This is a genomic window from Mesorhizobium sp. M0028 (assembly GCF_040323855.1).
Classification (GTDB): domain Bacteria; phylum Pseudomonadota; class Alphaproteobacteria; order Rhizobiales; family Rhizobiaceae; genus Mesorhizobium.
On record NZ_JAMYVG010000022.1, the window covers coordinates 1 to 112,029 of the forward strand.

General features: G+C 62.3%; 102 protein-coding genes, 3 tRNA genes and 1 riboswitch. Of the genes, 56 read left to right on the top strand and 49 right to left on the bottom strand.

The window, feature by feature from the left end:
* Window positions 1-318 (bottom strand): hypothetical protein (locus NKJ93_RS27590; protein ID WP_352592346.1); only part of this gene is annotated, 318 nt, incomplete at its 3' end.
* Here NKJ93_RS27590 and NKJ93_RS27595 point away from each other — a divergent pair.
* The 6 genes from NKJ93_RS27595 (at window position 317) to NKJ93_RS27620 (ending at window position 8,443) form a co-directional block, all read left to right on the top strand.
* Window positions 317-2,113, top strand: coding sequence for an acyl-CoA dehydrogenase (locus NKJ93_RS27595; protein ID WP_352482491.1), 1,797 nt, complete (start codon window positions 317-319; stop codon window positions 2,111-2,113). The genes NKJ93_RS27590 and NKJ93_RS27595 overlap by 2 nt on opposite strands.
* Before the next feature lie 114 nt (window positions 2,114-2,227).
* Entirely contained in the window at window positions 2,228-3,397 is a 1,170-nt protein-coding gene (locus NKJ93_RS27600; RefSeq protein WP_023719511.1) for an acyl-CoA dehydrogenase family protein, read from the top strand.
* A 31-nt stretch (window positions 3,398-3,428) separates the two neighbouring features.
* Window positions 3,429-4,637 (top strand): acetyl-CoA C-acetyltransferase, encoded by a 1,209-nt coding sequence (locus NKJ93_RS27605; RefSeq protein WP_352547915.1) that lies wholly within the window; start codon window positions 3,429-3,431, stop codon window positions 4,635-4,637.
* A 12-nt stretch (window positions 4,638-4,649) separates the two neighbouring features.
* The gene (locus NKJ93_RS27610) at window positions 4,650-6,869 is read left to right on the top strand and encodes a 3-hydroxyacyl-CoA dehydrogenase NAD-binding domain-containing protein (RefSeq protein WP_352547913.1); all 2,220 of its coding nucleotides are present in this window, start codon (window positions 4,650-4,652) and stop codon (window positions 6,867-6,869) included.
* A gap of 81 nt (window positions 6,870-6,950) precedes the next feature.
* Complete coding sequence (locus NKJ93_RS27615) at window positions 6,951-7,595, top strand: S24 family peptidase (RefSeq protein WP_023719508.1); 645 nt, start codon at window positions 6,951-6,953, stop codon at window positions 7,593-7,595.
* Between the two features lie 11 nt (window positions 7,596-7,606).
* Window positions 7,607-8,443, top strand: a complete 837-nt coding sequence (locus NKJ93_RS27620; RefSeq protein WP_352493783.1) for a thermonuclease family protein — start codon at window positions 7,607-7,609, stop codon at window positions 8,441-8,443.
* Here NKJ93_RS27620 and NKJ93_RS27625 read toward each other — a convergent pair.
* A complete protein-coding gene (locus NKJ93_RS27625; RefSeq protein ID WP_352482488.1) occupies window positions 8,406-10,061 on the bottom strand; it encodes a lysine--tRNA ligase in 1,656 nt (551 codons plus the stop codon). The genes NKJ93_RS27620 and NKJ93_RS27625 overlap by 38 nt on opposite strands.
* 247 nt (window positions 10,062-10,308) lie before the next feature.
* On the opposite strand from NKJ93_RS27625, the gene NKJ93_RS27630 reads away from it, so the two are divergent.
* Entirely contained in the window at window positions 10,309-10,719 is a 411-nt protein-coding gene (locus tag NKJ93_RS27630; RefSeq protein WP_352592348.1) for a tellurite resistance TerB family protein, read from the top strand.
* A gap of 14 nt (window positions 10,720-10,733) precedes the next feature.
* Here the strand turns inward: NKJ93_RS27630 and NKJ93_RS27635 are convergent, their stop codons facing one another.
* Window positions 10,734-11,585 carry an ABC transporter substrate-binding protein gene (locus tag NKJ93_RS27635; RefSeq protein WP_352592350.1) on the bottom strand — a complete coding sequence of 284 codons (852 nt, stop codon included), beginning with the start codon at window positions 11,583-11,585 and terminating at the stop codon, window positions 10,734-10,736.
* Window positions 11,586-11,856: 271 nt separating this feature from the next.
* On the opposite strand from NKJ93_RS27635, the gene NKJ93_RS27640 reads away from it, so the two are divergent.
* From NKJ93_RS27640 to NKJ93_RS27650, 3 genes are all read left to right on the top strand, one after another.
* Entirely contained in the window at window positions 11,857-12,588 is a 732-nt protein-coding gene (locus NKJ93_RS27640; protein ID WP_352482485.1) for a helix-turn-helix transcriptional regulator, read from the top strand.
* A gap of 97 nt (window positions 12,589-12,685) precedes the next feature.
* On the top strand, window positions 12,686-13,324 hold the full coding sequence (locus NKJ93_RS27645; protein ID WP_023719502.1) for an acyl-homoserine-lactone synthase: 639 nt from the start codon (window positions 12,686-12,688) through the stop codon (window positions 13,322-13,324).
* Window positions 13,325-13,338: 14 nt separating this feature from the next.
* Entirely contained in the window at window positions 13,339-14,088 is a 750-nt protein-coding gene (locus NKJ93_RS27650) for an enoyl-CoA hydratase-related protein (protein ID WP_023719501.1), read from the top strand.
* 24 nt (window positions 14,089-14,112) lie between these two features.
* Here NKJ93_RS27650 and ppk2 read toward each other — a convergent pair whose 3' ends face one another.
* Window positions 14,113-15,015: a polyphosphate kinase 2 gene (gene ppk2, locus NKJ93_RS27655; RefSeq protein WP_352482484.1), complete on the bottom strand. Its 903-nt coding sequence runs from the start codon at window positions 15,013-15,015 to the stop codon at window positions 14,113-14,115.
* Between the two features lie 109 nt (window positions 15,016-15,124).
* Here ppk2 and NKJ93_RS27660 point away from each other — a divergent pair, with 109 nt between their 5' ends.
* From NKJ93_RS27660 to NKJ93_RS27670, 3 genes are all read left to right on the top strand, one after another.
* The gene (locus tag NKJ93_RS27660; protein ID WP_352493784.1) at window positions 15,125-16,390 is read left to right on the top strand and encodes an ATP-binding protein; all 1,266 of its coding nucleotides are present in this window, start codon (window positions 15,125-15,127) and stop codon (window positions 16,388-16,390) included.
* Window positions 16,391-16,503: 113 nt separating this feature from the next.
* On the top strand, window positions 16,504-17,229 hold the full coding sequence (gene phoU, locus NKJ93_RS27665; protein WP_023719498.1) for a phosphate signaling complex protein PhoU: 726 nt from the start codon (window positions 16,504-16,506) through the stop codon (window positions 17,227-17,229).
* A 192-nt stretch (window positions 17,230-17,421) separates the two neighbouring features.
* Complete coding sequence (locus NKJ93_RS27670; protein ID WP_023677347.1) at window positions 17,422-18,429, top strand: magnesium and cobalt transport protein CorA; 1,008 nt, start codon at window positions 17,422-17,424, stop codon at window positions 18,427-18,429.
* Window positions 18,430-18,498: 69 nt separating this feature from the next.
* Here NKJ93_RS27670 and NKJ93_RS27675 read toward each other — a convergent pair whose 3' ends face one another.
* Window positions 18,499-19,023 (bottom strand): GcrA family cell cycle regulator, encoded by a 525-nt coding sequence (locus tag NKJ93_RS27675; protein ID WP_023719497.1) that lies wholly within the window; start codon window positions 19,021-19,023, stop codon window positions 18,499-18,501.
* A 354-nt stretch (window positions 19,024-19,377) separates the two neighbouring features.
* Between NKJ93_RS27675 and NKJ93_RS27680 the strand changes: the two genes are divergently transcribed.
* From NKJ93_RS27680 to NKJ93_RS27690, 3 genes are all read left to right on the top strand, one after another.
* The gene (locus tag NKJ93_RS27680; protein WP_023719496.1) at window positions 19,378-20,577 is read left to right on the top strand and encodes an aspartate aminotransferase family protein; all 1,200 of its coding nucleotides are present in this window, start codon (window positions 19,378-19,380) and stop codon (window positions 20,575-20,577) included.
* Between the two features lie 14 nt (window positions 20,578-20,591).
* On the top strand, window positions 20,592-21,503 hold the full coding sequence (argF, locus tag NKJ93_RS27685) for an ornithine carbamoyltransferase (RefSeq protein ID WP_352592352.1): 912 nt from the start codon (window positions 20,592-20,594) through the stop codon (window positions 21,501-21,503).
* A gap of 117 nt (window positions 21,504-21,620) precedes the next feature.
* Window positions 21,621-22,631 (top strand): Hsp33 family molecular chaperone, encoded by a 1,011-nt coding sequence (locus NKJ93_RS27690; RefSeq protein WP_023719494.1) that lies wholly within the window; start codon window positions 21,621-21,623, stop codon window positions 22,629-22,631.
* 76 nt (window positions 22,632-22,707) lie between these two features.
* On the opposite strand, the gene apaG is transcribed toward NKJ93_RS27690, so the two are convergent.
* A complete protein-coding gene (gene apaG, locus NKJ93_RS27695; protein WP_023719493.1) occupies window positions 22,708-23,100 on the bottom strand; it encodes a Co2+/Mg2+ efflux facilitator ApaG/CorD in 393 nt (130 codons plus the stop codon).
* Window positions 23,101-23,327: 227 nt separating this feature from the next.
* On the opposite strand from apaG, the gene NKJ93_RS27700 reads away from it, so the two are divergent.
* Window positions 23,328-24,482 carry a ceramide glucosyltransferase gene (locus NKJ93_RS27700; protein ID WP_352482479.1) on the top strand — a complete coding sequence of 385 codons (1,155 nt, stop codon included), beginning with the start codon at window positions 23,328-23,330 and terminating at the stop codon, window positions 24,480-24,482.
* Window positions 24,483-24,516: 34 nt separating this feature from the next.
* On the opposite strand, the gene NKJ93_RS27705 is transcribed toward NKJ93_RS27700, so the two are convergent.
* Window positions 24,517-25,707 (bottom strand): O-succinylhomoserine sulfhydrylase, encoded by a 1,191-nt coding sequence (locus NKJ93_RS27705; protein WP_031194169.1) that lies wholly within the window; start codon window positions 25,705-25,707, stop codon window positions 24,517-24,519.
* Between the two features lie 70 nt (window positions 25,708-25,777).
* A riboswitch (SAM riboswitch) is annotated at window positions 25,778-25,855 on the bottom strand.
* 143 nt (window positions 25,856-25,998) lie between these two features.
* Between NKJ93_RS27705 and NKJ93_RS27710 the strand changes: the two genes are divergently transcribed.
* Complete coding sequence (locus NKJ93_RS27710) at window positions 25,999-27,093, top strand: 2'-deoxycytidine 5'-triphosphate deaminase (protein ID WP_352482477.1); 1,095 nt, start codon at window positions 25,999-26,001, stop codon at window positions 27,091-27,093.
* A 28-nt stretch (window positions 27,094-27,121) separates the two neighbouring features.
* Here the strand turns inward: NKJ93_RS27710 and araD1 are convergent, their stop codons facing one another.
* The 4 genes from araD1 to chvE all read right to left on the bottom strand — a co-directional run bounded on the left by araD1 (window position 27,122) and on the right by chvE (window position 32,283).
* Window positions 27,122-28,114: an AraD1 family protein gene (gene araD1, locus NKJ93_RS27715; RefSeq protein ID WP_023719489.1), complete on the bottom strand. Its 993-nt coding sequence runs from the start codon at window positions 28,112-28,114 to the stop codon at window positions 27,122-27,124.
* A 183-nt stretch (window positions 28,115-28,297) separates the two neighbouring features.
* The gene (gene mmsB / locus NKJ93_RS27720) at window positions 28,298-29,590 is read right to left on the bottom strand and encodes a multiple monosaccharide ABC transporter permease (RefSeq protein ID WP_352592355.1); all 1,293 of its coding nucleotides are present in this window, start codon (window positions 29,588-29,590) and stop codon (window positions 28,298-28,300) included.
* Window positions 29,587-31,119, bottom strand: coding sequence for a multiple monosaccharide ABC transporter ATP-binding protein (mmsA, locus tag NKJ93_RS27725; protein WP_023719487.1), 1,533 nt, complete (start codon window positions 31,117-31,119; stop codon window positions 29,587-29,589). The genes mmsB and mmsA overlap by 4 nt, the downstream gene beginning before the upstream one ends.
* Before the next feature lie 99 nt (window positions 31,120-31,218).
* Window positions 31,219-32,283, bottom strand: a complete 1,065-nt coding sequence (chvE, locus tag NKJ93_RS27730; protein ID WP_023719486.1) for a multiple monosaccharide ABC transporter substrate-binding protein — start codon at window positions 32,281-32,283, stop codon at window positions 31,219-31,221.
* 316 nt (window positions 32,284-32,599) lie between these two features.
* On the opposite strand from chvE, the gene NKJ93_RS27735 reads away from it, so the two are divergent.
* Entirely contained in the window at window positions 32,600-33,589 is a 990-nt protein-coding gene (locus tag NKJ93_RS27735) for a LysR family transcriptional regulator (RefSeq protein WP_352482475.1), read from the top strand.
* A gap of 315 nt (window positions 33,590-33,904) precedes the next feature.
* Here NKJ93_RS27735 and NKJ93_RS27740 read toward each other — a convergent pair.
* Window positions 33,905-33,978 (bottom strand) — tRNA-Gly (locus NKJ93_RS27740).
* A 93-nt stretch (window positions 33,979-34,071) separates the two neighbouring features.
* On the opposite strand from NKJ93_RS27740, the gene NKJ93_RS27745 reads away from it, so the two are divergent.
* Entirely contained in the window at window positions 34,072-34,374 is a 303-nt protein-coding gene (locus NKJ93_RS27745) for a DUF6460 domain-containing protein (RefSeq protein ID WP_254816341.1), read from the top strand.
* 62 nt (window positions 34,375-34,436) lie between these two features.
* Here NKJ93_RS27745 and NKJ93_RS27750 read toward each other — a convergent pair whose 3' ends face one another.
* Window positions 34,437-35,339 carry a histone deacetylase family protein gene (locus NKJ93_RS27750; protein ID WP_352493789.1) on the bottom strand — a complete coding sequence of 301 codons (903 nt, stop codon included), beginning with the start codon at window positions 35,337-35,339 and terminating at the stop codon, window positions 34,437-34,439.
* Window positions 35,340-35,389: 50 nt separating this feature from the next.
* Here NKJ93_RS27750 and NKJ93_RS27755 point away from each other — a divergent pair, with 50 nt between their 5' ends.
* On the top strand, window positions 35,390-36,814 hold the full coding sequence (locus tag NKJ93_RS27755; RefSeq protein ID WP_352494021.1) for an MATE family efflux transporter: 1,425 nt from the start codon (window positions 35,390-35,392) through the stop codon (window positions 36,812-36,814).
* A 3-nt stretch (window positions 36,815-36,817) separates the two neighbouring features.
* Here NKJ93_RS27755 and NKJ93_RS27760 read toward each other — a convergent pair whose 3' ends face one another.
* Together NKJ93_RS27760 and NKJ93_RS27765 are read right to left on the bottom strand one after the other, a co-directional pair.
* Entirely contained in the window at window positions 36,818-37,894 is a 1,077-nt protein-coding gene (locus tag NKJ93_RS27760; RefSeq protein ID WP_352482473.1) for a quinone-dependent dihydroorotate dehydrogenase, read from the bottom strand.
* Window positions 37,891-38,241, bottom strand: a complete 351-nt coding sequence (locus NKJ93_RS27765) for a DUF952 domain-containing protein (protein WP_352482472.1) — start codon at window positions 38,239-38,241, stop codon at window positions 37,891-37,893. Before NKJ93_RS27765 ends, NKJ93_RS27760 begins: the two co-directional genes overlap by 4 nt.
* 126 nt (window positions 38,242-38,367) lie before the next feature.
* Between NKJ93_RS27765 and NKJ93_RS27770 the strand changes: the two genes are divergently transcribed.
* Together NKJ93_RS27770 and NKJ93_RS27775 are read left to right on the top strand one after the other, a co-directional pair.
* Window positions 38,368-38,799 carry a hypothetical protein gene (locus NKJ93_RS27770; protein WP_352493790.1) on the top strand — a complete coding sequence of 144 codons (432 nt, stop codon included), beginning with the start codon at window positions 38,368-38,370 and terminating at the stop codon, window positions 38,797-38,799.
* 118 nt (window positions 38,800-38,917) lie between these two features.
* Window positions 38,918-39,580 carry a response regulator gene (locus NKJ93_RS27775; RefSeq protein WP_502901325.1) on the top strand — a complete coding sequence of 221 codons (663 nt, stop codon included), beginning with the start codon at window positions 38,918-38,920 and terminating at the stop codon, window positions 39,578-39,580.
* Between the two features lie 3 nt (window positions 39,581-39,583).
* On the opposite strand, the gene NKJ93_RS27780 is transcribed toward NKJ93_RS27775, so the two are convergent.
* Entirely contained in the window at window positions 39,584-43,072 is a 3,489-nt protein-coding gene (locus NKJ93_RS27780) for a PAS domain-containing hybrid sensor histidine kinase/response regulator (RefSeq protein WP_352482470.1), read from the bottom strand.
* Window positions 43,073-43,305: 233 nt separating this feature from the next.
* Between NKJ93_RS27780 and mscL the strand changes: the two genes are divergently transcribed.
* Entirely contained in the window at window positions 43,306-43,728 is a 423-nt protein-coding gene (mscL, locus tag NKJ93_RS27785; RefSeq protein ID WP_352493792.1) for a large conductance mechanosensitive channel protein MscL, read from the top strand.
* Between the two features lie 111 nt (window positions 43,729-43,839).
* Window positions 43,840-45,006, top strand: coding sequence for a pyridoxal phosphate-dependent aminotransferase (locus NKJ93_RS27790; protein ID WP_352547899.1), 1,167 nt, complete (start codon window positions 43,840-43,842; stop codon window positions 45,004-45,006).
* A 92-nt stretch (window positions 45,007-45,098) separates the two neighbouring features.
* Here the strand turns inward: NKJ93_RS27790 and hemA are convergent, their stop codons facing one another.
* Complete coding sequence (hemA, locus tag NKJ93_RS27795; protein WP_023719474.1) at window positions 45,099-46,376, bottom strand: 5-aminolevulinate synthase; 1,278 nt, start codon at window positions 46,374-46,376, stop codon at window positions 45,099-45,101.
* A 265-nt stretch (window positions 46,377-46,641) separates the two neighbouring features.
* Between hemA and galE the strand changes: the two genes are divergently transcribed.
* Both galE and NKJ93_RS27805 read left to right on the top strand, forming a co-directional pair.
* Window positions 46,642-47,637, top strand: coding sequence for a UDP-glucose 4-epimerase GalE (gene galE / locus NKJ93_RS27800; protein WP_023719473.1), 996 nt, complete (start codon window positions 46,642-46,644; stop codon window positions 47,635-47,637).
* A gap of 104 nt (window positions 47,638-47,741) precedes the next feature.
* The gene (locus NKJ93_RS27805) at window positions 47,742-48,992 is read left to right on the top strand and encodes a D-amino acid dehydrogenase (RefSeq protein ID WP_352482468.1); all 1,251 of its coding nucleotides are present in this window, start codon (window positions 47,742-47,744) and stop codon (window positions 48,990-48,992) included.
* A gap of 36 nt (window positions 48,993-49,028) precedes the next feature.
* Here the strand turns inward: NKJ93_RS27805 and NKJ93_RS27810 are convergent, their stop codons facing one another.
* The 7 genes from NKJ93_RS27810 to NKJ93_RS27840 all read right to left on the bottom strand — a co-directional run bounded on the left by NKJ93_RS27810 (window position 49,029) and on the right by NKJ93_RS27840 (window position 56,169).
* Entirely contained in the window at window positions 49,029-50,399 is a 1,371-nt protein-coding gene (locus NKJ93_RS27810) for an FGGY-family carbohydrate kinase (RefSeq protein ID WP_352515896.1), read from the bottom strand.
* Window positions 50,396-50,713 carry an L-rhamnose mutarotase gene (gene rhaM, locus NKJ93_RS27815; protein ID WP_352493794.1) on the bottom strand — a complete coding sequence of 106 codons (318 nt, stop codon included), beginning with the start codon at window positions 50,711-50,713 and terminating at the stop codon, window positions 50,396-50,398. The genes NKJ93_RS27810 and rhaM overlap by 4 nt, the downstream gene beginning before the upstream one ends.
* Entirely contained in the window at window positions 50,713-51,714 is a 1,002-nt protein-coding gene (locus NKJ93_RS27820) for an ABC transporter permease (protein WP_352482463.1), read from the bottom strand. Before NKJ93_RS27820 ends, rhaM begins: the two co-directional genes overlap by 1 nt.
* Window positions 51,711-52,688 (bottom strand): ABC transporter permease, encoded by a 978-nt coding sequence (locus NKJ93_RS27825; RefSeq protein WP_352493795.1) that lies wholly within the window; start codon window positions 52,686-52,688, stop codon window positions 51,711-51,713. The genes NKJ93_RS27820 and NKJ93_RS27825 overlap by 4 nt, the downstream gene beginning before the upstream one ends.
* Entirely contained in the window at window positions 52,685-54,226 is a 1,542-nt protein-coding gene (locus tag NKJ93_RS27830; protein ID WP_352493796.1) for a sugar ABC transporter ATP-binding protein, read from the bottom strand. Before NKJ93_RS27830 ends, NKJ93_RS27825 begins: the two co-directional genes overlap by 4 nt.
* An 83-nt stretch (window positions 54,227-54,309) precedes the next feature.
* Entirely contained in the window at window positions 54,310-55,305 is a 996-nt protein-coding gene (gene rhaS, locus NKJ93_RS27835) for a rhamnose ABC transporter substrate-binding protein (RefSeq protein ID WP_023719466.1), read from the bottom strand.
* 54 nt (window positions 55,306-55,359) lie between these two features.
* Entirely contained in the window at window positions 55,360-56,169 is an 810-nt protein-coding gene (locus NKJ93_RS27840) for a DeoR/GlpR family DNA-binding transcription regulator (RefSeq protein ID WP_352493797.1), read from the bottom strand.
* Window positions 56,170-56,357: 188 nt separating this feature from the next.
* Between NKJ93_RS27840 and NKJ93_RS27845 the strand changes: the two genes are divergently transcribed.
* The 3 genes from NKJ93_RS27845 (at window position 56,358) to ggt (NKJ93_RS27855) (ending at window position 62,018) form a co-directional block, all read left to right on the top strand.
* On the top strand, window positions 56,358-58,460 hold the full coding sequence (locus NKJ93_RS27845; protein ID WP_023719464.1) for a bifunctional rhamnulose-1-phosphate aldolase/short-chain dehydrogenase: 2,103 nt from the start codon (window positions 56,358-56,360) through the stop codon (window positions 58,458-58,460).
* Window positions 58,461-58,632: 172 nt separating this feature from the next.
* A complete protein-coding gene (gene rhaI / locus NKJ93_RS27850) occupies window positions 58,633-59,925 on the top strand; it encodes an L-rhamnose catabolism isomerase (protein WP_352592359.1) in 1,293 nt (430 codons plus the stop codon).
* A 362-nt stretch (window positions 59,926-60,287) separates the two neighbouring features.
* A complete protein-coding gene (ggt, locus tag NKJ93_RS27855) occupies window positions 60,288-62,018 on the top strand; it encodes a gamma-glutamyltransferase (protein ID WP_352592362.1) in 1,731 nt (576 codons plus the stop codon).
* A gap of 68 nt (window positions 62,019-62,086) precedes the next feature.
* On the opposite strand, the gene NKJ93_RS27860 is transcribed toward ggt (NKJ93_RS27855), so the two are convergent.
* The 3 genes from NKJ93_RS27860 to NKJ93_RS27870 form a co-directional block, all read right to left on the bottom strand.
* Window positions 62,087-62,431: a hypothetical protein gene (locus NKJ93_RS27860; protein ID WP_198030499.1), complete on the bottom strand. Its 345-nt coding sequence runs from the start codon at window positions 62,429-62,431 to the stop codon at window positions 62,087-62,089.
* A gap of 175 nt (window positions 62,432-62,606) precedes the next feature.
* Window positions 62,607-63,056 carry a hypothetical protein gene (locus tag NKJ93_RS27865; protein ID WP_352493799.1) on the bottom strand — a complete coding sequence of 150 codons (450 nt, stop codon included), beginning with the start codon at window positions 63,054-63,056 and terminating at the stop codon, window positions 62,607-62,609.
* 134 nt (window positions 63,057-63,190) lie between these two features.
* Window positions 63,191-63,490, bottom strand: a complete 300-nt coding sequence (locus NKJ93_RS27870; RefSeq protein WP_023719460.1) for a DUF1236 domain-containing protein — start codon at window positions 63,488-63,490, stop codon at window positions 63,191-63,193.
* A gap of 424 nt (window positions 63,491-63,914) precedes the next feature.
* Between NKJ93_RS27870 and NKJ93_RS27875 the strand changes: the two genes are divergently transcribed.
* The 3 genes from NKJ93_RS27875 (at window position 63,915) to NKJ93_RS27885 (ending at window position 65,625) form a co-directional block, all read left to right on the top strand.
* On the top strand, window positions 63,915-64,106 hold the full coding sequence (locus NKJ93_RS27875; protein WP_023719459.1) for a DUF3606 domain-containing protein: 192 nt from the start codon (window positions 63,915-63,917) through the stop codon (window positions 64,104-64,106).
* A 104-nt stretch (window positions 64,107-64,210) separates the two neighbouring features.
* Window positions 64,211-64,477, top strand: a complete 267-nt coding sequence (locus NKJ93_RS27880; protein WP_352493800.1) for a DUF6894 family protein — start codon at window positions 64,211-64,213, stop codon at window positions 64,475-64,477.
* Window positions 64,478-65,274: 797 nt separating this feature from the next.
* A complete protein-coding gene (locus NKJ93_RS27885; RefSeq protein ID WP_031194161.1) occupies window positions 65,275-65,625 on the top strand; it encodes a VanZ family protein in 351 nt (116 codons plus the stop codon).
* A gap of 554 nt (window positions 65,626-66,179) precedes the next feature.
* Here the strand turns inward: NKJ93_RS27885 and NKJ93_RS27890 are convergent.
* Entirely contained in the window at window positions 66,180-67,076 is an 897-nt protein-coding gene (locus NKJ93_RS27890) for an NAD-dependent epimerase/dehydratase family protein (RefSeq protein WP_352493801.1), read from the bottom strand.
* A gap of 83 nt (window positions 67,077-67,159) precedes the next feature.
* A complete protein-coding gene (locus NKJ93_RS27895; RefSeq protein ID WP_352482446.1) occupies window positions 67,160-68,317 on the bottom strand; it encodes a mandelate racemase/muconate lactonizing enzyme family protein in 1,158 nt (385 codons plus the stop codon).
* Window positions 68,318-68,583: 266 nt separating this feature from the next.
* Between NKJ93_RS27895 and NKJ93_RS27900 the strand changes: the two genes are divergently transcribed.
* Entirely contained in the window at window positions 68,584-69,570 is a 987-nt protein-coding gene (locus tag NKJ93_RS27900; protein ID WP_352493802.1) for an aldo/keto reductase, read from the top strand.
* A gap of 72 nt (window positions 69,571-69,642) precedes the next feature.
* Here the strand turns inward: NKJ93_RS27900 and NKJ93_RS27905 are convergent, their stop codons facing one another.
* The gene (locus NKJ93_RS27905; RefSeq protein ID WP_352592364.1) at window positions 69,643-70,323 is read right to left on the bottom strand and encodes a FadR/GntR family transcriptional regulator; all 681 of its coding nucleotides are present in this window, start codon (window positions 70,321-70,323) and stop codon (window positions 69,643-69,645) included.
* 494 nt (window positions 70,324-70,817) lie between these two features.
* Here NKJ93_RS27905 and NKJ93_RS27910 point away from each other — a divergent pair, with 494 nt between their 5' ends.
* The 13 genes from NKJ93_RS27910 (at window position 70,818) to NKJ93_RS27970 (ending at window position 83,265) form a co-directional block, all read left to right on the top strand.
* Complete coding sequence (locus tag NKJ93_RS27910; RefSeq protein ID WP_352493804.1) at window positions 70,818-72,098, top strand: ABC transporter substrate-binding protein; 1,281 nt, start codon at window positions 70,818-70,820, stop codon at window positions 72,096-72,098.
* A 149-nt stretch (window positions 72,099-72,247) separates the two neighbouring features.
* Window positions 72,248-73,024, top strand: coding sequence for a carbohydrate ABC transporter permease (locus tag NKJ93_RS27915; RefSeq protein ID WP_352515894.1), 777 nt, complete (start codon window positions 72,248-72,250; stop codon window positions 73,022-73,024).
* Window positions 73,021-73,899 (top strand): carbohydrate ABC transporter permease, encoded by an 879-nt coding sequence (locus NKJ93_RS27920; protein ID WP_352482439.1) that lies wholly within the window; start codon window positions 73,021-73,023, stop codon window positions 73,897-73,899. The genes NKJ93_RS27915 and NKJ93_RS27920 overlap by 4 nt, the downstream gene beginning before the upstream one ends.
* 40 nt (window positions 73,900-73,939) lie before the next feature.
* Window positions 73,940-74,695, top strand: coding sequence for an RraA family protein (locus tag NKJ93_RS27925; protein ID WP_352493805.1), 756 nt, complete (start codon window positions 73,940-73,942; stop codon window positions 74,693-74,695).
* A 26-nt stretch (window positions 74,696-74,721) separates the two neighbouring features.
* Complete coding sequence (locus NKJ93_RS27930; RefSeq protein WP_352482438.1) at window positions 74,722-75,777, top strand: ABC transporter ATP-binding protein; 1,056 nt, start codon at window positions 74,722-74,724, stop codon at window positions 75,775-75,777.
* A gap of 272 nt (window positions 75,778-76,049) precedes the next feature.
* Window positions 76,050-76,721 carry a GntR family transcriptional regulator gene (locus NKJ93_RS27935; RefSeq protein WP_023719455.1) on the top strand — a complete coding sequence of 224 codons (672 nt, stop codon included), beginning with the start codon at window positions 76,050-76,052 and terminating at the stop codon, window positions 76,719-76,721.
* Window positions 76,722-76,807: 86 nt separating this feature from the next.
* Window positions 76,808-77,653: a transporter substrate-binding domain-containing protein gene (locus NKJ93_RS27940; RefSeq protein WP_352547885.1), complete on the top strand. Its 846-nt coding sequence runs from the start codon at window positions 76,808-76,810 to the stop codon at window positions 77,651-77,653.
* A 69-nt stretch (window positions 77,654-77,722) separates the two neighbouring features.
* A complete protein-coding gene (locus NKJ93_RS27945) occupies window positions 77,723-78,436 on the top strand; it encodes an ABC transporter permease (RefSeq protein ID WP_023719453.1) in 714 nt (237 codons plus the stop codon).
* Window positions 78,433-79,149: an ABC transporter permease gene (locus tag NKJ93_RS27950; RefSeq protein WP_023719452.1), complete on the top strand. Its 717-nt coding sequence runs from the start codon at window positions 78,433-78,435 to the stop codon at window positions 79,147-79,149. The genes NKJ93_RS27945 and NKJ93_RS27950 overlap by 4 nt, the downstream gene beginning before the upstream one ends.
* Before the next feature lie 21 nt (window positions 79,150-79,170).
* Entirely contained in the window at window positions 79,171-80,763 is a 1,593-nt protein-coding gene (gene ggt / locus NKJ93_RS27955) for a gamma-glutamyltransferase (protein ID WP_352547883.1), read from the top strand.
* A gap of 462 nt (window positions 80,764-81,225) precedes the next feature.
* Entirely contained in the window at window positions 81,226-81,681 is a 456-nt protein-coding gene (locus NKJ93_RS27960; RefSeq protein ID WP_156948087.1) for a hypothetical protein, read from the top strand.
* The gene (locus NKJ93_RS27965) at window positions 81,678-82,433 is read left to right on the top strand and encodes an AAA family ATPase (protein WP_023719449.1); all 756 of its coding nucleotides are present in this window, start codon (window positions 81,678-81,680) and stop codon (window positions 82,431-82,433) included. The genes NKJ93_RS27960 and NKJ93_RS27965 overlap by 4 nt, the downstream gene beginning before the upstream one ends.
* Before the next feature lie 217 nt (window positions 82,434-82,650).
* Window positions 82,651-83,265 (top strand): class I SAM-dependent DNA methyltransferase, encoded by a 615-nt coding sequence (locus NKJ93_RS27970; protein WP_245278607.1) that lies wholly within the window; start codon window positions 82,651-82,653, stop codon window positions 83,263-83,265.
* A gap of 202 nt (window positions 83,266-83,467) precedes the next feature.
* On the opposite strand, the gene NKJ93_RS27975 is transcribed toward NKJ93_RS27970, so the two are convergent.
* The 10 genes from NKJ93_RS27975 to NKJ93_RS28020 form a co-directional block, all read right to left on the bottom strand.
* Window positions 83,468-83,543 (bottom strand) — tRNA-Phe (locus tag NKJ93_RS27975).
* 375 nt (window positions 83,544-83,918) lie between these two features.
* The gene (gene yacG, locus NKJ93_RS27980) at window positions 83,919-84,110 is read right to left on the bottom strand and encodes a DNA gyrase inhibitor YacG (RefSeq protein WP_023719447.1); all 192 of its coding nucleotides are present in this window, start codon (window positions 84,108-84,110) and stop codon (window positions 83,919-83,921) included.
* Window positions 84,107-84,736 carry a Maf-like protein gene (locus tag NKJ93_RS27985; protein WP_023719446.1) on the bottom strand — a complete coding sequence of 210 codons (630 nt, stop codon included), beginning with the start codon at window positions 84,734-84,736 and terminating at the stop codon, window positions 84,107-84,109. Before NKJ93_RS27985 ends, yacG begins: the two co-directional genes overlap by 4 nt.
* A gap of 25 nt (window positions 84,737-84,761) precedes the next feature.
* Entirely contained in the window at window positions 84,762-84,980 is a 219-nt protein-coding gene (gene infA / locus NKJ93_RS27990) for a translation initiation factor IF-1 (RefSeq protein WP_006200926.1), read from the bottom strand.
* A gap of 89 nt (window positions 84,981-85,069) precedes the next feature.
* Window positions 85,070-85,480 carry an arsenate-mycothiol transferase ArsC gene (locus tag NKJ93_RS27995; RefSeq protein WP_023719445.1) on the bottom strand — a complete coding sequence of 137 codons (411 nt, stop codon included), beginning with the start codon at window positions 85,478-85,480 and terminating at the stop codon, window positions 85,070-85,072.
* 58 nt (window positions 85,481-85,538) lie between these two features.
* Entirely contained in the window at window positions 85,539-86,024 is a 486-nt protein-coding gene (locus NKJ93_RS28000; protein WP_023719444.1) for a UPF0262 family protein, read from the bottom strand.
* 2 nt (window positions 86,025-86,026) lie between these two features.
* Window positions 86,027-87,319: a histidinol dehydrogenase gene (gene hisD, locus NKJ93_RS28005; protein WP_023719443.1), complete on the bottom strand. Its 1,293-nt coding sequence runs from the start codon at window positions 87,317-87,319 to the stop codon at window positions 86,027-86,029.
* 4 nt (window positions 87,320-87,323) lie between these two features.
* Window positions 87,324-87,758, bottom strand: coding sequence for a DUF2948 family protein (locus tag NKJ93_RS28010; protein ID WP_023719442.1), 435 nt, complete (start codon window positions 87,756-87,758; stop codon window positions 87,324-87,326).
* A gap of 300 nt (window positions 87,759-88,058) precedes the next feature.
* Window positions 88,059-89,351: a UDP-N-acetylglucosamine 1-carboxyvinyltransferase gene (gene murA, locus NKJ93_RS28015; RefSeq protein ID WP_352592367.1), complete on the bottom strand. Its 1,293-nt coding sequence runs from the start codon at window positions 89,349-89,351 to the stop codon at window positions 88,059-88,061.
* A gap of 159 nt (window positions 89,352-89,510) precedes the next feature.
* Entirely contained in the window at window positions 89,511-89,693 is a 183-nt protein-coding gene (locus NKJ93_RS28020; RefSeq protein WP_023719440.1) for a hypothetical protein, read from the bottom strand.
* 160 nt (window positions 89,694-89,853) lie between these two features.
* Here NKJ93_RS28020 and NKJ93_RS28025 point away from each other — a divergent pair.
* Together NKJ93_RS28025 and NKJ93_RS28030 are read left to right on the top strand one after the other, a co-directional pair.
* Window positions 89,854-89,928: transfer RNA gene (locus NKJ93_RS28025), tRNA-Thr, on the top strand.
* Between the two features lie 203 nt (window positions 89,929-90,131).
* The gene (locus tag NKJ93_RS28030; RefSeq protein ID WP_023719439.1) at window positions 90,132-90,395 is read left to right on the top strand and encodes a hypothetical protein; all 264 of its coding nucleotides are present in this window, start codon (window positions 90,132-90,134) and stop codon (window positions 90,393-90,395) included.
* Window positions 90,396-92,825: 2,430 nt separating this feature from the next.
* On the opposite strand, the gene NKJ93_RS28035 is transcribed toward NKJ93_RS28030, so the two are convergent.
* Window positions 92,826-93,011, bottom strand: a complete 186-nt coding sequence (locus tag NKJ93_RS28035; RefSeq protein ID WP_352482421.1) for a hypothetical protein — start codon at window positions 93,009-93,011, stop codon at window positions 92,826-92,828.
* A 134-nt stretch (window positions 93,012-93,145) separates the two neighbouring features.
* Between NKJ93_RS28035 and NKJ93_RS28040 the strand changes: the two genes are divergently transcribed.
* On the top strand, window positions 93,146-93,697 hold the full coding sequence (locus NKJ93_RS28040; RefSeq protein ID WP_352547877.1) for a group I truncated hemoglobin: 552 nt from the start codon (window positions 93,146-93,148) through the stop codon (window positions 93,695-93,697).
* A 127-nt stretch (window positions 93,698-93,824) separates the two neighbouring features.
* Here the strand turns inward: NKJ93_RS28040 and NKJ93_RS28045 are convergent, their stop codons facing one another.
* The 7 genes from NKJ93_RS28045 to NKJ93_RS28075 all read right to left on the bottom strand — a co-directional run bounded on the left by NKJ93_RS28045 (window position 93,825) and on the right by NKJ93_RS28075 (window position 99,655).
* Window positions 93,825-94,676, bottom strand: a complete 852-nt coding sequence (locus NKJ93_RS28045) for a transglutaminase-like domain-containing protein (protein ID WP_352547875.1) — start codon at window positions 94,674-94,676, stop codon at window positions 93,825-93,827.
* A gap of 88 nt (window positions 94,677-94,764) precedes the next feature.
* The gene (locus NKJ93_RS28050) at window positions 94,765-95,646 is read right to left on the bottom strand and encodes a transglutaminase family protein (RefSeq protein ID WP_352493813.1); all 882 of its coding nucleotides are present in this window, start codon (window positions 95,644-95,646) and stop codon (window positions 94,765-94,767) included.
* A 73-nt stretch (window positions 95,647-95,719) separates the two neighbouring features.
* Window positions 95,720-96,313, bottom strand: a complete 594-nt coding sequence (locus NKJ93_RS28055) for an SOS response-associated peptidase (RefSeq protein WP_352493814.1) — start codon at window positions 96,311-96,313, stop codon at window positions 95,720-95,722.
* 78 nt (window positions 96,314-96,391) lie between these two features.
* Complete coding sequence (locus tag NKJ93_RS28060) at window positions 96,392-96,649, bottom strand: hypothetical protein (protein WP_352493815.1); 258 nt, start codon at window positions 96,647-96,649, stop codon at window positions 96,392-96,394.
* Between the two features lie 278 nt (window positions 96,650-96,927).
* Window positions 96,928-97,470 (bottom strand): hypothetical protein, encoded by a 543-nt coding sequence (locus NKJ93_RS28065; protein ID WP_352493816.1) that lies wholly within the window; start codon window positions 97,468-97,470, stop codon window positions 96,928-96,930.
* Window positions 97,471-97,976: 506 nt separating this feature from the next.
* A complete protein-coding gene (locus NKJ93_RS28070) occupies window positions 97,977-98,177 on the bottom strand; it encodes a CsbD family protein (protein ID WP_023677416.1) in 201 nt (66 codons plus the stop codon).
* Window positions 98,178-98,371: 194 nt separating this feature from the next.
* Window positions 98,372-99,655, bottom strand: a complete 1,284-nt coding sequence (locus tag NKJ93_RS28075; RefSeq protein WP_352592370.1) for an ROK family transcriptional regulator — start codon at window positions 99,653-99,655, stop codon at window positions 98,372-98,374.
* 194 nt (window positions 99,656-99,849) lie between these two features.
* Here NKJ93_RS28075 and NKJ93_RS28080 point away from each other — a divergent pair, with 194 nt between their 5' ends.
* From NKJ93_RS28080 to NKJ93_RS28095, 4 genes are all read left to right on the top strand, one after another.
* Window positions 99,850-102,408 carry an ATP-binding cassette domain-containing protein gene (locus NKJ93_RS28080; protein WP_352493818.1) on the top strand — a complete coding sequence of 853 codons (2,559 nt, stop codon included), beginning with the start codon at window positions 99,850-99,852 and terminating at the stop codon, window positions 102,406-102,408.
* Entirely contained in the window at window positions 102,405-103,394 is a 990-nt protein-coding gene (locus NKJ93_RS28085) for an ABC transporter permease (RefSeq protein ID WP_352493819.1), read from the top strand. Before NKJ93_RS28080 ends, NKJ93_RS28085 begins: the two co-directional genes overlap by 4 nt.
* Before the next feature lie 46 nt (window positions 103,395-103,440).
* Entirely contained in the window at window positions 103,441-104,442 is a 1,002-nt protein-coding gene (locus tag NKJ93_RS28090) for a rhamnose ABC transporter substrate-binding protein (RefSeq protein WP_352488291.1), read from the top strand.
* Between the two features lie 87 nt (window positions 104,443-104,529).
* Window positions 104,530-105,291: a glutamine amidotransferase gene (locus NKJ93_RS28095; protein ID WP_352493820.1), complete on the top strand. Its 762-nt coding sequence runs from the start codon at window positions 104,530-104,532 to the stop codon at window positions 105,289-105,291.
* 114 nt (window positions 105,292-105,405) lie between these two features.
* Here the strand turns inward: NKJ93_RS28095 and NKJ93_RS28100 are convergent, their stop codons facing one another.
* Complete coding sequence (locus NKJ93_RS28100) at window positions 105,406-106,287, bottom strand: YihY/virulence factor BrkB family protein (RefSeq protein WP_352493821.1); 882 nt, start codon at window positions 106,285-106,287, stop codon at window positions 105,406-105,408.
* A gap of 222 nt (window positions 106,288-106,509) precedes the next feature.
* On the opposite strand from NKJ93_RS28100, the gene NKJ93_RS28105 reads away from it, so the two are divergent.
* Window positions 106,510-110,355 carry a caspase family protein gene (locus tag NKJ93_RS28105; RefSeq protein WP_352592372.1) on the top strand — a complete coding sequence of 1,282 codons (3,846 nt, stop codon included), beginning with the start codon at window positions 106,510-106,512 and terminating at the stop codon, window positions 110,353-110,355.
* Between the two features lie 99 nt (window positions 110,356-110,454).
* On the top strand, window positions 110,455-111,771 hold the full coding sequence (locus NKJ93_RS28110) for an NAD(P)H-dependent oxidoreductase (RefSeq protein WP_352493823.1): 1,317 nt from the start codon (window positions 110,455-110,457) through the stop codon (window positions 111,769-111,771).
* Window positions 111,772-112,029: the final 258 nt, after the last annotated feature.

Below are 112,029 nucleotides of genomic sequence, written 5' to 3' on the forward strand. Positions count from 1 at the left end.
CTCTTTGTGCCCTTGTTGTTCCCGTGCACGAATATGTGTTGTCTTGCGTGCGGCGCGTCTGGCTGGGTTGCTTTTATAACAAAACCTTCCCTTTTTTTTAATTATCAATCCCGCGGTGTTTTCGCCGCGCGGTTCTTCGTCGTTACCGTCCTTCGCCGTTTGCCGTCTTGGCGCGCGGGAGAAAATTTGCCCCATCGCAGAATTGACGTTTACGCAAACGTCAATATTTGTTATCTCGACCGCAACGTTGGTCCGTCTGCCATCCTCATATGCTGAGGCTGATTTCGGGGCCAAGACCGCATGGTGGAGGAAACGCATGCCGATCTACAGAGCGCCGATCCGGGACACGCTGTTCGTGCTGAACGAGGTGCTGGGCTATCAGCGCTATTCCAATCTTCCCGGATTTTCCGACGCGACGCCGGATGTGCTCGAGGCCATCCTTGCCGAGGGCGCGAAGCTCGCCGAAAACGTCATGCAGCCGCTCAACCGTGTCGGCGACGTGGAAGGTTGTGTGCGCCATGTCGACGGGTCGGTGACGACGCCAAAAGGCTTCAAGGAAGCCTTCGACCAGTATCGCGAAGGTGGCTGGATGGGGCTCGCCGCACCTGTCGAGTTTGGCGGGCAAGGCTTGCCCTATGCAGTGCATACTGCGGTTGCCGAATATATGGTGTCGGCCAATATGTCGCTGATGATGTATGCCGGACTGACGCAAGGTGCGATCGCTGCGATCATCACCCATGGCACCAAAGAGCAGAAGGCGACATGGTTGCCGAAGCTGGTCGAGGGCGCCTGGACCGGCACCATGAACCTGACCGAGCCGCACTGCGGAACCGATCTCGGCTTGCTGCGCACCAAGGCCGTTCCAAATGGCGACGGCACCTATAGGATCTCCGGCCAGAAGATATTCATCTCGGCCGGCGAGCATGACATGTCGGGAAACATCGTCCACCTCGTGCTGGCCCGTATCGAGGGCGCGCCGGATGGCGTGAAGGGCATCTCGCTGTTCATCGTGCCGAAGCTCAAGCTCGATGCATCAGGCAATCCGGGCGAGAAGAACACCGTCTCCTGTGGCTCGATCGAGGAGAAGATGGGTATCCATGGCAATTCGACCTGCGTCATGAATTACGACGACGCTGAAGGCACACTGCTCGGCGAGGCCAATGGCGGGCTGAAAGCCATGTTCACCATGATGAATGAGGCGCGGCTTGGCGTCGGCCTGCAGGGGCTCTCGCTGTCGGAAGTTGCCTACCAGAATGCGGTTTCCTACGCCAAGGATCGCCTGCAGGGCCGCTCGCTGTCGGGGCCGAAAGAACCGGACAGGAAGGCCGATCCGATCATCGTCCATCCGGACATCCGCCGCAGCCTGATGACCATGAAAGCTTTCAACGAGGCCGGTCGGGCGCTGGCGCTGTGGACGGCGATCAAGTCCGACATCGCTCACCGCTCCGGTGACGACAAGGACCGCCAGGCCGCCGACGACTACACCGGGCTGATGACGCCGGTGGTCAAGGGCGTGCTCACCGACAAGGGTTTCGATCATGCGGTAATGGCGCAGCAGGTGTTCGGAGGCCACGGCTATATAGAAGAGCACGGCATGAGCCAGTTCGTCCGCGATGCCCGCATCGCCATGATCTATGAGGGTGCCAACGGCATCCAGGCACTCGACCTCGTCGGCCGCAAGCTGGCCTTGAATGGCGGTCGCGCGGTGCAGGCGTTCTTTAGGGAAGTCGGCGAGTTCTGCGAGGAGAACCGCACCGACGAGAAGATGGCGCCCTTCACCAAGGCGCTGAAGAAGAGCCTCAACGATCTGCAGGCGGCGACGATGTGGCTGATGCAGAACGGCATGGCCAAGCCCGACAATGCCGGTGCCGCCTCGACCGACTACATGCATCTCTTCGGCCTGGTGGCGCTGGGCTATATGTGGGCGCAGATGGCCAGGGTGGCCGCAGCGAAATTGGCGAATGGCGCCGACGGCGCTTCGTCTTTCTACGACAACAAGCTGGTGACGGCGCGCTTCTTCGTGGAGCGGATCATGCCGGAGACGGCGGCGCACCTTGCCCGCATCTCCAGCGGCGCCGACACATTGATGGCGCTGCCGGCCGAAGCGTTCTAGGCTCCCCTCTTCCTCGCGAGGAGGGTGGCCGCGAAGCGGCCGGGAGAGGGCGCCACGGCAGCGCGCCAGCCTCAATTCTGGCGGCGTGCTTGGAAGGAGGATCAGAGAATAAACATGACCAGTCCCGCCGAAATCCTTGGCCTTCCAAAACCCGCCTGGGCGGCGGACGAGGTCGGCATGCTTTATGACATGGCGCACCGCTTCATGTCGGAAGAGATCGCGCCGCGTTACGACGAGTTCGAGAAGAACGAGATGGTCGACCGCGAAAGCTGGCTGAAGGCGGGTGCGGCCGGCCTGCTCTGCGCCTCGATGCCGGAGGAATATGGCGGCTCGGGCGGCAGCTTCGCGCATGAGAGCGCCATCATCGAGGCGATCGCCCATGTCGGCGTCGACGGGTTCGGCATTGGCCTGCACAATTCGATCGTCGCCCCCTACATCCTCCATTACGGCTCGGACGAGCAGAAGAAGAAATGGCTGCCGAGGCTGGCGACCGGCGAACTGATCGGCGCCATCGCCATGACCGAGCCGGGTGCGGGCTCCGACCTGCAGGGCGTCAAGACGCGCGCCGAAAAGGACGGCAACCAGTACAAGCTCAACGGCTCGAAGACCTTTATCACCAACGGCCAGCTCGCTAACTTCATCATCGTCGTCACCAAGACCGATCCGCAGAAGGGTGCCAAGGGCATCTCGCTGATCGTCGTCGAGACCGACGAGGTGGAGGGCTTCGAGCGCGGCCGCAACCTCGACAAGATCGGCCTCAAGGCCAACGACACGTCGGAACTGTTCTTCAACGACGTGCGTGTGCCGACCTCGAACCTGCTTGGCAACGAGGAAGGCCAGGGCTTCGTCCAGCTGATGCAGCAATTGCCGCAGGAGCGGCTGCAGATCGGCACCACTGCTATCGCCATGGTCGAGCGGGCGCTGGCTCTTACCATCGACTACGTCAAGGAGCGCAAGGCCTTCGGCAAGGCCATCATCGAATTCCAGAACACCCAGTTCAAGCTGGCCGAATTGAAGACCGAGGCGACCATTGGGCGCGTCTTCTATAATGACTGCGTTGCCCGCCACATTAACGGCGGCCTCGACCCGGTGACGGCCTCGATGGCCAAATACTGGCTGTCAGACCTGCAGGGAAAAGTCGTCGACGAATGCCTTCAATTGCATGGCGGCTATGGCTACATGAATGAATATCCGATTGCGCGCATGTTCCGCGACGCCCGCGTCCAGCGCATCTACGGCGGAACCAACGAGATCATGAAATTGCTGATCGGGCGCTCTCTCTGAGCGACTTTCAGCAAAGCCAAGGAGCAGGAAAATGGCCGAAGCTTACGTCTATGATGCCGTGCGCACGCCGCGCGGCAGGGGCAAGAAGGATGGCTCGCTGCACGAAGTGCCGGCGGTGCGGCTCGGCGCCAAGGTGCTCGAGGCGATCCGCGACCGCAACGGGCTGGACACCGGCACCGTCGACGACATCATCTTCGGCTGTGTCGATCCGGTTGGCGAGGCGGGTGCAGTCATTCCACGTGCCGCTGCTTTCGAGGCCGGCTACGACACCAAGGCGCCTGGCATGCAGATATCGCGCTTCTGCGCCTCGGGCCTCGACGCCATCAATTTCGGCGCCGCCAAGATCGCGCAAGGCGCCGACGAGATCGTGATTGCCGGTGGCGTCGAATCGATGTCGCGGGTCGGCATGGGCGCCTCCGGCGGCGCCTGGTTCATGGATCCTTCGGTCGGCCTGCCCGGCTGGTTCGTGCCGCAAGGCATATCGGCCGACCTGATCGCCACCAAATACGGGTTTTCGCGCGACGACGTCGATGCCTACGCGGTCGAAAGCCAGAAGCGTGCCGCCAAGGCGTGGGGCGAGGGCCGCTTCAAGAATTCGGTGATCTCGGTCAAGGACCAGAACGGCCTGACCATTCTCGATCACGACGAGCACATGCGGCCTTCGACCGACATGCAGTCGCTGGCCGCGCTCAACCCGTCCTTCGTCATGCCCGGCGAAATGGGCGGCTTCGACGCCGTCGCGGTGCAGAAGCATCCCGAGGTGGAAGAGGTCAACCACGTCCACCATGCCGGAAATTCGTCCGGCATCGTCGATGGCGCGGCGGCCGTGCTGCTCGGCTCGAAAAAGGCGGGAAAGACGCTCGACCTCAAGCCGCGCGCGCGTATCCGCGCCTTTGCCAACATCGGCTCCGAACCGGTGCTGATGCTGACCGGTCCGGTCGACGTCACCGAAAAGCTGTTGAGGCGGGCGAAGATGAAGCTGTCGGACATCGACCTGTTCGAGCTTAACGAGGCCTTCGCTTCGGTGGTGCTGCGCTACATGCAGGCTTTCGACATTCCTCATGACCGGATCAACGTCAATGGCGGCGCCATCGCCATGGGCCATCCGCTGGGCGCCACCGGTGCGATGATCTTCGGTACGGTGCTGGACGAATTGGAACGCCGCGACCTGAACACCGCGCTGGTGACGCTTTGCATCGGCGCCGGCATGGGCACCGCAACGATCATCGAACGCGTCTGACGGAGAGAGATGATGAGCTATACCAATTTCACCCTCGACACCGACGCCGACGGCATTGCTTTGGTCACCTGGGACATGCCGGACCGTTCGATGAACGTCTTCACCCAAGAGGTGATGCTCGAGCTGAACGTCATCGTCGACAAGGTGGCGACCGATGCAGCGATCAAGGCGGCGGTCATTACCTCCGGCAAGGATACGTTCTCGGGCGGCGCCGACATCACCATGCTGCAGAAGATGCTGGCGACCTTCGCCGCCGACAAGGCAAAGGACCCAGAGAAGGCGACCAAGGCGCTGTTCGACAATGCGGGCTATATGAACGGCCTGTTCCGTAAGCTGGAAACCTCGGGTAAGCCGTGGGTGTCGGCGATCAACGGCACCTGCATGGGCGGCGCGTTCGAATTGTCGCTCGCCTGCCATGGCCGTGTCGCGGCCGATTCCGACAAAGTGAGGATGGCACTTCCCGAAGTGAAGATCGGCATTTTCCCCGGCGCCGGCGGAACCCAGCGCGTGCCGCGGCTGACCGACCAGCAGCAGGCGCTGCAAATGCTGACCTCCGGCCAGACGCTGTCGCCGCAGAAGGCCAAGTCGATGGGCCTGATCCATGAGATTGCCGAGCCGGACAAGCTGGTCGAAACCGCCAAGGCGATGATCAGGAACGGCTTGAAACCGGTGGCGCCCTGGGACGAAAAAGGCTTCAAGCTGCCCGGCGCTCCGATCTATTCGGTGGCCGGTGCCAATCTGTGGCCGCCGGCCATCGCCATCCTGCGCCGCGAGACCTATGGCAACTATCCCGCCGCTGCCGCCATCCTGAAATGCGTTTACGAGGGCTTGCTGGTGCCGTTCGACACCGCCTTGCGGATCGAGCAGCGCTATTTCACCGAGATCATGCAGACCAGGGAAGCGGCAGCGATGATCCGCTCGTTGTTCGTGTCGCTCCAGGAACTGAACAAGGGCGCGCGCCGCCCGGCCGGTGTGCCGGAAATGAGGTTCAAGAAGATCGGCGTGCTCGGCGCCGGCTTCATGGGCGCCGGCATTGCCTATGTGACGGCTAAGGCCGGCATTCCGGTGGTGCTGCTCGACCGTGACATGGAGTCTGCCGCCAAGGGCAAGGCGCATTCCGACAACCTTATCTCGGATCAGGTGAAGAAGGGCCGTGCCAAGCCACAGGACAAGGACCAGTTGCTGACGCTGATCACGCCGACGGCCGATTACGCCGATCTCGCCGGCTCCGATCTTGTCGTCGAGGCGGTATTCGAGGATTCGGCCGTAAAGAAGGGCGCCACCGAACAGGCCGAGGCTGTGCTCAAGCCTTCGGCGACCTTCGCCTCGAATACGTCCACCATACCGATTACATCGCTGGCCAGGAATTCGGCGCGGCCAAAGAATTTCATCGGCATCCACTTCTTCTCGCCGGTCGACAAGATGATGCTGGTCGAGATCATCCTCGGCAAGAAGACCGGCGACAAAGCGCTGGCCACCGCGATCGACTTTGTCCGCGCCATCAAGAAAACCCCGATTGTCGTCAACGATACGCGCGGTTTCTATGTCAATCGCTGCGTACTGCGCTACATGTCGGAAGCCTACAAGATGCTGATCGAAGGTGTTCCGGCGCCGATGATCGAGAATGCGGCGAAAGCCGCCGGCATGCCGGTCGGTCCTCTGGCGTTGACCGACGAGACCGCGATCGACCTTGCCCAGAAGATCATGAAGCAGACGATGCGCGATCTCGGCGACAAGGCGGTCGACCCGAAGCAGATGGCGCTGATCAGCACGATGGTCGACACACACGGTCGCTTGGGTCGCAAGAACAGCAAGGGCTTCTACGACTATCCGGCAAAACCTGCCAAGAAGAAGCTGTGGCCAGGCCTCAGGGACCTCTACCCGCAACTGGCGCCGGAGAGGGTCGATTATGAGGAGCTGAAGCAGCGGCTGCTGGTCACCATCGCGCTTGAGGCGGCACGGGTGATGGAGGAGGGCATCGTTACCGATCCACGCGAGGCCGATGTCGGCTCGATCCTGGCCTTCGGCTTCGCGCCCTACACAGGCGGTGCACTGTCCTACATCGACGGCATCGGCGCGAAGAAATTCGTCAAGATCGCCAAGCGCCTGCAGAAGAAATACGGCGCCGAGTTCAGGGCGCCGAAGCTGCTGCTCGACATGGCCGAGAAGGGCGAGACCTTCTATGAGCGTTTCGATCCCTATGACAGGAACGAGGCCAAGGAGGCAGCGTGACGCCGTCTTCGGCGGTGGACAAGATGGCGGCCAAGAGGTAGAACAGGGAAGGTATTTTTTCCTGTTTCGAAGGAGAGCAAGGTGCTCTCGCATGACCGCGTTTGGGCCGCCATCGACGCTCTCGCCGAGCGTTATTCGCTTTCGGCCTCCGGGCTGGCCAGGCGCGCTGGCCTCGACTCGACGGCCTTCAACAAATCGAAGCGGCTGTCCTCGGATGGGCGGCCGCGCTGGCCGTCGACCGAATCGCTGGCCAAGATCATCGAGGCGACCGGCGCCTCGCTGGATGAATTTGCGGGGCTGGTCGAAGGCCGGGGTAATTCCGGCGCACTGCCCGTGCAGAAATCGTCGGTGCCGCTGCTCGGCTTCGCCCAGGCGGGCGCCGGTGGCTTCTTCGACGACGCCGGATTTCCGGCGGGGCAGGGATGGGACCTGATCGAGCTGCCGGCACGGGCAACCGAAACCTCCTATGCGTTGAAGGTCCAGGGCGATTCCATGCTGCCGCTTTACCGCAATGGCGATGTCCTGATCGTCGAGCCGGGGGCTATCATACGAAAGGGCGATCGCGTCGTCGTCAAGACCAATGCCGGCGAGGTGATGGCCAAGGTGCTCGACCGCCAGACACCGAAGTCGATCGCGCTGGTCTCCCTCAATCCCGATCATCCGGACCGCGACATCCCCATGCGTGATGTCGAATGGGTGGCGCGGATTGTCTGGGCAAGCCAGTAGGCGCGGGGCCGGTGCGTCTGCCTCACCTTGCCTTGGCCGTTCTGGCGATTCCGGCGATGGCCACGGCAATTGTCGCTGGCGGCCGCGCCGTCCAGAACCAAAGCGGCGGCCCTGGCGAGCAAATTCAGGTCAGCGCTGAACCCCAGCCCGCCGCGCCGGCTACGTCGGCCATCTCGAAACCAGAGGCGGCCAAGCAGGCTACGCATTCAAGGGCAATCGATCCGGAAATCGTGGTGCCGCCGCAGCTCGGTTCCGACGAGCTTGAACGGATTGAGCCGCGCGCACCGTTGAGCGATCTGGCATTGGCCGGACTGCCCAGGCCGCCAAAAACGAAAATGCCTGACGACTGGAAAGGCACGAAACTGTTCCAGCCGGTCGCGCCGGCCGCCGGGGTCATCGAGGCAAAGGGCTATTCGATTGCGGTTTCCGGCATCGACATCGTCAAGCAGGACGAGACTTGCACCGACGGCGGCAAGTCTTGGAGTTGCGGCATCCGGGCGCGAACTGCCTTCCGCGCTTTTCTGCGCGGTCGTGCGGTGGTCTGTGCCGTGCCGCCCGAAGGCGGCCGTGACCTGATCGCCGCCGAGTGCCGGATCGGCAATCAGGATATCGGCCAATGGTTGGTCGAAAACGGCTGGGCGCGCGCCGCCAAGGGCGGCGCTTACATAGAAGCCGGCGAGAAGGCGCGTGCAGCGAAAAAGGGCGTCTTCGGGCCGGCGCCGAGCGTCTCAGGCCTGCCGCCGCTCCCGGCTGCGTCGCGATCCGCGCCTGTGGCGCCGGGCTCGATCCTGGAGGAGCAGGACGGCGTCCTCAAGCCGCCAGCTGACCAGCAAGCGCCCGTCGAATGAGCTCACGCGTTTCGGCAATGCCGTAGAGTGCGGCGAAGGAACCGAAGCGCGGCCCGCGTTCCTGACCTATCAGCACCTGATAAATCATCTGGAAGAAGGCGACGGAGACGCCGGGTCCACCCTCAGGGCTCTGCTTGGAACGATCCTGGTAGCGCTCGATCTTGCGCGCGACATTGAGGGCGGCGTTCTGGATCGCCTCGCCGGCGGCGTCAGCGGGCAGCGCGGCGAGCGCTTCCGAAAGTTTGGTCAGCGCCTCGCGCTCGACCGCGTCGGCGGCACGGTACACCTTAGCCGGCTTCACGAAATCGTCGAAATAGCGGATCGCATATTCGGTCAGCCGGTCGAGTTCGGGGTGAGTTGCCGGCGTCACACCCGGTGCGTGGCGCGAAATGAAGCCCCACAGCACGTCCCTGTTCTGCGCATTCGAGGCGCTGACCAGGTTGAGCAGCAGCGCGAACGACACCGGCAGGTCGATGATAGGCGGATTGCCGTCATGCATGTGCCAGACCGGATTGCCCAGCCGTTCTTTCCAATCCTGCTTCTGATAAGCAGAGAGGAACGTGTAATATTCGTCTACCGCCTTCGGGATGACGTCGAAATAAAGCTTCTTCGCGGTTCGCGGGCGCTGGAACATATAAAGGCTAAGGCTCTCGGTCGGCGCATAAGTCAGCCACTCGTCGATGGTTAGCCCATTGCCCTTCGACTTCGAGATCTTCTGGCCGTGCTCGTCGAGGAACAGCTCATAATTGAAGCCCTCCGGCGCTGGAGCATCGAGCGCACGGCAAATCTGCCCGGCGAGCTTGACGGAATCGATCAGATCCTTGCCGGACATCTCGTAATCGACGCCGAGTGCTGCCCAGCGCATCGCCCAGTCTGGCTTCCATTGCAGCTTGGCATGACCGCCGGTCACCGGCGTCTCGAAGCGCTCGCCGGTGTCCGGGTCGCGCCACACGATGGTGCCGGCGTCGAGCTTGCGCTCATCGATCGCGACTTGCATGACGATGCCGGTCTTGGGATGGATCGGCAGGAAGGGCGAATAGCTCTGCGCCCGCTCTTCACGCAGCGACGGCAGCATAATTGCCATCACCTTATCGAAGCGCTCGAGCATCTTGAGCAGCGTCGCGTCGAAGCGGCCGGAAGTATAATAGTCGGTCGAGGAAGCGAATTCGTAATCGAAGCCGAAACGGTCGAGGAAGGCGCGCAACCGTGCGTTATTGGCGGCGCCGAAGGACGGATACTCATTGGAGAAAGGGTCCGGTATCCTGGTCAGCGGCTTGCCGAGATACGCGCGCAGCATGTCCTTGTTAGGCACATTGTCCGGCACCTTGCGCAATCCGTCCATGTCATCGGAGAAGCACAGCAGCCGCGTCTTGACCTTGTCTTCGGTCAGCACGCGGAAGGCGTGGCACACCATAGATGTGCGCGCCACCTCGCCGAAAGTGCCGATATGCGGCAGCCCCGACGGGCCGTAGCCGGTCTCGAACAGCACCGTTTCCGGGTAGCCGCTGCTCGCGTAGCGGGCGACGATCTTTTTCGCTTCCTCGAACGGCCACGCCTTGCTTTCGGCGGCCGCGGTGAGGACTTCCGGGCTGAGATCGATCGGCTGTTGTCCGGCCATGATGCTATTTCCTGCAGCTTTGCCGGCATCCGTGCCGGCAGCCGCATGCTCTAGACTATGATCCCGAAAAGTGGAACCCGGTTTCCGGGCAGGACCGTGATCAGGCAAGAAGATATGAGCCCCGTCCCATTTAATCGGTATGGATCAGGCTTCAGGGCCTGACCGGAGCGTCAACGATCGCGGCTCTTTTTCCTTGCGGCGCCGGTCCCTCGTTCCTAACTTCGGGACCCGTCTCAAGGAGTTGTAAATGCCATTGTCGCCACACGAAGCCATGATCTACCTGATGGTCATCACCTCGGCGTCAGACCGCGACATGACCGATGTCGAACTGGCGCGGATCGGCGACGTCGTTCGATCCTGGCCGGTGTTTGAGGATTTCAATCAGGAGCGGCTGGTCGAGGTCGCCCAGGCCTGCCAGAAAATGCTGCAACAAAAGGACGGGCTGGAGGGCGTCCTGGCGCGCGTCGCCGAGGCGCTGCCCGACCGCCTGCGTGACACCGCCTATGCCGCTGCCTTCGAGGTCGCGGCCGTCGATCTCGAAATGCGACTGGAGGAGGTGCGCGTGCTGCAGCTCGTCCGCCGGGAACTCGACCTCGATGCGCTGACGGTCGCCGCCATCGCGCGAGCCGCCAAGGCCCGCCTTCGCACGCTGACCTGAGCCAGCAGCCAAGCTCAGAAAAAGCTGACCGGAAAATAGCGCAGATAGAACTCGGCGAACGTGCCTTTCACCGAAATTTCCTGCAGCGCATAGTCGAAAGCGGCGGCCAGGGCCGGATCGTCGGCCCTGGTGGCGATCGCCATGCCCGAGCCGAGATATTCGGGCGCCAGATAGGGGCCGCCGGCAAAGCGGCAGCAGCCCGCCGCATCCGAACCGCCGAGCCAGAACGCAAAACGCATGCCATCGCCGAAGGCGGCGTCGATCTTGCCGGCTTTCAGCTCGCCATAAAGCTCCTCCGGCTTTGCGAAGGGGACGATTTGGACGTCGCCGAAATAATCGCGCAGCATCCGCTCATGCCCGGAGCCGGCGATCACGCCGACACGCTTGCTGCGCAGCTTGTCGAACATTGGTTCCGTCAGCGCCAGTGTCTTCGGCACGACGAAGCGTGCCGGAAATTGCAGGTAGGAGCGTGAAAACGCGTATTTCGACCGCGATTCCGGCGTGGCGGCGATTCCGGCAATGATCGCTTCGCCTTCGCCTTTCCGCAGCGCGCCTTCGAGCTCGGCCCAGGGCAGCGCCTGGATCTGGCATTTTTCGGCAATGCCGAGCTCGGCGCAGATGGCGCGCGCCAGGTCCACATGGAAGCCGGACAGTCGGCCTGCCCCGTCGAGAAAGTTGAAGGGCGGGAAATCGGTGGTGGTCAGGAATCGCAGCCGCGGCAGCATCGAAAGGTCCGGCTTTGGCAGCCGCACCTTGGCGTCCCAAAACACCGGCACCTGCGGCTCCGCAGCGCGCGCAGCACCCGCAAGCGATTGCACTCCGATCAGCATCGAGATCAATGAAATGGATATGCACCGAAACGCCACGCGACGACTCCGTCCAGTCTTGCCCCGGCTTTCGTACGAAATAACACAGGTTCTTGTACGAAAATAACTCAGGCACAACGGTTTTTGGTTTCATCATGGCAATTTAGGGATATTGTTTAGTGAGTTTGCAAGTGACTGTATGATGCCGGCTCAAGAGGAGCGGTGGGGCGTACAGAGGGAGCAGCTTTGCAGTCCGGGGTTGATGGCGTAGTGCGGGTTGATCACTGCCATTGGTCTCAAGTGCGGAAGGCAACATGGGGTAGATGTTGCGATGGGTCATTTCGATCGTACCCTGGAGTTGATAGATCAGTTGCAGCACGCCGGCACAGCGGCCGCCGTCTGCGAAAAGCTGCTGGGGGTAACAAGCGGGTTCGGGCTGACGGCGCTGATGGCCGGGACGGTTCCGCAACCTGGAACGCCGAAAAATCAGCAAAAGAACCATGTGCTGCTTTGCGACTGGCCGGCTGAATGGCTTGAGCGCTACGTCGCACGCAACTACGTCGATCACGATCCCGTCGTCAGCCACATGAAGCAGCTTCAGGCGCCGTTCCAGTGGCGGGAAGCGTCTCAGGGCATCCGCATCGGCAAGAGCGGCGGCGAGGTGATGGGCGACGCCGGTGAATTCAAGCTGCGCGACGGGTTGGCCTTCCCGCTGATCACGCTCGATGGCCAGATCGTCATGGTGTCGCTGGGCGGCGAGGCTGTCGAATTGTCGGGCGCCGAGTTCGGGTTGGTCTCGTTGGTCTCGACTTATGCGATTGGCCGCGCCATGCAGCTCCACACCATGGCGGGCAAAACCATCGACCATGTCGAATTGACGCCGCGTGAGCGCGAATGCCTGCAATGGGCCGCCGTTGGCAAGTCCGAATGGGAGATTTCCCAAATTCTCGGCATTTCGGAACACACGTCAGAGAAACACCTTCTTAACGCCAAAAGCAAACTCGGTGCCGTCAACCGGGTCCAAGCCGTCGCGGAAGCGATAAGGCGCGGCTATATTAACTAGGTCGGCCGCGCCGGCCTAGAAATTCTTGCCTACGTGATCGCGTAATTTTCTCGGGGGAGCACGGCCGTATTTTCCTATTGAACCTAGGAGACGGCAAATGCTTTTTTCCCTCACCACCCAGGAATTGATGGAACGCCCAGGCCTTTGGGAGGCAGTTCATCGGTTGCGTTACAAGATTTTCGTCGAGGAGATGGGATGGACCGATCTGCAGCGCCCCGATGGCCTCGAGATCGATCAATTCGACCACGACGAGGCAGTGCACCAGATCGTCATCCGCAATGGCGAGCTCGCCGGTTACCAGCGTATGTTGCCGACGACCCGGGCACATCTTCTAACCGATGTGCTGGCGGACCTTTATGAGGGAACCCCACCGTCGGGGCCGAATGTCTATGAACTGACCCGCTATGCGGTTGCGCCGGGATTCCGCGACGGCCGGCGCGGCGTGTCGACGGTGGGCACCGAACTGATCGCCGGCTTCGTCGAGTGGGGTCTGAAGCGCAACGTCAACCAGGTGATCATCGAATTCGAGCCGATGTGGGTGCTTCGCGCGCTGCAACTGCATTTCCTGGCAACGCCGCTCGGCTATCAGCGGACCTATGGCAACCAGCAGGTCGTTGCCACACTGCTCACCTTCAACGAGCACACGCTCGACGTGGTGCGATCGCGCCGCAATCACTTTGCGCCGGTGCTGGCCAGAGGGTACCCGGACATGCTCGGACAGAGACGCGCCTCGTAAGATTGGAGAGGGCCATGAACGTTCACTCAAAAACAGAATTCCGCAATCACACGCTGATCGTCACCGTATCGTCGGGTGACGGCCGCCCGGTGCTGGACAGGCGGGCCTACGAAAGCCTGGCCAGGACATTCCATGAAGCCGCTGTCGATGACGACGTCCGCGTCGTGGTCCTGCGCGGCCTGGCCGGGTGCTTTTGCCTCGGTGCTGATTTCTCCGAATTTCTCGATGCCACCAAACATCGGCGATTGATCGCCGCCGTCACCGATATGTTCCGCACGCTGGCGACGTTCCCGAAACCGGTGCTTGCCTGTGTCGACGGCGACGCCGTCGGCGTCGGCTGCACCATCCTGTTCCACTGCGACATGGTGATCGCCTCGAGCAAGAGCACGTTCCGGGTGCCGTTCGTCGATTTCGGCCTGGTGCCGGACGCGGCGACCAGCATCCTGGCGCCGCAGAAGCTCGGCTATGCCGGTGCGTTCCGCTTCTTCTGCCTCGGCGACACGCTCGCCGCCGAAGATGCCAGGCAGCTCGGCCTTGTCGGCGAGATCGTGACGGACGTCAGTGTCGAGGAAGCCACGTTGGCCAGAGCCAGGCAGCTCGCCAAGAAGCCAGTCGCGGCACTGCTGCAGACGCGCGACCTGCTTAGGGGGGACACCGGCGCGCTCTGCGACCGCATCGATCAGGAGATCTCGCTTTTCCAGCAGGCGCTGCAGGACGACACCACGCTGAAGCGGCTGCAGCGGATTGCCCGGATGGCGGCATGAGAGCCGTGAATCGATGAGGTGAGCTTATTTTTCGAGGAAAGTCGGCCCTTCGCCGATGATCTTCTTGTCCTCCTTGCCGATGACGTCGAGGTCGCGGCCGTCATAGGGAAGTGACAGGAGAATGCGCTGCATGACCGCCAGCCGTGCGCGCCGTTTGTCGTTCGCCCGCACAATGATCCAGGGCGCGAACTCCTTGTGCGTGCGTTCGACCATCAGGTCGCGCGCCTTGGTGTAGTCGTCCCATTTGGTGATGCCGGCGATGTCGATCGGCGAAAACTTCCAGCTCTTCAGCGGGCTCCAGCGACGGTCATGGAATCGCTCAAGCTGCGTTTCCCTGCCGATGTTCAGCCAGAATTTGAAGAAATAGATGCCCTCGTTGCGGATCATCCGCTCGAAATGCGGAACCTCGTCCAGAAATTGCTCGTGCTGCGCGGGCGTGCAGAATCCCATCACCGGTTCAACGCCGGCGCGGTTGTACCAGGAGCGGTCAAAGGTGACGAATTCGCCCGACGTCGGGAAGTGGTCGACGTAGCGCTGGAAGTACCATTGTCCAAGCTCAGTGGGTGTTGGCTTGGTCAGCGCCACGTTGCGCGCCGTCCGAGGGTTCAGATACTGGCGCAAAACGAAGATCGTGCCGCCCTTGCCGGCGGCGTCGCGTCCCTCGAACAGCGACATCACCCGCTTGCCCGTCGACTGTAGCCACGCCTGCGCCTTGACCAGCTCGATCTGCAGCTGCTCGAGCCTCTCGTCATACCCCTCGCTCTTCATCTTCTTGTCGTAGGGATAGCCGCCGGCGGTCAGCTTGCGGTCCTCGACCCAGTCCGGAAGAGTGGGGGCCTCGATGTCGAACTCCCGCTCCTTGCCGTCGATCATGATCTTCAACGGCCCCGACGAACCTGTAGCGGGGCCTTCCTTGGCGTTTTTCATCGAGACGAACCTTTCCAGCTTCCGGACTCATGCTATTGGGAGCCTCCATGCCGGTCCAGCAGGAAGTTCTTGAGGTGGCCGCAGACGGAGCGCAGGCGACGGAGCGCAAATGGCCGACATCGGCACAGAGCGGAAAGGCAGGGCGCAAGCCGTCGCCATGCGGCTGTGGAACAGCCGCTGGCTGCTGGCGGCCGGCTTCGTTGCAGTTCTGATGGTCTATGGTTTTGCCGGCATATCCGGCTATGTGGTGCTGCTGGCAGGCGCCGTGCTGGTTGCCGCTGCGATGCTGCCGGCCGGCGTCGCGCATCAATCGACCGAAAATGCCGCGGCCATCGAGGCGAGCGGCCTGCAACGGCTTTCCGGCGAATATCTCGCGGCGGCGGTTGCCGATCCGCTGGTCATTTTCGATCGCTCCGCCGCCATCGTCCATGCCAACGCCGCCGCCTTTGCAGCCTTTGGTGGGATTGCCCCCGGCGTATCGCTGTCGCTGAAATTCCGCGCGCCGGAAATGCAGGCCTTGCTGGATAATATCTTGTCGGGCAACGTCGCTTCGGACAGCGTCGACTACATCGAGAAGCTGCCGGTCGAACGAGCTTATCGGGTGAGCGCGTCTTCTGTCGGCCACGCCACGGATCTCTACGTGCTGGTGTTCAAGGACCAGAGCGAGGCGCGCCGGATCGACAGAATGCGCGCCGACTTCATTGCCAATGCCAGCCACGAGTTGCGCACGCCTCTCGCCTCGATCGCTGGCTTCATCGAGACGCTGCGCGGGCCGGCCCGCAACGACCCCGCGGCACGCGAGCAGTTCCTGCAGATCATGCAGAACCAGACCAGCCGCATGGCGCGCCTCATCGACGACCTTCTGTCGCTGTCACGCCTGGAGATGAAGCCCTATCTCAAGCCGGGAACCGAGGTCGATCTGCGCCAGGCCATCGACAGCGTCATCGATTCGCTTGGGCCGCTGGCCAAGGAAAGCGGCGTCGTCATCGAGCGGGATTTCGCGCAAGGGCCGCTCGACGTGCCCGGCGATCGCGACGAGCTTTTCCAGGTTTTTGAAAACCTGCTAGAAAACGCCTGCAAATACGGTCAGTCCGGTGGACGCGTCGTGGTGTCGATCACGCGCGGCGACAGCGATCCCGAGCCGGGCATCGACGTCACCATCAGGGATTTCGGCCCCGGCATCCCCGAAGAACATATCCCGCGCATCACCGAGCGCTTCTACCGCGTCGATGTCGAGAACAGCCGGACCCAAAAGGGCACCGGCCTTGGCCTGTCCATCGTCAAGCATATCCTAACCCGCCACAACGCCAGACTCTCCATCAGGTCGGAGGTCGGCAAGGGCGCGGCGTTCACGGTCCATTTGCCGGCTCGCTGACGCCGTACTATCTACCACATGATGGGCCGTTTCTTTTTTCTGTCATCCGGCTAGCGTATCAGCGGGGATTCGAGCGAACGACTCAACCAGAAGATCCGGGAAGGCATTCGTCCATGCAGTCCGTGCACATCGTCAGCGCCTATGACGAGGAGCTGAAATATCTGTCGAAGCGCATCGCGGCGATGGGCGGGCATGCCGAGCGCATGGTCGAGCAGGCAGTAGCGGCGCTGGTCAATGCGAATCCGGGGCTCGCCCAGAAAGTCATTCGAGACGACCTGGTTCTGGATGAGGGGCAGCGTGAGATCGACGACAAGGCGATCATCATCATCGCCAAGCGCCAGCCGATGGCGACGGATCTGCGCGAGATCGTCGGCGCGATCCGCATCTCGGCGGACCTCGAACGGGTGGGCGACCTCGGCAAGAACATCGCCAAGCGGGTGGTTGCCGTCGCCGACGGGCGCCAGCCGAACAGCCTGTTCCGCGGCCTCGAGGCTTTGGCCAATCTGGCACTGACCCAGCTCAAGGAAGTGCTCGACGTCTACGCGTCGCGGTCGGTGGAGAAAATCGGTTTCGTGCGCGACCGCGACGACCAGATCGATGCCATGTACACCTCGCTGTTTCGCGAGTTGTTGACCTACATGATGGAAGACCCACGCAACATCACGCCCTGCACGCATCTCCTGTTTTGCGCCAAGAACATCGAGCGCATCGGCGACCACGCCACCAACATCGCCGAGACGATCTACTATATCGTCACCGGCGATCAGATGCCGGCCGATCGCCCGAAGGGCGACAAGACGGATAAGATAATTCTTCCCGCAACGCTGCCTGCGAAGTGAGTTCTCGAAACAAAACGTGGTGGCCGCTAGAGTTGCCACTTGGTGGAGTGGCTCTCAAATCCGAAAAGCAGCTCCCCTGCTGCTCGACACTAATGCGAATTTCGGATTCGCCACCTGAGAGCAAATTGCGCTAAGCTTTCGACGCGCCGACTTCTCAGTTCCGCGATGAAAGCCTGCCTTCAGGAGGCTGGGATGGAATATGTCCGCGAGTTTGCTCCCGCGCCGCCGATGTCGGGCATAATCGCTTGCGGCGTCTATACGGCTGGGCGGCGCATCGCCGACATACCGATCGAGGAAGCCGGCGAATGGGCCGGGAAGCCGGGCCATGTCGTCTGGATCGGACTGCTGGAGCCCGACCGCAATTTATTGCTGCGCGTCCAGGCGCAATTCCATCTGCACGAGTTGGCGATCGAGGACGCCGAGCATCCGCACCAACGGCCGAAGATCGAGCAATATGGTGATGCCCTGTTCATCGTTGCCCGCACGGCGCAGCTGATCGACAGCCGTGTCACCTTCGGCGAGACGCATCTGTTCGTCGGCGCTGGCTACATTGTCAGCGTCAGGCATGGCCCGTCGACCTCCTACGCCGCCGTTCGCCAGCACTGGGAAAGCTGTCCGCATTCCCTCGCCAAGGGCGAGGATTTCGTCCTCTACGCCATTCTCGATTTCATCGTCGACAACTACATGCCGGTGCTCGAGCAGATCGAAAACGAGGTCGAGGCGATCGAGGACAAGGTTCTGCTGAAGCCGATGACCGGCTCCGACATCGAGCGGCTTTACATGCTGCGCCGCGATCTCTTGCGCCTGCGTAATGCGGCCCTGCCGCTGGTGGAGGTCTGCCGGCGGCTGACCAGCGCCGATCTGCCGCAAATCCATACAGCCATGCACCCGCTGTTTCGCGACGTCACCGACCACATCCGCACGGTCCAGGAAAAGATCGACAGCCTGCGTGAGGTTCTCGCCTTCGCCTTCGAGGCGAGCCTTCTGGTCGGCCAGAGTCAGGAGACGGCGATCTCCAAGAAGCTTGCCTCATGGGCCGCCATCTTGGCCGTGCCGACAGCATTCGCCGGCATCTACGGCATGAATTTCAGCGACATGCCGGAACTGAGGATGGAATATGGCTACCCGGCCGTACTGGCGGCAATCGCCCTGATCTGCACGTTTCTTTACTGGCGGTTTCGCAAGAATGGGTGGCTTTGAAGAGAGGTGAATAGTGAATAGGGCTAAATGGGAGCCTTGCTTCTTACGCCAGGCTCAAGCCGCCACCATTCACCTGCTCCGCCGCCGCTCCGACGCCGGCTGGAACGCCACCCGGGCGTGGTACTTGCAGTAGGGTCCGGTTTCGGCGGCGTCGTTGCCGCAGAAATGGAAGTCTTCCGAAAGCGGATCGCCATTCGGCCACTTGCAGGTGCGCTCGTTCAGCTCGACGAGTTGCAGATGCCGGGAGATCGGCACGACGACGTTTTCGACCGGGCGGATATAGTGGCGCGACACCGGTTCGGCATCGAACTGCGCCTTGAGCGCGGTCGCACCGATCGACATCGACGTGGTGGCATGGCGCGTGGCGCTTGCTGCCCGCGACACCGATTTCTGGATCGTCGATCCCTGTACCGTCTTCTTCTGGCGTGCCGGTGATGCGGTTGTGCGTCCGCGGCCGGACAGTTTCAGCCGGTGCACTTTGCCGATGACCGCATTGCGGCTGACCCCACCAAGCTGTGCGGCGATCTGGCTGGCGCTGAGACCCTCCGACCACAATTTTCTGAGAAGTTCGACTCGCTCGTCAGTCCAGTTCATGAGACCGCGCTCCTGCTGAAAAGTGCGGCAATCGGAATCCATTCCCGACCCGGCTTCTGCCGGGCAGACACCACATATATCGGGTGATTAGGTCCGCCGCACGAAATCTAGTTATTTCTCTACTACAATTACCTTATGCGCTGACTCGGTGACAAGAGTCCCAAGGCCAACACGAATCGGTTTTTTCGGTTTTCCCCAACTTGCCCGGTCGCTTATGAGCCGGCATTGTGCTGGGGGGCTTGCCGCACGTCCTTGCGCGACCTTTTCGTTGACTTCACGGCCGAAAAACACGATAAGCCACAAGGGCCGCCGCTTTGGCGGCTTTTTGATTTTCCGGTTCCGGAGACGCATATAATGAGCGGTTCGGCGCTTTTCGAGACCTTTGTTCGCGCACCCCTGGCTTTCGACCACGGTGAAGGCACCTGGCTGGTCACCGACAAGGGCGAGCGATATCTCGATTTCGCAGGCGGCATCGCCGTGAATTCATTGGGCTACAGCCATCCGCATCTGGTCGCGGCCCTCACTGAACAGGCCGCCAAGCTCTGGCACGTCTCCAATCTGTACGAGATTCCGGGACAGAGCCGGCTCGGCGAGCGGCTGGCCGACGCCAGCTTCGCCGACAAGGTGTTCTTCACCAATTCCGGCGCAGAGGCGCTTGAATGCGCCATCAAGACGGCGCGGCGCTATCACTTCGTCAAGGGCCATCCCGAGCGCTTCCGCACCATCAGCTTCGAAGGCGCCTTCCATGGCCGCACCCTGGCGACCATCGCCGCCGGCGGCCAGTACAAATATCTGGAAGGTTTCGGCCCCAAGGTCGACGGCTTCGACCAAGTCGGCTTCGACGACATCGACGCCGCCGAAAAGGCGATCACGCCTGAAACCGCGGCGATCCTGATCGAGCCGGTGCAAGGTGAGGGCGGCATCAGGCAAGTGCCGTCGCAATCGCTGAAGCGGCTCAGGCAGCTCTGCGATCAGCACGGACTGCTCTTGATTTTCGACGAGGTCCAATGCGGCGTCGGCCGCACCGGAAAGCTGTTCGCGCATGAGTGGGCGGGTGTCACACCCGACCTCATGGCGGTGGCCAAGGGCATCGGCGGCGGCTTCCCGATGGGCGCCTGCCTCGCCACCGACGAGGCAGCGGCCGGCATGACCGCCGGCGTGCACGGCACCACCTTCGGCGGCAATCCGCTGGCCATGGCGGTCGGCAACGCCGTGCTCGACGTGGTGCTGGAAGACGGCTTTCTCGATGACGTCCGGCGCAAGGCGCTGCTCTTGAAACAGGGGCTGGCCGGTGTCGCCGACGAATTTCCGGACGTTATCGAAAGCATCAGGGGCACCGGCCTGATGCTCGGCCTTAAATGCGCGATGCCCAACACCAAGGTTACGGTGGCACTGCGCGACCAGCATCTCTTGACGGTTCCGGCCGGCGACAACGTTATCCGTCTGTTGCCGCCTCTCACCGTCACCGATGCCGAGATCCACGAGGGGCTCGAGCGCATTCGTGCCGGCGCCAAGAGCCTGGCGGATGCCATCGTCGCTGCCGCCGCGAAGTAATCCTGGAATTCCTGATGTCCCTTCGCCACTTCACCGATCTTTCCGCCGTTTCCGAAGGCGATCTGCGCTTCATGCTCGACGACGCAGCTGTGCGAAAGGCGAGGCTCAAGGCCGGCGAACGCACCAAGCCGCTCGAAGGCAAGGTGCTGGCGATGATCTTCGACAAGCCCTCGACGCGCACGCGCGTGTCGTTCGACGTCGGCATGCGGCAGTTGGGTGGCGAGACGATCATGCTGACTGGCACCGAGATGCAACTTGGCCGTTCCGAGACTATTGCAGACACGGCCAAGGTGCTGTCGCGCTATGTCGATGCCATCATGATCCGCACCACCTCGCATGACCGGCTGCTGGAACTGACGGAAAACGCTACGGTGCCCGTCATCAACGGGCTGACCGACGAAACCCATCCCTGCCAGTTGATGGCCGACATCATGACCTTCGAAGAGCACCGCGGTCCGGTGGCCGGCAAGACGATCGCCTGGACCGGCGACGGCAATAATGTCCTGCATTCTTTACTGGAGGCCTCTGCGCGGTTCCGCTTCAAGCTGAACGTCGCCGTGCCCGAAGGCAGCGAACCGGCTCAGAGGCATGTCGACTGGTCGAAGGCCAATGGCGGCAAGCTGAAATTCACTCGTTCGCCCGAGGAGGCCGTTCACGAGGCCGACTGCATCGTCACCGACTGCTGGGTCTCGATGGGTCAGGAGCACCGTGCGCGCGGCCACAATGTCTTCTTGCCCTATCAGGTCAACGCGGCCCTGATGGCGAAAGCCAAGCCGGACGCGCTGTTCATGCACTGTCTGCCGGCGCATCGCGGTGAGGAGGTTACCGACGAGGTCATGGATGGGCCGCATTCGGTGGTGTTCGACGAGGCCGAGAACCGGCTCCACGCCCAGAAGGCGGTTTTGGCCTGGTGCCTGGGCGCTTGATCCGGGCCGCCTTGATCCGGGAGTTCGTGGTGCCTATCTCAGGCGCATCACGCAAATCGAGCGCGTCTCGTCGCATGCGCCCCGGAGGGCGGCATCGCCGCGCCCCGGAGCTTTGTCATGTTGGAAACTCGTCAATTGGCTGAACATCAACCCAAGCTCGGCGAGTTCGGCTACGCCGGCGACGACCATGTCGTGCCGTTTGAGGTCGGCCCGCTCGACGTGCGCGGCCGTACCGTCCAGCTCGGGCCGATGCTCGACGCTATTCTCAGCCGCCACGAGTATCCCGAGCCGGTGGCACGACTACTGGCCGAAGCCTGTGTGCTGACCGTCCTGCTCGGAACTTCGTTGAAGTTCGAGGGCAAGTTCATTCTGCAGACCCGCACCGACGGGCCGGTCGATATGCTGGTCGCGGATTTCTCCACGCCGCACGCGCTGCGCGCCTATGCCCGCTTCGATGCCGACCGGCTGGAGGCTTTGACGGCTGCCGGCGAGACGTCGCCGCAGACGCTGCTCGGCAGCGGCGTCCTGGCGCTGACAATCGACCAGGGCGCCCACACGCAACGCTACCAGGGCATCGTCCAGCTCGACGGCGTCACGCTGGAAGAAGCCGCACGCACCTATTTCCGCCAATCGGAGCAGATTCCGACCGACCTACGGCTTTCGGTGGCCAAGCTTCTGACGCCCGGCGTCGGCGGTGCCCGCGAGCAATGGCGCGCCGGTGGCCTGCTGGCACAATTCCTGCCGCAGTCGCCGGAACGCATGCGCGTACCCGACCTTCCCGGGGGCGACGGCGATCCGCGTGAGGAAATCCACGACCCGACCGACAATTCCTGGCAGGAACTGCTGGCGCTGCTTGGTACTATTGAACCGACCGAGCTGATCGATCCGACTATCGGCGCCGAGCGGCTGCTTTACCGGCTGTTCCACGAGCATGGTGTCCGCGTCTTCGGCGGCGTGCCGGTCGCCGACCAGTGCTCATGCTCGAGGGAGAAGATCCGCGGCATCCTCGAGGGTTTTTCCGCCGAGGAGATCAGAGACAGCACCGAGGATGGTAGCATTCACGTCGCCTGCGAATTCTGCTCGAAGCAATATGACTTCGACCCGGCGGAATTTGCAGCGGCTCAATAACGAGCGTCAGTGCGGCTGCCTTCGCAGAACTTGGGTTCCTCGCCCCGCAAGGCGGGAAGAGGAATCAAAGTGAACGTCAATTGACGGTGCGCCGCGTGCCTGGCAAATCGAGTGAGAAGGCGGGGATGGCGACGTCGAAGGTCTCGCCCCGCTTGTTGCGCATTGTGTAGTGCCCGACCATGATGCCGGACGGGGTCGAGAGCGGGCATCCAGACGTATACTGATAGCTGTCGCCGGGGTTGAGTCCGGGTTGCTCGCCGACGACCCCGGGGCCGCGCACTTCCTCGACCTTGCCGGTGCCGTCGGTAATGTGCCAGTAGCGCGACAGAAGCTGCACGAACTCGTCCGACCGATTGTCGATGGTCACCTGGTAGCCCCAGACATAGCGGTTTTGCGGCGGGTCGGAATGATCCTCCAGATAGAACGGCCTGACCTGCACTTCGATGTTGCGGGTGACGGCGCTGTACATGAACTGCTCCAAAGCAATGTAGACGGAACTTTCGACGCTCAGCGCAGTTTGATCAACGATGCGCGTCATCTCCTTGCCCGACTCAAGCGCAGGTGCCGAAAAACAATGTCATTTAAGTGACACATGACAATGATGGTGTGCAGGCTTGTGCCGGGCGACTCGGTGTTCTGTCGAATTGTTGAAAACGGCCGTCATGCGGCCAGCATTTCTGGAGTGACCAGATCTCGATGGAACCGACATTCGCAGCCGCCCTCTTTTCCATAGCTCTCCTTCTTTCAAATCTCGCCAGCATCCTGTTAGCTTCGCTGAAGCTGAAGCGAGCAGCTAGGATCGCATCGCCGGCCGCCACCGTGCCACCGGTATCGATCGTCGTCCCGGCGCGCGGCGTCGAGCCGTTTACCGAGGAGACGCTGGAGCGCGCCTTCTCACTCGACTGGCCGCGCTACGAACTCATCTTCTGCGTCGCCCATGCCGACGACCCCGTGGTCAAGTCGATCACCACTGCAATGGCGCGTTTTCCGGCTATACGCGCCCGGCTGCTCGTCGGCGACGACCGCATCAGCGGCAATCCGAAACTCAACAATTGCGTGAAGGGTTGGGAAGCGGCGCTTTATCGCTGGGTCATCCTTGCCGATTCCAACGTGCTTATGCCGAGCGATTATGTCCAGCAGCTGATGGCGGCATGGCGGCCCGACACCGGCCTCGTCTGCTCGACGCCGATCGGCTCGCGGCCTGAAGGGTTTTGGGGGGAGGTCGAATGCGCCTTTCTCAACACACTGCAGGCACGCTGGCAGTACGCTGGAGAGGCGCTCGGCCTTGGCTTCGCCCAGGGCAAGAGCATGTTGTGGAACAAGCCGATGCTTGACGCCAATGGCGGCATCCGCGCACTGGCCGCCGAGATCGCCGAGGACGCCGCCGCGACCAAGCTGGTCAACCGGCTCGGACTTCGCGTCAATCTTGTCGCTTCGCCCTTCGAACAGCCGCTCGGCCGGCGCACGCTTGGCGAGATCTGGTCTCGGCAGGCGCGTTGGGCGCGGCTGCGCCGCGTCACCTTCGCGCTGTTCTTCGCCCCCGAGATCCTGATCGGCGCGGCGCCGCCGCTGCTGCTTGCGCTGATCGCGGCGGCTGACGCCGGCGTCAGCCTGCCGGCAACCGCCATCGCCGTGCTGGTCGCGGCCTACCTGCCGGAATGTGCCTTGGCCTGGGTCAAAGGATGGCACCTGTCGCTGCGCACCATCCTGGCGATGATGGTTCGCGACTGCATGCTGCCGGCGATATGGGCGCGCGGCTGGCTGAGCGGCGCCGTCGACTGGCGCGGCAACGTTATGACCATCCAGACCAAGGCCGTCGCGGAGCTGGAAGAGACCCCGTCCGGCGCCTGATCGGCGCCCCCCGCTCACCTCTGTTCGGTCAGCCCTATCCGGCGGCTCTCAGCGCTTGCTCGATATCTTCGAGCAGATCGTCGGTATCTTCCAGGCCGACGGAAAGCCTGAGCGTGCCCGGCCCGATGCCGAGCTCGGCGCGGGCCTCATCGGTCAAGTTCTTGTGTGTGGTCGTCGCCGGATGGGTGATCAGGCTCTTGGCGTCGCCGAGATTGTTGGAAATCAGCACGATGTCGAGCGCGTTCTGGAAAGCAAAGGCCGCCTGCTTGCCGCCCTTCACATCCAGGCAGATCAGCGTTGAGCCGCCCGACATCTGCTTCTTGACCACGGCCGCTTGCGGGTGGTCGGCACGGCCGGGATAGATGACACGGGCGATTTGCGGGCGCTCGGCGAGGAAATCCGCTATGCGGCCGGCACTTTCCGTCTGCTGGCGGACGCGTAGCGGCAGCGTCTCCAGGCCTTTCAGCAGGGTCCAGGCATTGAAGGGCGAGAGGCTGGGGCCGGTGTGGCGGAAATAGTCATGCAGGTTCTCGTCGATCCATTTTTTGTCCGACAAGATAACGCCTCCAAGGCAGCGCCCTTGGCCGTCAATATGCTTCGTTGCCGAATAGACGACGATGTGGGCGCCGAGCTGCAAGGGTTTTTGCTGCAAGGGCGTGGCGAAGACATTGTCAACGATCAGCCTGGCGCCGATCGAGTTGGCAAGTGCCGCGACGGCGGCGATGTCTACCACCTCCAGCGTCGGATTGGTCGGGCTTTCCAGGAAGAACAGTTTGGTGTTCGGCTTGACCGCCTGTTCCCAGTTGGCGACGTCGGTGCCGTCGACCAGCGTTGCCCCGATGCCGTATTTCGGCGCCAGCGTCTCGACCACCCAGCGGCAGGAGCCGAACAGTGCGCGCGCCGCCACGATATGGTCGCCCGCCCTGGCGCTGCACAGCAGCGCTGCCGTCACCGCCGCCATGCCGGACGCCGTAGCGCGCGCGTCCTCGGCGCCTTCCAGCGCGCACATACGCTTTTCGAACATGTCGACCGTCGGATTGGCATAGCGCGAATAGATGAAGCCCGGCTCCTCCCCCTTGAAGCGGGCTTCCGCCGCTTGCGCCGTCTCGTAGACATAGCCTTGGGTGAGATACATCGCCTCGGAGGTCTCGCCGAAGCCGGAACGCAGCGTCCCGGCATGCACGAGTGCGGTCTGAGGCTTCCAGTCGCGCTTCTTGGTCATCATTCTATCCAAACACCAAAAATGGTCCAAACAACAAAAAACCGGTCGCGAAAGTCGCAACCGGTCCATATGGCCTTGCGGCCCGACGGTCCTTTAGCGACTTGTTTAACGTGGCTGCAAGCCGACCGGCCAAATCACCACGGGATAACGAGCTTTAGACCCGCACCACGCTTGCGTCAATTGCCGGCATGATTAAGACGGTTGTACCAAGCAGGTGCCAAAGGCGTCCACGGTTTGTGGCAAGGACCTGTGACGAAACAAGACCTCGCCCGGTGTTCGAACGGAGCCAGACCCTTGCGGCAGACAGGCATTCTTCCCGATCGGGATATTTCCGCGCTGTTCCAGACGGGCGCGCTGAAATCGCCGCGCGCGCTCGATGCCGACCAGATCCAGCCGGCCAGCCTTGACCTCAGGCTCGGCGACAAGGCCTGGCGCGTGCGTGCTTCCTTCTTGCCCGGCCCCGACCACAGAGTTGTCGACAAGCTCGACCGGCTGAAGTTGCACGAGATCAACCTCGCCGAAGGTGCCGTGCTCGAAACCGGCTGCGTCTACATCGTGCCACTGCTCGAAAGCCTGGCGCTGCCCGCGCATATTTCGGCTTCGGCCAACCCGAAGAGCTCGACCGGGCGGCTCGACATCTTCACTCGGGTAATGACCGACCGCGGCCACGAGTTCGACAAGATCGCCGCCGGCTATGAAGGCCCGCTCTATCTGGAGGTCAGCCCGCGCACCTTCCCGATCGTCGTGCGCACCGGCTCGCGGCTGTCGCAGATCAGGTTCCGCACCGGCAATGCGCTTTTGTCGGAAAGCGAACTGCACGACCTGCATCGCGCCGAGATGCTGGTCGCCACCGAGCCGCCCAACATCTCAGGCGGCGGCATCGCGTTGTCGATCGACCTCGACGGTGACAAGGACGGGCTGGTCGGCTATCGCGGCAAGCACCACACCGGCCTGGTCGACGTCGACAAGCGCGCCGCGCAGGATGTCGTCGATTTCTGGGAGCCGCTCTACAAGAGCGGTGCCGGCGAGCTGGTGCTCGATCCGGACGAATTCTATATCCTGGTGTCACGCGAGGCGGTGCATGTGCCGCCGCTCTACGCCGCCGAAATGACGCCCTTCGATCCGTTGGTCGGCGAGTTTCGCGTCCATTATGCCGGTTTCTTCGACCCCGGTTTCGGCCATTCGGCGTCGGGCGGCACCGGCAGCCGGGCGGTGCTCGAGGTGCGTAGCCACGAAGTGCCGTTCATTCTCGACCATGGCCAGATCGTCGGGCGGCTGGTCTACGAGCACATGCTGAAACGGCCGCAGGCACTCTACGGCACCGATCTCGGCTCCAACTATCAGGCGCAGGGCCTAAAACTGTCCAAGCATTTCCGCGCGGCGCGCTGAGCTTCCCCTTACTTGCGGCTATGCCGGCTCAAAGCGCCTTCACCGCCACCTTCACCGGCTGCTCGATTTCGAGCGGGTTGCGCAGCGGCAGGCCGAAATCCTGCGCCTCGATTTCGAACACGTCGCCGGCCTCCGTCCTGATGCCGTCGGCGAAGGACAGCGTCGCCGTGCCGAACATGTGCACATGCACGTCGCCCGGCTGGCGGAAGGCCGAGTATTTGAAGTGGTGATGCTCGAGATTGCCAATGGTGTGCGACATGTTCGCCTCGCCCGACAGGAACGGCTTTTCCCAAAGCAGCTTGCCGTGGCGCAGGATGCGTGAAGCGCCGCGAATGTCGGACGGCAGGTCGCCGATCAGGATCTCCGGCCCGAACGAGGCGTTGCGCAGTTTCGAATGGGCGAGGAAGAGATAATTCACGCGCTCGGTGACGTGGTCGGAAAACTCGTTCGACAGCGTGAAGCCGACGCGGAACGGGGCGCCGTCGTCGCCGATCACATAGATTCCGGCGATTTCCGGCTCCTCGCCGGCATCCTGGGCGAAGGCGGGCGACATGAGCGCCGCGCCGGGCGCCACTGCCATGGTACCGTTGCCCTTGTAGAACCATTCGGGCTGCACGCCGATCTGGCCCTTCGCCGGCTTGCCGCCCTCCAGCCCCATGCGGAACATCTTCATGGAATCGGTCAGCTGTTCCTCGCCGCCATCGCTGAGCTTCTTGTGCATGGAATCGCGGGTCGCGGCGGAGCCGAGATGCGTCAGCCCGGTGCCGGTGAGATGGAGATGCGCCGGATCGGGATGGTTGATCGGCGACAGCAGCCGTCCCTTCTTGTAGGCTGCGTCGAGATCGACGGTTTCGCCGAAGCCCTTGCGCTCGATCAGGGCGACAAGCCCGGTGCCGGTGCGCGCGGCTTCCATCGCCAGCGAATAGACGCTGCGAGCGCCGTTGATGACGCGGGTCTTGCCGCCGTTGCGGGCAACGACGCGGATCGTCTCGGCGTCGTCGAGGATCTGTGAGATCAGCATGGTAACCCTCTCTGAATTGCGGCCTGCCTTCTTGGCAAACCCTACCCGGCGCGGCTCGGACCCTGTCCACGCCGCGGTTGAAATTCTTCGTCCGGATTGCGCTCGCGGGTCAGGTCCCTCGGGGGACTTCTTCGCGCCGCCCGGCAGCGCCGCGATGTGACCCGTATGCCTCCTGGTTGCCTCTCAAGCCTTGTTCTTGTTGTAGACGTCGAAGACGACGGCGCCGAGCAGCACCAGGCCTTTGACCACCTGCTGCCAGTCGACATTGACGCCCATGATCGACATGCCGTTGTTCATGACGCCCATAATGAAACCGCCGACTACCGCGCCGATGACCTGGCCGACGCCGCCCATCGCCGAAGCGCCACCAATGAACACCGCGGCGATGACGTCGAGTTCGCTGCCGAGGCCCGCCGCCGGCACCGCCTGCCCCAGGCGCGCCGCGATAATCAGGCCGCCGAGTGCCGACAGCACGCCCATGTTGATGAACACCATCAACGTCAGCCGTTCGGTCTTGATGCCCGATAGCTGGGCTGCCTTGGCATTGCCGCCCATCGCATAGATGCGGCGTCCGATCGTCATGCGTTTGGTAACGAAGACGAACAACGCGATCAGCACGCCCATCACCATGAGAACGATGGGCAGGCCCCTATAGGTGGCGAATTGGTAGACCAGAAACAGTGCCAGCGCGCTGATCACCAGGGTCTTGACGACGAACAGCGAGAAAGGCTCGGCTTCGTAGCCATGCCGCTCGCGGGTGCGCCGCGCCCTGAGCCCGAAATAGGCATAGGCGAGCACGGCGGCGAGGCCGATCACGATAGTCGTCAGGTGCAGCGTCAGGCCGCTGCCGACAATGGTTTTGCCGGCGGCGTTCACGGTCGGTGGTATCAGCGTCAATGGGCCGATCAGGTCCGGAATGAAGCCGGAACTCAGCGCCTTGAAGCCGACTGGAAGCGGCCCCACGGAAGACCCGCCACCCAGCAGCGCCTGACAGATGCCGCGGAAGATCAGCATGCCCGCCAACGTGACGATAAAGCTCGGTATTCGGTGATAGGCAATCCAGTAGCCTTGTGCCGCGCCGATCGCGCCACCCACGATCAGGCAGATGATCGACACCACCAGCGGATTGCTCAATGGGCCAAGCGGCCAGATAACCATCATCATCGCCGCCAGTGCGCCGATGAAGCCGGCGACTGAGCCGACGCTGAGATCGATATGGCCCGAAACGATCACCAGAAGCATGCCCAGCGCCATCACGATGATGAAGCTGTTCTGCTGCACGAGATTGCTGAGGTTCACCGGCTTGAACAGCGTTCCGGACGTGGTGAACTGGAAGAACACCATGATTGCGATCAACGCCAGCACCAACCCGTATTCGCGCAGATTGGTGACCAGCGCCGAGACGGCAATGCGAGGTGCCTGTTGTATATCCTGGGCGACGCCGGTTTGCGGCCCGGGAGCGCTTTCGGTGCTCATGATGCTTTCCCTTCTCCACGGACGATGGCGCGCATGATCTTTTCCTGGCTGGCGTCGCTCGCCGCCATTTCGCCGACGATGCGTCCTTCGTTCATGACGTAGATGCGGTCGGTGATGCCGAGCAGTTCGGGCATTTCCGACGAGATGACGATGATTGCCTTACCCTCGGAGGCGAGACGCGCGATGATCGTATAGATTTCATATTTGGCGCCGACATCGATACCGCGTGTCGGCTCGTCGAGGATCAGCACTTCCGGATTGGCGAACAGCCATTTCGACAGCACCACCTTCTGCTGATTGCCGCCAGAAAGGTTGCCGGTCATCTGGTAGACGCTTGAGGCGCGGATATTGGTCCTGCCGCGATAATCGTTGGCGACGGAAAGCTCGCGCAAATCGTCGATAACGCCATGGCGCGAGACGCCGGGCAGGTTGGCCAGCGTGATGTTATGCTTGATATGGTCGATCAAGTTGAGACCGTAGGTCTTGCGGTCCTCCGTAACATAGGCGATGCCGTGTTCCACCGCCTTGCTCACCGAAGAGACATCGATCGGCTTGCCGTTAAGGAACACCTCGCCCGTGATGCGACGGCCATAGGACCGGCCGAACAGGCTCATGGCAAACTCGGTCCGGCCGGCGCCCATCAGCCCGGCAATGCCGACCACCTCGCCCTTGCGGGCGTTGAGGTTGATGCCCTTGATGACCTGCCGCTCGGCATGGATGGGATGGTAGACCGACCAGTTTTTCACTTCGAGAACGGTCTCACCGATCTTCGGCTCTCGCGGCGGGTAGCGGTCGTCGAGCGAACGGCCGACCATCGAGGTGATGATGCGGTCCTCCGAGATGTCCTTCTTGGCCAACGTCTCGATGGTCCGGCCGTCACGGATGATCGTGACCTTGTCGGCGACCCGGTTCACCTCGTTGAGCTTGTGGGAGATCAGGATCGAAGTGATGCCCTGCCGCTTGAATTCGAGCAGCAGATCGAGCAGCGCCTGGCTGTCCTTTTCGGACAGGCTCGCCGTCGGCTCGTCCAGAATGAGCAGCTTCACTTCTTTGCTGAGCGCCTTGGCGATCTCGACCAGCTGCTGCTTGCCGACGCCGATATTGGTGATCAGCGTGTTGGGGTCTTCCTTGAGGCCGACCTTCTTGAGCAGGGCGCTGGTGCGCGTCTCGTTGGCATTCCAGTCGATGACGCCGTATTTGGCCTGCTCGTTGCCGAGAAATATGTTTTCGGCGATAGACAGCATCGGCACCAGCGCAAGCTCCTGGTGGATGATGACGATGCCCTTGCGCTCGCTGTCATGGATGCCTTTGAAATGGCACTCATCGCCGCGATAGATGATCTGGCCGTCATAGGTGCCGGACGGATACACACCCGACAGCACCTTCATCAGCGTCGACTTGCCGGCGCCGTTCTCGCCGACCACGGCATGGATCTCGCCTTCCTCGACCATGAGCTTGACGTTCGACAGCGCCTTGACGCCGGGAAACGTCTTGGTGATGTCGCGCATCTCCAAAATCGTCGATGCCATTGAGAATACCACTCCTGCGAGGTCCGCAAACAATACCGGGCTGGCTCGCCAACGAAAAGGGGCCCTGCCTGCGCAGGACCCCAGGCTTTGTAACCGCGATTACTTCAGTTCTTCGGCCTTGATGTAGCCGGAGTCGACCACCAGCGCCTGGTAGTTCGACTTGTCGACGTCATGCGGCGTCAACAGGATCGAGGGAACGACCTTGACGTCGTTGTTGTAGGTCGTGGTGTCGAGGCCTTCCGGCTTGCCGCCCGAGAGCACCTTGTCGACGAGTTCGACCGTCGCCTTGGCGAGTTCGCGGGTGTCCTTGAACACGGTCGAATACTGCTCGCCGGCGATGATCGCCTTGACCGAAGCGGTCTCGGCGTCCTGTCCGGTGACGATCGGCCATGGCTGATCGGCAGTGCCGTAGCCTACGGCGCGCAGCGAAGCGATGATGCCGCGCGACAGGCCGTCATAGGGCGAGAGCACGCCATCGACGCGGCTGCCGTCCGAGTAGTTGGCGGAGAGCAGATTGTCCATGCGGGCCTGGGCGGTTGCCGCCAGCCAGCGCAGCGTGCCGACCTTGTCCATGCCCATCTGGCCGGACTTCACGACGAGGGTCTTGTCGTCGATCAGCGGCTGAAGAACCGACATGGCGCCGTTATAGAAGAAGAACGCATTGTTGTCGTCCGGCGAACCGCCGAACAGCTCGATGTTGAACGGGCCTTTCTTCTCGGGATAGCCGAGGCCCTTGAGCAGCGATTTGGCCTGGATGACGCCGACGCCGAAATTGTCGAAGGTGGTGTAGTAGTCGACATTTGGCGTCTTCTTGATCAGGCGGTCGTAAGCGACGACGACGACGCCGGCGTCATTCGCCTTCTGCAGCGCATCCCCCATCGTGGTGCCGTCGATCGAAGCGATGATCAGCGCCTTCGGGCCTTTGGTGATTTCGTTTTCCAGCTGGCTGAGCTGGTTCGGAATGTCGTCCTGCGCGTATTGCAGGTCGACAGTGTAGCCCAGAGCCTCGAGCTGGGACTTGACGGCGTCGCCGTCGTTGATCCAGCGCTGCGAGGTCTTGGTGGGCATCAGCACGCCGACCAGGCCTTCGCCCGCTTGCGCCGGCAGCGTCATAGCCGCGATGCCTAGGGCCGCGACGGCGGCCAGTGTCTTGATAATCTTCACATTAACTCTCCCTGGTTGATGGACGCGTACCCTTGGGTTTCGTGGGCCGCGCAATCGTGCAGGAGCGCCAAACGCGCCGCTGCCGTCAATCGATCTCCGGTATCCTCCCAATCGGCCCCGAAACTCTGGTTCAATCGATACGAGTTTTCCCTCGTCACCGACCGTCAAGTCTCAGGACGCGCGAAGGGTGTGTCGCTTTGCCATAACTGTCAAATGCGATCTTTGATGGTTGCTATATCGAGACTGATATGGCTTAGGCTAGTGACGACGCTGCCGGATCCAGCTGGCGCGCCGGGCGTAGGAGTAGGGAAAAATCATGGCGGCGCTGCGAAATCCTGGTGGAATATCAGCCGGTTACGATGAGATTCCGCGCGATGGCGGAACCCTGCTGCGCAGCGGCTTGAGCCTGCGTCACATGCGTATGATCGCAGCCCTCGACGAGCACGGCCGGGTGAGTGCCGCGGCCCAGGTCATGAACATCTCGCAGCCGGCGGCTTCGCGCATGATCGCCGAGATGGAGGCGGTGCTCGACGTCAAGCTCTGCGAAAGGCTGCCGCGTGGCATCACGCTGACGCCCTATGGCAAGGCGTTGGCACGGCGCGCGCGGTCGATCCTGCTCGAGATGCGCGAGGTCGACCGCGAGATCTTCGAGCTCAAGGCGGGCAAGGGCGGCTCGGTGTTCCTGGGCGCGGTCACGGCACCGGCGATCGAGCTGGCGGTGCCGGCGATCCGCGAGATCCGGCGCCTCTATCCGCGCATCGAGATCACCATGCAGGTCGAGACCTCGAACGTGCTGGCGCGCGAGCTGATCGCCTCTCGGCACGATTTCATCATCGCCCGCATCCCCGACGACCTCAATCCGCGGCTGTTCGAGGCCCGCGTCATCGGCGTCGAGAAGGCCTGCCTGATCGTGCGCCGCGGCCACCCGCTGACCAAGGGCAAGGCAGTGCGGTTGGAAGACACCGCCGCCTATGACTGGGTTTTCCAGTCGGGCGGCTCGCCGCTGCGCCAAGCCATGGAAAGCAACTTTTTGAACCGCAACATCGCGCTGCCGGATCGCATCCTCAACACCAGCTCGCTGTTACTGACTCTGGTCATGGTCGCGCAATCCGACGCGATCGCGCCGGTGTCGATCCAGGTCGCGAAGTTCATTCAGAACCCCGAAGGGCTCGACGGCGCCATCGACGTCGTCCAGACCGAGTTCGACATCGAGGTCAGGCCCTACAGCCTGATCACGGTAAAGAACCGCGCGCTGTCGCCGGCGGCCAAGATGCTGCACGATTTTATTTTGCGGGAGGTGGGCTGAGGATTGGAGCGGGTAGCGGGGCGCATCCCGTGGCCGGCCAGACGACCAGACAGGCCCACCAGCAGCGGCGCCGATGCACGTCGGCCACAACTGCTGCGTGATGCTCAAAAAAAGCCCGCCAGCAGAAGCCAGCGGGCCAAGGGTAGACATTCCGGTTGGGGTCATTCGAGGCCCCGCCGACCCTCAATGTGAGATATTCGACGAACTGGCACATCGGCCAAACAGATGAAGGACGGCCAGCCGAGCTGTAAAACTGCCTGTAAAGCCGCAAGTTTTCAACATCGCCAACTCAGGCGCAACCCGTGTGGCAAAAGCTGGAGCGGGTAGCGGGAATCGAACCCGCGCGTTCAGCTTGGGAAGCTGACAAGCTACCATTACATCATACCCGCGCTGGTTCCTCCGATATCATGGCCCGGCGCCGATGCGCAATCCGGTTTGAGGGCTCGGCTTGATGCCGGGCGGTCAACTGCGTATTTCTGGGCATGTGCCCGAATCGCGGCACCCGACTGTGGAGACAGGCCTTGTCCGCACTGAACCGCTTTCTCGGCGATACGCCGCTCCGGGTGATCTTGAAGCTGCTTGTGGTGTCGTTCCTCGTCGGCCTGGTCATGAACGCCTTCGGCTGGTCGCCGATGGACGTGCTCTACGGCATCCGCAAATTCTTCATCGACCTGTGGAATTTGGGCTTCCACGCCATCGACCGCTTCCTCGGCTACATCCTGCTCGGTGCCGCGATCGTCGTGCCGGCCTTCATCCTGCTCAGGATCGCCAATTTCAGGAAGTAGAGCATGATCCCAAAAAGTGGGAACCGGCTTTCGGAAAAGATCATGCTCAAACAAACAGCCTTTCACGCGTAGCCCGCAGCCACCTCGAACAGGATGGCGTGGCGTGCGGCAAGTGCTGCGACATCCGTCGAATAGCCGCCGCCGATAACGCCGCACATCGGGACGCCTAGCGTGCGGAAATGGCGGATCACCATATCGTCGCGGGCGCGCAGCCCGTCATTCGACAGCGCCAGCCTGCCGAGCCGGTCCTCGGCATGGACATCGACGCCGGCATTGTAGAAGACGAGATCCCAGCGCTTTCGCGCCGACAGCTCCGGCAGGATGGCGCCCAGCCGCTCCAGATAGGCTGCATCGCCGGTGCCGTCGGGCAGGGCGACGTCGAGGTTGGAGGCGATCTTGCGCGCGGGGTAGTTGCGGTCGCCATGCATGGAGAAGGTAAACACGCGCGGCTCGTCGTTCAGGATATCCGCCGTGCCGTCGCCCTGATGCACGTCGAGGTCGACGACCAGGATGTTTTGGGCGGCACCTTCGGCGAGCAGCACCAGCGCGGCAACGGCCACGTCGTTGAAGGTGCAGAAGCCGGCGCCTTGCGCGCGCCGCGCGTGATGACTGCCGCCGGCCGTGTTGCAAGCGATTCCGTTCAGCAAAGCCAGCCGCGCCGCCATCACCGTGCCGGCCGTTGCGAGCTGCGCCCTCAGCGAAACCCGCGGTCCCACGGGAAAGCCGATCTCGCGCTCGATCCTCACCGGCACGTCGCAGGCAAGCACCTGGTCGACATAGTCTGCCGCGTGGGCAAGCTTCAGCCATGATGGCCGTGCCACCGCTGGTGTGTTGAGCGCTTCGGGCCGCGCCAGGCCGCGTGCCCGCAAGGCGTCCATCAGCAGCGGATATTTGCTCATCGGGAAGCGGTGGTTGACGGCGAAACCGGCGTCGTAATCGGGATGATGAACGATCTGCAAGGACATGGGACGGCCGGTGCGCCAGAGGCGGGTTTCGGTTGACCATGCCGGGATGGATGGTTGCGCGAGGTCCGCAAACTGGGGCACATCGGCTAGCCGATCAAGCCGCAACAGGAAGCAACACACGTTTGGAGCAGGCTGTACCCACCGAAGCCCACGTCACCGAAGCCAGGGCTTTCGTCGTCACCAACCGTTCGGTGCTCGCCATCGCCGTGCCGATGACGCTTGCCTATCTGACGACGCCGTTGCTCGGAATTGTCGACACGGCGGTGGTCGGACAGTTCGGCGACGCCGCCCTTCTCGGCGGCCTGGCGGCCGGCGCCCTGATCTTCGACGTCGTTTTCACCACCTTCAACTTCCTGCGCTCCGGCACCACCGGCCTCGTCGCCCAGGCCTTCGGGCGCGGCGATGCACTGGAGGAGCAGGCGGTGTTCTGGCGCGCCGTGCTGATCGCGGTCGTCGCCGGCATCGTGTTTGCCGCACTTGCGCCCCTGGTTTCGGCTGCCGGGCAATGGTTCATCGGCGCCGAGCCGCGCGTCGGCGCGGCGATGGACGTCTATATCCGCATCAGGATGCTCGCAGCACCGTTCTCGCTTATCAATTACGCCATCCTTGGTTATGTGCTGGGGCGCGGCGAGGGCGGGCTAGGGCTGATGCTGCAATTGATACTGAACGGCATTAACATCGCCCTCTGCTTCCTGCTTGGCCTGGAGCTTGGCTGGGGTGTTGCCGGCGTCGCCTGGGCGACGCTCACCGGCGAATTCGTCGCCATGCTGCTTGGTCTCGCCATCGTCGGCCGGCGCTTCTGGGCCGCACCCAGGCTGCCACGCCATCGCGTGCTCGATCTGGCGGCATTCCTGCGCATGATGTCGCTCAATCGCGATATCATGATCCGCTCCTTCTCACTGCTCGCCGCCTTCGCGCTGTTCACCCGCCAGGGCGCGCAGTTCGGCACTCTGACGCTGGCCGCCAATGCCGTGCTGATGAACCTCTTCCTGGTTGCCGGCTATTTCCTCGATGGATTCGCCACCGCCGCCGAACAGCTCGCCGGGCGCGCCATCGGCGCCCGTGCCGCCACGGCGTTTGACCAGGCGGTGCGGCTGACGCTGTTCTGGGGGCTCGGTCTGGCCGGCGCTGCGACGCTCTTCTTGTTGCTGGAGGGCACGGATCTGATCGCCCTGATCACGACCTCGACAGACGTCCGCGCCATTGCCGACATCTACCTGCCGTGGGCGGCGTTCACTGCGCTCAGCGGCGCGCTGGCCTTCGAGATGGACGGGGTGTTCATCGGCGCGACATGGTCGCGCGACATGCGCAACATGATGCTGTTGTCGTTCCTGGCGTTCAGCGCCGCGTTGCTGATCCTGGCACCGGCGTTCGGCAATCACGGCCTGTGGGCCGCGCTGCACGTGTTCCTGCTGGTGCGCGGCTTTAGCCTGCTCGCTACATTGCGGCTGCGGGTGCGCACGGCCTTTAACTGATCGCTAAAGCGGTTTCGTCGCCCAGTGATCGAGGCGGCTGTCGCGAAGCTCGCGCAGCGATTTCAGCCCTTGACTGTCCATGAAACGGACCATGCCGGAAAGAATGCGCCCCGGCAGCGCCGGCCCGGCATAGATCATGCCGGTATAGAGCTGGACGAGATCGGCGCCGGCACGGATCTTTTCCAGCGCCGTCTCGGCGGAATCGACGCCACCGACGCCGATGATGGCGGAATCCGGGCCAAGCAGTTTTCGCATCCTTGCCAGCACGATGGTCGAGCGCTCGAACAAGGGTTTTCCCGAAAGCCCGCCGGTCTCGCCGGCAATGCCGGCGTTGCGCAGGCCGGGTCGCGCGATCGTGGTGTTGGAGATGATGACGCCGTCTATTTGCTTGTCGGTGATCTCGGCGGCGATGTCCTCCAGTTCGGCCTCGACCAGGTCCGGCGCGATCTTGAGGAAGACGGGCGGCTTTGCCGGTGCCGCCGCACGCGCGGCCATGACCCGCGACAGGAGTTCACCAAGCTGTTCGCGCGCCTGCATGTTGCGCAGGCCCGGCGTGTTTGGCGAGGAGATGTTGATCGTCAGATAGCCGGCGTATCGCGCAAACCTGATCACGCCGCGCTCATAGTCGCCGACGCGGTCGGCGCTGTCCTTGTTGGCCCCGACGTTGACGCCGACGACGCCGGCGCGGCCCTTGCGGGCAGCAAGACGTTTTTCCGCGGCGGCGTGGCCTTCATTGTTGAAGCCCAGCCGGTTGATCACTGCCCCGTCCGAAGGCAGCCGGAAGATGCGCGGCTTCGGATTGCCCGTCTGCGGCAGCGGCGTGATCGTGCCGACCTCGGCGAAGCCGAAGCCGAGGCCGAGCAGTGCGTCCGGCACTTCGGCATTCTTGTCGTAGCCGGCCGCCATGCCGAGCGGGTTCGGGAAATCGAGCCCGCAAAGGCTGACCTTTAGCTTGTCGTCTCGCAAAGGGCGCCCGGCGACCGGCAGGCCGCATCTCAGCGCGGCAATCGACAGCCCATGCGCGGTTTCCGGATCGAGCGTGAACAGCAGTTTCTGGCCGATCCGGTCGAACGCGCTCATTCGGCCTCCAGCGCCGGGAATTCGTGCCGGCCGTCGGCACCGAGCGGCAATGCCTGCACCGAGACGACCGCATCGAGGCCGAGCCCGCCATAAAGATGCGGGAACAAGGCGCCGCCGCGCGAGACCTCGTATTTCAGCGCATCGCCGAGGTGCGCGCCGTCGACGGCGACCAGCAGCAACCCGCTCTGGCCGGCGAAATGCTTGGCTGCCGTTTCCCGAACCTGCCCGGCGGTGGAAAAATGGATGAAGCCATCGGCGACGTCGATCGGCGCGCCGGTGAAGCGGCCTTCTCGTTCAGCCTCGCGCCACAGCGCCTCGGGAACTATCTTGTAGATGATCTCGGACATCGTTGCGCTATAGTCCGAACCGACGACGCGGGGAAGGGCAGGCCCGCGTTCTTCCCCATTTCAGGTTCTTCCCCAATTCCGGCGCAAACTGTGATAGATTGCGCCGACTGGCTCATGGAGGAAAACATGCGTCTGAAACACGTCTTGATCCCCGCAGCACTGGTCTCGCTTGTCGCAGCTTCGGCCTTTTCCGAGGAAGCCGATCGCTACCGGCTGGAAAAATCGGCCAATGGCTATGTGCGCATGGATACGCAGACCGGCGCCATGTCGCTCTGCGAGGAGCGTTCCGGTCAGCTCGTCTGCAAGACAGCGGCCGACGAACGTGCCGCCTTCCAGGATCAGATCGACCGGCTGCAAAATTCGGTGAAGGCGCTCGACGAACGCGTCGCCAAGCTCGAAAATTCGCTTGCCGCGCGTTTCGAATCGACTTTGCCCAGCGAGGAGGATTTCAACAAGACGATGGGCTACATGGAGCGCTTCCTGCGCAGCTTCATGGATATCGTCAAGGACATGGACAAGGACGAAGACGGCGCCAAGCCCAATTCGCAAAAGACCTAGGCAATTCGCAAAAAGACCTAGGGCGGGAATAGCAAGCCGGCCACGCCGAACAGCGGCGTAGCGTTATGATCGTTCAGATCCTGCAAGGCGGAAAATCGCCAACGGGATTCGGGGAGGGATATCACCGTTGGGCTACACATTCGTCATCGCCGACGATCATCCGCTTTTTCGCGGTGCATTGAGGGAGGCACTCGCCGGCATCGGAGATGTTGCCGCCATTCACGAGGCCGGCGATTTCGAAAGCGCCAAGGCGCTGGTCCTGGCCAATGAGGATGTCGATCTGGTCCTGCTCGACCTCTCGATGCCGGGCGCAAGCGGCCTTTCCGGCCTGATCTCGTTGCGCGGCATCCATCCGGCGGCGCCGATGATGGTGGTCTCGGCGCATGACGATCCGGTGACGATCCGGCGCGCGCTCGACCTGGGCGCCTCGGGGTTCATCTCCAAATCGGCCAGCATGGAAGAGATCCGCAATGCGGTGCAGTCGGTGCTCGCAGGTGATATCGCGGCACCCGCCGGGGTCGATCTCGGCGTCGAGCGCGATCCCGAGATTTCCGACCTGATCAAGCGGCTGCAGGCGCTGACGCCACAGCAGACGCGCGTGCTCGGCATGCTGGCGGAGGGACTGCTCAACAAGCAGATAGCCTATGAGCTCGGCGTCTCCGAAGCGACGATCAAGGCGCATGTCTCGGCCATCCTGCAGAAGCTCGGCGTCGACAGTCGCACCCAGGCGGTCATCCTTTTGTCCAAGATCGGCAGCGACCCGGTTCAGGCGGCTGGCTGATTCTCATTCGGCCGCCGGCGCCAGCGGCCTGACCCTGGCCATCATCGAGCGCAGCATCGCCGGTTTCAGCGGTTTACTGATCACCGGCACGTCGAGCCTGCCAGCAGCGGCGCGAACCTCGCTGGAGCGGTCGGCGGTGACCAGCACGGCCGGCAGGTCCTCGCCATGGATCGCACGCAACTGGGCGATCAATTCGAGGCCGGTCTTGTCGTCGAGATGATAGTCGGCAAGCACAATGTCCGGCCGATGCATGGCGGACCTGTCGAGATCCTCCGCGCCGGAAAGCGTGTCGACGCTGCAGCCCCAGCCCTCGAGCAGCAGCCGCATGCCGTCGAGGATGCGGCCGTCATTGTCGATGCAGAGCACATGCAGCCCGGCAAGCGAGGTCGTAGCGCGGGCAGGCGGCTTCGCCTCGGCCTCGCGCCGCGGTGCCTGCACGGCCGCCACCGGCAGCAGCACGGAAAAGCGCGTGCCCTTGCCGGGATTGGAGAAGATCCGGATTTCAAGGCGCAGGACGCGGGCGATGCGGTCGACGATGGAGAGCCCCAAGCCGAGGCCTTCCGCCTCGCGCATGCCCTCGTCGAGCCGGGTGAATTCGCGGAACACGGTGTTGAGCTTGTCGCCGGCAATGCCGATGCCGGTGTCGATAACCTGGATCTCGGCCAGTTCGCCGCGCCGCCGCACGCCGACCAGGATGCGGCCATGGCGCGTATATTTGATGGCGTTGGAGACCAGGTTCTGGATCAGCCGGCGCAGCAGATTTCGATCCGTCATGACGCTGAGCGACGACGGCATGATCGAGAGTTCGAGCTTCTTTTCGGCGGCAAGCGGCCGGAAGTCGTTGCCGATCTGGCGCAGCAGCCCGTCGAGGCCGAAGCTCGTATCGTCCGGCTTCATCGCGCCGGCATCGAGGCGCGAAATGTCGAGCACCGCGCCGAGGATGGTCTCGACCGATTCCAGTGACGATTCGATATTCATCGCCGCCTTGCCGGCAGGCCCCTTGCCGGTCTTCTCGATCAGCGACGAGCAATAGAGGCGGGCGGCGTTCAGCGGCTGCAGGATGTCGTGGCCGGCGGCAGCGAGGAAGCGCGTCTTGCCGAGATTGGCCTCTTCGGCCAGCATCTGCGCCTGCGCCAGCTCCTCGTTGACGCGGGTGAGCTCGGCGGTGCGGCTCTTCACGCGCTGTTCCAGCGATTCATTGGCGCGCTTCAGCGCCAGATCCTGCTCGACGCGCCCTGAGATGTCGGCATAGGTGGCGACGATGCCGCCGTCCGGCATCGGATTGGAGCGCAATTCCAGGATACGCCCGCTGGTCTTCAGCTCCATCTGCCATGGGCTGACGAAGCTGGTCAGGCGGTTCAGCATGGTGACGCGCTGGTCTGGCGGTATATCGCCGCGCTCGGCAAGGTGGCGCAGGATACGATCGAGCGAGACGCCGACCTGGCCCATCTCGTCGGGCAGGTCGAACAGCGCCCGGTACTGGCGGTTCCAGCAGATCAACCGGAAATCGCGGTCGAAGACGGTGATGCCCTGTTCCATCTGGTCGAGTGCGATCTGCAGCAGGTCGCGATTGTGCTGTAGCGCCTCGGTGGCGTCGTCGAGCAGGCGGAAGGCGTCCTTGGATTCGCGGTCGTTGCGGCGCAGCAGCAGCGACAGGATCAGCCGCGCCGAGGAGGAGCCGACGGCACTGGCCAGAAGCTGCTCGGAGAAGCGGATGACATCCATGCTGGCCTGTTCGTTGCCGTGCAGTGAAGTGCCGCTGCTCTTCTCGAATGACTGGAAGGAGCGCTCGGTGCGTTCGACACCGAGATAGCGCGCGATCGTGTCCTTGAGGTCGTTGACGGTGATCGTGGTGCGGAAGCGGCGCAGGCTCGGCAGCGGCCCCGCCTCGCGCGGCACGAAGATCGACGCCTGGATGCGTTCCAGCGGCACCGACGCGCGCGACAGTGAGCCGAACACAAAAAACAACGTGTTGATCGACAGGCTCCACAGCACGCCATGGTTCAGCGGCTCGGCGACGGTGCCGAAAAGGGCTTGCGGCCGCAATGCATCGAAGCCGAACAGGCCGTGGACGAGGATGCCGGTCTCGGGCGCGGCGAGCGAGGGAAGCAGTAGCGTGTAGCTCCAGACGACGATGCCGGCCACCATGCCGAGTGCCGCACCCCTTCCGTTGGCGCCGCGCCAGACCAGGCCGCCGATCATTGCCGGCGCGAACTGCGCGATCGCGGCGAACGACATCAGGCCGATCGAGGATAGCCGCGCGCTGTTTGTGCTCTCGCGGTAGTAGAGGAAGGCGATGAACAGCATGATGAAGATCGCCGCCCGCCGCACATTGAGGATGAGCGTCGACCAGTCCTCGCTCTCTGAGGTCGTGGTCCGCAGCAGCCGGCGCACGAACAGCGGAATGATCAGGTCGTTGGAGATCATGATCGACAGCGCGACGCTTTCGACGATCACCATTGCCGTCGCCGCCGACAGGCCGCCGATAAAGGCGGCCATGGCCAGAACGTCGTGGCCGCTGAACAGCGGCAGTGACAGCACGTAGAGGTCGCTGCTGGTCCTGGGGCCGACCAGTTCCAGGCCGGCCAGCGCGATCGGCAGCACGAACAGATTGATTGCCACGAGATAGAGCGGAAACACCCATGTCGCCGTGCGCAGCTCAGCCTCGCTGCGGTTCTCGACGATGGTGACGTAGAACTGGCGCGGCAGCATGAGGATGGCAAAGCCGCTCAGGCATGTCAGTACCAGCCAGGTCGCGAGCGAGGTGTTGTAGCCCATCGCCTGGCGCACCTGCGTGTTTTCGGCGAGCCGGTCGAACATATCGCCTGGCCCGCCGAAGATCAGAAACGTGACCATCAGGCCTATCGCCAGGAAGGCGGCGAGCTTGACCACGGTCTCGACCGCCACCGCCAGCACCAGACCGTCCTGGTGTTCGGTGGCGTCGGCATGGCGCGTGCCGAACAGCACGGCAAACAGCGCCAGCAGCATGGCAACGACAAGCGAGATGTCGCTGACGAACGGATCGAACGACGGCGGCGAGCCGGTATAGTGCTCGACCATCAGGCTGACCGAGCCGGAGATCGCCTTCAATTGCAGCGCCATGTAAGGCACCGCGCCTATGGTTGCGATCAGCGTGGCGATCGCCGCGACAGCGAAGCTCTTGCCGTAGCGGGCGCCGAGAAAGTCGGCGATCGAGGTGATCTTCTCGGTCTTTGCCAGCCTGACGATGCGCTGCAGCAGCGGAAAGCCGAACACGAACACCAGAACCGGTCCGATATAGATGCCGAGGAATTCGAGGCCGCGCTCGGAGGAGAGCCCGACCGAGCCGAAGAAGGTCCAGGAGGTGCAGTAGATGGCGAGGCTGAGCGCATAGATAAAGGGCCGGGCGCGGCCAGGCCCGGATGAAGTCGAGCGCCGGTCGCCCAGGCTGGCGATAGCAAACAGCAACGTCACATAGGCGATCGCGATGATGACGATGAACCAGCCCTGCACGCCTCGAACTTCCTCCCTGCGCCGGCTTTTTCATCCGGCCTTGCAGACGCAATCACAGCTTGGCCACCGAGTCCATCGCGGCTTTCGGCGCATTATGGCCGCGGCTTCGCGCAATCCAGGCCGGGGAAACACGTCTTTGCTCCTGTCGCAACCGCAGGTTTTTGCTATTCTGCCTGCCGGTCGATGCCGAGGGCGTGGACGGCAGCACGGCCGGTCAGGAAAAGGAGGGTCGAATGCTGAAAGAGTTTCAGGAATTCATTTCCAGGGGCAATGTGGTGGACCTGGCCGTCGCCGTCATCATCGGCGCTGCCTTCGGCAAGATCGTCACCTCGCTGGTCGACGACATCATCATGCCGGTCATCGGGGCGATTTTGGGCGGATTAGACTTCAACAACTACTTTCTGCCCTTGTCCTCGGCCGTTAACGCCACATCGCTGGCGGATGCCAAGAAACAGGGCGCGGTCTTCGCCTATGGCAGCTTCATCACCGTGGCGTTGAACTTCCTTATCCTCGCCTTCATTATCTTCCTGATGGTCAAGGCGGTGAACAATCTGCGCCAGCGGCTGGAGCGCGAGAAACCGGCTACCCCGGCCGCTCCGCCACCAGCCGACGTCGCGCTGCTCACCGAAATTCGCGATCTCCTCGCCAGAAAGTAGCGCCTGCGGCAACTTTCTGGACCAAAACCCCGGTCGCTTGCGGCCGGGGTTTTCTGTTTTCGTCCGCCCTGAAACACGCTAGCAGTCGAGCAAACGAAAACGGACCCATCCATGACCCTGATCGATACTCTGCGCGCCGAAGCGCGGGCGGCGCCCGAAAGCGGCATTGTCGCCGTCATGAATCGTGGCCGCGGCCGCGACGGTATGATCCCGCTTTGGGCCGGCGAGGGCGACCTGCCGACGCCTGCCTTCATCACCGATGCCGCCGCCAAGGCGCTGGCCGCCGGCGAGACCTTCTACACCTGGCAGCGGGGCATTCCCGAACTCAGGCAGGCGCTCGCCCGCTACTACACCAGGCATTTCGGCAAGACTTTCGCCAACGAAGAATTCATCGTCACCGGCTCCGGCATGCATGCCATCCAGATGGCCATCGACGCGGTGGCCGGCAAGGGCGACGAACTTGTCTACCTGTCGCCGGCATGGCCGAATTTCGCCGCCGCCGCCGGCGTGGCCGGCGCCGTTCCGGTTGCAGTCACCCTTGATCAGTCCGGCAATGGCTGGTCCTGCGATGTCGACAAGATCGCAGCGGCGATCACGCCACGGACCAAGGCGCTGTTCGTCAACACGCCGTCCAACCCGACCGGCTGGACCGCCGACAAGGAGACGCTGCAGGCAATCCTCGATCTCGCCCGCGAAAGGGGCCTGTGGATCATTGCCGACGAGATCTATTCGCTGTTCCACTACGGCCATGGCCGCGCGGCGTCGTTCATCGACATCATGGCCGATGAGGACCGCATCCTGTTCGTCAATTCCTTTTCCAAGAACTGGGCGATGACCGGCTGGCGCATCGGCTGGATCAAGATCCATCCCGCCTTGCAGCAGGTGTTCGAGAACCTGGTCCAGTATTCGACTTCCGGCGTTGCGCAGTTCATGCAGCGCGGCGCCGTCGTCGCCCTCGACGAGGGCGATGCCTTCATCGTCGAACAGGTGGAGCGGGCGAGGGCGGCGCGCGACCTCGTCTGCGGCATTCTCGCCGAAACCGGCAGGGCGCGGTTCACCGTGCCGCAGGGCGCGTTCTATCTGTTCTTCGCCGTCGACGGCATCACCGATTCCCGCGCTGCCGCTTTCGACATGGTCGACCGCGCCAATGTCGGCCTGGCCCCCGGCACCGCCTTCGGCCCCGGTGGCGAAGCTTTCCTCAGGCTATGCTTCCACCGCCGCCTCGACCAGCTCGAAGAAGCCGCGCACCGGCTGGCGAAATGGATGAAGACTGTGTGAGGTGTGTTGAGCTTCGCGCCAGGCATCGCAGCACTGAAAAATGAGGCGGCACCGATAGGCGGCTTCCGCAATGGTGCCCGTAGCGGCGGAGGTTACCCGCCCGACTTCGGCACCAGCAACGGAATGACGCGGTCGCTCTTGGCCACTGAAGGCCGGCCGGCCGAACCGTAGGGAATCCCCAACGCATCCCATGTCTCGACTAGCGCGTCCTGTAAGGAGGCAATCAGCGCGTCAGAATGGAACGGTGTCGGCGTGATGCGCAGCCGTTCGGTGCCGCGCGGCACTGTCGGGTAATTGATCGGCTGGATATAGATGCCGTGCACGCCGAGCAGGCGGTCGCTGGCCATCTTGCAGAGCTCGGGATCGCCGACCAGCAGCGGCACGATGTGGGTAGGTGACTCCATTACCGGCAGGCCGGCCGCGGCAAGCACTTCCTTGGTCCGCGTCGCCTGACGCAGCTGCGCGTCGCGCTCGGCCTGCGAGCGCTTGAGATGGCGGATCGAGGTGGTTGCCGCGGCAGCGATCGCCGGCGGCAGCGCCGTGGTGAAGATGAAGCCCGGCGCATAGGAGCGCACGGCGTCGATCACGGCGCTGGTGCCGGTGATGTAGCCGCCAAGCGTGCCGAACGCCTTGGCCAGTGTGCCCTCGATGATGTCGATGCGGTCGGCCAGCCCTTCGCGCTCGGTGATGCCGCCGCCGCGCGGCCCGTACATGCCAACGGCATGGACCTCGTCTATATAAGTCATCGCATTGTAACGCTCGGCGAGGTCGACGATCTGCTTGATCGGCGCGATGTCGCCATCCATCGAATAGACGCTCTCGAAGACGATCAGCTTGGCACGCTCGCGGCCGGCCGCCTGCAGCAGGCTTTCGAGATGCGCGACGTCGTTATGGCGGAAGATCTTCTTCTCGGCGCCCGAGCGCCGCACACCCTCGATCATCGAAGCGTGGTTAAGCTCGTCCGAGATGATCAGGCAATTGGGAAGCAGCTTTGCAATGGTCGAGATCGACGCTTCGTTTGAAACGAAGCCGGAGGTGAAAACCAGTGCCGCTTCCTTGTCGTGCAGGTCGGCAAGCTCCAGTTCGAGCTCGACCAGCGGGTTGCTGGTGCCCGAAATGTTGCGGGTGCCGCCGGCCCCCGATCCCATTTTGCCTGCCGCCTTCTGGAACGCGGCGATGACGTCGGGATGCTGGCCCATGCCGAGATAATCGTTGGAGCACCAGACGGTGATTTCCTCGGCGCGGCCATTGGCACGCCAGATGGCGCGCGGGAATTTTCCCACGATACGCTCAAGGTCGGCGAAGACGCGATAGCGACGCTCTGCATGGAGCTGGTCGATCGCTTCCTCGAAGAACCGCTGGTAATTCATGTCGCCTTCCCAATTTTGCGCGGGATCATAGTCATTGGCCTATTCGCCGTCCACCGCACCGTTTTGGTCAAAATGCCACGCCCCAGGCCTGTTCCTAACGACCACGGAACGTGGCCTATTCCCTTGATGTGGATCAATCTTGTTTCAGGACAATGCCACCCGCCGATGAGACTGGTTACCGCAGATTGTAATGGCCTGGCGGCAGGTTTTCCAGTACGGCGACGATTGAGACAGTTCCGATAAATCATGAATAGCGAGGATGCGGATGACGGTTTTGGTGACAGGCGGTGCCGGCTATATCGGCAGCCATATGGTCTGGGAGTTGCTGGACACGGGCGACAGCGTCGTCGTCCTCGACCGGCTTTCGACCGGCTTTGAATGGGCGGTGGCTCCGGAAGCAAAGCTCGTCGTCGGCGATGTCGCCGACAAGGAATTGGTCGCCTCGATCATCCGCGACAACAAGGTCGACGCGATCATCCATTTCGCCGGCTCGATTGTCGTGCCCGAATCGGTGGCCGACCCGCTTGCCTATTACGAGAATAACACCTGCAAGACACGCACCCTGATCGAGACCGCGGTGCGCGAAGGCGTGCCCAATTTCATCTTTTCCTCGACCGCCGCCGTCTATGGCGGCGCCGGCCTGGAGCCGGTACGCGAGGACGCCAGGCTTGCGCCGGAATCGCCCTACGGCCTGTCCAAGCTGATGAGCGAATGGATGCTCCGCGACGCGGCTATTGCCTATGGGCTGCGCTATACGGCGCTGCGCTATTTCAACGTCGCCGGCGCCGACCCGAAGGGCCGCACCGGCCAGTCGACGCCCGGCGCCACGCATCTGATCAAGGTCGCCTGCGAGACGGCGCTCGGCAAGCGCCCCTTCATGCAGGTGTTCGGCACCGACTATCCGACGCCGGACGGCACCTGCATGCGCGACTATATCCATGTCAGCGACCTGGCGGCGGCGCATCGGCTGGCCCTGCAGCGGCTGCGTGCCGGCGGATCGAGCCTGGTCGCCAATTGCGGCTACAGCCACGGCTATTCGGTGCTCGAGGTCATCGACAGCGTACGCCGCGTCTTCGGCCATGATTTCGAGGTGCGGATGGGCGAGCGCCGCCCCGGTGACGCCGCCGCGGTTGTCGCCAATTCGGAGCTGGCCCGCGGCGAACTCGGCTGGACCCCGCAGCGTGACAACCTCGACCAGATCGTCTCCGATGCGCTTGCCTGGGAGCGCATCCTGACCAGCAAGAATTCGGCTCTGGGCTAAGCGCGGGCTCTCCGTAAGGGCTCGTCGGCAGGAGGCAGAGGCGCTATTGAAGGGCCTCACGGCTGAGCGTGCAGGCGTTCGGCTGTGTTCGAGTTGGGGGCGGCATGAAAATATCGGTGCTTGGAGCCGGCGTCGTTGGCACGGCGGCGGCCTATTGTCTGGCCAGCGACGGCCATGAAGTCACGGTGATCGAGCGCCATCCGGCGGCGGCGCGCGGCACCAGCCAGTCGAATGCCGGCCTGGTATCTCCCGGCGATGCCACCGCCTGGGCTTCGCCCGCCGCGCTTAAAACGTTCCTGCGAGCCCTCTACAACCACGATCTCGGCATCAAGGTGCGGCTGCGCTTCGATCCGTATTTTGTCGCCTGGAGCCTGCGCTTCCTGCGCCAGTGCACGCATAAGCGCATGCGCGCCAACACCGAGATCAAGCTGCGCCTGGCGCTCTATTCGCGCAACTGCATCAACGCCATCTCCGCCGACACCGGCATCCACTATGACGAGCGCAAGAAAGGCATTCTGTATTTCTTCCGCTCGCAGCAGAGCTTTGATACCGGCACCGACAATTACCGCTATCTCGCCGAACATGGCCTGCCGATCGAGATCGTCGGCCGCGACCGGCTGGTCGAGCTCGAGCCCGGCCTTGCCGGAGCCAAGGACAAAATTGCCGGCGGCGTCTATTCGCCGATCGACCAGACCGGCGATTCCAGTCAATTCACGCAGCGCCTCGCTGCCTATGCCGCCGAAAAACTCGGTGTCCAATTCCTCTACGGCACGACGGTCGAAGGCCTCGACATCGACGGCGACCGGGTGCGCGCGGTGATGACCTCGGCCGGCCCGGTGGCCGGCGACGCCGTGGTCATTTCCATGGGGCCGGAGAGCGGTCTGCTCGGCCGCCGCTACGGCATCGACCTGCCCGTCTATCCCGTGAAGGGCTATACCGTGACCGTTCCGCTGGAAGATGAAAGCAACGGGCCGATCATGGGCGGCGCCGACGAGGACCGGCTGATCGGCTATTCCAGGCTGGGAAATCGGCTGCGGATGTCCTCGACGGCGGAGTTCACCGGTTTCGACCGCACGTTCAAGCCGCGCGATTTCAACTCGATCCTGAACACCGGCAAGGACCTGTTCCCCGGCGCCTTCGACGAGAGCAAGGCCGAGCTCTGGGCTGGACTTCGCCCGATGATGCCGAACTCCGTGCCGGTCATCGGCCGGGCGCGGTATGACAATCTATATCTCGATACCGGCCACGGCCATCTCGGCTGGACCATGGCCTGCGGTTCGGGAAAATTCCTTGCCGACGTGGTCGCCGGCCGCAAGCCGGAGATCGATCCACAAGGATTGCTCTACGCGGGCTAGCAACGGCCTGACCGCAGGGCGCCATGAGCTCGGCGGTCAGGCTCGTTCGTCGACTGCCGAACGCCAGGAGCGCACGTAACTTGTCCAGAGTGGATCGGCCGACGGTTCGGTCCTTTCGCCTCTGCCTTGCGGTGTCCCCTGGTCCGACGCCAGCAAGGCGGCGCCGATGCTGGTGCCTGTCGCAGCCGCGGAGGCAATGACGGCGCGCGCCGTCGCCGCAGCCAGCATGCGGGTGAACAGCCGGTTGCGGGCGAAGGGTCCTTCGACGATGGTTGACCCCCCGCCGCCGATCAGATCGAGGCAGGTCGCGGTCATCAGCGCCAGGTAGAACGAGATGGCGACAAAGCGCTGGCCGGCCGTCATACCTTCGGCGCTGAGCCACGCCGCGGCATAGTGCGGAAACGGCCCCGAATCCTGTTGGGTCGAAGGCAACAGGGACGTCTTGCGCGCGAGCACCGCGGCGACATCGTCTTCGGTCCAGTCTTCCGATTGGCCTTCCGTCAGCACGGAGAACTCGCGGCCACCCATGAAGCGCGCCGAGGGCACGGCATCGCCGAACGCGTTGACATTGACCAGCGTGTCGCGCGCCGGATCGAGCGTGACCTTGCTGCCGCCAACCGCCATCGACACCACCCAGGTGCCGGTCGAGACGACGGAGAAAGGCGGCTTGTCGGACAGGAGATGCGGCAGCAGCGAGGCGTTGGAATCGTGCAGGCCGCAATACACCGGCGTTTGCGGATCGAGGCCGGTTTGCCGCGCCAGAGCGGGCAGGATCGGGCCCAAGCGGTCCTTGGCCTGCCGCACCGGCGCCATTAGCCGGCGCCATTCCAGCCGGTCGACCAGTGAGGAAAAATCCGCTTTCCACGGGTTCCACAGATCGGTGTGGCAGCCGAGCGAAGTCACCTCGCTGGCGGCGACGCCGGTCAGGCGCAAGGCCCAGTATTGCGGATACATCAGCATCGCGGCGGCCCTGGCGAAATCCGCTGGAAAGCGCTTCTGCTGCCAGAACAACTGCGCGCCGAGATTGAGGCCGGCCGGCAGGCGCGGCGTGCCGGTCTCGGTGAAAGGCGGGCGGATCGCGTCGTAGTCCTTGGCGAAGGCATCCGGACCGTCGAACTCGTAATCGAGCACCGGCAGCGCCAGTTCGCCTGATGCGTCGGCCAGCACCGCCGTTGCGCCATGGGTGGTGATCGATATCGCGTCGATGCGCTGCTCGCGATCGATCTCGGCCAGGCTGCCGAGGATGAACGCCCATAACCGCTCGACGTCGTGGTGCGGATACGGGCGTTGCCGAACCGGCTCGTTGACCATCCTGCGCAGCGCCACTTCGCTTGCTGCGGCGAGATCGACCAGCGCCACCTTGGCGTTGGTCTTGCCGATATCGATGACGGCGACGTGGCGGGTCATTCCATATGGAACATTGTTTCCAGCGGCACCGCCACCGGCTCGTTGTTCGGCTTGGTTTCCATGATGTCTGCCATCTCGGCCCACCAGCGCTGCATCGCCGGATGCTTAGGCAATTCGTCCATGCCATGGTCGTTACGGCGCCACAGCACGCCGAACAAGGTGTTGGTCTCCTCGTCGAGATGGATCGAGTAATCGGAGATACCAGCCTGTTTTAGCAACGCGACGAGTGACGGCCAGATGTCGTCGTGGCGCCTCTTGTATTCGGCCTTCATGCCGGGATTGAGCTTCATCTTGAACGCATATTTTTCGGGCATCAGGCAAAGCGCTCCCGCCGCACGCGCTGCCACAGGATCGGCAGCGCGATGACGATGATCAGCAGCAGGCCGATGAAGATCGACATGACGATCCCCGGCACGTTGAGCAGGCCAAGACCGAAGGTCACCAGCCCCATGATGAAGGCCGCCAGCACGACGCCCAGAATGCTGCCGGCGCCGCCGAGAATGCTGACGCCGCCGAGCACCACCATGGTGATGACTTCGAGTTCGTAGCCCTGCGCGATCGACGGCCGGGTCGAGCCGAGCCGTGACGTAATCAGCACCGAGGCGATGCCCGCCATCAGGCCGGTCAGGCAAAACAGGATGAACTTGATGCGGCCGACACGCACGCCGGAAAACTGCGCCGCAACCGGGTTGTTGCCGATGGCAAAGACCCGGCGGCCGAAGCTCGTCCGGTGCAGAAGGAACCAGTAGACGACGGCCGCGACCAGGAAAAGCGTCAGTTCGAACGACACCACCCACCAGACATAACCTTGGCCGAAGAAGGCGAAGCTCGCGGGATAGCCCTTGTAGGCCTGGTCGCCGAGGATGATGAAGGCAACGCCGCGAAACAGGCTCATCGTGCCGATGGTGACGACGATCGACGGCAGCCCCAGCCTGGTGACGAGCAGCCCGTTGAAGGCGCCGCAGCCGAGCCCGACGACGATGCCGATTGCCACCAGGACAGGCGTGCCGGCGCCGGCCTGCACCGCCATGCCCATCATCGTCGAGGCGAGTGCGATGATAGCGGCGACCGACAGGTCGATTTCGCCGGAGATGATCAGCAGTGCCATGGCCAGCGCGATCAGCGCCTTTTCGGTGAAGTTGAAAGTCAGGTCCGACAGCGACCACGCGTCGAGGAAATAGGGCGAGGCAAAACTGTTGACGGCAAAGATGGCGACCGCCACGACGACCAGCAGCGCCTCCCATGAGAAGATCGCCGCAGTGAACGGCTTGTCGAGTCGGTTCGGAACATGGCGCGGGGCAGGGGTATCGGTCATGCCACTTCCGCCTTTTTGAGGATGATGCGGCCTTGCCGGCGTTCGCCGCGCGCGTTGAGCACCACGGCCAGGATGATGGCGCTGCCCGAAATCGCCATTTGCCAGAAGGGCGAGATATTGATCACCGGCAGCGCGTTGGAGATGATACCGAGGAACAGCGCGCCGAGCACCGCGCCGCCGACCGAGCCGATGCCGCCGGCGATGGAGATGCCGCCGATGACGCAGGCGGCGATGATGTTGAGCTCATAGCCGTTGGCGACCTCGACCGAGGCGATGACGTAGCGCGAGATCCAGAGATAGCCGCAGAGGCCGCCGATCATCCCCGAAATGCAGAAGACGATGAATTTCGTCCGGCCGACGTCGATGCCGGCATAGACCGATGCGGTCGGGTTGACACCGATGGCGTAGATCGAGCGGCCGAGCGCCGTGCGCGTCATCACAAGGAAGAACAAGGCGATGACCAGCAGGGCAATCCATGACAGCACCGGTATGCCGAGGAACGTCGCGCGCTGCAGGCCGATGAAATCGGGGCTCATCTGGTCGGCGTTGACCCAGGCGCCGCCTGAAATAACGAAGGTGGCGCCGCGGTAGATGGTGAGAGTGCCGAGCGTTACCACGATCGAGGGAATGTTCAGCCGCCACACCAACAGGCCATTGATGGCGCCGAGCACCAGGCCGACCAGAAGTGCGATGACGATCAGCAGCGGGATCGGGATTGCCGGATGCGCGGCGTTCAGCATCGCCACCACCATGCCGGTGAAGCAGAGATTGGCTGCCATCGACAGGTCGATCGAGCGGGTCAGGATAACCACCATCTGGCCGAGCGCCAGGATCATCAGGATCGACGTGTCGTTGAACACCTGGCGCACATTGCCGGGAGCGGCAAAGCCCGGAAAACGCATCGAGATCAGCCCGATCAGCACGGCGATTGCCGCCAGCAGCCAGACTTCGCGGTATTTGAGAAGAGCCTTCATGCCGCGATCCCCGCTGCCGTCCTGACCAGCGTTTCGGCGTCGAGCCCCTTATTGTCGTAGACCGCGGCAATGCGGCCCTCGCGCATAACGACGACACGGTCGGACATGCCGAGAATTTCCGGCAGTTCGGACGACACCATGATAACCGACAGGCCTTGCGCGACGAGCTCGGCCATGAAGCCGTGCACGGCGGCCTTCGAGCCGATGTCGATGCCCTTGGTCGGCTCGTCCAGTATGATCACCTTGGGCGCGGTCGCCAGCCATTTGGCGATGACGATCTTCTGCTGGTTGCCGCCCGACAGCGTGCCGACGTCCTGGCTGAGCGAGGAGGCGCGCAGGTCGAGCCGCTCTGTGTAGGAGCGGGCTAGCGCAAACTCTTCCGCCAGCCGCAATATGCCGGATTTGGAGGTTCGCTTGAGCGACGGCAGCGAGACATTCTGGAAGATCGGCAGGCCGATCACCACACCTTGCTTGCCGCGCTCCTCCGGCACATAGACGATACCGGCATCGATCGAATCCGCCGCCGATTTCGGCGCGATCGCCTTGCCTTCCAGCGTGATCGTGCCGCCGCTGGTGTGGGTGATGCCTGATATCGCCTGCATCACCTCGCTGCGCCCGGCGCCGACAAGACCGTAGAAGCCGAGGATCTCGCCCCTGTGCAGCTCGAAGCCGATATCATCGAACTCGGTCGGATGCGACAGGCCGGAGACGGCCAGCACCGGCGCGCCGATCTCGGCCTTGCGCTGCGGAAAGATGTGGTCGACCGCGCGGCCGACCATCATGCGCACGATCTGGCTCTGGCCGGCGTCCTTGATCAGGCCTTCGCCGACCATCTCGCCGTCGCGGAACACGGTATAGCGGTCGGCGATGCGGTAGATCTCATCGAATTTGTGGCTGATGAACAGGATCGCCTTGCCGTCGCTCTTGAGGAATTCGATCAGCAGGAAAAGCTCTTCGATCTCCTTCATCGAAAGCGCCGCCGTCGGCTCGTCCATGATGACGATCCGCGCGTCGATCGACATGGCGCGGGCAACGGCGACGAGATGCTTGTTGGCGATGCCGAGATCCTTCAGCCTGGCATCGGCGTCGATATGGCCGGCACCCATCGTGTCCAGCACTTCGCGGGCGTTCTTGCGCATCGTGCGCCAGTCGATGGTCTTGAAGCGGGTGCGCGGCGCATGGCCGAGGAAGATGTTTTCGGCCACCGTCAGGTCGTCGAACAGCACGGTTTCCTGATGGATGGCGGTGATGCCATGCCCGAAGGCGGCATGGGCGCTGGGCAAGGCGACGGGCTGGCCGTCGATGCTGATCGTGCCCGCATCCGGCTGATAGATGCCGGTCATGATCTTGACCAGCGTCGACTTGCCGGCGCCGTTCTCGCCGATCAGCGCGGTCACCTGGCCGGGATAGAGCGACAGGCTGACATCGTGCAGCGCGCGCACGCCGGGAAAGCTTTTCGAGATGCCGGACAGCGTCAGCCGCGGCCCGGGAGACAAAGGCGCTTCCTTCGCCACTTCGTGTTGGGCTGTCGTGTCCATAATCGTATCAAGCCCTGAAACTAGGTCCGGTTGAGGCCGCGGCGGGGCCAAGGTCCCGCCGCACCAGTTCGAAGGCTCCAGGATCAATAGATCTTGGAGAACTTTTCGATGTTCGACTTGTCGAACTGGAAGGGCGGAGCCATCGCAGCCGAGTTGGTGTCGTCGAGCGTGACCTTGCCGACGCGGCCGATCGACAGCGTAGCACCGGGCTTCGCCTCTTCCTTCTTCACCGCCAGGTCGTGGGCGAGGTAGACGGCCGAATAGCCGAGGTCGATCGGGTTCCACAGCGCAACCGCTTGGCTGGCGCCATTGTCGATGAACTTCTTGAACTCCGATGGCAGCGCCAGGCCGGTGACGTTGACCTTGCCGATCAGGCCTTCATCGGTCACCACCTGCGCGGCGGCAACGACGCCGACCGTGGTCGGTGCGATGATCGCCTTGAGGTTCGGGTAGGACTTCAGCAAGCCCTTGGCCTCGTCCGTGCTCTTGGCCGAGTCGTCGTCGCCATAGACGGTGGCGACGAGCTTGATCTTGGGGAACTTCTCCGGCAGCACCTTCTTGGCCGCGTCGATCCAGGCGTTCTGGTTGGTCGCGGTGGACGAAGCCGACAGGATGGCGACATCGCCGCCTTCCGGCAGGTAGTCGGCGGCAAGCTTGATGATGGTCTCGCCGATCAGGTTGGTGTCGGAAGGGTTGAGGTGAAGCTGGCGGCCTTCCGGCGCGACGCCTGAATCCCACGAGATGACGGTGATGCCGCGTTCCATCGCCTTCTTCAGCGCCGGAACCAGCGCGTCGGCGTCATTGGCCGAAATGGCGATGGCGTTGACCTTCTGGGCGATCAGCGAATTGACCACTTCGATCTGCGCTTCGGCGGTCGCCTTGGTCGGGCCGGTGTAGATGATCTCGACGTCGCCGAGTTCCTTGGCCGCCTCTTCGGCGCCCTTGTTGGCGGCGTCGAAGAAGCCGTTGCCGAGCGACTTCACCACCAGCGCGATCTTGACGTTTTCGGCATAGGCGGCATTCACGAACATGGCGGCGGAAAACGCCGCCGTAACCATCAGTTTCTTCAGAAAGCTCATCGAATATCCTCCCTTGAGCGTTGCATTCCATCGCCGCTGCGGGCGTGAGTTTTCTCAGGCCTGCAGCGAAGATTCTTCCTTGTTGCTTGCCGTTGTGCGGGCGACGATCAACGTCACGCCGGCGGTCTCCAGCATCTTGGCTTCGCGATCCTCGATGCCGTCGTCGGTGATCACCGTGGCGATGCGCGACAGGCCGCACAGGATCAGGCTCGAGCGCTTGCGGAATTTCGAGGAGTCGACCAGCACCACCAATTCGTCCGCCTGGTCGATAAGCTTCTGCTCGGCCTGGATCAGCAGCGGGTCGCCTTCCATAAGACCCAGCGGCCCCAGTCCCTGCGCGCCCATGAACATGCGGCGCGCGTAGAAATTGCGCGTCACGTCATTGTCGAAGGGCGACAGGATGATGTTCTGCTCGCGGTAGATGGTGCCGCCCGACAGCATCACCGTGTTCTTGGAATGCCTGAGCAGGTGCTCGGCGATCGGAAAGGAATTGGTGAAGATCGGCATGCGGCGGCCGCTCAGGAAATGCACCATCTGGAACGTGGTGGTGCCGCCATTGATGATGATCGGCTCGCCGTCCTTGCAGAGTTCCACGGCCTCTCGTGCGATCGCCCGCTTCTGCGAAGCGTTGATCGTCTCGTTGACGGAAAACGGCCGGCCGGCAAGGCCGATGAACTGCGGAGGCGAGAGCGCCTCGGCGCCGCCGCGCACCCGGCGCAGGCGCTTTTGCACATGCAATGCCGCGATGTCGCGCCGGATCGTCGCCTCCGACGACTCCGTCAGGTCGACCATCTCCTGCACCGTCACCACAGGCTTTTCCTGGACGGCGGACAGAATGATCCTGTGGCGCTCTTTCTCGTGCATGGTTCCTCCCTGCTTGAGCATCTAGGCACCCCAAGCGCGCAGTGTCAATCATTTCCGATCAGATAATTTCATTGTGCAGTGCAATATGATTGGTATTGATCGTTTGTGATTGACAAGACGGCCGCTTGCGTAGAAATTCGGACAAAAGGGACCCGCGCCGTTTGCGTGTCCCAAAGGGAGGATTACCTATGCTCGACAAGCGCTCCGGCACGCGCCTCGCCAATCTTTGGGATGACGCAAAAGCGCAAGCGATGAGCGAGCCCGAACGTCTGGTCTATCGCTCGAATGTTCTTGGCTCCGACAAGCGCGTCACCAATTATGGCGGCGGCAACACCTCCTCCAAGATCTGGCAAAACGATCCGCTCACTGGGCAGAGCGTGGAAGTGCTGTGGGTCAAGGGCTCGGGCGGCGACAGCGCCTCGATCAAACTCGACGGCTTCGCCACGCTCTACATGGACAAATTGCGCGCGCTGAAAGGTCTCTATCGCGGCCTCGAACATGAAGACGAGATGGTCGGCTATTTGCCCCACTGCACCTTCAACCTCAACCCGCGCGCGGCCTCGATCGACACACCGCTGCATGCCTTCGTGCCGAAGCCTTATGTCGACCACATGCACCCCGACGCCATCATCGCCATTGCCGCCGCCAAGGATTCGCAGGCGCTGACCAAGGAGATCTTCGGCGACACGATCGGCTGGCTGCCATGGAAGCGCCCGGGCTTCGAACTCGGCCTGTGGCTGGAGAAATTCTGCCTCGAGAACCCCGAGGCCAAGGGTGTCGTGCTGGCAAGCCATGGCCTGTTCAGCTGGGGCGACACGCCGAAGGAATGCTACGAGACGACGATTTCGGTGATCAACCAGGCGATCGACTGGTTCGAGCGCAAGAGCCAGGGCAAGCCGATCTTCGGCGGCGAAATCGTCAAATCGCTCGATGCACCGGCGCGTCGCGCTGTGGCTGCAAAACTGATGCCGAGGATCCGCGGCCTGATCTCGGAGAAAAGCCACAAGCTCGGCCATTTCGACGATTCTCCTGCGGTGCTCGAATTCGTCAATTCCAGGGATTTGCGGCCGTTGGCGGCACTCGGCACATCCTGCCCGGACCACTTCCTGCGCACCAAGATCCGGCCGCTGGTCATCGAGTTCGATCCCAGGAATCCCGATGTCGATGCCGTCATTGCCCGTCTTGTCGACGATGTGGCGGAGTATCGCGTCGGCTATCAGGCCTATTATGACCGCTGCAAGCACGCGGATTCGCCACCGGTGCGCGATCCGAACGCCGTGGTCTATCTGATGCCCGGTGTCGGCATGTTCACCTTCGCTGGCGACAAGGCGACGGCGCGTATATCGGGCGAATTCTACGTCAACGCCATCAACGTCATGCGCGGCGCCTCGACGGTGTCGACCTATGTCGGGCTGCCCGACCAGGAAGCCTTCGATATCGAATACTGGCTGCTCGAAGAGGCAAAGCTGCAGCGCCTGCCGAAACCGAAAGCTCTTGCCGGCCAAATCGCGCTGGTCACCGGCGGCGCCGGCGGCATTGGCCGCGCCACCGCCAACCGGCTGCTGCGCGAAGGCGCCTGCGTCGTGCTGGCCGATATCGACGAGGCAGCCCTTGCCAGCGCCAATGACGAGCTTGCCAAGGCCTACGGCAAGGATTTCGTGCGGCCCGTCGTCATCAACGTCACGTCCGAGGATCAGGTGATCTCCGGCTTTGCCGAGACAGCGGTCGAGTTCGGCGGCATCGACATCCTGGTGTCCAACGCTGGCCTGGCCTCCTCGGCGCCGATCGAGGACACCACGCTGGCGCTGTGGAACAAGAACATGGACATCTTGTCGACGGGATATTTCCTGGTTTCGCGGGAGGCGTTCCGGCTGTTTCGGACGCAAAAGATCGGCGGCAACGTCGTCTTCGTCGCCTCCAAGAACGGCCTTGCCGCATCGCCAAACGCCGCCGCCTACTGCACGGCCAAGGCTGCCGAGATCCATCTGGCGCGCTGCCTGGCGCTGGAAGGCGCGGAAGCCCAGATCAGGGTCAATGTCGTCAATCCCGACGCCGTGCTGCGCGGCTCGAAGATCTGGACCGGCGAATGGAAGGAACAGCGCGCCGCCGCTTACAAGATGTCGACCGACGATCTCGAAGAGCATTACCGCTCGCGCTCGATGCTGAAGCGGTCGGTGTTCCCCGAAGACATCGCCGAAGCGATCTATTTCTTCGCCTCCGACATGTCGGCAAAATCGACCGGCAACATCATCAATGTCGACGCCGGCAACGCGCAGAGTTTTACGCGATAAGCGACCGTCTTTGAGGATTGCGCTGCCCCTCATCCGCCTGCCGGCACCTTCTCCCCGTAATAGTGACGCCGAGAAGGGAAGCGCTCCAACGCCGGTGATCTCCCCGTTCTTTACGGGGAGAGGGGTAAGGGTGAGGGGCAGCGCGACCAACGCAAATTGGGAGGAAACCACCATGTCCGAAACCATCATCTCCGCCGACCTCGTCGACAGGCACAATGCCGCGCGCAATGCCGACCTCAAGCGCGACTACGAGTCCCTCGGCGAGCGCCTCGGCCGCCGCGGCATCGCCATCGATGCCATCCGCGACAAGGTCGAGAAATTCGCCGTCGCCATCCCGTCCTGGGGCGTCGGCACCGGCGGCACCCGCTTTGCCCGCTTTCCCGGCGCTGGCGAGCCGCGCGACATTTTCGACAAGATCGAGGACTGCGCCGTCATCCGCCAGCTGACGCAGGCGACGCCGACCGTCTCGCTGCATATTCCGTGGGACAAGGCCGATCCGAACCGGCTGAAGCAGGCGGCATCCCGCTTCGGCCTCGGCTTCGACGCCATCAACTCCAATACCTTCTCCGACGCCAGGGACCAAAAACTTTCGTATAAGTTCGGCTCGTTGTCGCATGCCGATGCCGCAACACGCCGGCAGGCGGTCGAGCATAATCTCGAATGCATCGAGATCGGCAGGACGCTGGGCTCGAAAGCGCTGACGGTGTGGATCGGCGACGGCTCGAATTTTCCCGGCCAGGTTAATTTCGCCAAGGCGTTCGAGCGTTATCTCGACGCGATGAAGGAGATTTATGCCGGACTGCCGGACGACTGGAAGCTGTTCACCGAGCACAAGATGTACGAGCCGGCCTTTTATTCGACCGTCGTGCAGGATTGGGGCACCAACTACATCATCGCCAAAGAGCTTGGCGATAAGGCGTTCTGCCTGGTCGACCTCGGCCATCACGCCCCCAACGTCAACATCGAGATGATCGTGTCGCGGCTGATCCAGTTCAAGAAGCTCGGCGGCTTCCATTTCAACGATTCGAAATATGGCGACGACGACCTCGACGCCGGCTCGATCGATCCCTACCGGCTGTTCCTGGTCTTCAACGAACTGGTCGATGCCGAGCTTTCCGGTGCCGAAGGGTTCGATCCGGCCCACATGCTCGACCAGAGCCACAACGTCACCGATCCGATCGAAAGCCTGATGCTGTCGGCGGTTGAAGTGCAGCGCGCCTATGCCCAGGCGCTGCTGGTCGATCGCAAGGCGCTCGAAGGCTTCCAGGACGCCAATGATGCGCTGATGGCAACGCAGACGCTGAAGATAGCCTATCGCACCGATGTCGAGCCGATCCTCGCCATGGCACGACTAAAGACCGGCGGCGCCATCGATCCGGTCGCAGCCTACCGCGCCGCCGGCTACCGGGCGAAGGTCGCAGCCGAACGGCCGGCGGTGGCGAGCGTCGGCGGCGGGATTGTTTGATGTCGGGGTGAAAAAGAAAAACCCGCCACGTAGGCGGGTCGTTGGAGCCAATTAGCACCACACCCAGATTAGTAGCATAGCTGCCGGCACAAAGCAAGAACAAAGTTGCTCGCCAGCGTTGAATCGCGCCTTCATTTCAGCTTGGATTCCTCGCCCCCACGAAAGTGGGGGAGAGGTGGCTCGGCGAAGCCGAGACGGAGAGGGGGAGCCGCGCTCTACGAAGGCCCCCTCTCCGGCCGCTTCGCGGCGAGGAACCTCAGGTGTTGATAGAAGGTGCAAGCCTCGCCGATCCCATTATTGTCAGTAGACTCAACCGCTCCAAGCGCGTTTCCTAGGCTCACCCCAAGCCACGGAGAACGGCCATGCACCGCCGAACCCTAATCGCCGTCAGCCTTTCCCTCACCCTGACCTTCGTGCCGTTCCTCGCCTTCGCCGCTTCGCCGCAGCCGGCGAAGGGCGAGCACGGCATGGTGGTGACCGCCCAGCATCTTGCGTCTGAAGTCGGCGTCGAGGTGCTGAAGAAGGGCGGCAATGCCGTCGATGCCGCGGTCGCCGTCGGCTATGCGCTGGCCGTGGTCTATCCGACCGCCGGCAATATCGGCGGTGGCGGCTTCATGACCATCCGCTTCAAGGACGGCCGCTCGACCTTCCTCGATTTCCGCGAGCGCGCGCCGCTCGCCGCAACCAAAACCATGTATCTCGACAAGGACGGCAAGCCGGTAAAGGGCGCCAGTCTCGACGGCTATCTGGCCGTCGGCGTGCCGGGTTCGGTCGCCGGCTTCGAGATGGCGCGGGAGAAATACGGCACGCTGACGCGGCAGGACTTGCTGGCGCCGGCCATCCGCTTTGCCAGGGAAGGCTTCGTACTGGAGCAGGGCGATGCGGCCTCGCTCCAGGGCGGCGCGGAGCGGTTGGCGAGGGACCCGGCGGCGGCGGCCGTTTTCCTCAAGCCGGACGGCAAGCCTTACGCCGTCGGCGAGCGCCTCGTTCAGCCCGATCTCGCGGCTTCGCTTGCCGCCATTTCCGAACGCGGTGCGGATGCCTTCTACAAAGGCGCGATCGCGGACGCCATCGTCAAGGCGAGCGGCGAGAAGGGCGGCATTCTGGCCAAGGCGGATTTCGAAAACTACGCGGTGCGCGAGCTCAAGCCGGCGACCTGCAATTATCGCGGCTACGAGATCACGTCCTCGCCGCCGCCGAGCTCCGGCGGCGTCATCATCTGCGAGATCCTCAACGTGCTTGAGTTCTATCCGCTGTCCTATCTCGGCTCTGGTTCGGCCGAGACGGTTCACGTCATGGTCGAGGCGATGCGCCACGCCTATGTCGACCGGAATTCGGCGCTCGGCGATCCCGGCTTCGTCGACAATCCGGTCGCAAAACTGCTCGACAAGAATTACGCCAGGGAAATCCGCGAAAAGATCGATCCGTTCCGGGCCGGCGTGTCGCAGGAATTGATGCCGAAGGGCTTTGGCGAGAGCAACGAGACGACGCATTATTCGATCATCGACAATGACGGCAACGCCGTCGCGGTAACCTACACGCTGAACGGCTCTTTCGGCGCCGGCGTCGTCGCCGACGGCACGGGCATCCTGCTCAACAACGAGATGGACGACTTCACCCAGAAACCCGGCGTGCCCAATCTCTACGGCCTCGTCCAGGGCGAGGCGAATGCGATCGCGCCGAAAAAGACGCCGCTGTCGTCGATGAGCCCGACCATCCTCGCCAAAGACGGCAAGCCGTTCATGGTCATCGGCAGCCCTGGCGGTTCACGCATCATCACCATCACGCTGGAGGCGATCGTCAACGTCATCGATCACGGCATGAACATCCAGGAAGCGATCGACGCGCCGCGCACCCACCACCAATGGTTACCCGACACGGTCTATATCGAACCCTTCGGCCTGTCGCCGGATACCGAAAAGCTGCTTACCGGCATGGGCTACCATCTCGATCTCGCCGAGGCGAATTGGGGCCAGGCGGCCGGCATCCTGGTCGGCGGCAAGAGCCTGGCGGAAATCGAGAAGGGCGGCGGCGCCCGCTACAACGGCGCCATCGACAGCCGCGCCGCATCCGGTGAGGCTATCGGGTATTAGACCATGGTCTCAAAAGGCGGAACCGGTTTTCGGATAAGGTCACGGTCAATAGGAAGATTCGCCTTGCTTCAGGTGACCAGCGCGATGGTCGACGCAATCAGCATCAACGCCGCGACGCCGACGAACAGGGCGTAGATGCGCGGCCGATCGAGCAGGAGCGCGTTGCCGGATATCCATGCCGCGGTGGCGCCGCCAAGCGCGAAAAAGAAGGTGCTGCGGCGCCCGAAGCTCAAGCCGGCGGCCATCAGGCCGCCGATGATCAGGGCGCCGAATACGATGATCACGGCTACCGCGTATTTTTCGAAATCGTTGCTGCCGGCGCTCGGGCCGATCGCGTTCAACCTCGACAGATCGTCCGGATCGAACGGGCTGGTCGACCCATATTCGTCTTGACCGACAGGCTCATGCATCATTCGTTCTCCGCAAACCGACAGCAAATCATCAAGCCTCGCCGAGCGCAACCGCTCGCCGAATGTGATCGGCACGGTGTTCAACACTTTCTGGCGGCGGCTTGCCAGAGATTTTTGGGTTCGTGCTTTGATCGCCCCGCTGCTCGGTCGGGTCAAGTGTTTTGCCCGAGCTTAATCTTCAAGCCGCCCTGGCCAAAGACTGCGTCGCCTGAACGGAAGCTCCAAGCACCGCCTGTGCGGTGTCGGCCTGTCTTTCATCGACATGCGCCAGCACCAGGATCACACCTTGTGCGGCATCCGGCTGGCCCGGCTGCTTGCCGATACGGGACAATGTCGCGAAAAGTCTGCCGGCAACGCCGCCCAAGACTGCACCGACGAGGGCCGATGCCAGCCATCCCGCGCCGAGGGGATCGATGCCGGGCATATCAAAGGCGCCGAGGCCGGCCAACAAACCGGCTGCCGCACCAAGGACGGTACCCGTACCTGGATCGCGCAAGACGGCGCCGATTTCATCATCGTAGGGTCCGATGACGCTGATCTCCTGGCGAGCAATTCCTGCTGCCTGAAGCGTTTCGACGGCACGCGCCGCCTGGTCATGGGAATCGAAAAGTCTGCTGATTGTTCGCATTGAAACTGCCTGTGAGGCCCCCCGGCCCTCGACGGTAAGGCGGGTCCCAGCTGAGCGCCGAGGAAACCGCCTGACGCAAACGTCACCCGCCGCTCATTTCCGAGCGACGGGCGACGGCTGCCCGAGTTTTCACGTCACTCGATGACCTTGATGACCTTGCGCGTGCCTGGGTCGACGACAACGGTGCGGTTGTCAATGACGACATAACGATATTTGACGTTCGGGACCTCATGAAGCTCGACGGTGTCGGGGAGCGTCGAGCCGATGTTGAGCTCCACCCCAGGGATTTTCACCGAGGCCAGCGGCTGCTTTTTCACATACTCCCTGATGACGGTTTCCTGCTGCGGTTCGATGACAACGTCTTGCGCCGCAGCGGCGCCGACGCCTGCCAGCAGCAAAAGTCCCGCCGCCGCGGTGGAAAGATGCATTCTCATGGTCGTCTCCTTTGCGAACTCGGTCCGCTCTTCGCGCCAAGGCTCATTCGAACGGAAGCCAGCTGAAAACGTTCCGTCGACGGGGCTTCGGTCCCACCCGGCGGGGACCAATCGACGTGTTGCCGCAGGACCTAAGTCTGATCCTCGCGGGCAAAGGGTAGGTTTGTCGCGAAGCCCGGAACCGCCGCCGCTCAAACTCGTTGCTGGCTGCACGTTCCGGGAGGATTCTTTGGAAAATGTCGACGGTTGCTCGCACCGATCTTGGCTGTTTCCATTCCGATCGAACCTGGCATCTGCGCAGCCCTGTCCCTTCCTGCGCCGATAGGGTTCGCGCGTCACTTTTGTGGCGGGCGAACCCTCAATTGCAGCGTGCTTCTGACCAAAGTTGACCCTGAGGCGAGGAGAAGAGACGAGGAGAAGAGAAATGGCCGATGACAAGAGCAAGCGAGACTTCAGCGACCGCAACCGCGTGTCGGCGGATGAGTATTATGAGGTCGAATATTTCGCGCGGGAAAATGGTGTCTCGCCCAGCCAGGTGAGCAAGCTGATCAAAAGGACCGGTGGCGACCGGATGATCCTCTCGCAAGCGGTGAAAGCATTGCGCGAGCGCAAGTGAGACGGCGGCGGAGCCGGCGGTTGGAAAGGCACTGATCACGATCTGCCGAGAATTCCGGTCAGCTATCGACAACGTGCCCGGATGCCGCTGCTTCGGCCAAGCCAATGCCCCTTTATTTCTTCGATTCCGATGAAGACGGAATCGTCTATTCCGACGATCAGGGAACGTCATGTGACGATTTCCCGCTGGTCAGGAAAGAAGCCCTTCGCACATTGGGCGAGATGGCCAGGGATGGCCTTCCTCACCGTAGGATCACAGTCAAGGTCCGGAACGACCATGACGGTCTGGTGCTTGAAGTGGCTTTGACCTTTGCCGTCGAAACGCGGCATTTCGACGAACGGATTTTCCAGATCAACATGCGCATGAGTTGACGGCCCGATCGTTGTCGTGCCGACCATGAGATTCTGGAGCAGCCGGCATCTTCCCCAAGGGAACATTAGAAGTCTCTAATTGTTATCTTAAGCAGCGGGAACCTCCCGGGTTTCTGCTGCAGATCGGGGTGCAACCCGGTCGGCCCGCGCCCTCCGCCAGAGGCGCGGGCTTCGTTTGTTTAGCCGATGCGCAACGCCATGCGGTGGCAGCATATTGGAAACCTGCGGGAGCATAAGCAGCAGAAGTCGCTACCGCGGCGCCCTGGCGCCCAGGCAACGGAGCCCGTCGTCCGACAGGGCGGCGGGCTTTTTGATGCGGGCCGGGTCATCGCGCAACCGGTGGAAATCCAATACATGTCGCGCAAAAGTGTGAAGCGGTTTTGCGATAACGACATGCATCAAGACAAGAACTTTAAGCACGTCGCATGAGGCCGGTCGAACGCGACGCGCTTTAGCTGGGAGAGATGGCCGGCGCTGCTTCGTGAGGCGTGGGGTAAGGTGCCTGATGCAGCGCCGGCCAAGCGGAAATCAGGTCCGCCGCAGCCAGATAGTAGCTGCGTTGGCGCGGCGGGTAATTGCGTGATCGCGGAAGCCACACCATTGCAGACCACTTGCCACGAGCCCGGCCTGTGCAGCGGCTGACCCGAAGCATTCATTCATTCTGACGATGCACCGGACGCCCGGACGGCGGAAATTGGACGCCGCGTTCGCTCTCGATTCAGCGGCCAGCGGTGTTCCCTGCAGATTTCGGACGAAAGGCCATTTCACCCTTGTTGCGCCTGGATTCTTATCAGATCGTGGCAAGGATTGCTTTTCCCGCCGCGTTTGCCGGCGTTCTGCTGTTTGCCCTTTTGCCGGAGCAGCTCCTGCAGGGTCTTGGCCTGGCTTTCACGTTTGGTCACGACAAGCTCAATCACGCCGCCGCCTTCGTCGTGCTGGCGGCTCTCGGAAGTCTCGGCTGGCCGGAACACAAGGCGAAGCTGATCGTCCTCCTCGTGCTCACGGGCGCGGCGATCGAGGGCCTTCAGGCCGTGCAGCTGATAGGGCGCCACCCGGATCTATTCGACTGGGTGGCCGACTGCGCCGGAATGGCCTTCGGGCTGACAATTGCAGGCTGGACAAAGCGGCTCGCCGGCGGATTGCCATAGCTCGAAAGCGCATAACGGAATCGGCGCGCCCGTGCTGCAATATGGGGAAAATGGCCGGCGTCACTTGGGGGGGCGCGTTGGGGTAAGTTGCCTGACGGACGCCGGCCAGGCGGAAAAATCAGGTCCGCCGCAAAGTAATGTAGCAGCAATGGCAAAGCGCGGCAGTAGCGTGATCGCGGAAGGTCCGCCTTCTCGCCTCCGATGCGGTGACCCGTTTTGGGTCAATAATTCTGGCACCTGAATTGCGCTGTAAGCAATGCCGGGGAACACTCCGGCGATCGTCCCCGAATGTGGGGCCTCGCCGCTTCGCAAATGGAGCGGCGGGCCTTTTTGCCGGAAGTCGCCAAGCCTTCGCTGGCGCCATGGTTTCACGCCAGATAATTCTTGCAGATCATCGACAATCCGCTCGGCACGAGATCGTCATCCGGCCGACCGAGCAGCCGTAAACGCTGCCGAAGATTCGCCGACGGCCAAGCGGGAGATCTCGGCATGAGCCGTCACGGACCGGGCGCCATTCGAAGCTTGCTCAACGGTAGGAGCCGGGCCGGCCTCGATCATGAATCCCGAGGCTGATCTCGCCAATCATGCTCTTGCTGGAACCCTAGAAGCTCACGCAGCTTGCGATTTGAGATTGGCCCCTCAAATTGCTCTATCGAGCGTGTAATCGGCGTGCCTGGTGCATGCTTCTTGAGAAACTCTTCCGTTGGCGCATCGGCAACGATATTGTCGTTGACGGCATTGAAGATTTGGAACCCCAAACCGTCCTTCTCGATGCAAAGATGCACGATCTGGCCCAGATCGCGCGTGTCCATATAGGTCCAGCCATCGCGCCGCCGTTTTGAAGCGTCCGCCAAAAACTCCGGAAACCGTGCATAGTCTTGCGGCTCGACAACGCCACCTATTCGGAGCGCGTAAATGTCGTATCCGGTGCGGGAAGCGAAGGAGCGTGCGATCTTCTCGCCCAAGACCTTGGAAAGACCGTAGCTGTCGGTCGGATCGGTATCGTAGTCTTCTTCCACCGGAAACGATGTGAAATCGCGTTCGCCTTCGGCAAAACACACGCCATAGACCGTCTCGCTGGACGCGGTGATGATCTTGCGGATGCCGAGCTTGGTGGCGGCCTCGATTACATTGTAGGTCGAAAGCACATTGGCGGCGAACATGGCGTTGTCCGGTCGCAGGAATATTCTCGGGATGGCCGCGAAATGGACCATGGCGTCGACTGGGCCACGGCCTTTCCCGCCAAAATATTCGCCGAAACCGAAATGCAGCGTCAGTGCATTGTAGGTCTCGCCGGCATCGGCAAGGTTGGTGATGATGGTGTCGACGCCTGGCACATCAAGTGGCGTCAGGTCGAGGTTCAGGACCTGATGCCCACGCTTGAGCAGGTAAGGTATGACGTGACGGCCGATCTTGCCGCTGCCACCGGTGAAAATGATCCGCTTGCCCATGATTCCTCCAACGGACTTCTATCGGCGAGCGGAAATCTGGCCAAAAGGCATTTCCGCCCGGTCAAGAGCTATTCAGTCGCGCGCTATTCAAAGATGCCGTAGCCGGGCACGGCGTATTTGTGGACGCCATCCATGTCGAGATCGACGCCGATGCCGGGCACGTCGGGCACCACGATGTGGCCGTCTTCAACGATCGACCTGGCGCCGTCTGGCAGGCGCACATAACTGTCCCACACTTCCCGTTCTTCCAGGGCATGCCACTCCAGCACCAGGAAGTTCGGAACGCTCGCGCAGACATGGCACGTCGCCATTGTGCCGAGCGGCGTCGACACGAGATGCGGCGCGAACGGCACATAATACATCTCGGCGAGATTCGCGATCTTGCGGCTTTCCGCGAGGCCGCCGCATTTCGGCACGTCGGGCATGATGACGTCGGCGCCATAATTCTGGAACAACTCACGAAAACCCCAGCGCAGGTAGAGATTCTCGCCGACACAGATCGGGGTCTTGGTCCGCATGCGGATCTGCTTCAGTGCCTCAACATTTTCTGCCGGAATAGGTTCTTCCAGCCACAGAAGGTTGAACCGCTCCATCTCCCCTGCAATGCGGCTGGCGCTGAGCACGTCGTAGCGCGCGTGCAGGTCGATACAGAGATCGATGTCAGGGCCGATCGCCTCGCGCACCGCGGCCACGCGTTCCACCATGAAGCGCAGCTCCGCGCCGTTGATGGTGTGGTTTGCCGCGTCGAACTTTGCCGGATGGCGCAAATTGTCGATGTCGAATTTTAGCGCCGTAAAGCCCTCGTCCACCATGCGGCGCGCGCGCGCCGCGCATCCTTCCGGCGAACCGGTTTCTTCATCGCCGTCGCCGCAATCGGCATAGAGCCTGATCCGGTCGCGGAACTTGCCGCCGAACATGCGATAGAGCGGCTGGCCAGCAGCCTTCGCCGCTACATCCCACAGCGCCATCTCAAGCCCGGTCAGGGCAATGAGAAAGACGCCGGCCTGGGCGCCGGAGAACACATGGTCGCGGCGGATCTTGTCCCAGCAATATTCGACGTTGCGTGGATCCTGACCGATGAGCTCCGACTTGAGCTCCGAAATTAGCCCGACGATCGCGGCCGCGCCCGCATCGGGGTTCGCCTCGCCGTAACCGGAGATGCCGGCGTCCGTGTCGATACGGATCAGAGTCGCCTTGCCATGATAGGCGACGACCGCCGTCTTGATGTCCACGATCTTCATCGAACCCATCCTCCAATGATGGTGCCGCGCTTCAAACGCACCGTACGGGCGAATTGAACTTGTCCGATGAGCATATAAGATGAGAAGATGTGGCGTAAACCCCCTTTGAGCGATTACGCAGAAATGCACTTTGAAAGCACTGGAACCGTAGATCGCCGGGAATTCAGCCAAGCTAAACCTACTTGTTAGACGAGCATATAAGCGTATAAATGAGTGGCAGCAAGGCGACAAGCACAGCCATGCATGCCGCAAACCGGAGGAACAGGATGCAACAGCGACAGCTAGGATCGTCGCCGGTCAAGGTGTCGGAGATCGGCCTGGGGACTTGGGGTATGTCCGGCGCGTTTTGGGGCGCGGCCGATGACGAGGAATCGATCCGGGTGATTCGCCGCGCCCTGGAGCTTGGCATTACGCTGATCGACACAGCCGAAGCCTATGGACATGGCCATGCCGAGGAGGTCGTCGGCAAGGCGCTGGCCGGCCGCCGGGACAAGGCGATCATCGCGACCAAGGTTGCGCCCAACCATCTCGAACCTGCAGCGATAGAGGCGGCGCTTGATGGCTCGCTGAAGCGGATGCAGACGGACTATGTCGACGTCTATTTTGTCCACTGGCCGAATTCGGATTTTCCCATCGGCCCTACCATGACGATGATGGAGAGGCTTCGGTCGTCAGGGCGGATCAAAGCGGTTGGCGTCTCGAATTTCAGCACAGCTGATATGGACAGCGCCCGCCAGCATGGCGTCATCGACGTGCTCCAGCCTCCTTACAACATGCTGTGGCGCGAGGTTGAGGGGCAAACTCTTCCCTATTGCCGCAAGCACAATATCGGCGTCATGCCTTACAGCGGTCTGGCCCAAGGGCTGCTCACGGGCTTGCTCTCGCCGGATACCAAATTCGTCGAGGGAGACGAGCGGCGCACCACCGTGCTGTTCCAACCGGGCACCTACGAGCGCGCCGTCGGAGCCGTCGATGCCCTCAAGCCGATAGCGGCCAAATACGGCAAGACGCTGCCGCAGCTTGCGATCCAATGGCTCACCAGCAGGCCGGGTGTGAGTTCGCCCCTTGTGGGCGCGCGGACGGTCAGGGAGCTTGAGGAAAACGTCGAGAGTGTCGGTTGGAAGATTTCCGACGTGGACGTCGCGGCCATCGACAAACTCACCGCCCCCATCTGGGCGGAAATCAAGGACAAAGGCGACATGTTCGGATATCGCGCAAGGCAGCGTCAGGAACAGGAAGCCAGAAGAGCTTAGTTCGGTCGTGTCCTCCTGACACGCAGGCGGCGCGGTCAGCCACGACAGCTGGCCGCGCCTGTAGAACGTTGCTTAGCTCGCCATTTCCTTGTCGGGCATGGCGACGGCAGTGGTTGCCTTCAGGTGTCGGCGCATCGCCTCTTCGGCGCGCTTGGCGTCGCGTGCGACCAGCGCCTCGTAGATCGCCCTGTGCATTTCTGTGGCGGAAGGAAGAGCATGCGGCATCTGGTTGCTGATGCGTCTGCTCGCCGCTTGCCACCACCGTGACGAATACATGAAGCGGTCAAGGATTCTGTTCCGGGAAGCGCGGCAAATTTCCATATGGAAATCCAGGTCGAGCTTCAGATACGCGTCCGGATTGTCTTCGGTCGCGGACATCGCCGCGAGCAGCGTGCCGAGACGTTCGAGGTTTTCCTTGGTCATGTGTTTGGCCGCGATGGCGGCGATGGCGGGTTCGATGATTATTCGCGTCGCGTGCGCTTCCGCCAGCAGTTCGCGGACCTGTTCGGGCGGCAGCCAGTCGATCAGCAATGGACTGAGATAATCCCATTCTTCGGCAGGACGCAGCACCACGCGCCTTCCCTGTGCGATCTCGATCATGTCGAGAGAAGCTAGGATCTTGAGCGCTTCCCGCGCGACCGCGCGCGAAACCCCGAACTCCTGAAGGATCTGCTGTTCCGACGGCCCCTGGCTGCCGGCGACGCCGCCGGTGGCGATGCGACGCGCGAGCACGCCCGCCACCTGCTTGGGCAAAGTTTGAAGCTTGACCTCCATGGAATCGACCATTAACATCCACTTGTCTGATAAGCTTATAGGCTGATGGTTGGATATGCAGTCAACTTATCTCGTGAATGCTCACTAACCCATAACTCGGCCCGCGGGAAGGGACGTTGGACTCTCAACTTCAATATCCCCGCCCACGACGTTCGAGATCAGGACCATTGCGCGTCGGCTGACCGCGCTCATCGCATTGTGTCCGGCCGTCTCGACGGCTCGCGACGCACCGATTGCGTGGTTTGCGGGTCGCAGAGCCCGCCGAAAGGAAGGCAGACCGAAAGGAAAGGCTACCGCCGGAAGCCTCAGAGGCCATCGGGCCTCGGCAGGGCAAGGCAGCATGTGGACGGGCGTGATCTGGGCTGTGTCGCTGTGGGAGGAGCAAAGCCACACTGCGGCCCAAGGGGAAACCTGGCCGTCGTCGCTCGACCCCGAAAGGGGGCCGACCAATTACAAGCAAGGAGGAAATTGTAATGTCCGGAAACCTATCGAGACGCAAATTCCTGGCCGCGAGTGCCGCGGCAACGGCCGGCTCGCTTGCGGCGCCGTGGATCGCCAGAGCAGAGGCGAACGAGATCACCGCGCTGCTGATCACCGGCGGCCCGCTCTATCCCAAATACTGGGAGAAAATCGTCCAGGATTTCACCGCCAAGACTGGCATCAAGGTTCGCTACGATCTGCTGGAATTCACTCCGCTGACATCGAAAGTCGTCACACTCAGCGCCGCGAAATCGAGCCAGTACGACGTCTACAGCACGCACACCGCCCAGATCGATTCCTATTTCAACCATTTTGCGCCGCTGAACAGCTATTTCAGCGACTCCGAACTGGCTGACTTCTATCCGGTTGCGGTCAAATACCTACGCGATCCCAAGACCGGCAATCTGGCCGCTATCCCGCGCAACATGGATGCGCGCGTTCAATATTACCGCAGCGACATCTACCAGGAGAAAGGCCTGAAGCCGGCCGAAACCTGGAATGATCTGGTGGACGTCGGCCTGAAACTTACCGGCAATGGCCACTATGGGCTGGTCGTGCCGGGGCAGGGTGACCCCGCGCAGCGCACCTTCAGCGATCTCCTGTGGCAAGCCGGCGGGGACTGGGTCGATCAGGCCAACAAGCCAGCTTTCAATTCCGAAGCCGGCATCAAAGCCCTCACCTTCTACCGCGACCTCATCCAGAAGCACAAAATCGTGCCGCCGGACGCGGTCGGCTATCAGTGGAATGAAAATTCGACCGAATTCTCGTCCGGTACGGTCTACGCCAATTTCGACTGGCCAGGTGCCTTCGCAACCTTATCCAATCCGGAAACTTCGCGGGTCGTCAGCAAGTGGTCGACTGCACCCTACATCAGGGACAAGGCAGCGATTTCGTGCGCCATCTCCCATGCCATGGCTCTCAATGGACAATCAGGACGCAAGGAACCTGCCGTCGAATTCATCAGATATACGGTCGGTCCGGAGGCGCAGCGGCTGCAGTTCGATCAGTTCACCAACTTCCCCAGCAGTCAGGCGATCGCCAAGGAAGTGATCGCAGCGGCAAAAGGTCCCCAGGCCGTGTGGCTGCAGCAACTCGAGACGACGATAGCGAACGGCAAGGAATGGCCGAAGCTGGCTGGATTCTCGAAAGTCTGCACCTTGATGTTTTCGGCTATCGAACAGGCCCTGACCGACCAGGTCTCGCCGAGCGACTCGCTCAACCAGGCGGCGACTGAGGCGGAGGAGATCATGCGTCGGGCCGGAGCATACGACTGAGGATGCCGCCCGTCGCGCAGCACCAGGTCCCGGGGCGTCGGCGACGTTCGCCGCTGCCCTACACCTGGCAGAGGGGGTACCTCCTGGCCAGCCCCGCGCTCCTCGTCATGCTCGCCATCCTTATCTATCCGCTCGGATATTCTTTCATAATGAGTTTCTTTCGCTGGGATCTGAGCGGCTCAGCGCCATTCGCCGGAACTGGGAATTACACCGACGAACTCTTCGGCCGCCAGTTCAATCAGGCTCTGCGAAATCAGATCATCTTCAGCGTCGTTTCCATCACGGTGGAAGTGGTGGCTGGAATGGCGATCGCTGTGCTCGTCAACGGCAAATTGCGCGGAATGCGGCTCGCGCGCACCTTGCTGCTGGTGCCGCCGATGATCGCGCCCGCCGTCGTGGGGCTGAATTTCCGTTGGCTTTTCAACACCCAGTACGGGCTCGTGGACGCGCTGCTGCGCATGTTCAACCTGCCCGACATCCCCTGGCTCAATCATCCGACCTGGGCTCTTGTCTCGGTGATTGTCGCCGATGTCTGGCAGAATACGCCGCTGATGGTGCTGCTATTTCTTGCCGGTCTGCAATCCTTGCCGCAGGAGCCGCTCGAGGCCGCCACGGTGGACGGCGCCACGCCATGGCAGCGCTTCTGGCACATCGTGCTGCCACTGATGCGTCCGGTCATCATGATAGCGCTGATGCTTCGCATCATCGACACGTTCCGGACCTTCGACGTCGTATGGCTGATGACGCAGGGCGGGCCGGGAGGCGCCACAAACCTACTCACCGTCTATTCCTATCTGCTGGCGTTTCAGGCGGTGGATTTCGGACACGCGGCGGCGGTTTCCTACATCGCGCTGGGAATGTCGCTGTTCGTGCTCGGCCTCCTCTACGGGGTGCCGTGGCTGATTGCGAAACGGAGAGCGATATGACCGAAGCCGCGATCGTCAGCGCGCGTCCCAAGCCACGGCGCCGTCGCCGCCGGTTCACGGCAGGCGCCGCCGGCCAATATCTAGCGCTGGTTCTGACCATCGCCCTCACCGTCTTTCCGCTGGCATGGCTGTTCCTGACCTCGATCCGCAGTTCAGCCGACATCTTCTCCGTCCCGGTGCACATCATCCCCGAGACCGCGACGATGGCGCAGTACGTCTCCGTCTTCACCGAGTACGACACGATGGGTTATGTGTGGAACACCGTCATCGTCTCGGTCGCGACGGTCATCTTGGTCCATCTGCTGGCCATACCCTGCGCATACGCCCTGTCGCGCTTCAGGATGCCGGGCGTCATGCTGATTTTTGGCCTGCTTTTGATCATGCGCATGATTCCGGTCATCGCGCTCGCCATCCCGCTCTTCGCCGTGTTCGCCGCGCTCGGCCTGCTGGATACCATTTGGGCGCTGATTCTGAGCCATACGGCGGCTAAACTGCCCGTCGCCATCTGGCTGCTGCTGGGCTTCATCCAGGATGTGCCCAAAGAGATCGAGGAGGCTGCCCAGTCGGACGGCGCCGGCACGGTGCGCACCCTGGTCCAGATCGTGGCGCCGCTGGTTGCGCCTGGCATCGGGGCCAGCGCGGTCATCACCTTCCTTTTCACCTGGAATGACCTGCTGCTCGCATTGACGCTGACTTCCAGCAAGGCCGCACAGACGCTGCCAGTCGGGCTGACCAACTTCGTCTCGCAGTTCGGCATCGACTGGGGAGCGATGTCGGCGGCGGGCGTCCTCATGGTCATCCCGACCTTGGCGTTTGTCTGGTTTGCTCAAGGCCTGTTGGTCAAGGGTCTCACGACCGGTGCAGTTCGCGGCTGAATTGAGATCATGAAAAACTTGATCGAAGGGAGGATGAAACGTGGAAGTAGGCCAGGCAGCGGCAATAAAGGACATTTCTCGGCCACCGAGGCAGCTGGTCGACGCACTTGCAGCGATCGGTTCAGCGACCTTGGCCAGCGAGCTTTATCACAAGATGGGTATTCGCGATCCGCACATCCGAGGGCCGCGGCCGCTAACGCCCGGCCGCACGGCGGCCGGGCCGGCTCTCACCCTCCAGTGCATGCCGAAGCGCGAGGATCTCTACAACGAGACTGAGTATGAGGAGCCCGAACGCCAACTTCACCGTCACGTCCTGTACCCCACGCAGCCGGGCGACATGGTGGTCGTCGATGCGCGCGGCGACCTTGGCAGCGGTATCTTCGGTGAGATGATGTTGACCTATTTCGCCGGGCGTGGCGGGGCCGGCGTGGTTGTCGACGGGTGTATCCGAGATTCTGCCCAGGCGGCTGCCTTGGACATCGGCATCTGGGTGAGGGATGTCACGCCGAATTTCCACGCCCAGACCAACATCGTCCCCTTTGCCGTTAACGTCCCCATTGCCTGCTCGAACGTACTCGTCATACCGGGAGACATCATCGTCGCCGACGATGATGGCGTCGTCGTGGTACCGGTAGCCCTTGCCCCAAAACTGGTTGAGCTCGCCGGCGAACATATCGAGTGGGAGGAATTTTCCCGCACGCGCTTGGCCGAGGGAGGCGACCTGCGGAAATACTACCCGTTGAGCCCCGAAGGCGAGGCCGAATACCGCGCCTGGCGGCATGCTCAACGAAAATGAGTAGTGCCCGGACGGGAGGAAAATAGGTGTCTGCAATCCAGATAGATCAGCTCGGCAAGAGCTTTGGCGCCGTGGAAGTTCTGCGCGATGTGACGATCGAGATCGCCAGCGGCGAGTTTGTCGTCCTTGTCGGTCCCTCAGGCTGCGGCAAGTCAACCCTTCTGCGCATGATCGCCGGCTTGGAAGAACAGACGACAGGCGAGATCCGCATCGGCGGGCGGGTCGTCGACGAGATGCCGGCCAAATCGCGCGACATTGCGATGGTGTTCCAGAGCTACGCGCTTTATCCGCACATGAGTGTCGCGGACAATATGAGCTTTGCGCTTCGATTGGCGAAGGTCCCCAGAGAAGAGATTGTCGCGAGGGTGAAAGCGGCCGCTGAAATCCTCGGCCTGCAGGATCTGCTTGGCCGCATGCCACGCCAGCTGTCCGGCGGTCAGCGCCAGCGCGTCGCCATGGGCCGGGCGATCGTGCGCGATCCAGCCGCCTTCCTGTTTGACGAGCCGCTGAGCAACCTCGATGCCAAGCTGCGTGTCAAGATGCGCGCCGAGATCAAGAAGCTTCACCAGCGGCTGGGCCGAACGAGCATCTACGTCACTCACGATCAGACCGAAGCGATGACCCTTGCCGACCGTATCGTAGTGCTGAACCGGGGCCGCATCGAACAGATCGGCACACCTTCAGAGCTCTATGAGCAACCCGCCAACCTGTTCGTCGCCGGTTTTATCGGATCCCCGGAAATGAACCTGATCCCGGGCCGGATCGACAACGGCGCATTCGTCGCCGAGCAGGGTCTCCGCTTACCCTTACCGGAGGACGGCCGGATGGGGGACAGGGAAGAGGTGGTATACGGAATTCGTCCGCAGCACATTGCAATCGGCGGGAACCACGCTCGGGCGGAGGTTCAGGTGGTCGAGCCGACCGGCGAGGCCCAGGAACTTACCTTGAATGCAGGTGGCGTCGACCTCATGGCCGAGGTGCGGGATCAGCCCCCGTTCAGACCTGATCAGGAGATTGGCTTGGAGATCATGGTCTCCAAGGTGCATCTGTTCGATGCTCGAAGCGGCATCAGGATTGTTTAGGGGCGGGCGCTGACGGGCTTCCGGCGAATCTCGGCATCGACCTTGGCCGGCATTGTCGAAGAGGTCGGTGAGGCGTCGAAGGTTTCCGACGCGTAGGCACCGAAAAGCACGCCGATCAGCGGCTTAGCTGATGACGGTGTGCTTGCCCCATTTTCCCCCCAAGTGTTTATTCTCACAATAGAAATTCTAACGCGCACAAGCTTCGGTGCTTGACACAGGTCGCGACAACTGGATAAGTGGATACACAGATACGCTCTGATTGGACCAAGGACATGGCAGCAGACGCAATCGAGCCGCTGGGCATCACGACCGCCGAGGAGGAGGCTTATCGCCACATTCAGCGTGCCTTGAGGATGGGGCGCTACCGCGCCGGGGACCGGCTTATCCCGGAAGAGATCGCGACGGAAATCGGCATGAGCCGCATGCCGGTTCGCGAAGCGTTCCGCCAGCTGGCCGCGGAAGGTCTTGTGGTCATTCGCCCGAACCGTGGCTGCATCGTCGCCGGGCTTACCCTCGATGAGATTTACGAAACCTTTGAAATGCGCTCGGTGCTCGAAGGGTTGGCGGTGAGGCTTGCCATGCCGCACATCGATGTCGAAGTGCTTGAAGAACTGGAACGCCAGCTCGACCGCATGGAGCGCGCCAGCCAGACCGGCAGCAGCGACTGGGTCGTGCGCCATCAGGCCTTCCATTTGCAGATTTGCCAACTGAGCAACCGACCCAAGCTGGTCCGGCAGATTGCCAGCCTGCACGTCGTGATCGAACCCTACCTGCGCATCTGGTTCGACTATGTCGACAAGCCCGCCAGCGCGCGCGCCGAGCACGAGATCCTGATTGAGGTGTTGCGGTCAGGTGATGCCGGCAAGGCAGAGATCGTCATGCGGGATCATATCGTCGAGACAGCGCCCCTTCTGGCCAACTTCGCAAGTCCCGGCCGCCGCTAGAAAACGCCATCTAACTCGTTGAAGCCGGAAGATAATCCGGCACGACGAAAGGGAACTGCCATACCGGCAAAAAAGAGGAGAATGACATGAAAATTAGCCGCATCGCAGCCATTGCGTCGGTCCTGTTCGGCCTGGTCCAGGCCGCCGTCGCACAAGAAACACCAAAGGCAATTACCATTGCCACCGAAGGAGCCTACGCGCCCTGGAATTTCACAACAGCCGACGGCAAACTGGACGGCTTCGAAGTCGATCTCGCCAATGATTTGTGCGGGCGAATGAAGATCGAGTGCAAGATCGTCGCACAGGACTGGGACGGCATGATCCCCGCGCTGACCGTCGGCAAGTTCGACGTGATCATGGCGAGCATGTTCATCACTGAAAAACGTCTGAAGATCATTGACTTTACCCAGCCATATGCGGTGGATCCCTCAGGTTTCGCGGTCGCAAAGGATAGCGAACTGGGCAAGGTCGGCATTTCCAACGAGCGGTTCAAGCTGGAGAATGAAGCCTCTGCGCAGGCGGCAATCGACAAGCTCAAGCCATTGCTGAAGGGAAAGATCATTGGAGTTCAGGCCGCAACGGCGAACCTGGAATTTGTGAAAAAATACTTCTCGGACGTCGCTGAGATTCGCGAATACAAGACCACCGAGCAACACGATCTCGATCTTGCCGCGGGTCGCATCGACGCGCTCTTCGCACAGCAGACAGCGCTGGCCGCCACGCTGGGCAAACCGGAGTTCAGCGACTATACGCTTGCCGGGCCGGGATTTGTCGGGGGGCTCTTCGGTCTTGGCTCCGGTGCCGGTATCCGCAAAGAGGACATCAAGCTGAAAGATATGCTCAACGGGGCCATCGACGCCGCGATCGCCGATGGCACGATCAAAACCCTGTCGCTTAAATGGGTCAAGAGCGACGTCACTCCAGTCAAGTAGGCGCTTGTCGGCGAACGGCCATTCCTGACCCGTTCCGGAGCTGAGCCGTTCGCCCTGCCGGGGGTATCGATGGTTGACGCATTCCGGCTACTTGGTTTCCAGCACGGAGGTTGGGGGGCTGCTCTTCTCATGGCGGCCTCGGTTACAGTGCTTCTGTCTGTGCTGGGCTTTGCGCTTGGCGCTGTATTCGGTGGGCTGGCAGCGGCCGGCCGTCTCCGCAACTCCAAGGTATTGAGGTTCTTGGCCCTTGGCTATTGCACGGTTTTCCGAGGCGTGCCCGACCTTCTGACCATTTATCTGCTTTACTATGGAGGAAGTGTCGCCCTGACCTCGCTTGGTCATAGCCTGGGCGGGTCCGGATTCGTCGGCGTTCCGGCCTTTGCCACTGGAACCTTGGCCATCGCAATCATCTCGGGCGCCTATCAAGCCGAGGTCTATCGAGGGGCTTACCTCGCCATCGACCAAGGACAGCACGATGCCGCTTGCGCGCTTGGTCTCAACCGGCTGCAGCGGCTGCGACAGGTTATTTTTCCCCAGCTCCTGAGCTACGCGCTGCCAGGTCTCGGCAACGTGTGGCAGTTGGTTCTGAAGGACTCGTCGCTGATATCGGTAATCGGCCTCGTTGAACTGATGCGCCAGGCACAGATCGCTGCAGGTTCGACCCGTGAACCATTCATCTTCTACATTGCTGCAGCCTTGCTCTATCTGGCTATCGCTTCCGTCACGGGCCATGCCTTTTACCGTCTGGAACGAAAGGCGCCGTGGCGCGTCCGGTCGGCATGATAGATTTCAGTTTTTTCCTCGAAATCCTGCCGAAGCTCCTCGCCGGCCTGCCGCTTACGATAGAATTGGCCCTGACTTCCATTGTTGCCGGCTTCGTCCTTGCCGTCACATTGGCGCTTGCCCAGCAATCGGAATCGCCCTTCGTCGTTTTGCCGATCCGTGGCTTCGTTGCCGTGTTCAGGGGCACGCCCCTGCTGGTGCAGATTTTTCTGACATATTATGGCCTTGGTCAGTTCCGGCACCAACTGTCGGCAATTGGATTATGGGCCGTTTTCCGCGAACCCTACTGGTGCGCAATCATCGCGCTGACACTCAACACCACCGCCTATGGCAGTGAAATCCTCCGCGGCGCGATTCAATCGGTGCCGCGCGGCCTTGTCGAGGCGGCCCGGTCTGTCGGCCTGTCCACCTGTCTGACCTATCGGCATGTTATCCTGCCGCTGGCCTTTCGCCAGGCTCTGCCGAGTTACGGCAATGAAATCATCCTGATGATCAAGGGCACGTCTCTGGCCTCCATCGTGACCTTGATGGAGGTGACTGGAATTGCCCAGGGATTGATCTCCCAGACTTACCGCGCCTTTGAAGTCTTCATCTGCGCGGGCGCCATTTATCTCACTTTGAATTTCGCGATCATCCGTGCCTTGGCGGCACTCGAATACTGGATGTCGCGGCATCTGCGGCACCGCCCCTCGACGAGGGACGCCGCCTCTTGAGCACGATCAGAAGGGCATAGCATGCGAAATTTTGAGAAACCAACGCGCTCGGTCGTCGTTTCACGCGAGGCCATGGCCGCCACCTCTCATCCGTCGGCGACCCTGACGGCGGTGGAGATCATGGCGACCGGCGGCAACGCCATGGATGCCGCCATCGCAGCCTGCGCGGTGCAATGTGTCGTCGAGCCAGCCTCGACCGGCATTGGAGGCGATTGCTTCGCTCTTCTGTCGCGAAACGGATCCGGCGAGGTCATCGCCTATAACGGATCGGGCAGGACACCCGCCGCCCTCACAATTGACTGGTTCCTCGAACGTGGCATGGCGGAGGTAGCCCGCAATTCTCCTGGCTCCGTCACCATCCCGGGAGCCATCGATGCCTGGACCAGGTTGCACGCTGATCACGGGCACATGCCCTTCGATCAAATCCTGGCCCCCGCTATACGTTTCGCCGAGGAAGGCTACGCCATTTCACCGCGGGTCCATCGTGACTGGGCGTTGGAGGAAGAACTTCTGGCCTCCGATGTGACCGCGAAACGGATTTTCCTGCCAAACGGCCGCGCGCCAGGCGTTGGCGAAGTGCATCGCCAGCCTGAGTTGGCTGCAACGCTGCGGCTGATCGCCGAGAAGGGACGAGAGGCCTTCTACACTGGCCCTGTGGCCGAAGACATGGTCGCCTATCTTCGTGGGCTCGGCGGATTGCACACAGTCGAAGATTTCGTCTCGGCAACAGGCGAGTACGTGACCCCGATCAGCACGGCGTTTCGAGGCTGCGATGTGTTCGAATGTCCGCCGAATGGCCAGGGTGTGATCGCATTGCTGATTCTAAACATCCTCTCGCGCTTCGAAGCCCACGGCGACCCGCAATCCGCGGACCGGCTTCACCTGGAAATCGAAGCGACACGCCTCGCTTACGCCGCGCGTGACGTGCTCGTCGCCGATCCTGATGCGTCCGAGGTCCCGGTGGCCGACATGTTGTCGAATGCTTGGGCCGATCGTCTGGCGGGCATGATTGACCTAAAGCGCGCCCGCGCGGACCTGCCGGCGTTCGATATGCCGCTGCACAGCGACACGGTCTATATTTCCGTTGTCGACAAGGATCGCAATGCGGTCAGTTTCATCAACTCGGTCTTCGACAGCTTTGGCTCGGGCCTGGTCTCGCCACGCTCCGGTGTCGTCTTGCACAATCGCGGGCAAAGCTTTTCGCTTGACCCCAGGCACCCCAATGCAGTGGCGCCGAACAAGCGACCTCTGCATACCATCATACCCGGGATGCTTGCGAGAGGCGGCCGGGCAGAGATGCCTTTCGGCGTTATGGGTGGCTACTACCAGGCAATGGGCCACGCGCACCTGCTGACGAAGGTGCTCGACTTCGGGATAGATCTGCAGGAGGCGATCGATCTGCCGCGGGTCGCCCCTGTCAGCGGCACGATGAAGGTCCAGGCCGAACACGGGCTCGCTCGCGAAACCGTAGCTGAACTTAGCCGGCGCGGTTTCGAAATCATTCCTGCCACGGACCCGATCGGCGGTGCGCAGGCCATCCGCATCGATTGGGCAAACGGGACGCTGCTGGGTGGTTCTGAACCGCGCAAGGACGGCTGCGCCCTCGGTCTTTAGAGCGGTTGTGGCCGGAGCGGAATCCAAGATGCTGAAGGCGTTCTTCATCGCCATTTGGCCGGCGAGCAGGAGCCTCTGGCGCCATGGTCCAGATAATTCTTGCACGCCATCGACAATCCGCTCGGCGCGAGATTGTCACCCATGTCTAGGTATAAACTGTTACCTATGTCTCCGGGCCGTACAGGGAAAAAATGGTGCCCAGAGGCGGATTCGAACCACCGACACGCGGATTTTCAGTCCGCTGTCGGTGATTGATATTGTTCAGATTTTAGGCCGAATGTCGCGTTTGTGTCGCGTCAAGCCAAAACCGCCCGCTCGGCCTGAACTCGTTGCCCTGTTCAGCGCCCAAACGCGCGTGCCGTGGTGCCGACAGTCATTCAGATGGATGATGGTATGGTTCGGCACTCATAGTAAGCACTGATCCCCAGGCAATTTAGAGACTTTCTGAGGTCCATGTTCCCTATGGGCGCAAGCGGCGCGACGACGGAGGTGTTGGCGCAGGCGGCGGGGTCGGCGTCGTCGAGCCTCGCACGCCTGGAAGCCACGACGACCGACGTCGACCAACGGGCAACCGTGGGGTGCTCGATCGATCAGGAGATGGCACGGGCGACGAGCCAGTTCGACAGCGACAGGCGTGTCAACCAGCCGCAAGCGCAGGCGATCGAGAAGCAATTGCAAGTTCTCAAGTCAACCGGCAACGCTGTCGCGGCTCAACAGGCGGGACTGCACGCCATGGAAAGGCAGTCTTCCACCGCATCGCATCTCCTCCAAAGCTTTTTGCGGCGTCAGCAGGATGCCAGCGAGCGGGGTCAACTCGGCCAGGCGGATGCCAGAGTGTTTACGCTCGCCACACCGCCGGAGCGGGCGAGCTCGCTTCATCCGATCTTTCTGCTTCCTGTTCGGGAGATCCCTACATGATTATCGAGTTGTTCGGTCCGCCTGGTGCAGGCAAGACGACCCTTCTCCGCGCCCTTTGCCGTGAGCTGGCGAAACACGACATCCGTGTGAAGACAGTCAATGGCTATCGCCGGATTGATTTTGTGTCTGTCGGCAGCGAAGTCGATTCGGTCGAGGATGAAAGCCCGGAGACACGCCATGGTATCCAGCGTCTGGTGCACAAGCTCGCCACCGCGAGTCCGGTCTTGTTCTCGACCCCGCCGAGCGAGGGGGCCGCTGCGCGGCTTTTGGCATCGATCCCTCCAAAAAGCCGAATATGGGCGTTGCGTCTGAAGATCGACGTCGTTTTGCTCTTCGAAGCCTGGAATACGGCGAAGGCCTCAGAAGGGTACTTCATTTTCGAAGAGGGCATCGTTCAGGCGTTGTGTGCGCTCGTCCTGTTGGGACGAAATCCAAGTATCGACATGGTTCGTAATTGCCTGACGTTCCTGCCGCGACCGGATCTCCTCATTCAAGTCGACGCGCCCGGGGAAACGCTGCGCCACCGCCTCATTGAGCGGTATGCGCGGCAGCCGTACCTCGAGCGCCTTCTCGAAGTCGGAGTGGTCAGGGGCCTGAAGCAAGCGGATATCGCGAGGGAGATCGGCCAATGCCTGCAAGACAAATGGCCGCTGATGCGTGTCGACGGCCTCGACCCACGCAATTTCGAACAGGTCGTCGCGCGCATCGTGGGGCACGGATTGCCCGCGACGGCATGCGTCGGGCCAGACTAGAGGCGCGAGTTGCATGGTGTTCACGGTGAGATCGTTCGTTGGCATTCGCAGATTTCTGCGGGCGCAGCGGCGACCGTTCGGGAGCGTCCATGAGAACCGTGCACCCGCTCGTCGGGATTACCGAGCAAGCCACCAGACGGCTGGGTACGGTGCCCATTACTCCGACACGTACCGGTCCGGCTACTATGCAGCTCTGTGGTCGGGTATCGAAAAGCCTTTGGTCGAACGTATTCTCCTGCCTGTCGGCGGGCCGAACCGGAAATGCCTGGACTTCGCATGCGGCACAGGCCGCATAGCAAATATCGCAGCTCCATTTTTTGGTGAAGTCGTCGGCGTTGACATCTCCCAATCTATGCTGGCTAGCGCACGGGTTCCGAAGAACGTGAAATTGGTCCGCGCTGATCTTACGTTCTCTCCGCTTGCCGAAAGGTTCGACGTGGTCACGGCATTCAGATTCTTCCTCAATGCTGAAGATGAGCTCAGGAAGGATGCACTGTCGGCCATCAGCGCGCATTTGAACGAAGGTGGATTGCTAATCTCGAATATCCACATGAATGCGACCTCCCCAATAGGGCTGGTCTGCCGCATTCTGAACCGTTATGCAGGAGGGACAGTCCGCCACACTTTGAGCATTAAAGGATACGAGCAGACGCTCATTGCAAATGGCTTTATTGTCGAGCGGATAGTTGGGTACGGTTTTTTGCCGCGACCCGGGAAATTGCTGCCAAGACTGTGCGAAATATTGATGGTGCCGTTTGAAAGGACCTGCGCAAGTGCCAGGATTCCGGCGGAGCTTGCGCAGAATTTCCTGGTGGTTGCCAGAAAGCGGTAAAGCCGGCGGGCACATGAAATTTGAAACCGAGCATTTGCCATGAGGCTGGTCTTTGTTGAAGTTCATGTCGCGTGGAGTTGCCGACAGTCGCAGGAAACCCTTGAAACTCAACGGTAACAGTTCGCAACACGGCGCGACATGAAATGCCGTAAGTCGCCAAGCTGGCGACACCGCAAGCCATTGACTTTATATGAGGAAGTAGTGGTGCCCAGAGGCGGATTCGAACCACCGACACGCGGATTTTCAGTCCGCTGCTCTACCAACTGAGCTATCTGGGCCTGCTCCGGCGGGCGGCAATCTGCACACCGGGTTCATGAAAGCGCCGTCGGCACCCCTTGAAAGCGCGTGGGTTATAGCACGGGAATTCGGCCTGTCCAGCGCTTAGAGCATGATCCCGAAAAGTGGAATCCGGTTTTCGGAAAAGATCATGCTCAAACAAAAAGCATGATCCCGAAAAGTGGAATCCGGTTTTCGGAAAAGATCATGCTCAGGCAAAACGCCAGAACCTGTTCCATCCGACTCTACCCGGATGGAACAGCTTCTGGACATTGAGTTCAGGCGGGAAGCGACAGGCAGTCGGCAAGGCCGATCATCGGTCACAATCGCGGCCGCGAAACCGTCCCGAGCTTGTGGAAAACTGCAGGCGGACGGCGCTATTTCTGGTGGTCGTCGTCGTCCTCGTCGTCGCGGCCCGGGATGACGTAGACGCCCTTCAGCCAACGGTTGAGGTCGATGTCCTTGCAGCGCTTCGAGCAGAACGGGTAGGTTTCGCGCGCCGATGGCTTGCCGCATTCGGGGCAGGGCCGCTTGGGTCGCAGCGGCGTGACCTTGTCGTCCGGGCTCATATCCGCGCACCCGCCAGCCAGTTGACGTGCACCTTGAAGCCTTCGCCGCTCAGCAGCGCCACCGTCTCGTAGAGCGGCAGGCCGACGACGTTGGTGTAGGAGCCGACGAGCTTGACGACGAAGGCGCCGGCAAGCCCCTGGACGGCATAGCCGCCGGCCTTGCCGCGCCATTCTCCCGACGCGATATAGGCGTCGATCTCCTCGCGCGGCAGCCGCTTGAAGCGCACCCTGGTCTCGACCAGCCGCAAGCGCTGCTTGCCGCCCGGCGTGATCAGGCAGATGCCGGAATAGACCCGGTGCGAACGGCCGGACAGCAGCCCGAGGCAGTTGGCGGCATCGTCGAGCGTCTCGGCCTTGGGCAGGATGCGCCGCCCGACGGCAACCACCGTGTCGGCGGCCAGCACGAAGCTCGGCAGGTAGTCCGTCTCGGTTTTCAGCGAGACCAGCGCCTTCTCGGCCTTCTGCGTCGCTAGCCGCTTGGCCAGCGACCGCGGATGCTCCGCGCGCAGCGGCGTCTCGTCGACATCGGCCGGCAGCACGCGATCCGGCTCGATGCCGGCCTGCTGCAACAGCTCGATCCGGCGCGGCGAACCCGAGGCAAGCACGAGCTTCTGCAAAATGCCCATCGCGATCCCGGCCGGGTCCTTGAACTTACTTGAAGCGGTAGGTGATGCGGCCCTTGGTCAGGTCGTAGGGCGTCATCTCGACCAGGACCTTGTCGCCGGTCAAAACGCGGATGCGATTCTTGCGCATGCGGCCGGCCGTATGGGCGATGATTTCATGTTCGTTTTCGAGCTTGACCCTGAACATCGCGTTGGGCAGCAATTCCGTCACGACACCCGGAAACTCGAGGACTTCTTCCTTCGGCATTCGATACCTTTGCTTGGATGGGTACTTCCAGCGCCCCGGCCGGAAAGTTGCGCGGAACCTATATGATAAACGTCCGCTTGTGAACACGCTTAATCCGCGGCGTTTTCAGCCTCGTTGCCGAGAAAACGGCGGCCGATCCGCGCCTTCAGCCGCTCGCGCACGTCGCGATAGGCAGCCATGATCTGTTCGCGCGTGCCGCTGACGCCGGTCGGGTCGGGCATCGGCCAATATTCGACTTCGACGGCCAGCGAGCGGGTGAGTTCGAGCGCGGTGTGGTGGGCTTCCGGCGCCAGCGTCACGATCAGATCGAAATAATCGTCTTCGAGGTCGTCCATCGTTCTCGGGTGCCGTTCGCCGAGCGACAGCCCCTCTTCGGCCAGCACGGCATCGACGAACGGATCGCGTTCGCCGCCGCGCACCCCGGCCGAGGCGACGAAAGTGGTAGGCGGGAGCACCTTGCGCGCCAGCAATTCGGCCATCGGCGAGCGCACGGCGTTCATGCCGCAAACAAACAGGATCGAGCGGGGCAGGATCGAGCGGGGCAGCGGGGCGGCCAGTTTAACCTCGCCAGTGCAGCACGCAAACCAGCGTGAACAGCCGGCGCGCCGTGTCGAAATCGATGTCGATCTTGCCGGCAAGCCGGTCCATCAGCGTCTGCGAGCCTTCATTGTGCAGGCCGCGCCGGCCCATGTCGATCGCCTCGATATGGCTGGGCGTCGCGGTGCGGATGGCGTCGTAATAGCTTTCACAGATCATGTAGTAATCCTTGACGATGCGCCTAAGCGGCGTCAGCGACAGGATATGGGTGACCACGGCTGCGCCGTCCTCGCGCGCCACCGCGAACACCAGCCGGGATTCGGCCAGCGACAGTTTCAGTCGGTATGGCCCGGCACCGTCGTCATTGACCGGCTGGAAACGGTTCTCCTCGATCAGGTCGAAGATCGCCACCGCCCGCTCATGCTCGACATCGGGCGTCGATCGGCCGATCGTCTCGTCGAGCTCGACATCGATCAGCCTGGCGCGGGTTTCGTCGTAGTCGGACATTTCTACATGTTCAGCCGGATGGCGACGGAGCGTCCATGCGCATCGAGTCCTTCCGCCTTGGCCAGCGTGATCGCCGCCGGCGCCAGCGCCCGCAACTGTTCCGGCCCGAGCTTCAGGATCGAGGTACGCTTGACGAAATCGAGCACCGAAAGCCCGGACGAAAAGCGCGCCGAGCGCGCCGTCGGCAGCACGTGGTTGGAGCCGGCGACATAGTCGCCGATGGCCTCCGGCGTATGCCGGCCGAGAAACACCGCACCGGCATTGCGCATCCGCGCCAGGAAAGGCTCTGGGTCGTCGATGGCAAGCTCGACATGTTCGGCCGCGATGCGGTCGACCAGCGGCAGTGCTGCCTCGATCGTCGGCACCAGGACTATGGCGCCGAAATCGCGCCAACTCGCCGCCGCCGTCGCGGCGCGCGGCAGGTTCTGCAATTGGCGTTCAACCGCCTGTTCGACCGCGTCGCCGAAGGCAGGGTCGTTGGTGATCAGGATCGATTGCGACGACACGTCGTGCTCGGCCTGGGCCAGCAGGTCGGCTGCGATCCAGTCGGGGTCGTTGCTGCCGTCGGCGACGACCAGCACTTCCGAAGGCCCGGCGATCATGTCGATGCCGACCGTGCCGAACACCTGGCGTTTGGCCGCCGCGACATAGGCATTGCCGGGGCCGACGATCTTGGCGACGGGCTTTATCGTCTCGGTGCCATAGGCAAGGGCTGCGATCGCCTGGGCGCCGCCGACGCGGTAGATTTCGGAAACGCCGGCAAGGTCGGCCGCGACCAGCACCAGCGGCGGCACGTCGCCGCCGGAGGCTGGCACCACCATGGCAATGCGCTCGACGCCGGCGACCTTGGCCGGCACGGCGTTCATCAGCACCGAGCTCGGATAGCTCGCCGTGCCGCCCGGCACATAGAGCCCGACGGCCTCGATCGCCGTCCAGCGCGAGCCGAGCTCGACGCCGGCGGCGTCGGTATAGCGATCGTCTTTAGGCAGCTGCCGCTGGTGATGGGAGCGGATGCGCTCGCGGGCGAATTTCAGCGCCTCGACCGTCTGCGGATCGGCTGCATCGTAAGCCTTGGCAATGTCATCCTTGGACACCGCAATGCCGAGCCTTGTCAGGTCGCCGCCGCCGAATTTCTGCGTGTAGGCGACGAGCGCCGCGTCGCCGTCGGCGCGCACCTTGGCGATGATCTCGCGCACCACGGCGTCGACGTCGGCCGAGACTTCCCGCTTGGTCAGCAGGAACGCGGCAAAGCGCTGCTCGAAATCGGCGTCGGACTGGCGAAGCGTGATGGCCATCGGCTCAGGCCCTGTGGACCGGGCGCGACGTCGCTTCCCAGGCACCGCCGACATCGGCAAGCCGCGCCTCGATGCATTCGACATCGAGCATGATGGCGCCGCCTCCCGCAAAGATCAGCTCGACGATGCCGGCCGGCTTGTCTAGCGCGAGAAAGCTGATCGCCAGCAGCGACAGCACCTCGTCCGGTTTGTCGCGGGCAATGCCGCTGGTCTTGGCGGCGAGCACCCGGTCGAAATGCAGCACCGCTTGCCGCCGCTCATTGTGCTGGCGCAAGAAGCCCGATTTCGCCTCCCAGACGAAGCGGTTCATGGTCAGCACGAAGCGCTTGACCGAAGGCAGGTATTCGAGATCGCTGACCTTCATCACGGCATCCTGGACATGCGCCGAGATGATGCTCAGATCCTGATCGTCGAGCGCGACAAGCTTAAGGCCATTCATGCGGAATTCGCACCTGCGAGTTGACTATTCGACCTTCTGTTAGGCGGTCTTTCCGGCTCGTGCAACCGCACCGGAGGTCTTGGCCAGGCAATCGCCCCGGTCAGCGCCGCCCCTCGTCTGCCTGCCGGGACCTTCTCCCCGTATAGGGACGGGAGAAGAGGCTGGCCGCAACCTCGGCACCCTCTCCGCAACGCTGGAGATTGGCGAAATCCTTCGCCAGACGGTCCTTCTCCCGTCCCTATACGGGGAGAAGATGCCGGCAGGCAGATGAGGGGCGGCGCTGACCTGAGCCTGCTATCGTTACCCCGAAATGCGCTCGATCTCCGCGCCGCAGCCGGACAGCTTTTCTTCCAGCCGCTCGAAGCCGCGGTCGAGATGATAGACGCGGTTGACCGTGGTCTCGCCTTCTGCCGCAAGGCCGGCGATGACCAGCGACACCGAGGCGCGAAGGTCGGTTGCCATGACAGGCGCGCCCTTCAGCTTCGCCACGCCGTCGACGATCGCCGTCTGGCCGGACAGCGTGATGTGGGCGCCGAGCCGGGCGAGCTCCTGGACGTGCATGAAGCGGTTTTCGAAGATCGTCTCGGTGATGCGCGACTTACCCTTGGCCATCGTCATCAGGCCCATGAACTGCGCCTGCAGATCGGTCGGGAACGCCGGGAACGGCGCCGTCGTCACGTCGACCGGCGAAATGCCGGCGCCGTTGCGCCTGACGCGGATGCCGGAATTGGTCTGCGTGATCTCAGCACCGGTCTGCGAAATGATGTCCAGCGCCGTCTGCAACAAGTCGGGCCGCGCGCCTTCCAGCACGACGTCGCCGCCGGTCATCGCCACCGCCATCGCATAGGTGCCGGTCTCGATACGGTCGGGGATCACCCTGACGCGGGCGCCCGACAGCGCCTCGACGCCGTCGATGGTGATGGTCGCGGTGCCAGCGCCGGAGATCTTCGCACCCATGGCGTTGAGGCAGTCGGCAAGGTTGACGATCTCGGGCTCGCGGGCTGCGTTTTCGAGCACCGTCTCGCCCTTGGCCAGCGAGGCCGCCATCATCAGCACATGGGTGGCGCCGACCGAGACTTTCGGGAACACGTAGCGGTTGCCGACCAGCCGGCCGTTCCTGGTCTTGGCGATGACATAGCCGGTATCGACGTCGATATCGGCGCCCAGCGCCTCCAGGCCTTCCAGGAAGAGGTCGACCGGCCGCGTGCCGATGGCGCAGCCGCCGGGCAGCGACACCTTGGCCTCGCCCATGCGGGCCAGCAGAGGGCCGATCACCCAGAACGACGCCCGCATCTTCGACACCAGCTCGTAAGGCGCCGTCGTGTCGACGATGTTGCGGGCGGAGAAATTGATGGTGCGCGAATAGCCCTCATGCTGCTTTTCGCGGCGGCCATTGACCGAATAGTCGACGCCGTGATTGCCGAGGATGCGGATCAGCTGCTCGACGTCGGCCAGATGCGGCACGTTTTCCAGCGTCAGCGTGTCGTCGGTCAAAAGCGCGGCGATCATCAGCGGCAGCGCGGCGTTTTTCGCGCCCGAGATCGGGATGCTTCCGGCAAGCTTGTTGCCGCCGACAATTCTGATGCGATCCATGAAGAGCGTCCCCTCGGCCGAAAAGCCGGTTTAAATCGGTTGAGTCAGTTGCGGCCCATCTAGACCATTGGCCGGCTTGGTTCAAGAAACAGGCTATTTCCCCGCGTTGGCCCACGATACCTTGGCCAAAATACCGGCGACCAACATAGCCGATTCGCGTTAATCCTTCTGCTTTGCCGCCTGCAGCCCGTCCGGCCGCTGGTCGGCCCCGCCGGTTCGCCGTGAGCGCGATTGCGCCTTGCGCTTCTGCAGATTGGCACGCAACTGCTCGGCCAGCCGGTCCTTCCGGCCAGCCTTTTTTGGTAGACCATCCTTGTTCGGAGAAATTGTCTTGTCGTTCATCGTCCCGTCCCCGGCCGGCGACCCGCCCGTGCGGATCAAGGGATAGCCAACATTGTGGCATGGCCATGTCCGGAACAATCGCCTGGTGCGGCCTTTCAACCCGTCTTTGTCTTGGCCTTGCGCTTGCCGGTTCGATATGGCAGAAGCCCCGCCATCGGCGGCTGCGGTAGCTCAGTGGTAGAGCACTCCCTTGGTAAGGGAGAGGTCGAGAGTTCAATCCTCTCTCGCAGCACCAGATCGTTTTCGCTAGCGCACCTTCCAAGGCCGCTTGACCTGCTCGATGATGATTGTGCACGGTTGGCGAGGTTGCCGAAAAATAGGCGCCCCGCGACCTGCCGAGTGCCACGCGCGCAGGCTTGTCAAAAATGATCGTCTTGCACGCTCACCTCCCGAGTCTCGAACGCGACTCAATCCTCTGTGATGTGATAGCTTACCGCCATGTCGGATCATATTCTGCCTGGCCAGAAGCAGCCCAAGCTGATCGTCGTCGTGGCGTTCGATCGTGGCGAGGACGGCGAACTGTTTCCCACCTTTGGTCCGGCTGATCAGCAAAGCGAGGAACGCGCCATCCGCACCGCTAAGACGCTCGCAGGGAAGCACGTTGGCGTAATCGCATGGAGCCGTGACGCGAACCCGGCGCTTGGTGACTACGGCCCGCCGACCGTGCTATTCACCAGCGGTGACGTGCCGGATATGGAGTAAATTCAGTCGGGGTCTATCTCACGGTGCTCGATGGGACGTGCTTTACAAGGACGATGAGCCTTTTTGCTCGATTCATCCTCGCCCTTTCAGTCTGCTTGATCTGTCTGCCTTTGGAATCCAAAGCGGCTCCAGGCTCCACAGCATCCCGCGATGTGCAGGAGGCCGAGGCGTGCAGTCCTCTAAACAAAGCCAACGAAAGAGTATTAAGGACGCCCGCCATTCAGGTTACGGACCACTTAATTAGGTATGGTGACCAACCTGGGTTTCTGCATCAAGAAGAGATCTACATAGGCGATATGGTATACTCACGACGCCAGCCTTTTGGGCGCTGGATCGCGACGGCACGTCCTCCGGGCAGCGACTTGAATCCGGACGGGACGCCGATAAACCGAACTTGCAGCCGCGTCGGTGAAGAGAAGTTGGACGGCATAAATACCGTGGTCATCAGATATGATAAAATGATCAACGACCAACACCAGTCGTACCGCTGCACCACTTGGCTTGAAACTCCAAAATACAGACCCCTAAAGATGGTGTGTAAAGGACCCTTTGAGTGGACAAGATATTGGTTCTACCGGACCGACATTAAGCCGCCGATGCCACCACCGAAGTGAGCGCCTCTCGCCGTTTCACCTCTCAAGTTCCGTTCATGCCGCATCATCGCATCCGCGATGACCTCGCGGTGGCGTGTATAGATGCCGGGGCTCGACACAATTGATGCAGGCGTGCCGAAGACGCACGGTTGATCGTTCCAAGCGATTGTGGCGGGACGGTCCATGTGCCAATTAATTGCGGTACACTGACGTGCCCGATTTGGAGAGCCTCATTTGAAATGCGCCGGCAAATTGATCGTCGCAACAGCACTGCTGATTGCTGGCTGTCAAAGCGATGGTAGAACCCAGTTTGAAGCAGGCAGAGCGAAACTGCAGAGTCCGGAACAGAGGCGCGCTGCAATTCAGCACTGCCTCAAAGGCGTAACATCGAAAAAGAGATGGGTTCGAGGACGACCTCCTCCCGGAGGCGTGAAGTGGTGCACCGACTTTGTCAATGCTTGGGCCACCGGCCGCTGGACCTATAACGACTATCGCAACGGAACTCCGAAGACCGGCTATGACTACAGAAGAGACAAGATCGTGAAACTTCCCGCCCCATGAAGGCCTGGACCGTCGTTGTCAGGCCTCGCTGGAAATATGAGCCCCGAGCGGGAAATGGACGGCTATGCAGGTCAGGCGAACCCAATCCGATGGCGTTGGGGTCAAAACCCACCACGCTGAACGACCCGAGTTCGACCCAGGGCAGACATTCACAGCTCGTTGACCGACTGTCTGCAACAGGTGGAGAGCGGAAGTACCACCCCGGGAAATGTCGCCTCTAGCTATAGCATATGTACCGCCTTACGGGGCGGACCAAATTTCGGGCCACCCTAGTGCGCCTGCCGCCAAAGAAGACTGTTCATGATGCCAAACCGTCTCGGGAGAGTTTTCAAGTATTGGAACTAGGTCGTCGCGGTGGCATTGGCTGCGATGACGAGTGCCAGCAGAGGAACGCGTGGCTCCTCCGGTCGTCAAATGGGTAGCCGACGGCCCCGTTTAGGGTTCGAAGCAGTCTTGCCCCCAGGCTACTGTGTCTGACGTGAGTCCAACGGTCCTGCCGTCCAAGATCGGCCCGCGCATGGCAGCCAGAGCCGCTCAGGCGGGCGCTCGAAAATGTCTGAGGTGCCAAGGTCGGCGCACAGCTCCGCTCGCATGCGCCATGATGCGTGCGGGGAAAGGCTTCTGGTCTGCCCCTGCTGCAGGCGGCTTAGCAAAGCTTGCAGCCGGGAACAACCACTCAACGACTCGCGTTTCTGCCAGGGCCCGCTTCTTTTGCAACAGGGCGGCGGGCGTCGAAGGCTCGCAAATGTCGCGCCGGCGTTTCAATAGCACTCGCCTCAGCCCTCACGATTTGGCTATTTGTGAACGCGTGTTTGATCAGGTTTGCGCAGATGAACACATTGACCTTTTAAGCCTGGATGCCGAAGCCTTAGCGGTGATGATTGTCGCAATCTTCCGAAACTTGACTACCAATGAGCGCGAACTGCTGGAGGAAGTTAGGTCTCTTCGTCGCTCAAAAGGCAGAGAGAAGGCGCACTAGCTTTGCGGCGTTCCGAGGTGAATTGGTCTAATCCCGCTTTGGCACAGCCGTTTGGCATCTGAATTGCCCATTGAGAATCGCCAGAGTGTAGCCACCGAGCTTGCGAAGGGGATGGAAATGGGCTTAGCCAAAGACTTATCGGATGTCGCGCTCACATTCGAATGTCCGGATTGCTCGCATCCGGCGGTAAGAAAGGGCTCTGCACTCAGAACAATCGCGCACTTCAAATGCGACGGGTGCAACGCAAAGGTGCGGATCACCTATCCGCAGAAGCTAGCGATTTTTGAAAAGCACAGGCTATTGGCCGCAGGCGACCGCCGCCAGCGAGGCCAGGAACACTACGGTGCCCGCAACATCGATCGGGCCGATGCGGCCGAAGTGGCTTCGCGACCTCTGCCGCGTGCAGCGACGCGTGCTTAAGCCTTCCTCATCCGCGCGGCCTTCGCCCTTTTTACGCATGTTGACCGTGAGAATGCCGTCCATCGGAATAATTCGGGCGAAGGGCTCGTTTGTTCCTTAGACGATGCTAAAATATAGCAAAGTGTCCGAATGTCACTTCATGAAGCCCGCCAGACAGGCTGCGGCTTGCTCTGGCCTAACCTCGAAGGGAACCAGGGATGAAAACGGCTGTTTCAACCTCTTTGACAAGACGAAGTGTTGTTGCCGCGCTGGCGCTGGCCGCCGCGTCGACGGCGGTATTGCCCGCCGACAACGCACTCGCCCAGGCCAAGAAAACCACAGCTGACAAAAGTCTGTATGAGCGGCTGGGGGGCGTATTCGCCATCGCAGCGGTGATCGATCATTTCAGCGACGCCGTCGTGAAGAACCCGATCGTCGGCAAGAAGTCGAAGAACCCACAATTGCGCAAATGGCACACCAAGAACCTTGAAAGGTTGCCCGGCCTCAAGTTCATGCGCACGCTGTGGGTCTGCGACGTTTCTGGCGGGCCCTTCAAGTTCGTCGCCACCAAGCCCGGCACGACGCCGCTCGGCCTCGAGGAGGCGCATCGCGACCTGCGGATTTCCCCCGCGGAATTCGATGAGGTCGCAGCGGAACTCGGGCGGACCCTGGATCATTTCAAAATTCCGAAGCCTGAGAAAACCGAAGTCTTGGAAGCTTTCGCCGCCCACAAAGACGAGGTCACCGCCGGCAACGTCAAGCGGGGCTGAAGCGCTTATATCGTGCGGGCGGATGCATTCGCATGGCGCCAGCGTCGCCCTGAATGCAGCGCGGCCCTGACCTCGAGGTCAGAGGGGCCTCGGGACATCGTCGACCCACCTCTACGAACCTTGCAGCTCAAGGTGAGAACGCGGAATTTTCGACAGACGCCAGGGAAGGTTCGGCCTGGACCTCCTCCGTCACGACTTCGAAGCGGGTAAGCCGCGAAAAACCGAAACTGGTTGAGATGGCGACGTCGGTCGCGTCGCGCCCGGTTGCCATCAATATCCGCCCGATGCGCGGGCGGTTGTGGCGAGGATCGAATGTGAACCAGGTGCCGGCGAGATAGGCCTGGAACCAGGCGCTGAAATCCATCGGATACGGCGCCGGCGGTACCCCGATGTCACCGAGATAGCCGGTGCAGTACCGCGCGGGAATATTCATGCAACGGCATAGCGCGATCGCCAAATGGGTAAAGTCCCGACAAACGCCGGCCTGGTCGGTGAAGCTGTCGTGAGCCGTCCGCAGCGGGTCGGCTTTCTGGTAGTCGAAGACGATGTGATTGTGAACGAAATCGCAGATCGCCTGGACACGCGCGCATCCAGGCGCGGTATTGCCGAATTTCGCCCAGGCAAAATCTCCAAGACGATCGGTATCGCAGTAGCGGCTGCCGAGAAGAAAGACGAGCACTTCGTCCGGCAGGTCCTTGATCTTGTGCTGCACAGCCTGCTCGGCGACCGCATCGGGCTCGCCGCTATCGTAGATATCGAAGGTGGTTGAGATCGTCGTCAGGCCCGAGGGCGCCTCGATCCTCGTGCAGGCGTTGCCGAAACCGTCGACGTAGCCGCGTGCTTCGACGGGACGATCGAAATCGATGACCTGTTCCGTCAACAGATCGACCCGGCGCGATGGATGGATTTCGAGCGCCAACAGCATCGGCGTTGGCTGCGGACATTCGTAGGTGAGGGTGTAACCTGCGCGGATCCGCATCGACGCTCCGATTGTTGTCATTCAGCAACCGGGCAAACTCCGCGTCGGCCAAACAGTTCCGGGAAAACATCAGCGGATGCTAATTTTCCTACGCACCGATCTCCTTCGCCACATTCACCTCGACGGTCATTGCAAGAAAGCTCGACGCGCTTCCCGAATAACTCCCGGAAAGCGGAATGGCTTGACGAGGATGCCGGGCCACGGCCACCCTGATCAAATCCCGATTGCCGACAATGCCATTGGTGGGGTCGAACTCGACCCAGCCGGCACCCGGCAGGTAGACCTGGCACCAGGCATGCGTCGACCCGCCGCCAAGAACCGTCGCGCTGTCGCGGCTCGGCACATAGACGTAACCAGTCACAAAACGGGCGGCAAAGCCGAGCGAACGAACCGCCTCCATCATGAACAGCGCAAAGTCCCGGCATGTGCCGCGACGCAGGTGCAACGTCATCAGCGGCGGCTGCGTCCCTGGCTCGCTTCGACGGGAATACACAAAGCTCTCGTGGATGGCATAGCAAAGCGTCATCAACAGATTGCCGGTCCCGGTGTGCCCTGCGGCACTGAGGAACTGTCGTGCCCACTTGCCAACCTCGTCACTGTCATCCTCGTATTGACGTTCCATCGTCTGGGAGAGATCTGCGGCTTCGTCGGGATCGTAGGAAAACGGATAGTGAAGCGCAGCTTCGTCGATACGGAAATCGGGCGCATGCTGCGGCGTGTGGTCCAGCCGAATGTCTGTCGCAAAGCGCAGTTCTTTCGCGGGGTTCTCGAAATCGATCACCGCCACGCAGTTTCCGAAAACGTCATGGATCCAGCGAACCTCTTTCGGCTCGGGATCGACAGACAAGGCGTGGTCCAGGAGTCTTTGATCGAAGCTGTCGCGCGGTCTGAACATCAGCCGATGCTCGCCGAACCTCACCGGCCGGCTATAGCGATAGACCGTCGTATGCTGGACTGAGAAGATCGGCATCAGTTTTGGTCGACAAGTTTACCTGCGATGTTGGCGCAATCATATAATCTTTTCCACGCTCATTCGATGGTTCCTACTCGGAACCTGCGCGAACTGTTTCCGCTCTGATCGACCCTTCCGGCAGCGGCCGCATGAGTTCAGCCTCGGACTTCGTCAGATGGATCCATGCCGCCCAGTCCGATGGCGGGAGCACAACCACTTGCCGATTGTGATATGGCGCCACGTCCGGCCCCGGATCGGTCGTCAGCATCGTGAACGTCGGCGGCTTGTTGCCGACACCCTCGCGCCAAAGCCCGGCAATCGCCATGAACGAATGGCCATTCAGCGTGAACTTGTGCTTGGCTTTCGGATATTTCGTTCCCGTGAATTCGAAGAATGCCGACGCCGGGACGAGGCAGCGTTTGCTGTTGCCGAATTGTCGACCCTCCGAGCGAAAGTTGAATACAGGTCCGCCTTTTGGTCCGGCCGGAGGAAAGCCGAACGTCATCGACGCCAGTTCGATTGTGTTGCCGGCAGCCCGCATTACAGGCGCGGGGTCGTTGATGTGGATGTCATCCGCCTGCGGCAGATCCAGTTCGGTTTGATGGCTGGGAATATTGAGCGCCAGCAAAGCCATCATCCGGCAGTACTCGGCCCAGGCGATGTGCTGCTCGTAGTCATTGCACATTAAATGGCTCCGGACGCTCGATCGAGATCAGTTTCAATATAGCGTTTTCGGTTCGCGCCGATTGCTGCCGGACTTGCCCTATTTGGGCCGGCGTGCGGCGGCGATGGCCTGCAACAGATTGATGCTGTTCATGTCGGGTTCGCTGGATGCGGCAACGGCAAGTGCGGCGGCCTCGGCTATTGTCGCGACGTCGTCGCTGCTGATTGTTCCGCGCTTTTCCAGCAGATTTATAAGTTCGACAACGAGAAGAAAGGCGTTCACGCCATATCGTTCGGCTTTGAGCTCGAACTCGCCTCGAGCCAATCTCTCCGCGTCTCCTTCAGCCCGTTTGTCCATCTCGGCGTCCTCTCCTATGGCGACAAGCTGTGAACGCTTAGCACGAATGGTTTAATCCTTCGAACTGGCCACACCTTTCGCCAGTTGCCGATTGCCCGAGCTTGGCACCGTGTCGCCGGCGGCAAGGGCACGGCTTCAGCCAAGGATGAGACCTGCCAATAGAACCGTAAGGATAAGGGACAGCACGACGGCAAGCAGCCCGCATGCCTCCAAGGTGTTGGTTTGCCAAACTTTCGTCGGGCGCCTCCGGTTTGAATTCCCGTTTCGCGAAACAAACTTCATCGGGCACCAGATTGGACGCGGAGCCGGCTTGAATTTGTGTAAGCGCTCGTCTTCATCTGTCCGGAACGGCAGATGCGCCGCGGCATCTCCACGGAACTCCGAAGCACTGCCTGCGCGGCGCCGGCCTGCTTTTCATCGACGCGGGCCATCACCAGAACGACACCCTCTGCGATCTTCGGCTTGCCCGGCTTCTGGGCAAAATTGGCGAAGGTTCCGAGAAGCCCGCCGCCAAAGCCGCCCCACGCCGCACCGACCAGAGCCATGCCGGTCATCCCCGCGGGATCAATGCCCTGAGCTCCAAAAGCGCTAAAACCGGCCAGCAGACCAGCCGTCGCGCCAAGTGCGGCCCCTGCGCCCGCACCCCGCCAGAGACCGCTCATCTCATCGTCGTAATATCCAGCAACGCTGATCGGTTCATCGTTGTCATTGTAAGATCCGACCACGCTGATCTGCCGGCGACGAATCCCGCCGGCCTGAAGCCTGGCAACAGCACGTGCTGCCTGGGCATGGGAATCGAACAGTCGGCTGATCGTTTGCATTTGCGCCCAAACCCGACGCTCGTTCGGAACGTCGGGCTTCTCCTCTCTGGCTTGAACTCTTCCGCCCAGACGCATCTTGGTCGCGCCAAAGCTCACTACAACGTGAGCCAGCCGGCTACGTTCCTCAGCCGGGGCTTCGGTCCATTCCTGGAGCGTCTTGCTTGGGACCTAAGTCTGACCAGCTTGGGTGTGCTGAGGCCATGCCGACCGGGCCGCCGGCTCGAAGAGAGGGCTCAGATGTGCTATCGCAGACCCAAAAAGCTCAAAATAGCGATTACGATCACGATGGCGCCGACCAGCCAGATAATGTTGTTCATGATTGCACTCCTTCGCCTCCGGGCTAGGCGCACGTCGGGGTGAAGCCCGCCACGCAAGTAGAACATTAGATACGGCTAAAGGTTCCTCCCGGGCCTCGCTGTCGAAAGGGCCCGCCGCACCAGTCGGCACGGCGGGCGACGCAGAGTTCACCCCGGTGGTGGGGCAGCAGACGGCGTTGCGTCCAAGACTCAGCTGATGCTTCTGGACCAGTCATCTACCTGGCGCTCTGCCTCTTCCTTGGCGATGCCATATCGCTCCTGGATACGTCCCAAGAGCTGGTCTCGGTTGCCTTCGATGCGATCAAGATCATCGTCGGTGAGGTCACCCCACTGCTCTTTCGCCTTGCCTTTGAACTGCGTCCATTTTCCCTTGATTTGATCCCAGTTCATGTGTTCCTCCTTGCTTCCTGGGGCCCGCACTAAAGCGGAGCGCGGACCGATCGAGCATTTCGATGTCGGTAACGAATGAAGATCAGCAGCCGCTAAAAGTTCCGGTGCCGGCGCAAAAAGCCCGCCGTGTCAGTGCCGGACTGTGAGCTGATGTTGATGATGTCCAGAGCTTGATGCTCGTTCGCAGCACCATCTTATCCCGTTGAAGGCGCTGAGCTTCTTGCTGGTTGGCCTTGGCTGGCAAGCCTCGAAAGGCTGCCCAGCAGCATTGTTCTGTCCTTGCCGATCATCAGCACGCCGCTGTCGGGCGCCAACAGTGCCGAGAACGGCAGCATCGCCGCGCCGATCGGCGAAGCCTCGGGGCCGAATTGTCCCGACACGATTTCCGGCGCCACGATGCCGATGGCGCTGATCCTGTTGAACTGGGTCTGCACCTTCGCCAGCAGCTCGAGATGGATCGGCCGCGGCAGGATGCTGTCGAGGACGATCGCCTCGATGTCGATCACGGAGGTGATGGCGATGATCGCCTCGACCAGCGCATTGGCACAATCGTCGATCCATTCCGACAGCGGCTCGCGCGCCCCCGGCGGCAAGGGATCGAGTTCGCGCGCACGATTGATCTCGACGCCGCGCGATTTGAGATGATTGACCAGAACATAGATCGAAGCGCGATGCAGCAGGCTCTGGTAGCGCGCCGGCTTGGCCGCCACCGAATCGAGGCTTGAAGGCGAGACCGGCAAAGGACCGAGCGCGGCGCTGTTGCCGTGCGGCCCGGTGTGGACCTTGCCGCCTTGCACCAGTCCGCCGCCGACAAAGGTGTCGATCGAGATATGCATGAAGTCGCGGAACCGTGCGCCGGTCCCCTGGATGAGCTCGGCGAGTGCGGCCGATGACGCGTCGTTTTCCACGAAGACCGGGGTCTTCGGTTTTGTGGCGAAGAATGTCGTCAGATCGATTGCTTCCCAGCGGCTACCGAGGTCGTCGGGAAAGCCGAGTTCCTCGCTCCAGCCGCCGAGGAAATATGGCGAAGCGATGCCGACGCCGACGATGCTGGCATCGCCAAGCCCCTCGACCAGCTTGTCGAAAGTGGCCAGCGACATGTTGCCGGCCTTGAGCACCAGATCGGGGTCCGGAAAGCGATATTCGTGCGACTCGCGCGAGCGGACCTCGCCGGCGAAGTCGACGAGCACGGCTTCCAGCGCGCGCCGGCCGATCTTGATGCCGACGCTGTAGATGCGCTCCGGTGCAAGTCGGTAGAGAGTGGACGGCGACCCCCGTTGTCCGAACCTTTTTCCCACTTGCTTTACGAATCCCGACGATTCCAGCCCGTCGACAATGGTGGCGACCGCGGCCGGCGTCAGATTTGCGGCGCGCGCCAGATCGGACTTGGATGCCTCCTTCAGGCGGCGGATGGCATCGAGCACGAAGCGCTCGTTATAATGCCGAACCTTGACCGAATTGCTGCCTTTTCCGGACAAACCGGCGCCTCCCCATTTCATTGCCGCGGAACTGCTCTAGTCGCCTGCAGCTTTGAAGTTGCCGCAGTCGAGCGCTCCAGCTGCACCCGTGCGCGAAGCGACAGTGCCCTTCGGGGCCACGGAAGTCAATTTTCCAGTTGCGGCGCCGGCCCATTTAATATAGCAAATTGAAGAAACAGGACCAGGGAGGAAGGGTGCTGCACTTGGGCGCATTAGGCGAAGCCGATGCCATGGTGAAGAGCGACGTGGCGGTCCCCGTTGCCCTGGTTCAGGCGACAAAGGCCTTCGGCGGCACCATTGCCCTCAAGGACGCGTCCTTCGAATTGCGCCCAGGCGAGGTGCTGGCTCTGCTTGGCGAAAACGGCGCCGGCAAGAGCACTTGCGTGAAGCTGCTGGCCGGCGTGTACCTCTCTACCGGCGGCCATATCGAAGTCGACGGCAAGCCTGTGGTCTTCCATTCGCCGCACGATGCCCAGGCTGCCGGCATCTCGGTCATGCACCAGCATCCTGGTCTTTTCCCGGATCTTTCGGTGGCGGAAAACATCTATCTCGGCCATATGCCGCGCGATCGCTTCGGCGGCATCGACAACGCTGCCGTGCTTGCCGGCGCGCGCAAGGTGCTGGCGACAGTCGGCCTCGACGTGCCGGCCGAAACCCGGCTCGGAACGTTGCGCACCTCCGAACAGCAACTGGTCGAGATCGCCCGCGCCCTGTCGCTCGACGCGCGGGTGCTGATCATGGACGAGCCGACGGCCGCCCTGTCGCAGCGCGAGGTCGAGCGGCTGTTCACCGTCGTCGCCGACCTGCGGCTGCATGGCGTGGCGATGATGTTCGTCGGCCATCGCATGGACGAGATCTTCCGCATCGCCGACCGCATCGCGGTGCTGCGCGACGGCCGCCTCATTGGCATCAAGCCGAAGGCCGAGCTTGGTCGCGCCGCCGCCATCGGCATGATGGTCGGCCGCGAAGTGACCGACCTCTATCCGGAACGAAACCACGCCACCGGCGCGCTGGTGCTGGAGGCGAGGGGGCTTTCGCATGCCGGCGGCTTTTCCAACATCGACCTCAAGCTCCACGCCGGAGAGGTGCTCGGGCTCGGCGGCCTGGTCGGCAGCGGGCGGACCGAGATCGCGCGCGTGCTGTTCGGCATCGACCAGCCGGATGCCGGCGAAATCCTGATCGACGGCGAGGCCGCGCACTTTGCATCGGCACGCGACGCCATGGATGCGCGCATCGCCTATGTCTCGGAAGATCGCATGGGCCAGAGCCTGGTGATGGACTTTTCGATCCTCGACAACGCGGTGCTGCCCGTGCTCGACAAGGCAGCTCGCTCCGGCTTCTACGGCACGGACCGCGCGATCGATCTGGTTTCGGACTGGCTGAAGCGGATGAAGCTTCGCTTTTCCGGCTACGGGCAGCCGGTAAAGGAACTGTCCGGCGGCAACCAGCAGAAGGTGGTGTTGGCCAAATGGCTGCGCACCGAGCCGCGCGTCCTCATCCTCGACGAGCCGACGCAAGGCATCGATGTCGGCACCAAGGCGGAAGTGCATGCGATGATCGCCGACCTTGCCGCACAGGGCATGGCTATCATCCTGATCTCCTCGGAAATGCCCGAGCTCATCGGCATGTGCGACCGCATCATCGTCCTGCGCGAAGGCCATCGGACGGCCGAATTTGCCAGGGGCGAAGCCACCCAGGAAAAGGTGCTGGAAGCCGCGACGAAGGCCGACAAACGCGCCGACCCGGCAGCGCAGGCCGCCAGCGAAGAGAAAAGAAAAGGACCGCTCGACATACTGAAGCGGCGGGAGTTCGGCCTGCTCGCCGCGATGCTGGCGGTCGCCATCCCGGTCACCATTATCAATCCGCGCATGGTGAGTGCGGCAAACCTGACCGCCGTGTCGATGGATGCAGCCCTGCTGGTAGTTGCAGCACTCGCTCAGATGCTGGTGCTGATCACCCGCAACATCGACCTTTCGATCGCCGCGGTGATCGGCTTGTCGGCTTACATGGCGGCGAGCATGGTCCAGGCCTATCCAGGGCTCGACATCGGCATCGGCCTGATGACCGCATGCGCGGTCGGTGGTGTCGCTGGCCTGATCAACGGCCTTGTCGTTACCAGGGGAAAGATCCCGGCGATCGTCGTCACGCTGGCCTCGATGTCGATCTTCCGCGGCTTCAACTCGATCTGGGCAGCCGGCGACCAGATCAGCGCCGACGAAGTCACGCAAGCCTGGCTCGACATGACCGGCCTGAAGATCGCCGGCGTGCCGCTGATCGTCATTATCGCGATCGTCATCCTGTGCCTGGGTTATGTGCTGCTCTATCGCACCGCCATCGGACGCGAACTGTTTGCCGCCGGCTCCAATCCCGACGGCGCACGTCTTATCGGCATCCCCGTCGACCGGCGGATTCTGCTGGCCTTTGGCATGGCCGGCCTGCTCGGCGGCCTGTGCGGTGCGCTGTGGGCATCCCGCTATGCGACCATCGATGCCCGCGTCGCGCTCGGTTTCGAACTCACCGTGATCGCGTCGGCGGTGGTCGGCGGCGTCGCCATCCGCGGTGGTTCGGGCACGCTGCTCGGCATCATCCTCGGCGCGCTCACGCTGCTCGTCATCAAGAACGGGCTGACGCTGGTGCGCGTCGACCCGCTGTGGCTGCAGGGCGTCTACGGCCTGGTGATCCTGGTCGCCATCGGCATCGACACCTTCATCGTGCGGCGTGCCGAGCAGGCAAGACAGGCGAGGGCGCGGTGAGAAAGTTCCTCCGTTCGATCGACTTCTGGGATCTGCTGCTGGCGACCTCCTGCGTGGCCATCTTCCTCTACGCGGCGATCGTCGTGCCGAATTTCGTCTCCGGCTTCAATCTCTCGCAACTGGCCGCCAGCGCCTCGGAAAAGGCGCTGCTGATCCTGCCGATGACGCTGCTCATCATCACCCGCGAAATCGACCTGTCGATCGCCTCGGTGCTGGCGCTGACGTCCGTCGTCTTTGGCTTGCTGGTACAGGCCGGCGTGCCAACGCTTGCCGCAATCCCGCTGACGCTCGTCGCCGGCGGCCTGCTCGGCGCTTTCAACGGCTACCTGGTCTCGGGCCTTGGACTGCAGTCGCTGGTGGTGACGCTCGGCACGATGGCGCTCTATCGAGGTATTGGCTACATCCTGCTCGGCACCGGTTCGGTCAACATCCTGCCGCCCGCGGTCGTGGATTTCGGCATCAACAATCTGCCGGGCACCGAGATACCGTGGACCATCGTCCCCTTCCTGGCGCTGGCGCCGGTGTTTGCGGTCGTGCTGCAGAAGACGCCGACCGGCAAGCGCATCTACGCGCTCGGCGGCAGCCCCGAGGTGGCGCGCTATTCCGGCATAAACACGCGCCGGGTGGTGCTGAACCTGTTCGTCGTCTCGGGCGTCGTCGCGGCGATAGCCGGCATCGTCTATACCGCGCGCCTTTCCAATGCCCGCGCCAACAATGCGCTCGGCATGGAGCTCGACGTCATCACCATCGTGCTGCTCGGCGGCGTCAGCGTCTTTGGCGGCAAGGGCCGCCTGACCGGCGTCATGCTGGCGTTGGTCCTGATCGCCATCATCCGTAACGTGCTGGCGCTGAACCAGATCGGCGGCGACGCGCAGGGCATGATCATTGGCCTGCTTCTGATCGGCTCGCTGCTGGTCGGCAATTACTGGCGCTCCACACAGGAGCTGCTCAGCAGATCCCGCGCAATGCGCGAGACAAAGGGGTGATCTCGGGCCCCTTCCTTTAAGCCCGAATTTTGACGGAGGAGTCATAATGAAAGCGTTTAGATTAGCCCTGCTCGCATCCGCGGTTCTGCTCGCGCCAACCTCGCTGGCCTTCAGCCAGGAATGCGCCAAGGAACCCGTAACGGTCGGTTTCCTGCCCAAGCTCGACACAGACCCCTACTTCAAAGTGGCTTTTGGAGGTGCACAAGAGGCAGCCAAGGAAATTGGCGGCACCGCTACCCAGGTCGCCCCATCGCAGGCGACCGCCGAGGCGCAAATCGAATTCATCAACAGCCTCGTGTCGCAGAAGGTCGGGGTCATCGCAATTGCCGGCAACGACGCCAATGCCGTCGCGCCGGCGCTGAAGCGCGCCGTTCAGCAGGGCGTCAGGGTGATTTCCTATGACTCCGATGTGGCCGCCGATGCTCGCGCGGCATTTGTCAATCAGGTCAAGGGCGACAGCCTCGCAGAAATGATGCTGGAAAGTGCATTCGCCCTCAGCGGCGGTGAAGGCGAATTCGCGATCCTGTCGTCGACGCCGACGGCGACCAACCAGAACGCCTGGATCGACTTCATGAAGGCGAAGATGGCCGCCGAGCCGAAGTTCTCCAAAATGAAGCTGGTGCAGGTGGCCTATGGCGAAGAAAGTGAACAAATCAACCAGCAGCAGGCGCTGGCGCTGGTCCAGGCGTTTCCCGATCTCAAGGTGATCATCGTCCCGGCAGGCATCGGCCTTCCGGCGGCCGCGCGTGCGCTCGAGGAGGCGGGCATGATCGGCAAGGTCAAGCTGACCGGCCTCGCGCCGGCTACTCTGATCTCGAAATACATCAAGGACGGGGCGGCCCAGGATATCTGGTGGAACGTCACCGATCTTGGCTATCTTACCTACCAGACGGCCCAGGCGCTTGCGCAGTGCAAGATCACCGGAAAGGAGGGTGAGAAGTTCACGGCAGGCAGGCTCGGCGAATACACGATTGGCGCCGGCGGCGAACTGATCCTTGGTCCGGCCAAGATCGTGACCCCTGAAAATCTGGCCGAGTTCAAGTTCTGATCCTTAAGAGCTCGAACTCTGGCGGGGGCGCGGGGCCACCCGGCGCCCTTCCTGAACCTCTCGAATCAAAACAGTGCGGGGGCGGCAATGAAGATATTGCTTGCAGGCGAAACCTTTGCGGCGACGACGTCGGTCGCCGTCGGTAGCGATGTGCTTACAAGTGCGACCTCGACAAATGGCGCGACGGCCTTCAATGCCGCGCTGGCCGATGAGCGCATCGCGGTCACGCAGATCGGCGGCGAGCGTTGCGGCGCGGAGTTTCCCTATGACCTCGATGCGCTCGCCCAATATCGGGCGGTGGTGATCTCCGACGTCGGCGCCCTGACATTGCTGGTGACGCCGGATGCCCGCGCCGGGCGTGTCGGCGTCAACCGCCTCGATCTGCTCAAGGCCTATGTCGAACGTGGCGGCGGGCTGATGCTGGCCGGCGGCTATATGGGTTTTCAGGGCATGTTCGGGACGGCGCGTTTCCACGACACCCCGGTCGAGGACGTGCTGCCGGTCCGTTGCCTCCCCTACAGCGACGGCATGGAGGTCCCGCAAGGCCTGCAGACCTCCATCCTGCAGTCATCCCACCCGATTTTTTCCGGGGTGGAGGGGCCGTTGCCGCCGATCCTCGGCATGAACAAGCTGGAATTCAGGCACGACGGTTCGTCCCGGCTTCTGGCGACCTGCCACCACCGCGGCACCGACTGGCCGCTCCTTGCCGTCGGTAGCCATGGCCGCGGCCGCACGATTGCCTGGGCAACAGATATCGGCCCGCATTGGCTCTCGCAGAATTTCCTCGGATGGCCGTTCTACGGAAAACTGATGGCGAACATGGTCCGTTGGCTCGCCGGCAATGAATGAGAAAGCTGGACACCAGGTTTGACCGATGCAGTTCGCCTGCCGGCGCGGCCGATGCCGCGCGAGGCGCCGGTGACAGGCACCACCTTGCCGGCCAAGTCGAATTTCGGCGTGAACTCATTTGTCATGCGATTCCACCTTGTTCTTCAAATCGGACCGGCTGCCGTGCCGAACCGAATAGGCTCGCGTGAATTCGGCGCCCAGCAGAAATATCTCGGCCGAATAGTAGACCCACAACAGCACGACGAGCAGGGCGCCGGCCGCGCCGTACGACGATGCGAAAGCGCTGGTTCCGATATACCAGCCAATCAGCGACTTGCCGATGGTGAACAGAAACCCGGTGACGACGGCGCCAAGGCCGACATCGCGCCATTGCAGACTGCGGTCGGGCAGCACCTTGTAGATCGCGGCAAACAGCAGCGCGATCAGGGCAAACGAGACAATCCCGTTGACCGCGCTCAGGATGATGGTGCCGAACGGCAGATAGGCGTTGATGACGTCTCCGAGCGCCGAAATCGCGGCGCTTACAACCAAGGACACCAGGAGCAGGAAACCGAGAGCGGCGACCAGGCCCAGGCTTGCAATGCGTGCCCGCACCAGCCGTGAGATCGTTGCTGCCCTCGGTTTGACTTTCCAGATTTCGTTCAGCGCCAGCTGCATTTCGCCGAACACGCCGGATGCGGCGACGAACAGCGTGACCAGCCCCAGAATGCTGGCAAGGGTTCCCGCTTCCTTCTGCGAAGCGTTTTCGATCGTCGCCTGCAGCAGCTCGGCACTTTGCGGTCCCATCAGGCCGGCGATCTGTGCCGAAAGGGCGAGTTGTGCCGCCTCGTGCCCGAAGGCCATGCCGGCGATAGCGACGACGATCAGCAGGATCGGCGCAAGCGAGGTCGTGGCATAAAAAGCTATCGCCGCCCCATGGCTCAGCGCATTGTCATCGATGAAGCCGAGGACGCTCTGCTTGAGGAGCCTCCAGCTCTCTGCTGCCAAATTCCACATGTGGGCCTCGCATGCTGTCAACAAACAAGTAGCGGCGGCGCAGCGCTGGGCGAGGGAGGGGCGCGAAGATCGCAACGGAGCGGCACGACAGGCCACGACAAGAACACCTCTTGCCCGAACACTTGCCAAGCGCCGGCCATCATGATGCCATGGCGCTGTGGAAGATTGCACGCTGGGTTGGGGTGGGCGATGTTGTTTCCAGGTGCAACAGGGCGCATAGGCGTGGCGTTTGCCGCGCTGCTTTTGTGCGCGCTGGTTCCTGCTCGGGGCGAGGAGCCGAAGGCGCTAAAAGGCGTCGCGCTCGTCATCGGGCAGTCCGACTATGAGCATGTCGGCAAGCTGCCCAATGCGGAAAACGACGCCCGCGCCATCGAGGAGATGTTCGACAGGCTCGGCTTCGAAACCGATGTCGCGACCAATCGCGACGCACGCAAATTGCGGCGCGACCTCGAAGGCTTCGTCGACGATGCCGAGGGTGCCGACGTCGCCATTATCTACTATTCCGGCCACGGCATCGAAGCCGGTGGCGAGAATTTCCTGGTGCCCGTCGATGCCGACATTGCGGCGCTCGAGGATGCCGGCGAGAAGCTGGTCCCGCTGTCGTCGATCGTGGCCGAACTGAAGGCCAAGGTGCCGGTCACCATCGTGCTGCTCGATGCCTGCCGCAACGACCCGTTTCCGCCGGGCACGCTTTTGAAACTCAAGCCGGGTGAAGCGGGCAAGCCGATCGGCGCCGGCGGCCTCGGCGAAACGCGCAGCGTCGTGGCGCTGAACGACAGCGCGCCGGCCAAGGGTTCGGCCGACGACAGCGGTTCTGGCAACGACAGCTTGGGCCAAGTCATCGGCTTTGCCGCCGAGCCCGGCAAGGTGGCGCTCGACGGTCCCGCCGACGGCAACAGCCCCTACGCGGCAGCCATATTGCGTCACATCGACACGATGGGCGGCGAGGAATTCGGCACTGTGCTGCGCATGGTCGGCGAGGAGGTCTATCTCAAGACCGGCGGCCGGCAGCGGCCCTGGGTCAATGAGAGCCTGCGCCGGCTGCTCTATTTCGGCACGCCCGCCGAGGTGCCGAAAGGCGAGGAGGGCGAGATCCTCACAGAGCGCCGCCGGCTGCTGCTGACGATCTCGACGCTGCCCGACCCGCAACGCCGCCAGATCGAGACGATCGCCCGCGACGGCGGCGTACCGATGGACGCGCTCTACGCCATGCTGAAGACGCTGGGCACCGAGACACCCAGGGATGCAGCCGAACTCGACACATTGCTGCGCGGCCAGACCGAGCGGCTGAAACAGGTACTGGCCGAGCAGGCGACGCTGAAGAGCCAGGATCCGGAAATCGTCCGGCTTTCAAAACTGGCCGAACAAGCGGTGCAGGAAGGCGCGCTGGAAGCAGCGCAGAAAATCCATGAACAGGCCAAGGCCCGCGTTGGCGAACTGTCGAAGACCGTCGACCAGGCTGAAGCCGACCTCAAGGCGCGTCGTTTCGAGTTTGCCGAGGTTTTCGGCGACAGCGCCAAAACCTACGAAATCTCCTTCAGCTATCAGGCGGCAGCCCAGGACTATGCCAAGGCCTATGAGCAGGTCGAGAAATGGGACGACCATGAAGCCTGGTTCTACAAGGCAGCCGAGGCCCAGGCGCTCTCCGCGCATGGTTCTTTCTCGGGCGACAACGCCTTTCTGGTGCAGGCGGTCGCTGCCTATGAAAAGGCGCTGACCTATGTGTCGCGCGAAAACAGCCCGCGGCAATGGGCGGCCACGCAAAACAATCTCGCCACCACACTGTCGACGCTGGGCGAGCGCGAGGCCGGCCGCGAAGACCTCGACAAAGCGGCAGCCGCCTTCGATCAGGCGCTGAGCGTCTACACGCGCGACGCCAATCCGGACGACTGGGCCTCGACGCTAGGCAATCTCGGCACCGTCTATTGGCGGCTCGGCCAGCGCGAGAACGGCACGACGTTGCTCGACAATGCCGTTGCCTCGTTCCGCGCGGCGCTCGAGGTGCAAGTGTCGAAAAAGCTGCCGCTCGAATGGGCGGCGACTGAGAATAATCTCGGCATCGTGCTCTCCGAACTGGGTGAGCGCCAAGCCACCAGCGACAGCTTTCGCGCCGCCATCGAAGCGCATCGCGCCGCGCTGACCGAATACCGCAGGGAGCGCGGGCCGCTCGACTGGGCGTTGAGCCAGGTCAATCTCGGCGCGGCCTTGTTCCGCCTCGGGGAGCGTGAACAAGACGTACCGACGCTTGAGCAGGCCGTTGCCGCCTATCAGGCGGCGACGGAGGAAATGACGCGCGAGCGCGCGCCGGCGCAATGGGCGACGATCCAGAACAATTTGAGTTCGGCGCTGGAATCGATCGGCCAGATCAATGGCGACATTGCTACGCTTCAGCGTGCTCGGGAGGCGGCAGAGGCCGCACTGACGGTGTGGACGCGCGACCATGCGCCGGCCAGCTGGGCAAACGGCCAGTTGACGCTTGGCAATGCCTTGCAGCGTCTCGGCGCCAGGCAGGCCGGCAATGACGCGCTGCTCAAGGCGGTCGCTGCCTATGAGGCCGCACTTTCTGAATATCCGCGCGAAAAGCTGCCGCTCGACTGGGCTTCGTTGAACCAGAATCTGGGCTCGGTCTATGCGACGCTTGGCGATCGGGACACCGGCATCGACTATCTCCGGAAGTCGGCGTCCGCCTATCGCGAGGCCTCGCAGGTCTATACCGTCGCCGCCGCGCCGCTCGAATTCGCCTCAATAGAGCACAGTCTCGGCAACTCGCTGTCGACCTGGGGCGACCGTGCTCGCGACAAAGCGGTCCTTGAAGAAGCGGTCGCCGCCTATGATGCAGCGCTCACCGTGCGAACCAAGGAGAGCGCCCCGAAGGACTGGGCGAAGACGCAGTACCGGCTGGGCGCAGCACTTTCCATGCTCGGCAAGGCCGATGGCGGTTCGGACGAGGCGCTCCAGCGCTCGGCGGTGGCCTATCGCGCGGCGCTCGAAATGCAGAGCCGTGACAGCGACCCCGACGCTTGGGCGGCAACGCAATGGGGTCTCGGCCATGTGCTCCTGGTTCTGGGCGACCGCACGCAGGACGGCGAAGCGTTCAACCAGTCGGCGACGGCGCTTGAAGCGGCGCTGCCCTTCTACGACCTCGCCACGGTGCCGGAAGATCACGCCCAGCTGCAGAACGAACTCGGCAGCGCCTATTACTACCTTGCCGGCAGCGCCAATGACCCGTCGCTCTACCAGAAGGCGGCGGCCGCGCATGAAAAGGCACTGGCCGTCTATGCCACGCTGCCCGACCGCTCGCTCTGGGCTTCGGTCGAAGGCGACCTCGGCAATGTCCGCATGATGCAGGCAAACGCCAGTTCCGACCCGGACGCCATGGCCAAGTCTGTCCAGGCCTATGAGGCGGCACTGACAGTGATAAGCCGCGACAGGGATGCCGACGAATGGCTGCGCAACCAGACCAATCTGGCCAGCGCGCTTTCGACGCTGGGCTACTGGCGCGACGACGTTGCCCTGCTGAAGCGTTCGGCCGGCATCTATCGTTCGATCCAGAGCGTGCGCTCGCGCGACCGCGCCCCCGAACGTTGGGCCAGCACGCAGGCAAGCCTGGCCAATGTGCTTGGCATGATCGGCGCGAAAGAGCCTTCGCCGGCTTTGTTCCACGAGGCGGTCGCCGTCTACCGAGCATTGGCAGACCAGGTCGACCGCGACCGCGACCCCGAGCGCTGGGCGAGCATGCAAAACGAGATCGGCTATCAGCTGACGCTCGCCGGCCGCGCCGGAAACAACGTCGCCAAATTCGAGGAGGCGGTGCCGATCCTGCGCGAGGCCATCGCCGTGCAGAAGAAGATCGGTTCGGTGCCGGGCATCGCTTTCACCGAGGACAGCCTGTGCGACGTGCTTACCGATCTGGGTGCTGCTCGCAAGCAGAAGGCAATGGCCGAGGAAGCGATAGCCGCCTGCCAGCATGCGCTCGTCATCTTTCGGGATGGCAAGATGGACGACCTTGCCGCCGGCTCCGCAAAGAACCTTGCCGAGGCACAAGCCTTGCTGGCCGAATTGCAATAGCGCACAGGAAAAGGTGGCCGCGGCCGGTTTCGATTGGCAAAGGGTTGCCGTTCCCTGCTATTCCCGCTTCAAATCAAAAAAGCAGTGGACGTTTCCAGCATGACCAATGTCGCCTTGACCGGGCTTGCCCGGGATCTTGCCAAGCGCGCGGCGGAAGGCCGCCCGGTGCGCATCGGTGTCATCGGGTCGGGCGAGATGGGCACCGACCTGGTGACACAAGGCATGCTGATGCCGGGCATTTCGGTTTGCGCGATTTCGACCCGCCGGCCGCATACAGCGCGTGACGCCATCCGCATCGCCTATGGCGACGAGGCAATGGCAGCCGAAGCGGACAGCGCTTCGAAGGTCAGCCAAGCGATCGAGAGCGGCAAGATCGCAATCACCTCGAACGAGATGCTGGTCACCAATCCGCTCATCGATGTTGTCATCGATGCCACCGGCAAGCCCGGCGTCGCCGCCGATTTCGACCTGATGGCGATGCAGCACGGCAAGCATCTGGTGATGATGAATGTCGAGGCCGACGTCACTATTGGCTGCTACCTCAAGCAGCAGGCCGACCGGCTCGGCGTCGTCTATTCGGTCGGTGCCGGCGACGAACCGTCGAGCTGCATGGAGCTGATCGAGTTCGCCTCGGCGCTCGGCTACACCATCGTCTCCGCCGGCAAGGGCAAGAACAACCCTCTCAACCACGACGCCGTTCCCGACGACTACCGGGAGGAAGCGCTGCGCCGCAACATGAATCCGCGCATGCTGGTCGAGTTCGTCGACGGCTCGAAAACCATGGTCGAGATGTGCGCCATCGCCAACGCCACTGGGCTGGTACCCGACGTTCCCGGCATGCACGGCCCCAAGGCCGACCGTGACGAGTTGGTCAAGGTGCTGATCCCGCGCGAGCAGGGCGGCATCCTGTCGAAGAAGGGCGTTGTCGACTATACCGTCGGCAAGGGCGTGGCGCCCGGTGTCTTCGTCATCGTCGAGGCGACTCATCCGCGGATCATCGAGCGCATGGACGATCTGCATATCGGCCACGGCCCCTATTACAGCTTCTTCAGGCCCTACCATCTGACCTCGCTGGAAGTGCCGCTGACGGCCGCCCGTATCGCGCTTTACGGCAAGCCCGACATGGTGCCGCTGCCGAGGCCGGTGGCCGAGGTCTGCGCCGTGGCCAAGCGCGATCTGGCGGCAGGCGAGACGTTCGACGCGATCGGCGAGACCTGCTACCGCTCCTGGACCATGACCGTCGAGGAGGCTCGCGCCCACCACGCCGTGCCCGTCGGCCTGCTCGAAGGCGGCAAGGTGCTGAAACCGGTGAGGAAAGGCGAATTGCTCACCGCCGACAATGCCGCGCCCGACCCGACGACCAGGCTATTCGCCTTGCGCCGGCTGCAGGACGAGATGCTGTATGGGGCGGGTTAGGTGCGGTGCAGAAACTTTGACGTCGGCGGGACAGCGCCCCTCTCTGTCCTGCCGGACATCTCCCCCACATGGGGGGAGATCGGACGTCACGCCGGCTTTCGCCAATCTCCAACATCGCAGTTCGTGAGCGGAGCGCCCAAACTGCCAATCTCCCCCCTTGTGGGGGAGATGTCCGGCAGGACAGAGGGGGGCGCGAAGGATCGCTACAGAGCGTTTGCTATTGCCCCTGAAACGCACGGCCGACCCACGCCTCGACAG

Coding starts and splice junctions, on each gene's coding strand:
- NKJ93_RS27945 (WP_023719453.1), top strand. CDS start 77,723: ATGGTTGACGCATTCCGGCTACTTGGTTTCCAGCACGGAGGTTGGGGG.
- ppk2 (WP_352482484.1), bottom strand. CDS start 15,015: ATGAAAAACGCCAAGGAAGGCCCCGCTACAGGTTCGTCGGGGCCGTTG.
- NKJ93_RS27660 (WP_352493784.1), top strand. CDS start 15,125: ATGGCCGACATCGGCACAGAGCGGAAAGGCAGGGCGCAAGCCGTCGCC.
- murA (WP_352592367.1), bottom strand. CDS start 89,351: ATGGATCGCATCAGAATTGTCGGCGGCAACAAGCTTGCCGGAAGCATC.
- NKJ93_RS28090 (WP_352488291.1), top strand. CDS start 103,441: ATGAAAGCGTTTAGATTAGCCCTGCTCGCATCCGCGGTTCTGCTCGCG.
- phoU (WP_023719498.1), top strand. CDS start 16,504: ATGCAGTCCGTGCACATCGTCAGCGCCTATGACGAGGAGCTGAAATAT.
- NKJ93_RS28060 (WP_352493815.1), bottom strand. CDS start 96,649: ATGGACAAACGGGCTGAAGGAGACGCGGAGAGATTGGCTCGAGGCGAG.
- NKJ93_RS27920 (WP_352482439.1), top strand. CDS start 73,021: ATGACCGAAGCCGCGATCGTCAGCGCGCGTCCCAAGCCACGGCGCCGT.
- NKJ93_RS27825 (WP_352493795.1), bottom strand. CDS start 52,688: ATGAAGGCTCTTCTCAAATACCGCGAAGTCTGGCTGCTGGCGGCAATC.
- NKJ93_RS27935 (WP_023719455.1), top strand. CDS start 76,050: ATGGCAGCAGACGCAATCGAGCCGCTGGGCATCACGACCGCCGAGGAG.
- NKJ93_RS27750 (WP_352493789.1), bottom strand. CDS start 35,339: ATGTCCTTGCAGATCGTTCATCATCCCGATTACGACGCCGGTTTCGCC.
- NKJ93_RS28095 (WP_352493820.1), top strand. CDS start 104,530: ATGAAGATATTGCTTGCAGGCGAAACCTTTGCGGCGACGACGTCGGTC.
- NKJ93_RS27960 (WP_156948087.1), top strand. CDS start 81,226: ATGGGCGCAAGCGGCGCGACGACGGAGGTGTTGGCGCAGGCGGCGGGG.
- NKJ93_RS27690 (WP_023719494.1), top strand. CDS start 21,621: ATGTTGGAAACTCGTCAATTGGCTGAACATCAACCCAAGCTCGGCGAG.
- NKJ93_RS27950 (WP_023719452.1), top strand. CDS start 78,433: ATGATAGATTTCAGTTTTTTCCTCGAAATCCTGCCGAAGCTCCTCGCC.
- araD1 (WP_023719489.1), bottom strand. CDS start 28,114: ATGCTGATCTCACAGATCCTCGACGACGCCGAGACGATCCGCGTCGTT.
- hemA (WP_023719474.1), bottom strand. CDS start 46,376: ATGAATTACCAGCGGTTCTTCGAGGAAGCGATCGACCAGCTCCATGCA.
- NKJ93_RS27770 (WP_352493790.1), top strand. CDS start 38,368: ATGCGTCTGAAACACGTCTTGATCCCCGCAGCACTGGTCTCGCTTGTC.
- NKJ93_RS27745 (WP_254816341.1), top strand. CDS start 34,072: ATGTGCCCGAATCGCGGCACCCGACTGTGGAGACAGGCCTTGTCCGCA.
- NKJ93_RS28070 (WP_023677416.1), bottom strand. CDS start 98,177: ATGAACTGGGATCAAATCAAGGGAAAATGGACGCAGTTCAAAGGCAAG.
- NKJ93_RS27650 (WP_023719501.1), top strand. CDS start 13,339: ATGAACGTTCACTCAAAAACAGAATTCCGCAATCACACGCTGATCGTC.
- rhaM (WP_352493794.1), bottom strand. CDS start 50,713: ATGCCCGAAAAATATGCGTTCAAGATGAAGCTCAATCCCGGCATGAAG.
- NKJ93_RS27890 (WP_352493801.1), bottom strand. CDS start 67,076: ATGGGCAAGCGGATCATTTTCACCGGTGGCAGCGGCAAGATCGGCCGT.
- NKJ93_RS27600 (WP_023719511.1), top strand. CDS start 2,228: ATGACCAGTCCCGCCGAAATCCTTGGCCTTCCAAAACCCGCCTGGGCG.
- NKJ93_RS27870 (WP_023719460.1), bottom strand. CDS start 63,490: ATGAGAATGCATCTTTCCACCGCGGCGGCGGGACTTTTGCTGCTGGCA.
- NKJ93_RS27865 (WP_352493799.1), bottom strand. CDS start 63,056: ATGCGAACAATCAGCAGACTTTTCGATTCCCATGACCAGGCGGCGCGT.
- NKJ93_RS27765 (WP_352482472.1), bottom strand. CDS start 38,241: ATGTCCGAGATCATCTACAAGATAGTTCCCGAGGCGCTGTGGCGCGAG.
- NKJ93_RS27840 (WP_352493797.1), bottom strand. CDS start 56,169: ATGCACGAGAAAGAGCGCCACAGGATCATTCTGTCCGCCGTCCAGGAA.
- NKJ93_RS27680 (WP_023719496.1), top strand. CDS start 19,378: ATGAGCGGTTCGGCGCTTTTCGAGACCTTTGTTCGCGCACCCCTGGCT.
- infA (WP_006200926.1), bottom strand. CDS start 84,980: ATGCCGAAGGAAGAAGTCCTCGAGTTTCCGGGTGTCGTGACGGAATTG.
- mscL (WP_352493792.1), top strand. CDS start 43,306: ATGCTGAAAGAGTTTCAGGAATTCATTTCCAGGGGCAATGTGGTGGAC.
- mmsB (WP_352592355.1), bottom strand. CDS start 29,590: ATGAGCACCGAAAGCGCTCCCGGGCCGCAAACCGGCGTCGCCCAGGAT.
- NKJ93_RS27860 (WP_198030499.1), bottom strand. CDS start 62,431: ATGATGCATGAGCCTGTCGGTCAAGACGAATATGGGTCGACCAGCCCG.
- NKJ93_RS27735 (WP_352482475.1), top strand. CDS start 32,600: ATGGCGGCGCTGCGAAATCCTGGTGGAATATCAGCCGGTTACGATGAG.
- NKJ93_RS28100 (WP_352493821.1), bottom strand. CDS start 106,287: ATGTGGAATTTGGCAGCAGAGAGCTGGAGGCTCCTCAAGCAGAGCGTC.
- NKJ93_RS27760 (WP_352482473.1), bottom strand. CDS start 37,894: ATGAGCGCGTTCGACCGGATCGGCCAGAAACTGCTGTTCACGCTCGAT.
- NKJ93_RS27805 (WP_352482468.1), top strand. CDS start 47,742: ATGAAAATATCGGTGCTTGGAGCCGGCGTCGTTGGCACGGCGGCGGCC.
- NKJ93_RS28035 (WP_352482421.1), bottom strand. CDS start 93,011: ATGGACGGCATTCTCACGGTCAACATGCGTAAAAAGGGCGAAGGCCGC.
- NKJ93_RS27610 (WP_352547913.1), top strand. CDS start 4,650: ATGAGCTATACCAATTTCACCCTCGACACCGACGCCGACGGCATTGCT.
- rhaS (WP_023719466.1), bottom strand. CDS start 55,305: ATGAGCTTTCTGAAGAAACTGATGGTTACGGCGGCGTTTTCCGCCGCC.
- NKJ93_RS27640 (WP_352482485.1), top strand. CDS start 11,857: ATGGGTCATTTCGATCGTACCCTGGAGTTGATAGATCAGTTGCAGCAC.
- NKJ93_RS27830 (WP_352493796.1), bottom strand. CDS start 54,226: ATGGACACGACAGCCCAACACGAAGTGGCGAAGGAAGCGCCTTTGTCT.
- NKJ93_RS27755 (WP_352494021.1), top strand. CDS start 35,390: ATGGTTGCGCGAGGTCCGCAAACTGGGGCACATCGGCTAGCCGATCAA.
- galE (WP_023719473.1), top strand. CDS start 46,642: ATGACGGTTTTGGTGACAGGCGGTGCCGGCTATATCGGCAGCCATATG.
- NKJ93_RS27910 (WP_352493804.1), top strand. CDS start 70,818: ATGTCCGGAAACCTATCGAGACGCAAATTCCTGGCCGCGAGTGCCGCG.
- NKJ93_RS27875 (WP_023719459.1), top strand. CDS start 63,915: ATGGCCGATGACAAGAGCAAGCGAGACTTCAGCGACCGCAACCGCGTG.
- NKJ93_RS27605 (WP_352547915.1), top strand. CDS start 3,429: ATGGCCGAAGCTTACGTCTATGATGCCGTGCGCACGCCGCGCGGCAGG.
- NKJ93_RS27900 (WP_352493802.1), top strand. CDS start 68,584: ATGCAACAGCGACAGCTAGGATCGTCGCCGGTCAAGGTGTCGGAGATC.
- NKJ93_RS27675 (WP_023719497.1), bottom strand. CDS start 19,023: ATGAACTGGACTGACGAGCGAGTCGAACTTCTCAGAAAATTGTGGTCG.
- NKJ93_RS28110 (WP_352493823.1), top strand. CDS start 110,455: ATGACCAATGTCGCCTTGACCGGGCTTGCCCGGGATCTTGCCAAGCGC.
- mmsA (WP_023719487.1), bottom strand. CDS start 31,119: ATGGCATCGACGATTTTGGAGATGCGCGACATCACCAAGACGTTTCCC.
- NKJ93_RS27595 (WP_352482491.1), top strand. CDS start 317: ATGCCGATCTACAGAGCGCCGATCCGGGACACGCTGTTCGTGCTGAAC.
- NKJ93_RS28065 (WP_352493816.1), bottom strand. CDS start 97,470: ATGCAAACGATCAGCCGACTGTTCGATTCCCATGCCCAGGCAGCACGT.
- NKJ93_RS27880 (WP_352493800.1), top strand. CDS start 64,211: ATGCCCCTTTATTTCTTCGATTCCGATGAAGACGGAATCGTCTATTCC.
- ggt (WP_352547883.1), top strand. CDS start 79,171: ATGCGAAATTTTGAGAAACCAACGCGCTCGGTCGTCGTTTCACGCGAG.
- NKJ93_RS28040 (WP_352547877.1), top strand. CDS start 93,146: ATGAAAACGGCTGTTTCAACCTCTTTGACAAGACGAAGTGTTGTTGCC.
- NKJ93_RS27705 (WP_031194169.1), bottom strand. CDS start 25,707: ATGATGACCAAGAAGCGCGACTGGAAGCCTCAGACCGCACTCGTGCAT.
- rhaI (WP_352592359.1), top strand. CDS start 58,633: ATGTCCGAAACCATCATCTCCGCCGACCTCGTCGACAGGCACAATGCC.
- NKJ93_RS28055 (WP_352493814.1), bottom strand. CDS start 96,313: ATGTGCAATGACTACGAGCAGCACATCGCCTGGGCCGAGTACTGCCGG.
- NKJ93_RS27915 (WP_352515894.1), top strand. CDS start 72,248: ATGAGTTTCTTTCGCTGGGATCTGAGCGGCTCAGCGCCATTCGCCGGA.
- NKJ93_RS27625 (WP_352482488.1), bottom strand. CDS start 10,061: ATGGCCGGACAACAGCCGATCGATCTCAGCCCGGAAGTCCTCACCGCG.
- NKJ93_RS27820 (WP_352482463.1), bottom strand. CDS start 51,714: ATGACCGATACCCCTGCCCCGCGCCATGTTCCGAACCGACTCGACAAG.
- NKJ93_RS27940 (WP_352547885.1), top strand. CDS start 76,808: ATGAAAATTAGCCGCATCGCAGCCATTGCGTCGGTCCTGTTCGGCCTG.
- NKJ93_RS28000 (WP_023719444.1), bottom strand. CDS start 86,024: ATGTCCGACTACGACGAAACCCGCGCCAGGCTGATCGATGTCGAGCTC.
- argF (WP_352592352.1), top strand. CDS start 20,592: ATGTCCCTTCGCCACTTCACCGATCTTTCCGCCGTTTCCGAAGGCGAT.
- NKJ93_RS27895 (WP_352482446.1), bottom strand. CDS start 68,317: ATGAAGATCGTGGACATCAAGACGGCGGTCGTCGCCTATCATGGCAAG.
- NKJ93_RS27790 (WP_352547899.1), top strand. CDS start 43,840: ATGACCCTGATCGATACTCTGCGCGCCGAAGCGCGGGCGGCGCCCGAA.
- NKJ93_RS27630 (WP_352592348.1), top strand. CDS start 10,309: ATGCCATTGTCGCCACACGAAGCCATGATCTACCTGATGGTCATCACC.
- hisD (WP_023719443.1), bottom strand. CDS start 87,319: ATGGCCATCACGCTTCGCCAGTCCGACGCCGATTTCGAGCAGCGCTTT.
- NKJ93_RS27845 (WP_023719464.1), top strand. CDS start 56,358: ATGCTCGACAAGCGCTCCGGCACGCGCCTCGCCAATCTTTGGGATGAC.
- yacG (WP_023719447.1), bottom strand. CDS start 84,110: ATGAGCCCGGACGACAAGGTCACGCCGCTGCGACCCAAGCGGCCCTGC.
- NKJ93_RS27645 (WP_023719502.1), top strand. CDS start 12,686: ATGCTTTTTTCCCTCACCACCCAGGAATTGATGGAACGCCCAGGCCTT.
- NKJ93_RS27985 (WP_023719446.1), bottom strand. CDS start 84,736: ATGGGCATTTTGCAGAAGCTCGTGCTTGCCTCGGGTTCGCCGCGCCGG.
- NKJ93_RS28045 (WP_352547875.1), bottom strand. CDS start 94,676: ATGCGGATCCGCGCAGGTTACACCCTCACCTACGAATGTCCGCAGCCA.
- NKJ93_RS27965 (WP_023719449.1), top strand. CDS start 81,678: ATGATTATCGAGTTGTTCGGTCCGCCTGGTGCAGGCAAGACGACCCTT.
- NKJ93_RS28020 (WP_023719440.1), bottom strand. CDS start 89,693: ATGAACGACAAGACAATTTCTCCGAACAAGGATGGTCTACCAAAAAAG.
- NKJ93_RS27810 (WP_352515896.1), bottom strand. CDS start 50,399: ATGACCCGCCACGTCGCCGTCATCGATATCGGCAAGACCAACGCCAAG.
- NKJ93_RS27995 (WP_023719445.1), bottom strand. CDS start 85,480: ATGAACGCCGTGCGCTCGCCGATGGCCGAATTGCTGGCGCGCAAGGTG.
- NKJ93_RS28050 (WP_352493813.1), bottom strand. CDS start 95,646: ATGCCGATCTTCTCAGTCCAGCATACGACGGTCTATCGCTATAGCCGG.
- apaG (WP_023719493.1), bottom strand. CDS start 23,100: ATGTACAGCGCCGTCACCCGCAACATCGAAGTGCAGGTCAGGCCGTTC.
- NKJ93_RS28010 (WP_023719442.1), bottom strand. CDS start 87,758: ATGAATGGCCTTAAGCTTGTCGCGCTCGACGATCAGGATCTGAGCATC.
- ggt (WP_352592362.1), top strand. CDS start 60,288: ATGCACCGCCGAACCCTAATCGCCGTCAGCCTTTCCCTCACCCTGACC.
- NKJ93_RS28030 (WP_023719439.1), top strand. CDS start 90,132: ATGTCGGATCATATTCTGCCTGGCCAGAAGCAGCCCAAGCTGATCGTC.
- NKJ93_RS27700 (WP_352482479.1), top strand. CDS start 23,328: ATGGAACCGACATTCGCAGCCGCCCTCTTTTCCATAGCTCTCCTTCTT.
- NKJ93_RS27670 (WP_023677347.1), top strand. CDS start 17,422: ATGGAATATGTCCGCGAGTTTGCTCCCGCGCCGCCGATGTCGGGCATA.